Here is a 115,343-nt window from a genome sequence, read left to right as displayed (position 1 = left end):
GGTCCACGATCAGCTCGGCCCGCGACGGCGCGCGCATGCCGACCGACAGCGTCAGGCACTCGCCTTCGGCGATACCGTGGTGCGGGACGCCGGGCGGCAGGTAGAGCATGTCGCCCGGCTCGAGCAGCCATTCGTGGGTGGCCTCGAAGCAGCGCAGCAGCTTGAGCTCGACGTCGTCGCGCACCGCCTGCGGCGCCTGCGGATCGGTGCTGATGCGCCAGCGCCGGCGGCCGATGCCCTGCAGCAGGAAGACGTCGTACTGGTCGACGTGGGCGCCGACCGAACCGCCGTCGACCGCATAGCTGACCATCACGTCGTCGATGCGCCAGGCCGGAAGGAAATCGAAGGCGTCCAGCAGGGCCGCGACATCGGCATCCCACTTGTCCACGTCCTGGACCAGCAGCGTCCAGTCCGCCGTCGGCAGCGTCGCGAAGTCCTGCTCCGTGAACGGGCCGCTGCGCGTGGTCCAGTGGTCGCGGGCGCGATCGTGGACGACCAGGCGCGACAGCGCCATTTCCTCGCAGGCGAGGCCGCCGAGATCATCGGCGGCGATCGGGCTGACGAAATCGGGGAAGGCGCGCCGGATCAGCAGGGGGTGCTGCTGCCAGTAGTCGCGCAGGAAACGCGCCGCCGGCATGCCGAGCGGCTCGCGCCGGCTCGCGTCGACCTCGATCGGCCCGGCGGGCGGGGAGGCCGGTGTCCGGGGCGCGCGGCCCGGGGCGGGAGAGCGGCGGGTCGGCATGGCGTCAGTCCGGTGTGACGGTGGCGGCGATGTGGTCGCGCGTGGCCGCGAAGCGCACGTCCGGCCAGCGCTCCTGGGTCAGTTGCAGGTTCACCCGCGAGGGTGCCAGGTAGACCAGCTCGCCGGCGGCGTCGAGCGCGAGGTTCATCGCGTTGCGCTCGCGGAACTCCTCCAGCTTCTTCGCGTCCGCGCAATGCACCCAGCGCGCGGTGACGACGCCGACGGCCTCGAAGCCCGCTTCGACACCGTACTCGTCGCGCAGCCGGTAGGCGACCACGTCGAACTGCAGCACGCCGACGGCGCCGAGGATGAGGTCGTTGGACATCAGCGGCCGGAAGAACTGGGTCGCGCCTTCCTCGGACAGCTGGGCCAGCCCCTTCTGCAGCTGCTTGGCCTTCAGCGGGTCCTTGAGGCGCGCCCGGCGGAACAGCTCCGGCGCGAAGTTCGGGATGCCGGTGAACGCCAGCGGCTCGCCTTCGGTGAAGGTGTCGCCGATCGAGATCGTGCCGTGGTTGTGGATGCCGATCACGTCGCCGGCGAAGGCCTGCTCGACGATCTCGCGATCCGAGGCCATGAAGGTCAGCGCGTTGGCCAGCTTCATTTCCTTGCCGCTGCGCGTGTGGAAGGCCTTCATGCCGCCGGTGAAGGTACCCGAGCAGATCCGCATGAAGGCGACGCGGTCGCGGTGCTGCGGATCCATGTTCGCCTGGATCTTGAACACGAATCCGCCGAGCCTGGCTTCTTCGGGCAGCACCTCGCGCGTGGTCGTCGCGCGCGGTTGCGGCTGCGGTGCGTGCTCGACGAAGAAGTCGAGCAGCAGCTGCACGCCGAAGTTGTTGACCGCCGAGCCGAAGAACACCGGCGTCTGCTGCGCGGCGAGGTAGGCGGCCGCGTCAAATGGATGCGAGGCGCCGAGCACCAAGTCCAGCTCGTCGCGCAGCTCGCGATAGGCCTCGGCGCCGATGCGCTCGGCCAGCCCCGGGGCGTCGAGCCCCTGGAAGATGGTCGAGTCCTGGCGCGTGAAGTTGCGCCCCGGCTCGAAGATGTGCACCTCGTCGAGCAGCAGGTGGTAGACGCCCTTGAGGCGCGAGCCCATGCCGATCGGCCAGGTCACCGGCGCGCAGCGGATGCCGAGCACCGACTCGACCTCGTCGAGCAGATCGATCGGCGAGCGCCCTTCGCGGTCGAGCTTGTTGATGAAGGTCATGATCGGCGTGTCGCGCAGCCGGCAGACCTCCATCAGCTTGATCGTGCGCTCCTCGACGCCCTTGGCGCAGTCGATCACCATCAGGGCCGAATCGACCGCGGTCAGCACGCGGTAGGTGTCTTCCGAGAAATCGGCGTGGCCGGGCGTGTCGAGCAGGTTGACGATGCGGTCCGCATACGGGAACTGCATGACCGAGCTGGTCACCGAGATGCCGCGCTCCTTCTCCAGCGCCATCCAGTCGGAGGTCGCGTGGCGCGCCGCCTTGCGCGACTTGACGCTGCCGGCCATCTGGATCGCGCCGCCGAACAGCAGCAGCTTCTCGGTCAGCGTGGTCTTGCCGGCATCGGGATGGGAGATGATCGCGAACGTGCGCCGGCGGCGCATCTCGCTGACGTGGTCGGTCATGGGCTGCGGTCTGGATGGGGGCGGTGCCGCTGGGGCCGCCCGGGGGCGCGCATTCTACGCGAGGCCGGCGGGTTCTTCAGGCGGCTGCGCCGGGACGGCGGGCCCGCGCCGTGGCCGGGAGCGAGGCTGCGGTATCGGCCGCAGCGGCAGGCGCACGGCCGGCCGGGGCCGGTCAGCGGCTGACGATGCGGATGCTGCCGCTGAAGGTCTCGATGCGGATGCGCGCCGCACCGCCGCCGATCCGGGTCTGCAGGTGGCGGCCCGGCCCGCGTTCTTCGCTGACCACGGTGCCGAAATCGCTGCGGATGTTGCCGCTGAAGGTTTCCGCGTGCAGGTCGGCCGAGACATCGGCGCCGACCTGCAGCGAGACCTCGCCGCTCATGCTCTCGATCTCGACCCGCGCATCGGGCTCGATGCCGCCCCGGATCGTGATGCCGCCGGAAACGGTGCCGGCGGTGAGCTTGCGGTAGCGGCCGGCTTCGACGTCGACGTTGCCGGAAACGGTCTCGAACCCGAGGTCGCCGCCGGCGCCGCGGCCGCGCACGTTGCCGGAGACCGACTCGACGTCCAGGCTCCGGCTGCACCCGTTGATCTCGATGCTGCCGCTGACGGTGCTCAGCTCGCAGTCGGTGGCCGAGGTGGTCAGGCGCAGCTTGCCGCTGACGCTCTCGACCGCCAGCCGCCGGCCGCCGACACCGTCGACATCGACGTTCGCGCTGACGACGTCGATATCCAGTTCGGCGCGGCGCGGCACCGACAACCGCAGCGTCGTCTCGCCCATCCGGGAATCGGCGCCCCAGCTGAACCAGCCGGACTTCTCCGGCGGCTCGACACGGACCGTCAGCCGCGAGCCGCTGCCCTCGACGGTCAGGCCCTTGCTGCCGTCGCCGAGGCTGCCGGAGATCGCGACCTCGTCGCGGTCCCAGCCCACGACCGTGACGCTGCCCTTGATGTTGGATATCTCGATGCGCGCATCGGCGTCGACCGCGCGGGTCTGGTCGATCGGCTGCGCGGCATGGGCCGCCGCCGCGAGCAGGACCAGCGCGGTGGGGACCAGCAGGGACAGAACGGGGGTTTTCATCGGAAGGTGTCCTGCGTTATCCGGCCTGAGCGCCGATGCGCTCGAGTTTCATGCGCTGGGCATGGGTGCGATTGAGCAGGCCGACGAGGAACACGGCCTCCGGCTGCTGTTCGAGGGCCTGCTCGAGCTGCTGCTGGGCGCTGTCGATGACCAGGGTCGCACCGGCCAGGCGCGGGTCGTTGCCCGGTATCCGGTCGAGCTCGACGCCGCGGATGCCGGGCAGGCCGGTCGCCTCGCCGTGGACCAGCGGCTGCGGGTCCGGCTGCCGCTGCAGCGCGACCGACAGCACACCGGCCACCGCCGCGACGGCCACGCCGGCCGCCAGCGCCAGCGGCAGGCGCCGCCGGCGCACGGCCGGCACCGGCGCGACCGCCTCGGCGGCGAGGATGCGCGTGGCGATCCCGGGCCACAGGTCGTGCGAGGGCTCCACCGGAAGCCGCAGGTCGCGCAGCCGGCGCTGGATCTCGAAATCAGTCATGGTCGTCTCCCAGCATGCGTCGCAGCAGTCCGCGCGCACGGTGCAGTTGTGCCTTCGAGGAGCCGACCGCCATGCCGAGCTCGCGGCCGATCTCCTCGTGCTTCCAGCCCTCGATATCGTGCAGGATCAGCACCGCGCGTGCACGCGGCGGCAGGCGCGCGACGGCCTGTTCCAGGTCGCCGCGCTCGCCCGCGCAGAACGGCCGCACCGGCTCGGCGGCGGCTTCGAGCACGTCCGCCTCGTGGGCTTCTTCCGGGTCGCGGCTGCGCAGCTCCATCAGCGCGACATTGACGGCCAGGCGATGCAGCCAGGTGGTGAACGCGCTTTCGAAACGGAAGCTGTCGAGCTTCTGCCAGGCCCGCACGAAGGCCTCCTGGGTCAGCTCCTCGGCGCGCGCGGCGTTCATGCCCGACAGCCGCCAGACCGCGCCGTGCACGCGCGCGGCATGCCGCCGGTACAGCATTTCGAACGCCCGCACGTCGCCGGCGGTGGAACGGCGCACCAGATCGGCATCCTCGGGCTCGGTCCGTGGAGCGTCCATCGACGGCAGGGGCATGGCGAGGCAGGCGGTGCTCATGATGGCGCATGGGATGCCGAGGCGCCACGAAGGGTTTAGAGCGGCCCGCCAGCGCGCGCCGGATGCAGCCGTCCCGTGCAGGGACGGCTGCGTGGCGGAGGTTTCAGCCGGCGGCAGCGCGCGCCGGTGCCGGCGCCGCGGCGGCCAGCGCGGCCAGGATGCGGCGCTGCTCGGTCTCGAGGCGGTCCGGCGTGCGGTCGCCGAACGTGGCCAGGTACTCGCCGATCGCTTCCATCTCGGGCAGCCAGCCGGCGGCGTCGACGTCGAGCAGCTCGGCGATCGCCGCGCGCGGCAGGTCCAGGCCGGCCAGATTGAGGTCGCCGGGGCGCGGAACGAAGCCGATCGGCGTGTCGCGCGCCTCGGCACGGCCCTCGCAGCGGCCGAGTATCCATTCCAGCACGCGCAGGTTGTCGCCGTAGCCGGGCCACAGGAAACGGCCGTCGGCGCCCTTGCGGAACCAGTTGACGTGGAAGATCTTCGGCAACTGCGCGCCGGGCCGGTCGAAGCTCAGCCAATGCGCGAAATAGTCGCCGTAGTTGTAGCCGCAGAACGGCTTCATCGCCATCGAGTCGCGGCGCAGCACGCCGACCGCTCCGGTTGCCGCCGCCGTGGTCTCCGAACCCATCGCCGCGCCGACCAGCACGCCGTGCGTCCAGTCGTGCGCCTCGAACACCAGCGGTACCAGCGACGGCCGGCGGCCGCCGAAGATGATCGCCGAGATCGGCACGCCCTGTGCCGCTTCGGCCTCGGGCGACCAGCTCGGCGCCTGGCGCGCGCTGACCGTGAAGCGCGAATTGGGATGCGCGGCCGGACCGTTCGCCGGATCGTAGGGGCGCCCCTGCCAGTCCACCGTCGGCGCGCCGGGCAGGCCTTCCCACCAGGGCTGGCCGTCGGCGGTGATCGCGACGTTGGTGAAGATCGTGTCGCGCTGGACCGTCGCCAGCGCGTTGGGGTTGGTCGCCTGGCTGGTGCCGGGCGCGACGCCGAAGAAACCCGCTTCCGGGTTGATCGCCCACAGCCGGCCGTCGGGGCCGGGCTTCATCCAGCAGATGTCGTCGCCGACCGTCCAGACCTTCCAGCCGTCGCGGCGGTAGCCTTCCGGCGGGATCAGCATCGCCAGATTGGTCTTGCCGCAGGCCGAAGGGAAGGCGGCGGCGACGTAGTGCGTCTGGCCCTGCGGGTTCTCGATGCCGACGATCAGCATGTGCTCGGCCAGCCAGCCCTCGTCGCGGGCCTGCCAGGAGGCGATGCGCAGGGCATGGCACTTCTTGCCGAGCAGCGCGTTGCCGCCGTAGCCCGAGCCGATCGACTTGATCGAGAGCTCCTCGGGGAAATGCATGATGTAGCGGCGGTCCGGGTCGAGGTCGCCGGTCGAGTGCAGGCCCTTGACGAAGTGTCCCTCGCGCTCGATGCGGGCGAGGGCGGCGGCGCCCATGCGCGTCATCACGCGCATGTTGGCGACTACGTAGGGCGAGTCGGTGATCTCCACGCCGCAGCGCGACAGCGGCGAATCGATCGGTCCCATGCAGTACGGCACCACGTAGAGCGTACGGCCCTGCATGCAGCCGTCGAACAGCGCGTCGATCTTGGCGTGGGCCTCCTCCGGCGCCAGCCAGTGGTTGTTCGGACCGGCATCCTCGCGGTTGCGCGTGCAGACCAGGGTCAGGTGCTCGACGCGGGCGACGTCGGACGGGTGCGAACGGTGCAGGTGGCAGCCCGGGTGGGTCTCCTGGTTCAGCGCCAGCAGGTCGCCGCGCGCGAGCATCAGCTCGGTCAGCATCTGGCTTTCGGCGTCAGAGCCGTCGCACCAGTGGATCGCGTCAGGACGGGTCAGGCGGGCGACATCGTCGACCCATCGGTTCAGGGTTTCCAGCGTACTGGACATGATTTCCTCGGCGCGCACGCGGCGCACGGACAATGAGCGGATGCGACCGACGTTAGCGGCGCGATAGGGTCATTGCAAGGAAATACGATGTTGCAGCGAAGCAATCAATGGCGTGACGGAATGGCTCAATTTGCGGCCGGCAGCAGCGTCGCCATGACGTGCTCCATGTACTGCTCGAACTCCTCGTGCGTCAGCCGCGGCAGGCCGGCCCAGGCCAGCTGCAGGAAGCCGGCGTAGGCCGTGTACGCCAGGCGCGCCCGCTGCGCCGCCGAGACCTTGTCGAGGCCGGCCTGGCGGTAGGCGACGGTCAGGAAGTCGAGCCGGCGCTGAGATACGCGCTCGATGACCGGCTGCACCAGCGGGTGATCGAGCGCCTTGAGCAGCGCCGCGAAGATCACGTGCGAGGGCATGTCGTTGGCGACGCGGTGGAACAGCTCGCGCAGCCGCGCGCGCGGATCGACGATCGGTTCGAGCGGGTCGAAGATGTCCTCTTCGTCCTGGCGCTCCCAGCGCTCCAGCGCCGCCTTCAGCAGCGCTTCGCGGGTCGGGAAGTGCCAGTAGAAGCTGCCCTTGGTGACGCCGAGACGGCGTGCCAGCGGCTCCACGGCGATACCGGCGAGCCCGTATTCGGCGATCGCGTCGAGCGCGGCGCGTTCCCAGTCGGCCGCCGAGAGGCGGCTGCGGTTCTCGCCCTTGTCGCCAGCGGCGCGCTCGGGGAGGATTTTTTCGGTAGGCGATGACATCCGCGGAGTGTGCACCAGCGGGCGCCGCCAGGCATAGGGGCGCGGTTGCGGCGACGGGGCGCAAGCGGTTGATTGAATTGCCGCATTGCACCATACCGGCACGTATTGAAAAGTTCAGCCCAGGTGAACCATACTAATGCGTATGGATTCGCCTGCCTCCGCTCCCGTCGCTACCCGCTGCCTGTTCGCCGGTCACGGAGGGCTCGTGCTCGCCGGGGAGCGGTTCGGTGATGCGGACGCACCGCCGGTGCTGTTCGCCCATGGCTTCGGCCAGACGCGCCACGCCTGGCGGACGACCGCCGCACGCCTGGCCGCTGCCGGCTGGCAGTGCGTGAGCTTCGATGCACGCGGCCACGGCGAAAGCGGCCATCTCGCCGATGGCGACTACCACCTGCAGCAGTTCGCCGACGACCTGGCCGGGGTGGCACGGACCTTCGCACGGCCGCCGGTGCTGGTCGGTGCGTCGATGGGCGGCCTGCTGGGACTGCTGGTCGAAGGCGAGCAGGCACCGCTGTTCGCCGCCCTGGTGCTGGTCGACTGCACGCCGCGCTGGGAGCCGCAGGGCGTCGCCCGCATCCTGGCCTTCATGCAGGCCCATCCGCAGGGCTTCGCCGACCTGGACGAGGCGGCCGCGGCGATCGCGGCGTTCCTGCCGCACCGCAGCGAGCGCAAGTCGTCCGGTCGTCTGCGCAGTCTGCTGGTGCCGCATGCCGACGGCCGTTTGCGCTGGCACTGGGATCCGCGCATGCTCGGTCCGGTCGCCAGCGAGGGCGAGCGCCATCAGCCGCGCCTGTTCGCGGCGGCGCGATCGATCCGGGTGCCGACCTTGTTGTTGAGCGGCGGCGCGAGCGATGTCGTCTCGCCGGAAACGATCGATGAATTTCTGGCGCTGGTGCCGCATGCGCGCCACGTCGCGGTGGCCGACGCCACGCACATGGTGGTCGGCGACCGCAACGACAGCTTCACGCACCATGTGGAAGAGTTCCTGCGAACGCTGCCGCCCGCGCCGAGGTCCGGCCCGGCGCCGGCGGGTCGCGCCGTCCCGAGCCCGGCTTGAGGCCTTGCGCCGAGGAGTGCCGTCATGATCCATCTGCTTCCCCTGATCGCCGCGATCTTCGTTTCGATCGTCGCCGCCTACCTGCGCGTCTCGCTGCGGGTCTGGACCGTCGCCGTCGCCGTGGCGATCCTCGCGGCCGGCTGGCTGGCCGGCGCGCACGGGCTGGCGACCGCGCTGACGCTGATCGTCTTCGCCGCCATCGCGGTGCCGTTGAACCTGCCGGACTTTCGCCGCAGGAAGTTGAGTGCGCCGCTGCTGGCGATCTTCGGCAAGGTGCTGCCGCAGCTGTCGGACACCGAGCAGACCGCGCTGGAGGCCGGCACGGTCGGCTTCGAGGGCGAGCTGTTCACCGGCAAGCCGGACTGGTCGCAGCTGCTGGGCCAGCCGCGGCCGGAGCTGACGGTCGAGGAGCAGGCCTTCATGGACGGCCCGGTCGAGCAGCTCTGCGCGATGGTCGACGACTGGCAGATCACCCACGAGCTGGCCGACCTGCCGCCGGAGATCTGGGAATTCGTCAAGAAGCACAAGTTCTTCGGCATGATCATCCCGAAGACCTACGGCGGCCTGGGCTTCTCGGCGCTGGCGCATTCGGCGGTGTTGCAGAAGCTCTCGAGCATGTCGGCGACGCTGGCGTCGACCGTCGCGGTGCCCAATTCGCTGGGACCGGGCGAGCTGCTGCTGCACTACGGCACCACCCAGCAGAAGGACTACTACCTGCCGCGCCTGGCCGACGGCCGCGAGATCCCGTGCTTCGCGCTGACCGGCCCGTACGCCGGCTCGGACGCCACCTCGCTGCCGGACTACGGCGTGGTCTGCAAGGGCGAGTGGAACGGTGCCAACGTGCTCGGCGTGCGGCTGACCTTCGACAAGCGCTACATCACGCTGGCGCCGGTGGCGACGCTCGTCGGCCTGGCGTTCCGCATGCACGATCCGGACGGCCTGCTCGGTGACGAGAAGGACCTCGGCATCACGCTGGCGCTGATTCCGCGCGACACGCGCGGCCTGGAGATCGGCCGCCGCCACTTCCCGCTGAACATCCCGTTCCAGAACGGTCCGGTCCGCGGCAAGGACCTGTTCGTGCCGCTGGCCCAGCTGATCGGCGGGCCGGAGATGGCGGGGCAGGGCTGGCGCATGCTGGTGGAGTGCCTGTCGGTCGGCCGTGCGATCTCGCTGCCGTCCAATTCCAGCGGCGCGGGGCGTGCCGCCGTGGCGGCCACCGGCGCCTATGCGCGCATCCGCAAGCAGTTCGGCCTGGCGATCGGCCGCTTCGAAGGCGTGGAGGAAGCGCTGGCGCGGATCGGCGGCCATGCCTATGCGATGACCGCGCTGTCGCGCGCCACCGCCGCCGCCGTGGATCGCGGCGAGAAGCCGGCGGTGCCCTCGGCGATCGCCAAGTATCACGCCACCGAATGGGCGCGCGCGATCTCCGCCGACGCGATGGACATCCACGGCGGCAAGGGCGTGATCCTCGGCCCGAAGAACTACCTGGGACGCGGCTACCAGAGCGTGCCGATCGCGATCACGGTCGAAGGCGCCAACATCATGACGCGCTGCCTGATGATCTTCGGCCAGGGTGCGATCCGCTGTCACCCGTACGTGCTCAAGGAGATGCAGGCGGCGGCGCTGCCCGACTACGGCGAGCGCCTGCGCGCCTTCGACGAGGTGCTGTTCCAGCACATCGGCTTCGGCTTCTCCAATGCCGCGCGCAGCTTCGTCCTGGGCCTGACCCACGCGCACATCGGCGCGGTGCCGGGCGACGCCTATACGCGGCGCTTCTACCGCAAGCTCAACCGGTACTCCGCCGCGCTCGCGCTGGTGGCCGATACCTCGATGCTGGTGCTGGGCGGCAAGCTCAAGTTCAAGGAAAAGCTCTCCGGCCGCCTCGGCGACGTGCTGTCGTACCTCTACATCGCCTCCAGCCTGCTCAAGCGCTACGAGGACCAGGGCCGCCCGGTCGCCGACCGGCCGTTCCTCGCCTGGGCGTTCCACGAGTGCGTCTGGCGCATGCAGATGGCGCTCGACGGCGTGCTGCGCAACTTCCCGGTGCGTCCGGTCGCCTGGCTGCTGCGGGCGCTGGTGTTCCCGCTGGGGCGCCGCGAGGTGCCGCCGTCGGATCGCCTCGGCCGTCGCGTCGCCGCGCTGCTGACCGCGCCGAACGAGGCGCGCACGCGACTGCTGGAATGGACGTACCTGACGCCGACCGCCAACAACACGATCGGCCGCATGAACGCGCTGCTGCCGGAGGTCATCGCCGCCGAGCCGGTCGAGCGCAAGTTCCTCAAGGCGCTCAAGTCCGGCGAACTGGCCGGCTACGACTTCGCGGCCCAGGTCGCCGATGCGGAGGCGCGCGGCATCCTGACCGGCGCCGAGCGGGCCTTGCTCGAGCGCGTGCGCACGGCCAGCTTCGAGTTCATCTCGGTCGACGATTTCGACCCGGCCGACCTCGCCGCCGGCGCCCGCACGGACGAATCCCGGCAGCTGCGCTCGGTAGCCTGAACCGGACGCCGCCGTACGGCGGCGGCAGGCGTCTTCGCGCCGCCCTCAGGCGGCGCGGTCGCGCGCCTGGATCGGATGGCCTTCCTCGTCCTCGTCGGCCACGGCCGGGATTTCCGGCACGGCCGGCGACTCGGGCCTGCGGCTCCGCGTGCGACGCGGGCCGATCGGATCGGGGCGGCGCGGCGGCGCAATGCCGAGGATTGTCGAGAAGCTGACAATTTGCGTCTCTTTCGTCGACACGATCACGTGGATGACCGGCGCCCGGCAGAAGCTGCCGTCGAGCGGCAGCAGGTGCGGCAGCCGGTCGGTCTTGAGGCGTCCGACGACCGGGCCGTTCGACGTTTTCAGCTCGATCACGCCATTCCCGCGCGACCGGATCTCCCCGACCAGTTTGTTCCAATGGGCGATCGTGGCCTTGTCGTTGGTCGTGTGCATGCTCGCTACCGTCGCGTCCGTCGTACACAAATGCATTTCTGGTGCCAGCCGGACGAGGGGCGGTCCCGTCGAGCGGCGCGGTTCGGATGCGTTCCGAAGAATGCCGGATGCGACGGGGGCCCGATCGGCGGGAAGTCGCCCGGAATGCCTCCGGACCTGGGAGGCGAACGGCGGTGACGGTCGGCTCGAGCCGCTCTGCGGGTTTCCTGTTCCGAGGTTCCCGCGAGATCCGGGGGGCGCTTGCGGCGGTCTGGCTACCGCTCAATGACCCGGTATGAACCTGACCCTCGGTCGAGGCCATGACGACGAACCCTCGCGCCGCACGCGTCGACGGTGCCGATCCGCGAGCCCACCTCCGCCGGGATGAAAAAAAGGCGCCGCCGTTGCCGGCGACGCCTGTGGAAAAGGAGCAAGTGCCCTCGTCAGGGAATCGTGATGGGCGCGCCGGTGCGGTCGTAGGCGTAGCCGATCACCTTGGCCGGATAGCCGGTCGGCCAGGTCGTCTGCAGGTGGACGTAGCCGTAGTTGATCTGGCGCGTTTCCTCGTTGTAGAAGCGGAAGCCGAGATAGCCGTTCACGCCTTCGAGGAAACGCCGGGTCTCCGCGTAGCGGCCGCTGGAGACCTCGCTGAAGACCGAATCCGGGCCGATCGTGTCGCCGCTCCGCAATACCCGGTACGGGCCGAATGTCGTATCGGCGACACCGCCGCCGCGACCGGGGCTCGTGTCGCTGCCCCAGTAGAAAAGGGCGTAGGGCGCGAACGGTCCCCCGAAGTAGGACGCGAAGTCGTCGCCGGGGAACGGAAGGTCACTCCACTCGCCGCGCAGGAAATTGAACGACAGGCCGTACGCGGTGGGCGGCAGGTTGACGCTGAGCAGGCCGCTGTCGACGACGGCATCGCTTTCGCCGTCATCGAAACCGGAACAGAACACGCCGTCGCCGTTGCTGGCGCAGGCGTGGTGCACCAGCGGCGCGGTCACCTGCACCGTGATCGGCACCGACAGCGTGCGCTGCGCCGGGTCGTTGGTGACGATGCACAGCTCGGCCTGGTGGCTGCCGGGGTCGAGTTGACCCGCGGCCGGATCGACCTCGACGCGCAGCCGCTTGGACGACCCGCCGGCCACGACATCGGCATTGCCGTCGACGCGCAGCCAGGACACTTCGGCGCCGCCGCAGGAGACGCCGCTGCCGGTCGCGCGGAACGTGAAGTTGCCGGCAGCACCCAGCGCGCCGGTCACGGCGGTGAACGGATTCGCGCCCAGATCGTCGATGTCGGGTGGCCCACCGAAGTTCAGGGACGCGTAGGAGGCGCCACCGTACGTGGTCGAGTCGAAGGCGGCCCCGTACAGGACCTCCGTTGAACCGTCCATCGGCCAGTGCTCGACGAAGCCGACGTAGATGTCGCCCGGTCCCGGAACCTCGAACTGCGTCGCATAGGTCTGGAAGCGGTCGATCGCGTCGATCGCCACGATGCGGTCGCCACCCAGGCGCACCGCATTCTTCGGATCGCCGTCGCCGTCGGCATCGTAGTAGGCCACGAGGTTTACGGGCAGGCCGAGCAAGGCGTCGGGGTTGCCGATCGCCTGCTTCGGCCACATCACGGAGATCGAGTTGATCGTCTGCGCCTCCAGGACCGAATAGCGGTTCAGCCAGATACCCGCGATAGGGCTGCCCATGCCGACGATCTGCTCATAGGCGCCGTCGTCGAGCGCGTAGAGGAAGCCTCCGGCCGCGTTCCACGGTGTGGCATCGAAACCGTGCACCTGCGCCTGGCGCAGGGGCGAGGCAACCGGTGGCACGGGCAGCGACGCCATTGCTTGCGCGGTGCCGCCTTGGCGCACCAGATCCTCGATGCCCGGCTGTGCGGCCAACGCGATGCCGCGGCCGCTCGGCGAATAGCGCAGCGGTGCGCTGCCGACGGCATTGGCAAGAGACAGCTCCTGGTGCGACACCGCGTTGGCGGCTACGCTGAGCGAGAGCGACACCGGCGTGACGCTGGCCGCCGGCGGGTTGATCGGCGGCGGCAGCTGCACCGTCACGGGATTGCCGTCGCCGTCGAACGCCGATTCGACCAGCCGGACCGGAATACCGCTCGGCGCGGTGGTCGCCAGGCGGACGTAGCCGAAACAGTAGTCGCCGCCGGCAACCGGAAACGCCAGGCGCCCGGCGCAGCGGAAGCGGACGCCGATCGCGGCATCGGCACCGGCGTACCAGCCCACGTCGACGCCCAGGCCGGGGCTGTTGCCGAACCCGGTGGCCGGCCCGACGACCGCACCGTCGCCGAGCAGGGCGATCTCGCCATTGCCGTTGAGGGCGAATTCGACGTCGGGTATGGAAGCGAAGCCGAAGACGGTGACGGCGGGCAGGCCGAAGTTCATCAGCATGCCGACCTTCAGGTCCCATCTGGGCCCGAGCAGGCCGGTGTAGTTCAAGGCGTTGCCGACCATGTCATAGGATGTGCCGGCGGCGTTGATCGCCAGCGTGCGGTTGATCGATCCCGACCGGATCAGCCCGTTCCCGCCGGCGGGCACCACGACGAGCCGGGCGGAGGACGCTTGCGTGTTGCTGCCCTGGCTGGTGAGCAGCGCCCCGGCGGGAATCGCGACATCGAACGTGCCGCCGACCGAGGTCACGTCGACGCCGAGCGTGCACGAGCCCTGTGCCGCGATCGTGGCGCCGGAGAGGCTCACACCGCTGCCCGCGGCCGGCGCCGTCAGGCTGCCGCCACAGGTGGTGACGGCATTCGGCACGGCGGCCACGGACAGGCCGGCCGGCAGCGTTACGGTGAAGGTCGAGGTCAATGCCGCCGCCGACGGCAGCGGATTGGCCAGTGTGATCTCGAACCGCGAAATCCCTCCCGAAGCAATCGTCGCGGGCGTGAACGACGGCAGCAGGCCGACCCCCGGCGCAGCCGTGTTGGCGACCACGATCATGTGCGCGTTGGGGAAGCCGGCGCCGCCGACGGGCGTCGGCTCGAGCACTCCGCAGTCGGGCGCACTGATGAAGGACGGATGGGTCTCGGCGGTCGGGTTGCCGCCGCCGTAGAACAGGGAGCCGAATGCCTCGCCGACGTGGTACTCGACCACCAGGTCGTCGGTTGCGGCGTCCGCAAGCAGGCCGGCCACGGGAATCGTGGTGGTGTCCAGTTGCCCGTGCACCAGGACTTCCGCGGAGGACCCGATCGGGCGCAGCAGGTCGACTGGAATCGTGTCGACCGGCGTCGTGCGCGCGAGTGCATGCAGCCGGATCGTGACCGGTGCGGATCCGGTCTCGGCGCCGATCGTCACGCTCTCGATGCGCACGGACGACGGAGCGCCGTGCTCGGCCAGGTAGAAGCGCCGCCAATAGCTCTGGCTGGACGTGTAGTTGGTCTGTGCGTCGGTGCACGACAGGCCGCCCTGCTCGGTCGGTGTGTTGTCGTCCATCTGCGCGAGGGCGCGAGCGCCCAGCACGACCGCCGGGGAGGGGACACGTCCGGCGGCCGGAGCGCGCTGCAGTGATGCAGCACCCGCGGTGCCGGCGACGAGCAGGCCGGCAAGGGACAAGGAAAGGATCTTCATGGGCGATGTTCCGCAGGCGATGACCGCACGCCGTTCCGGCGTGCGTGAGTGCATGGAGAGGTCGTGGCGCGGTGTGTTCATGGCGTGCCCTCGAAACCGTCGCGGAAGATCGCGCCGTCGGGCAGGACCGACAGCACGACCGGCACGCGCTGCATCGCGCGCGCGGAATCGTTGCTGGCCACGCACAGCTGCGCGATGTGCGTTCCCTCGGCCAGTCCGGTGCCATCGAGTTCCAGCGCGATCGTCGCCGAGCCGCCCGCGGGGACCGAGCCGGCCGCCGGGGTCAGCGTGAACCACGGCGCGCCGGCGGGATCGATGCAGTCGTTCGCCGGATCCTTGCCGGTCGCGCGGATCATCGCGTTGCCGGCACGCACTTCCCGCGAGTAGTCCTCGAGGTACATCTGCACGCGATTGGCGGAGAGGTCCTCGAGATTGGGCGCGCCGTCTTCCATCGAGGCGAGCCAGGAGTGTTCGAGCACGGGCGCCGTCGTATCCAGCGCGATCGGGAACCGTTCCGCGATGCCGCCGCGCGCGTAGGTCGACTCGAAGCCGACGTAGACGGCGCCGTCGCCGGGCACGCGGAAATCGGTCGGGAACGTGATGAACTGCCCCTCGGCGGTGATCGTTGCCGGGTGGTCGGTGCCGAGCCGCACGGCGTTGCCCGGGTCGCCATCGGCGTCCGCGTCGTAGTAAGCGACCAGGGTGATCGGGCGGCCGACCAGCGATCCGCCGTTCTCGGCAGGGACCAGTATCGAGATGCTGTCGACGGTGAAGGCACCGGTGCCGGACGGCGCCGCGAAGCGATTGAGCCAGATGGCGGCTTGCTCGGTGTACTGGAAGTTGAACGACTGCTTGGCTTCGTATCCGCCATCGTCGAGCGCGAAGTCGAGCGCGTCGCCCGTCGTCGCGCCCGATGGCGTGGAATGACCGGAACCCGAACGGGCGCGCGGCTGCATCGACACCGCGTGCGCACCTGCCGCTGCGTTCAGTTCGAACTGCAGCGTCTGGTCACCGGGATTGTCGATCCGCAGCGATCGCCGCGCGCTGGTGCCTGGTGGCACGGTCGCGTAGATCGAGCCGGGCTGCACGTGCGCGGTCGCGGGCTTGTGTGCCTCGAAGGCGAAGACGCTGCCGGGAGGGAAGGATCCGATGATCGCCGATCGTCCGGACAGGGCGAACCAGACACCGAAGTAGCCGTAGTCGATGCCTTCCGGCGAGGTCAGCCGGCCGCGTCGGACCCAGCGATCGCCGTCCCTCTCATAGGCGAAGGCGGTGCCCTGTTGCGTCAGGCCGCCGGTGTAGAAGGTCTGGTAGGCGCCGGCGATCGCGAGATCGCCGGCGATGGCGACACTCTCGCCGAGCGAGTCCGCGTAGTCCTTGTCGTTCAGCGACGGCAGCGCCTGCGCCACCGACCAGAGGCCATGGCTGCGCTGCAGCATGAAGACGCCACCGCGTGCGTCGCCGTATTCCAGGTAGCCACTCAATCCGCGCGGCGCGCCGACGATCGCGGTGTCGCCGTCCAGCCCCAGCGACTGGCCGAACCGGATCGCCGCCGACAGCGGCGACGGATACAGCTTCTGGCGCTGCGTCCAGACCCCGTTCTGGCGCTCGAACACGTAGACCAGGCCATGCCAGGGGAAATCGCGGTTGCGCGTCGCGCCGCGTGCACCGATAAGCAAGGTATCTCCCTGCAACGCGATGGCATTGCCGAACTGGTCGCCGGCGCGACCGTCGTCGGGGACGAGCTTCTGCGTCTGCCGCCAGCCGTTGCCGTCGTCGCTGAACAGGTAGACGGCGCCCTGGTTGGCGCGATCGGTGTCGGGGGTGTGCGAATACGCGCCGACCGCGACGGTCGTCCCGTCGATCGCCAGGCTGGTCGCGAACGAGTTGCCGCGTTGCCCCCACGAGCCGGGAGCGCCGTCGTCCGGCGTCAGGCGGGCCGTTTCGATCCAGGAGCCGGCGCGCTCCTCGAAGACGTAGGCCGCGGGCTGCGATTCGGTCCCGGCCGCCTCGGCCGGATCCGGCGGGGCGAAATCAATGCCGTTGTTTCCGCGGGCGTGGCCGATCACGGCTTGCGAACCGCGAATGGCGATGGCGGCTCCGAAGGAGAAGAAGGCCTCCGGTGGGACGGCGAGGCTGGGATCGAGGACCTGGCGCTCGACCCAGCGGCCGTCCTCCTTGCGGTAGACGTGGACCCTGCGGAGGTCGCCGACCATGGCCACCGCGTCCGTCATCGCGATGCCGTTGCGCAGCTCGCTTCCGTCGCCGGGCGTCGGCATGCGCTGGGCCGTCCAGGCCAGGGGTGAGTCAGCGACGGCGGAGGTGGCCGATGCGGGAACACCGCCCTCGGTTGCGTCGACGGCCGGGATGGCCGCGCGGGCTGGGTGGAGACCCAGCCCGGCCCAAGCCGCCAGCAGGGGTATGACGAATCGCTTCATTGCAGGATTCCCCGAAACACTGAAAAAGAGGACGCCAGCCACGACGTCCGGTGGATGCAGGGGACGAACATGGTGGGAGCGGGCGACATGCGCATTCGCCCTGCCTATCGGGAGGCTTAGGCCTGCCTTATGGGAGGCTCATGAGCCCCGCCAGGAGCCCGGATCCGGGCGACGGTGGCGCGGCCGGTCAGCGCGGAGAAGCGCGGCCGGAAATCGACGTGTCGATCCCGCGCGCCGGGATCGGAGCCGGCGCGACTGCCAGCGCCGGCGGGATGCCGCGCTCGCCGGCCAGTCGTTTGGCGGCGGCCAGCGCGCGCCGCCACGGTTCCGGCTGGCCCAGCGCGTGGTAGAGCCTGGTCTGCAGCAAGGCGCAGTCGAAGTCCTGTTCCGCCCAGCGGGCGACGCGCCCGATGACGCGCGTCGCCGGTCCGAGCTCATGCGCGTCGAGCAACTGCGTGCCGTAGGCGACCGCGACGTCGGCGAGACTCGCCGGCGCCGCCGTCGCAGCGGCGTCCAGGGCCGCGTCGAAGTGCCGGCCGGCGACCTCGGGGGCGTCTTCCTGAGCGCTCACCAGCGCCTCCGCCAACCGGAGATGGGTGATGACGTCGGGTTGGGTGGACCCGTCCGCCCACTGGGAGAACGCCCGCGACGCTGCCTTCGCCTCCGCGGACTTCCGCAGCGCCAGCAGCGCGCGGACGCGAAGAAGCGCTGCCGCGGACCGCACTTTCGCGAAATGCGCGGCGGTCGGAGCCGGCATCGGGCGCAGTTCCTCGGCCGAGGCAGCCAGGCGTGCCGCTTCGGCGGCGTCTCCGCGCCCGAGCGCCAGTTGTCCGAGCACCAGCTGCGCATTCGAATAGCGATCCGCCGGTGCCGCCGGGTCGAGTGCTGCCCTGACGGCGAGAAGCCGTCGTTCCGCCTCACCCAGGCGTCCGGCCGCGGCATCCGCCCGGCTGACCTGCACGGCGAGCCAGGACATGGCCCGCTGGTCCGTGGCTTCTTCCATGCTTTTCAGGGCCTTGGACGCCGTTGCGCGTGCGGACTGCGTGTCGAGCAGGTCCAGTTCCATGGCGATCTGGTTGCCATAGGCCACTCGCAGAGCCTCCCCGACCGGAAAACGCTCGAGGCGCTCGATCGCCCGGGCCTGCAGCGTCGTGGCTTCGGCATAGCGCTGCCGTTTGATGAGGGCGCCGGCTTCGTTCGCATCCAGCTCCGCCAGGCCGAGGCTGTCGCCGATCATCTCCATCGTGATGCGCGCCTGGGCGAAGTCGGCATCCGCCTCGGGCCAGCGCCCGAGCAGGACGTTCATCGCCGCCCGGTTTTGCAGCGCGGAGCCGTAGTTGCCCGCGGAATGCCCGTTGCGGGCGGCCTCGACGGCACCGTCGAGGGGCTTCAGCGCCTCCACGGGACGTCCGCTGCGGACGAGCACCGCGCCCAAGGCCTGCAGGGTCGACGAACGCAGCTCGACGTCCTCCATCGTGTCCGAATCGGGCCCGGTCAGCGCTTCCAGTTCGGCCAGCGCCTCCGCCGTCCTGCCCTGCGCGAGCAGCACGTGGACGCCCATGAAGCGTACCCGCGGCGCACCGCGCAGGGCCGGCGGAACCTCGTCCAGGAGCCGCTGCGCGACGTCGAAGCGCTCGCTGGCGACGGCTGCATCGATGAGCAGCGCGGCTTCTTCCTCGCCGGCGCGCTCGTCGCCGAGTCGCCCGGCGACCGGCGCACGGTTCATCATCACCAGCACGCGATCGGCTGCCTGGCGCGCCGTAGCGGTCGGCTCGGCCTGGCGGACCTCGATCTCGCGGGCTCCTTCCAGGCCGCCGAGCTCCAGCCGCAACAGCCAGCCGTCGCTGCCGCGATGGATCGACGGTGCGATGACGATCGTCGCCCCGGTGACCTCGCGAATCTTTTCCGCACTCGGAAGGGCTTCGCCCTGTCCCCCCATCAGGGCCACGATGTTCTGCGCCGGTACCACGTGGACACCGCCTTCGATCAGGCGCGCGGCGAGCAGGTCCATCAGGCCCAGGCGCAGCCACGCCCACTGGCTGTCCGACTCGACATCCATCGCGACCGGGAGCACCGCCACCAAGGCTGCCGTCGCGGGCGCTGCGGACGGTTTGGCCGTCGCCGCGTCCAGCGGCGTCGCGCGATGCCATGAATGCAGCGCCCACGCACCTGCGGCCACCGCCAGCAGCGCGAGAACGCCGAGCGCGAATCGCGGGAGTCGGCGCGTCGCGCTCGCGGCCGCCGGGATCTTGGCCGCCTCCGCCGCAGGAGCGGCGGGAGACTCCTCGTCGACGTCCGCGGCTTCGGACGCGGCCAGGGCCGTGTCCGCGTCGCCGGGCGGCTTCACCGGCTCGACATCGGCGACCCAGTGATAGCCGAAACGCGGCACCGTGCGGATCACGGCACGCTCGCTGTCGCCGAGTGCGCGTCGCAATCCCCAGATCAGCTGGTCGAGCTGCCCGTCGGTGAAATCCGCCTTGCCCCAGATCGCCGCGCCGAGCTCGTCACGGCCGACCGCGCGTTCGCGATGTTCGAACAACCACAGCAGGACATCGAGAACCTTGGGAGCCAAGGTCACCAGATGCCCGTCCTCGAACAGTTGGCGGGCTTGCGGATTCAGCATGAACCGGCCGAAACGATAGTGCCTGAACGCCTGTGCCATGCTCCCGTTTTCGCGCTATGGGCGGCCTCTCGGCCGATGCGTTTGATTTTCCCACAGTTCGCCGGATCGTCGGTCTCGTCGCAATTTCGCCTGCGTCCCCGGCGTGAGCCCGAGGATGCCGTGGCGGATCTCGCCACGGGGACCATGCGGGCATCGTGAGCAATGAGCTCGACGCCTCCCGCACGGCGCGATTCAATCGGCAGGCGCCGAAGCGGAACGTGGTCGGGTCGCGGGAGCGCGTCGACCGGGTCGGTCTTGCTCCGAACGGCGGGCCGTTGCTTGCCTCCGACGTCGTCCTCGTCTTCGCGTATCCCGGTTTGCGAGGGTCAATCGCGTCCGAGCGTCCGGAGAAGAGCGCCAGATCACGGCTGGCTGGTCGCATGCCGATTCTGCGCGCCGTGCGTCCGTCGATCGCACTGCGCCGACCATGTGTCGCGTGGCCCACGATGCCCGTGGGGCACCGAGGGAGCCGCGCGTGAGGCGGTGAATGCACGCGGGTCATTCGTCAGCGCGAACGGATGGCGCTGCCGCCTGCGGGGCGGCTCGATGGCAGAAACGAAAAAACCGCCCGGTTGCCCAGGGCGGTTTTCCGTACGCGCATCTATCCGAATCGCTAAGTGCTTGATTGGATGGTGGGCGGTGCAGGGATCGAACCTGCGACACCTGCCGTGTGAAGGCAGTGCTCTACCGCTGAGCTAACCGCCCATGGTGCCGGAGAAGGGAATCGAACCCCCGACCCACGCATTACGAATGCGTTGCTCTACCAACTGAGCTACTCCGGCCCGCGGGGCCGCGCAGTATAGACACTCGGCGTGCCGTGGACAACACCGTCGTCGCGCCGGATTGCCGGTGGATGCCGGCGTCCGCCGCCGGTACCGCCGACGGCCGGTCGGCGGCGCCCGGGCTTCAGAACCACTGCCGTACCTCGCCGGCACCGGCGACGTTCTCGACGCAGCGCCCGCACAGCTCCGGATCGTCGGCCGTGCCGCCCACGTCCGCCCGGTAGTGCCAGCAGCGCACGCACTTGGCCGCTGCGCTCGGCCGGGCGACGACCCAGGCCTCGCCCTCGTCGATCTCCACGCGCACCGCGTCGGCGGGCCGGGTATCCAGGTCGGCCAGGACCAGTTCCGAGGTGATGAAGAAGAAGCGCAGCTCGGCGGCCGTGTCGGCGTAGCGGGCGCGCGTCGCGGCGTCGAGGTGCAGCGTCACCTCGGCCTGCAGCGAGGCGCCGATCGCGCCGTCGTTGCGCATGCCCTCCAGCACCTTGGAGACGGTGCCGCGGATCGCCAGCAGGTCGGCCCAGAAACGGCGGCGCTCCGGCGAGGCCTGCATCGGCGCGAGGCCTTCGTACCAGGTCTCGAAGAACACCGACGCGCCGCGCGCGCTGCCGCCGGCAGCGGCCGGCAGGTGCTGCCAGATCTCCTCGGCGGTGAAGCTGGTCAGCGGGGCGAGCCAGCGCACCAGTGCCTCGAGGATGCGGAACATCGCGCTCTGCGCGCTGCGCCGGCCGTGGCTGTCGGTCGGCATCGTGTAGAGCCGGTCCTTGGTGATGTCCAGGTACAGCGAACCCAGCTCGTTCGTGCAGAAGTTCTGCACGCGCTGCACGATCTCCGGATAGTCGTAGCGCTCGTAGGCGGCGATCACGGCGGTCTGCACGTCGTGCGCCTGCTGCACCGCCCACTGGTCCAGCAGCAGGCAGCCTTCCACCGGCAGCAGGTGCCGGGCCGGATCGAAGCCGTCGAGGTTGCCGAGCAGGAAGCGGGCGGTGTTGCGGATGCGGCGATAGGCATCGGAAACGCGCTTCAGGATCTCGTCGGAGACGGCGATCTCGTTGCGGTAGTCGGTCGAAGCCACCCACAGGCGCAGCACGTCGGCGCCGAGCGTATCGACGACCTTCTGCGGCGCGATCACGTTGCCGAGCGACTTGGACATCTTGCGGCCGTGCTGGTCGACCGTGAAGCCGTGCGTCAGCACCTCGTCGTACGGCGCGCGACCGTGCATCGCCGATGCCGTCAGCAGCGAGGAGTGGAACCAGCCGCGGTGCTGGTCCGAGCCTTCCAGGTACATGATGCGGTCGTCGGGGCCGTGCGCCAGCTCGGGACGCTGGTCGAGCACGGCGTAGTGCGTCACGCCCGAGTCGAACCACACGTCCAGGACGTCGCCGACCTTCTCGTAGCGCTCGGCGTCCTCGCCGAGGAGCTCGCGGGCATCGAGCGCGGCCCAGGCGTCGATGCCGTCCTTCTCGACGCGCTGCGCGACCTGCTCGAACAGCTCGACGCTGCGCGGATGCGGCAGCTGCGTGCTCTTCTCGACGAACAGCGCGATCGGCACGCCCCAGGTGCGCTGGCGCGAGATGCACCAGTCGGGCCGGCCGGCGATCATGCCGGTGATGCGCTCCTCGCCCCAGGCCGGGATCCAGCGCACCGCCTTGATCGCCTCCAGGGCGGTGGCGCGCAGGCCTTCCTTCTCCATGCTCATGAACCACTGCGGCGTCGCGCGGAACGCGACCGGCGTCTTGTGGCGCCAGCAGTGCGGGTAGCTGTGCTCGAACCTGGCGAACGCGAGCAGGTGGCCGTTGCCGCGCAGCAGCTCGACGATCGCGTCGTTCGCCTTCCAGATGAACTGCCCCTCGAACAGCGGCGTGCCGGGCAGGTAGACGCCGTTGCCGCCGACCGGATTGAGTTCCGCTGCGCTGTAGCGGTCGATCAGGCCGTAGGCCTGCCCGACCGCGAAGTCCTCGACGCCGTGGCCGGGCGCGGTGTGGACCGCGCCGGTGCCGTCCTCGGCGCTGACGTGAGCGCCGACCAGGATCGGCACCTGCCGGTCGTAGAACGGGTGGTGCAGGGCGGTCAGCTCCAGGTCCGCGCCGATCGCCGTGCGGCTGCCTGCCGGCAGTGCGACGCCGTCGATCCCATAGCGCGCGAGCGCCTTTTCCGCGAGGGCGGCGGCGATCACCAGCAGCACGCGCTTGCCCTCGCGCGCCGGCCCCTCGACCAGCACGTACTCGAGCTCGGGGCCGAGCGAAACGGCCAGGCTGGCCGGCAGTGTCCACGGCGTCGTGGTCCAGATCGGCACGGCGACGAGGGTCGCTTCGTCGACCGTCACGCCGAACCGTTTCGCGAGCGCCTGCGGATCGACCGCGTCGTAGGCGACGTCGATCGCCGGAGAGGTCTTGTCGGCATACTCGATCTCGGCCTCCGCCAGCGCCGAGCCGCAGTCGAAGCACCAATGCACCGGCTTGAAGCCGCGCGTGACGTGGCCGTTGGCGTAGATCCTGGCCAGGGCGCGCAGCATGTCGGCCTCGAAGCGCGCATCCATCGTGCGATACGGATGGTCCCAGTCGCCGAGGATGCCCAGCCGCTTGAAGTCCGCGCGCTGCAGGTCGATCTGCTTGGCGGCGTACTCGCGGCACTTCTGGCGGAACGTTGCCGCGTCCACCTTCTGGCCGACCTTGCCGACCTCCTTCTCCACGGCGATCTCGATCGGCAGGCCGTGGCAGTCCCAGCCCGGGACGTACGGCGACCGGTAGCCCGCCATCAGCTTGGACTTGACGACGACGTCCTTGAGCACCTTGTTGACGGCGTGGCCGATGTGGATCACGCCGTTCGCGTACGGCGGGCCGTCGTGCAGGATGAAGGCCCGCTCGCGCCCGGCCGTGTGGCGCTGGATTGCCTGGTAGCGCTCGCTCGCGTACCACTCGGCCAGCATCGCCGGCTCGCGCTTGGCCAGGTCCGCCTTCATCGCGAAGTCGGTCTTCGGCAGGTTGATGGTGCTCTTGTAGTCCTTGGTCACGCGGTCACTCCGGCTTTGGCAGCCTGCGGAAGGCCCAGAATCGTGCGCGCCGCGGCGGCGTCGAGGTCCATCTGGCGGACCAGGGCGTCGAGATCGGCGAATTTTTCCTCGTCGCGCAGCTTGGCGACGAACTCCACGTCGAGGCGGCGGCCGTACAGGTCGCCGTCGAAATCGAACAGGTGCGCCTCCAGCAGCGGTTCGCTGCCGTCGACGGTCGGCCGTACGCCGAGGCTGGCCACGCCCGGGTGCGGCTCGCCGGCCAGGCCGTGCACGCGCACCGCGAAGATGCCGTTGACCGGCGAGATGCGGCTGCCCAGGGCGATGTTCGCGGTCGGATAGCCGAGCCGCCGGCCCAGCTGCTGGCCGTGCACCACGGTGCCGCCGATCCGGAAGCGGCGGCCGAGCAGCGCCGCGGCGCCGTCGAAATCGCCGGCCGCCAGCAGCTCGCGGATGTGGCTGGAGCGCACGCGCGCGCCGTCCACCGCGAAGTCCGGGAAGACCTCGACGCGGAAACCGGCATCGGCGCCGGCCGCGCGCAGCAGCGCGACGTCGCCCTTGCGGCCGTGGCCGAAGCGGAAGTCGGCGCCGACGAAGACCTCGCGGGCCTGCAGCCGGTCCACCAGCACGCACGCGATGAAGCGCTCGGCCTCCCAGTGGGCCAGCTCGGCATCGAAGTTCAGCGACAGCAGGATGTCGATACCGGCGGCCTCGAACTGCTCGATCTTGTCGTGCAGGTCCGACAGGCGCAGCAGCGGCGTGGTGCGCGCAAAGAACTCACGCGGGATCGGCTCGAAGCTGACCACGGCCGCCGGCAGGCCGAGCGCGTCGGCGCGCCGGCGGACCTGGTCGAGCAGGGCGCGGTGGCCGCGATGGACGCCGTCGAACGCGCCGACGCACAGAACACTGCCGCCCGGGGCCAAGGGCGGGCCCGCGGCATCGTGGAATACCTGGATCATCGCGCGATTATAGCGAGCCGGTGGCAATGCCGTCGTGCCGAACCGCCCGGCGGCACGGTCATCGCACCGCCTGCATCACCGGCTCCGGCGCTCACGGTCGAGCCGGTCGGGCCGTTCCGCAAGCCGGCCGTTCGCCGCGGTCCGCGAACGGCCGCGGACCGCTCTAGGGCGTGTCATCAATCCCCCGGCAGGTCGCGTTGGCCCTGGAAAGTCGTCAGGGGGTGTTGTGTGGCGCCGCGCCTGACTGGCCGTCAGGTCAAGCCGCGCAACGCACGCTGGCGGCTTTCCAGGGCCAACCCGTAGGGCCGCTCTTGCGTGCGCCCGGGACTGCGTCATCGCTCGGGCGTGGACCCACGTCCACTTCCTCCCTCTTCCTTGTCCCGGACGCACGCAAGAACGGCGCGGCCTACCGGGGGATTGATGACACGCCCTAGTGTGCGCGCAGGTCGCGGACGCGCAGGCCGAGCGCCAACAGCGTCGCGACGAAGGCCGTGCCTGCCGCGACGATCAGGATCGAAAGACGCAGCAGTCGGGTCGCCGCCGGCCAGGCGGTCCAGTCGTTCCAGACGACGAGCCCGCCGACGAGCACGGCGACCAGCGCGGCGCAGGCTAGGCCCAGTCGCAGCAGGTGCCGGCCCCAGCCAGGTTGGCGGCGATAGAGGCCTTCGCGGCGCAGCGCGCGCCAGAGCAGGGCCAGGTTGAGATAGCTGGCGAGCGCGCTGGCGAGCGCGAGCCCCACGTGCAGGCCGGGTACGCGCTCCAGCGCCGCGAGCCAGCCGTCGGACAGGTCGCCGGGCGCATGCCACAGCGCCAGCAGCAGGCCGACGAAGACGACGTTGAGCAGCATGCTGGCGACCATCGCCGCCACACCGGCGCGAACCGGCGTGCGTGTGTCCTGGCGCGCATAGAACGCCGGTGCCAGGACCTTCACCAGCACGAAGGCCGGCAGGCCGAAGCTCAGCGCCGACAGCGACAGGGACGCCATGCGCACGTCGTGGGCGTCGAAACGGCCGTGCTGGAACAGCGTCGAGACGATCGGGCCGGCCAGCAGCACCAGGCCGAGCATCGCCGGCAGCGCGATCAGCAGCGCGGTGCGCAGGCCCCAGTCCAGCGCCTTGGAATAGCCGAGCGGGTCGTCGCCGACATGGTGGCGCGAAAGCGAGGGCAGGATCACCGTGCCCAGCGCGACGCCGAACAGACCCAATGGAAATTCCAGCAGCCGGTCGGTCTGCGACAGCCAGGTCTGCGAGCCGGTGATCAGGAACGAGGCGATCAGCGTGTCGAGCAGCAGGTTGACCTGTGCCACCGACGAGCCGAACAGGGTCGGCACCATCAGCTTCAGGATGCGCTGCACCTGCGGGTGGCGCCAGCCCCAGCGCGGCAGCGTCAGCAGGTTCAGCCGGCGCAGCGCCGGCAGCTGGAACAGCAACTGCAGCACGCCGGCGGCCAGGATCGCCCAGCCCAGCGCCATGATCGGCACGTCCATCCGCGGCGCCAGCCACAGCGCGCCGGCGATCATGCACAGGTTGAAGATCACCGGCGTGAGCGCCGGCAGCGCGAAGCGGTGGAAGCTGTTGAGCACACTGCCGGCCAGTGCCGTCAGCGAGACGAACAGCAGGTACGGGAACGTCAGCCGCAGCAGGTCGGCGGTCAGCGCCAGCTTGGCCGGATCGTCGATCGAGCCGGGTGCGAAGACACGCGTCACGCCCTCGGCGCAGGCGATGCCCAGTGCGGTGACGACCAGCAGGATGCCGCCCAGCGTGCCGGCCGTGCGCGCGATCAGCTCGCGCAGCGCCTCGGCGCTGTCGCGCTCCTTGACCTCGGTCAGCACCGGCACGAACGCCGCCGCGAACGAACCCTCGGCGAACAGGCGGCGCATGAAGTTGGGGATCCGGAACGCGACCCAGAACGCGTCGGTGGTCGCATTGGCGCCGAAGGTCCAGGCGATGACCATTTCGCGGACCAGGCCGAGGACGCGGGAGACGAAGGTGCCGCCGCTGAAGCTCAGCATCGACCGCAGGAGGCTGGGAGTTGGAGGCATCGGCGCTACGCGAATGGAAAATGAAGGCCGGCCGCTGCCGACGGGAACGGGTACAGTGTCGGCGGATGGCCGGGCGATCCCCGGCCCGGGAGGCGAAAACCAAGCGGCTAGTATCGGGCTTTTACCTGCGCGTCCCCAATCCCCCGCGGCCGTCTCCGGCCTGCGACTTGACCGTTGCGGCCAGCGGCTTCATAATCCCACGCCTTTTTTCTTGCCCCGATTCCTGGAGTACCATCCGTGGCCAACATCAAGTCCGCCAAGAAGCGTGCGCGTCAGTCCGAGCAGGCGCGTCAGCGCAACGCCAGCGCCCGTTCGATGGTGCGTACCGCTATCAAGAAGGTCGTCAAGGCGCTCGACGCCAAGGACAAGGCCGGCGCCGAAGCGGCGTTCCGCGTCGCCGAGCCGATCATGGATCGCTATGCCGCGCGCGGCCTGATCCACCAGAACAAGGCCGCTCGCCACAAGAGCCGCCTGACCGCGCACATCCGCGCGCTGGGCTGAGTCCGGGACGAAGCAGCAACGAAAAAGCCGGCGAAAGCCGGCTTTTTTTGTTGTGCGCCGCGCGGGGGCGGATGCGTCCGTCCGTCAGCCGGCGGCATCGAGCGCGTCGCGGCGCTGCTCGTCGAAGAAGCGCTGGATCTCCAGGCAGATCGGCCAGGTGCCGTCGCGGCCGATCGCCGAGGCGACGAACCAGGGCTGCTTCCACTTGAGTCGCCGGACGATCGCCTTGGCGGTCTTGGCGCGCTCTTCCTCGGGCAGCAGGTCGGCCTTGTTGAGTACCAGCCAGCGCGGCCGCTGCAGCAGCTCCGGATCGAACTGCGCAAGCTCCTGCTCGATCGTGCGGAACTGGTCGACCGGGTCGGTGATGCCGTCGAGCGGCGCGATGTCGACCAGGTGCAGCAGCAGGCGGGTGCGGGCGACGTGCTTGAGGAACTGCACGCCCAGGCCCGCGCCCTCGGCAGCGCCCTCGATCAGGCCCGGGATGTCGGCGATCACGAAGCTCTGGTCGGTATCGATGCGTACCACGCCCAGGTGCGGCTGCAGCGTCGTGAACGGATAGTCGGCCACGCGCGGGGTCGCCGCCGAGACCGCGCGGATGAAGGTCGACTTGCCGGCGTTCGGGAAGCCGAGCAGGCCGACGTCGGCCAGCACCTTCAGCTCCAGGCGCAGCTCGCGGTCCTCGCCTTCCGAGCCGGACGTCGCGCGCCGCGGCGCCCGGTTGACCGAGCTCTTGAAGTGGACGTTGCCGATGCCGCCGGTGCCGCCCCGCGCAACCAGCAGGCGCTCGCCGTGCCGGGTCAGGTCGCCGATCTGCTCGTCGGTCGCGACGTTGTAGATGACCGTACCGACCGGCACGCGGATGACGTTGTCCGCGCCGGCCTTGCCGTTCATCTGGCGGCTCATGCCGTTCTCGCCGCGCTGGGCGCGGTGGGTGCGTTCGTGGCGGAAATCGACCAGCGTGTTGAGGCCCTCGTCGGCGACCAGGTAGACGCTGCCGCCGCCGCCGCCGTCGCCGCCGTCGGGGCCGCCGAACGGGATGAATTTCTCGCGCCGGAAGCTGACGCAGCCGTTGCCGCCGTTGCCGGCAATGACGCGGATCGTGGCTTCATCGACGAAATGCATGAGACACCGTTGCAGGGAGCGGAAAGAGGAGGTTGCCGGCGGGTCCGCCGCGTGCCGGCGGGCGGTCGCGCCGTACAAACGAAAAGCCCCGCCGTAGCGGGGCCTTCGCGATGTCGGGCCCGCCGCGAGGCGGCGGGGCCGGCGTCAGGCGGACGGGACGATGTTGACGGTCTTGCGCTTCTCGGCGCCCTTGACCTTGAACTCGACCACGCCGTCGACCAGCGCGAACAGCGTATGGTCACGGCCCAGGCCCACACCGGTGCCCGGGTGGAACTTGGTGCCGCGCTGGCGAATGATGATGTTGCCGGCGTTGACGGCCTGGCCGCCGTAGATCTTGACGCCGAGGTACTTCGGATTGGAATCGCGGCCGTTGCGGGTAGAGCCGCCAGCTTTCTTGTGTGCCATGACTAGACTCTCCTCAGGCGCCGGTGATGCCGGTGATTTCGATTTCGGTGTAGTGCTGCCGGTGGCCCATCTCCTTGCGATGGTGCTTGCGGCGACGGAACTTGACGATGCGGATCTTGTCGGCGCGGCCGTGCGAACGGATCTTGGCCGCGACCTTGGCGCCGCTGATTAGCGGGGCCCCGATCGTGATCGACTCGCCTTCGCCGATCAGGAGCACCTGGTCGAACTCGACGGTGCTGTCGACGTCGGCGACGAGCTTCTCGACGCGCAGGGTCTCGCCCTGCGCCACGCGGTACTGCTTACCGCCGGTAACGATGACTGCGTACATGCTGGCAATGCCTCTGTAGTTATTCTGACTTCTGCCCGCCGACGCGCGAAGCGCCGGTAAAAATCGGCCGCCGACTATAGCCGGAGCGGGCGGTCGCGTCAAGCCGTCGCAGGTGCGTCCTCAAGCTGAACAACCGGGCGTGATCGGGGCGCCGGCCCTTGATATCGGGCCGTCCGTCACGGGGTTCGTCGCCTCCGCCTGCGCGCTATAGTGCCCAGTTCGCCTTCCCCCCGAGCCGGCCATGGACACGATCCGCATCCGCGGTGCGCGCACCCACAACCTCAAGAACATCGACATCGACCTGCCGCGCGACAAGCTGATCGTGATCACCGGCCTGTCCGGCTCCGGCAAGTCCTCGCTGGCGTTCGACACGATCTACGCCGAAGGCCAGCGCCGCTACGTCGAGTCGCTGTCGGCCTATGCGCGCCAGTTCCTTTCGGTGATGGAGAAGCCCGACGTCGACCACATCGAGGGCCTCTCGCCGGCGATCTCGATCGAGCAGAAGTCCACCTCCCACAATCCGCGCTCGACGGTCGGCACGATCACCGAGGTCTACGACTACCTGCGCCTGCTGTTCGCGCGGGTCGGTACACCGCGCTGCCCCGACCACGGCATCACGCTGGAGGCGCAGACCGTCAGCCAGATGGTCGACGCGACCCTGGCGCTCGATGGCGCCAGGCGCTACATGCTGCTGGCGCCGGTGATCCGCGAGCGCAAGGGCGAGCACGTCCAGGTGTTCGAGCAGCTGCGTGCGCAGGGCTTCGTGCGGGCCCGCGTCGACGGCGTGGTCCACGAGCTGGACGCGGTGCCGCCGCTGACCCTGCGCCAGAAGCACACGATCGAGGCGGTCATCGACCGCTTCCGCCCGCGCGAGGACCTCAAGCAGCGGCTGGCCGAGTCGTTCGAGACGGCGCTGCGCCTCGGCGACGGCATCGCGATCCTGGCCGACATGGACGGCGGGTCGGCCGAGACGACGTTCTCCTCGCGGTTTTCCTGCCCGGTCTGCGACTACGCGCTGCCGGAGCTGGAGCCGCGCCTGTTCTCGTTCAATTCCCCGGTCGGCGCGTGCCCGGCCTGCGACGGCCTCGGCGTGACGCAGTTCTTCGATCCGGGACGGGTCGTCGTCCATCCGCAGCTCAGCCTCGCGGCCGGTGCGGTGCGCGGCTGGGACCGGCGCAACGCCTACTACTTCCAGATGATCCTGTCGCTGGCGCGGCACTACCGGTTCGACGTCGACGCGCCCTGGGACGAGCTGCCGGCGGCGATCTGCCAGCACGTGCTGTACGGCTCGGGCGACGACCCGATCAGTTTCCGCTACCTCAGCGAGTCCGGCGGCACGGTGACGCGCAAGCACCGCTTCGAGGGCATCATCCCGAACCTGGAGCGCCGCTATCGCGAGACCGAATCGCCGGCCGTGCGCGAGGAGCTGTCCAAGTACGTCAGCGAGCAGCCGTGCCCGGACTGCGGCGGCCAGCGCCTCAACCGCAGCGCCCGCAACGTGTTCGTCGGCGATCGCAACCTGCCGACGCTCACGGCGCTGCCGATCGACCAGTCGCTGGGCTTCTTCCAGGCGTTGACGCTGGCCGGCTGGCGCGGCGAGATCGCCGCGAAGATCGTCAAGGAAATCCGCGAGCGGCTGCATTTCCTCGTGGACGTCGGTCTGGACTACCTGACGCTCGACCGGCAGGCCGACTCGCTGTCGGGTGGCGAGGCCCAGCGCATCCGCCTGGCCTCGCAGATCGGCGCCGGGCTGGTCGGCGTGATGTACGTGCTCGACGAGCCCTCGATCGGCCTGCACCAGCGCGACAACGAGCGCCTGCTCGGCACGCTCAACCGCCTGCGCGACCTCGGCAACACGGTGATCGTCGTCGAGCACGACGAGGATGCGATCCGCCTGGCCGACCACGTCGTCGACATCGGCCCCGGTGCTGGCGTCCACGGTGGCGAGGTGGTCGCCCAGGGCTCGCTGGCCGACGTGCTCGCCGCACCGCGCTCGCTGACCGGGCAGTACCTGTCCGGCGAGCGCCGCGTCGAGGTGCCGGCGCATCGGCGCACGCCCGACCCGGAGGCGATGCTGCGCCTGCTCGGGGCCAGCGGCAACAACCTCAAGAACGTGGACCTGGAGATCCCGGCCGGGCTGTTCGTGGCGGTCACCGGCGTGTCCGGGTCGGGCAAGTCCACGCTGATCAACGACACGCTGTACCGGCTCGCCGCGAGCGAACTCAACGGGGCGCACGAGAAGGCCACCGCGTACCGCGAGATGCAGGGGATGGAGCTGTTCGACAAGGTGGTCGACATCGACCAGTCGCCGATCGGCCGCACGCCGCGCTCGAACCCGGCCACCTATACCGGCCTGTTCACGCCGCTGCGCGAGCTGTTCGCCCAGGTGCCCGAGGCGCGCTCGCGCGGCTACGGCCCCGGACGCTTCAGCTTCAACGTCAAGGGCGGCCGTTGCGAGGCCTGCGAGGGCGACGGCCTGATCAAGGTCGAGATGCACTTCCTGCCGGACGTGTACGTGCCCTGCGACGTCTGTCACGGCAAGCGCTACAACCGCGAGACGCTGGAGATCCTCTACAAGGGCTGCACCATTTCCGACGTGCTCGACATGACCGTCGAGGACGCGATGAAGCTGTTCGAGAACGTGCCGACGCTGGCGCGCAAGCTCGAGACGCTGATCGACGTGGGACTGGGCTACATCAAGCTCGGCCAGAGCGCCACCACGCTGTCCGGTGGCGAGGCGCAGCGCGTCAAGCTGTCGCGCGAGCTCAGCAAGCGCGACACCGGGCGCACGCTGTACATCCTGGACGAACCGACCACCGGCTTGCATTTCTACGACATCGAGCAGCTTCTCAAGGTGCTGCACCGCCTGACCGAGGCGGGCAATACCGTGGTCGTGATCGAGCACAACCTCGACGTCATCAAGACCGCCGACTGGGTCGTCGACCTCGGTCCCGAGGGCGGCGACCGCGGCGGCACGATCATCGCCGCCGGCACGCCCGAGGCTATCGCCGCCAACCCGGCCTCGCATACCGGCCGGTTCCTGGCGCGCGTGCTCGATGCGCCGGTCGCACCGCCGGCCGGTCGTGGCGCACGCGCCACCGGTGCCAAGAACACGAAGAGGAAGAAGAAGGCATGAATCGATCCCGCAAGAAGCCGGCCGCGGCGCCGGCGGAGCCGCCCCCGCCGGAAACCGTGCCGGTACCCGCCGGCCGTGCGGAGACGGGCGGCGAGGGCGGTACCTGCCTCGGCGCATTTCCAATCGCGTTGCGTTGGCGCGACCTCGACGCCTTCAATCACGTCAACAACGGCAATTTCCTGACCTTTCTCGAGGAAGCGCGGCTGCGCTGGCTGTCGGGGGTGGAGGGGCCGTGGTTCGACGAGCACAGCATGCCGGTGGTGGCCGCGATCCAGGTCAACTACCGGCGCCAGCTGGGTTGGCCGGCGGAGATCGACGTCGAGCTGTACTGCGAGCGCGTCGGCCGCTCCTCGCTGACGATCGGCCACCGGATCGTGGCGCGCACGGACCATACGCTGTACGTCGACGGCCATGTCGTCGTGGTCTGGATCGATCCGGCCGACGGGCGGTCGACGCCGTTGCCGGCGGCGATCCTCACGGCCTGCGAGCACGCCGGCCGCGACGGCTGAAGCCCGCGGCGCGCGGGCGGTTCTCGTGCGGTTACCGGGCCCGGGCGCCGGGCCGGAAGACGCGTCCTAGTGTGCGTGGCCGGCGTGGTCGTGGTCGGCGTGACCGTGGCCCGTCGCCGGCGCGCGATCGGCGACCGTGAACTCGGCCGGGACGCGGCTGCCGTCGTCGAGCACGAACACGATCCGGACGCTGCCGCCGGCTTCGATCGCCTGCGCCGGTTCCATCAGCATCAGGTGCTTGCCACCCGGTTCCAGCGTCGCGCTTGCGCCGGCGTCGATCGACAGTCCGGCCAGCTCGCGCATGCGCGAGACGCCGTCGACGAGCGTGGTTTCGTGGATCGACACCGCGCCGAACGCCGTGCTTTCGACGGCGGTCACGCGCAGCGGCGCATCACCGCCGTTGTGCAGCCGCGCGTAGCCGGCCAGCATCGAAACCCCCGGCGGCGCGGGACGAATCCAGCCCGCCTCGACGTCGAGCCGGCCGGCGCCCCAGGCGCTGCCGGCGAACAGCGACGATAGCGCCGCGACGGCCGTCATGCATTGTTGCAATCGATTCATCGGTATCTCCTGAGCGCCCCGTATCATAGCCCGCCTGACGCAGCCCCCAAGGAAACGCGACCATGCACCGCACGTTGCTCGCCACTGGATTGACCCTTGCCGCCGTGGTTCCGGCGGCCGCCGCCGACAGCGTCGGGCTGACGATCTACCGCAACAGCGGCGGTGCGCTGTTCGAGGGGGGCGGTTCTCCCGTCGCCGACGGCTACGCGGTCGTGCACGAGCGCCGCAGCATTTCGTTGAGCGGCGGCCGCGAGTCGCTGTCGCTCGGCGGCCTGCCGACGACGCTGGATCCGGAAGCGGTCGCGCTCGACCTCGGCCGCAGCCGCGTGCTGGCCCAGCGCGTGCTCTCGGCCGGCGACGGCGGCACGCTGGCGGCGCACCGCGGCGAGCGCGTGCAGATCCAGCGCGCCGACGGCAGCGCGATCGTCACCGGCGTGCTGGTCGGGGTGGACGGCAACGGCCTGACGGTGCGCGACGACAGCGGCGACATGCGCTACCTACGCGAGTACGCCGCCGTGCGCTTCCTGGATCGCACCGGCCAGCCCGGCAGCACGCTGCAGCTGGTGGTGGACGGCAGTGCCGGCAACACCCTGGCTGCGCTGACGTATCCGACCTCGGGCCTCGGCTGGCGTGCGGCCTATGCGGCGACGCTGGCCGACGGCAGCGGCTGCAGTCTCAATCTCGAGGCGCTCGCCAGCATCGCCAACCGCAGCGGCCGCGACTACCAGGGCGCACGCCTCAAGCTGATCGCCGGCGAGCCGAACATCGCCAGCGGCGGCGGTCCCCAGCCGTTCGCGATGAAGGCGATGATGGCGCGCGACTCGGCACCCGAATCGCTGCCCGAGCAGGCTGCGCTCGGTGACTACCGCAGCTACGTCATCGACGGTGCACTCGACCTTCCCGACGCCAGCGTCACCCAGGTGCCGCTGTACGCGCCGCGCACGCTCAACTGCCAGCGCAGCTGGCTGTTCGACGTCGGCAATGCCTGGTTCCCGGCCAAGCCGCTGCTGACCGCGGACTACGAGGGCGCGCCGGTGGCGTCGCGCGTCGTCAGCAGCCTGCGCTTCGTCGCCGACGAGAACCTGCCGGCCGGCACGCTGCGCGTGCTGACGCGCGATCGCGACGGCAGCCTGGAGCTGCTCGCCGAGGCGCGCCTGGACGACACCGCCAAGGGGTTGCCGGCCACGATCACGCTCGGCAATGCCTTCGACCTGTCCGGCCAGCGCGAGCGCACGGCGTTCAGCGTCGATCGCGGCGGACGCACGATGGACGAGGGGTTCCGCGTCACGCTGACCAACAGCGGCGACGTCGCGCGAACGGTGACGGTGCGTGCGTACCCCAACCGCTGGCGGACCTGGAGCCTGGTCAGTTCCAGCCAGAAGCCGGCGCGGCAGACGGTCAATCAGCTCGAGTTCGCGGTGGAGGTTCCCAAGGGTGGCAAGGCGACGCTGGACTACGCGCTGCGCTACAGTTGGACGCCCACCGAGGAATGAACGCACCGCCATGCTCGATATCGTCGACCACCCCTCCGTCCGTGAACTTCGCCTCGCCCGTCCGCCGGTAAACGCACTCGATCCGGCCCTGGTCGGCCGCTTGCGCGAAGCGATCGAGGCGGCGCCCGCGTCCGGTGCGCGCGGGCTGCTGTTGTCCGGCGCGCCCGGCATGTTCTCGGCCGGGTTGGACGTTCCAGCCCTGCTGGCACTGGACCGGGCGGCGATGCACGCGTTCTGGACCGAGTTCTTCGCCCTGTGCGCGGCGATCGCCCGCTCGCCGATCCCGAGCGTGGCCGCGCTGACCGGACACAGTCCGGCCGGCGGCGCCGTGCTGGCGATGTTCTGCGACTACCGCGTCATGGCGCGTGGTCCGTACCGCATCGGCCTCAACGAGGTCCAGGTCGGCCTGTCGGTGCCCGACTGCATCCAGGTCGGCTTGCGCCGGCTGGTCGGCACCTATCGCGCCGAGCGCCTGATGGTCTCCGGGACGATGCTGGAGGCCGAGCAGGCGCAGGCGATCGGTTTCGTCGACGAACTGGTCGACGTCGACCACGTCGTGCCGCGGGCGCTGGTCTGGCTCGGCGAGCTGCTGCAGCTGCCGCCGCGCGCGATGGCCGAGACCCGCCGGCTGGCGCGTGCCGACCTGGTCGCCGCCTTCGCGGACCTGGCGGCGTTTCCGGTGGAGGCATTCGTCGACGGCTGGTTCTCCGACGAGTCGCAGGGCACGCTGCAGGCGCTGGTCGCGCGCTTGCGCAGCAAGTCGCGCTGATCGACGGCGCCGGGGCGCGATCCGGTCGTGGCTGCCAGGACCGACCGCTCCGGCTGCGCCCTGCCGCGCCTGCCTGCGCTGGCGCTGCCGGTCGCGATCGCGCTCGCCGCCGGGCCGCTTGCGGCGGCGCGGTTGCCCGGCTGGATCTGCACGCACCCCGATGCGCTGTTCGTCGACGGCCTGGACGCGGTGCCGGCGGTCCTGCGCCAACCCTCCGGCGGTTCCGGCGGCAGCTATCCCGGCGCCGTCACGCGCACGGTATCGGTGCCCGGCGTCGGCAGCCGCAGCTATCGCTTGTACCTGCCTGCCGCCTACCGGCCTGGCCACGCGTTCCCGCTGGTGGTGGCGCTGCACGGCGCCGCCGGTCCCGGCAATGCGGCGGCCGCGGCCACCGCCCTGGCGATGGCCTGGGCGCCGGCAGCCGATGCCGGGCAGGTGGTCGTGCTGGCGCCCGTGGCCGGCGGCAGCCAGGGCGGATGGCTCGCGCCGGACGTGGACGGCAGCGGCCCGTCGGACTACGACGTCGTCGCCGCGGCGATCGCGGATGCGGCGGCTGCCTACAACATCGACCTCCTGCGTGTGTACGGCTGGGGCTACTCGGCCGGCGGCGCGGTCATGCACGACCTCAATCTCACGCCGATCAACCGGCACTACCAGGCGTTCTCCGCCTACGCGGTGGCCGCGGCGGCACGCATCCAGTGCGTGGACTACATCGGTCCGTACTGCGATCCGGCCACGGCGCCGGTCCGGGTGCCGGTCGCGATCCGCATCGGGCAGTCCGACAGCCTGTTGCCGTACGCCCAGGCCGATCGCACGGCCTTCCTCGCGGCCGGCTGGACCGCCGGCGATACGCTGGCCTATGCCGAGTTCGCAGGCGGGCACGTCTACGACGCGGCCGGCATCGCCGCGGCCTGGACCTTCCTCTGCCCGTTTCGCCGCGACCCCTGAAGCCGGTTGGTTGCGAAAGGCGGGCATGCCGTACCATTGCCGGCCTTTGTCCCCGCCGGAGCGAACGTGAGCATCAAGTCCGATCAGTGGATTCGCCGCCAGGCCGAGCAGAACGGCATGATCGAGCCGTTCGAGGCGGGCCAGGTCAAGCAGGACGGGGACGGACAGCGCATCGTCAGCTACGGCACGTCCAGCTACGGCTACGACGTGCGCTGCTCGCGCGAATTCAAGGTGTTCACCAACATCAACTCGACGATCGTCGATCCGAAGCACTTCGACCCGAAGAGCTTCGTGGACATCGAAGCGGACGAGTGCATCATCCCGCCCAACAGCTTCGCCTTGGCGCGGACGGTGGAATACTTCAGGATTCCGCGCGACGTGCTGGTGGTGTGCCTCGGCAAGAGCACCTATGCCCGCTGCGGGATCATCGTCAACGTGACGCCGCTGGAGCCGGAGTGGGAAGGGCACGTCACGCTGGAGTTCTCCAACACCACGCCGCTGCCGGCACGCATCTACGCCAACGAAGGCGTCGCCCAGATGCTGTTCTTCCAATCCGACGAGGTCTGCCAGACCAGTTACCGCGATCGCGGCGGCAAGTACCAGGGGCAGCGCGGGGTGACCCTGCCGCGAACCTGATTCCGGTGGTAGGCTTCCGGTTCCCGCCCGCCGTGCCCGAGATCCGCGAAATGTCCTCAGTCGTTGCCCTGCGCCGCTGGCGCTTCGTTCCGCTCGCGTTGCTCCTGTTGTCGCTGGCCGCCTGCCTGGGCGGCGCCCGCAACGAGGAACTGGTGCGCAGCGAGGATATCCCGGCCGAATTCGACGTGGTCCTGCTGGCCGAGAAGGACAGCCAGTTCGACTACAGCGGCGTGCCGTTGACCGCCGAGGCGCTCCGCGACGCGATGCGCTACCGCAAGGAGGAAGCCTTGTCGCTGCAGTCGGTGCTGCTCAAGCGCGGCGAGAAGCAGAAGGTCACCGATGCGCATATCCTGGCCCTGATGCGCGTCGCCCACGAGCTCGGTTTCCGCGCCTGGGTCGAGCAGAAGGGTGAAACCGGCGAGATCCGCGTCCAGAGCCGGTCGAAGTGAACCTCAAGGGGATCGAGATGAAACGCTTCGTACGCAAGGTACTGGTGGTCATGGCCGCGCTGCTGCTGGCGCTGCCGGTGCTGGCGAAGGATGTCCGCGACGGCAAGCTGTCGGTGGAACCGGCCCGGGACGACAGGTTCTCGGTCAGCGGCTTCACGATGGGCAAGGCCGAGCTGTACGGCTACCTCAGCGAACTCAAGAGCAGCGAAGGCCTGCGCACGATCGTGCTCAAGCGCAGCAAGAAGGCCAGCGAGGCGCAGCTTCGCGCGCTGGGCTCGATCGCGCGTGCGCTGGAGATCGAGGCGGTCGACACGGACGGCGTGGATCTGCGCCAGCAGGGCGCCCAGCCCTAGTCGCGCTGTTCCGCGTCGCGGTCGTCCGCCGCTCGTTCAGCCTGTCGCGGGGTCTGCGCGGCTACCCTGCCGGCTTCGTGGCGGCTGCCCGCATCGGCCGCCAGGCCTCCGTGGATCTGTCGCGCACGGCCACCGTTGCAGTGCCGACACCCCGGAATCACCGCCCGGCGGTGGAACCCATCGTCGTCCGTCACGTTTTCTTCGATACCGCCGTGCACCTGCGTCGAGTCCTCGTTCTTGCTTTCGCCCTGGCCGGTTTCACGATCGGCGCCGCTGCCTGCGCGGCCAACCCGTTCGTCGAGTGGCGCGACCGGCTGTTCGGGGCCAAGGCCGACGACACGCCGTTGTCGGCGACGGCGCCGCACGAGGCGATCGAGCTGGATTTCGACCGGCCGGAACGTTTCCGGATCGACGAGGCGTCGTTCGAGCGCGACTTTCCCGAAGGCAAGAGCCGCTATCGCGTGGTCGAGCTGCCGCGCCAGGTGGCGCACGCGACCCTGCGCATCCGCGTGCGTGCGGTTCCCAACGACCGTGGCCGCGGCAACACCGTGTTCAAGCCGGTCCTCTACCTGCTCGACGATCGCGACAAGGTGCTGGAGACCAAGGACGTCGATCCGCTCTACATCGACATCCGCCCGTTCAAGCCGACGCGCCTGCTGGCCTGCGTGAACCTCGAAAAGGTGCGCCGCCTGGCCATCGCGACGACACCCAAGGCCGTCGGGACCTCCTTCGACGCGACGGCGCGCGGCAAGCTCAGCGCGCCCAGCAAGGGGAAGTTCTACTACTCGACCGATCCGATGAAGGTGAAGCTGCCGTACGCCGCGACCGGCGAGCTGGTCGTCGAGCTCAGCGAGCAGCCCGCGGCCGACCAGGGCTGCTGATCGCGGCGCACGTTCCGTACAGCCGCCGGCCGGCCGGTCGCGCGGACCGCCGCGGACGGGCGTAGCATCGGCCCGGGCCGCCGGCTACGGCGGCAGGGGAGGACAGCCCATGGCGAAAGTGGCAAGGTGGATCATTCTGGCTGCCGTGGCGGCCTGCCCGGTGGCGGTTCCGGCGCAGACGGCGCCGGCCGACCTGGATCTGGTCCGCGTCGGCGGCACCATCCCCGATCCGGTCGCGGTGCGCGCGCCGCATGACGGCAGTGGCCGATTGTTCGTCGTCAGCCAGCGCGGCAGCGTGCACGTGGTGCGGCATGACGGGTCGGTGGCGCCGACGCCGTTCGTCAGTGTCCCGGTCAGCTTCGACAGCATCAGCGGCCTGCTGGGGCTGGCATTCCATCCGAACTTCGGCCGGCCCGGGCTGGCGCACAACGACGAGTTCTACGTCGCCGCGGTACGGCCGGCGTCCGATCCGCGGCTGGGAACCTCGCCGGACGAGGTCCTGCTGCGCTACCGCGTCTCGTCCGATCCGGACGTCGCCGATCCCGCGTCGACCCTGGTGCTGCGGCTGGCCAGCAACGGCGCCGCGCACTTCGGCGGCGACCTGCATTTCGCCCCGGACGGCATGCTGGTGATGTCGACCGGCGACGGCGGGCAGCAGAACGGCACGCACGGCTTCGCCGAATGCCTCTGGAAGAAGCCGGCCGATGCCAATCCGGCCAGCTGCGGCAGCAGCAGCGCCACGCCGCAGTATTTCCTGCGCGGCAAGATGCTGCGCATCGACGTCGACCGGCGGGGTGCGACGGCCACCGCCGAAATGTGCGGTAGCGTCGCCGGCGCGGCCGCCGAGTACGCGATCCCGGCCGACAACCCGCATGTGGGTAGCGCCGGCACCTGCGACGAGATCTGGTTGCACGGTTTCCGCAATCCGTGGCGCTTCAGCTTCGATCGCGCCACCGGCGACCTGTGGATCGGCGACGTCGGCCAGTTCGTACGCGAGGAGATCGACCTGCGCCGGGCCGGTTCGGTGGAGCCCTTGTTCTATGGCTGGCGCTGCATGGAAGGCACCAGCGTGTTCAACACCGCCAACATCTGCCAGCCGCCGCTGCCGCCCAACGTGCTCCCGGTGATCGACTACGCGCGTGCCGGAGCCCGCTGCGCGATCACCGGCGGATTCCGTTTCCGCGGTCCGGTGCGCGCGCTGCAGGGCATGTACCTGTTCGCCGACTCGTGCTCCAGCGAGATCCTGTTCGCCAAGCCCGGTGCCGGCGACGCCTGGGACGTGTCGGTCTGGCGCGACGATGCCGACGGCTACGGGACCTATTCGGGCTTCGGCGAGGACGAGGCCGGCAACCTCTACGTGGCGCACACCGCGGGCGACGCGATCTACCGGATCAGTTCGCAGGAGATCATGAAGGGCGGCTTCGACTGATCCGCGCCGGCGGATCGGGCCGCCCCGCGGCGGCCATTCCTCCCGCCACGCCGCCGCCGCTCAGTGCGTGCTGCCGCCCGGGACGTGCAGGTCCTGCTCGGTCGCCAGCGCGCAGGCGATCGCGGTGGCGACACCGTCGGTCATCGTCGCCAGCGCCATGCTCGGCTGGCCGGGGCGGGCAGCGACCTGGGCGGGCAGCCAGGGCACATGGATGAAGCCGCCGCGCGTGTCCGGATGGGCGGTCGCCAGCAGGTGCGCCAGGAGGTAGAACACCTGGTTGCAGACGTAGCTGCCGGCGCTCAGCGAGAGCGCGGCGGGAATCGCGCGATCGCGCAGCGCAGCGAGGATCGCCTTGACCGGCAGGCTCGAGAAGTACGCCGGCGGCGCGCCGGCGATCACCGGCTGGTCGACCGGCTGCGCGCCGCCGTTGTCGGCGATGCGCGCGTCGACGAGGTTGATCGCGACACGCTCCAGCGAGAGTTCGGCACGGCCGCCGGCCTGCCCGAGCGCGATCGCCAGGCGCGGCCGGTGACGCTCCAGCAACTGCTGCAGCAGCGGCTGCGTCTGCGCGAAGGTGACCGGCAGGACCGCGCCGACGATCCGGTGGCCGGCGATCGTCCGGCCGTCCAGCTGCTCGACGATCTGCTGCGACGGATTGGCGTGCTCCCCGTCGAACGGTTCGAAGCCGGTCAGCAGCACGCGTGGCTGCCGGACCGGCGTGCGTGCCTTGGCCTGGCGCGGCGCCATCAGCGGAACACCAGCCAGGCCATCAGCGCGATGTTGAAGGCCAGCAGCGGCAGCGCGGTCCCGATCTGGGCGCGGATGACGGCGTGCTGGTCCGGCAGTTCCAGCAGCACCGCCGGCACGATGTTGAAGTTGGCGGCCATCGGCGTCAGCAAGGTGCCGCAGTAGCCGGTCAGCATGCCGACCGCGCCGAGCAGGGCCGGGTCGGCGCCGTGCTGGCGGATCAGCAGCGGCAGGCCGATGCCCGCCATCATGACCGGAAATGCCGCGAAGGCGTTGCCCATGATGACCGTGAAGAACACCATGCCGAACGCGAAGGCGAGCAGGCAGGCGATTCGGTTGCCGGTGGGAATCACCATCCCGATCAGCTCGGCGACCGCTTCGCCGACGCCGGTCGCCGCGAACACGCCGCCGAGCGTCGCCAGCACCATCGGCAGCAGGATCGCCCAGCCGAGGGCGTCGACCAGCCGGCGGCCCTCGCCCAGCGCCTGCAACGGCGGTGCGCGCGTGACGCGCAGGGCGGCGCCGAGTGCGATCAGGCTGGCGAGCGCCAGCGCGCTCAGCGTGAGGGCCTTCGGATCGAGCAGGGGTCGGCCGTTCCAGCCCAGGTGGCCGCCGCCGAAGAACAGCGCCAGCGTCAGCACCGGGATCGACAGCGCCGGCCAGAACAGCCGGTTGCCCAGGCGTCGCGCGGCGGCGCGGCGTTCGGCCGCGGCTTCGGCCGTGTCGGGCTCGCTCCCCAGGCGGCCGCCGGCCGCCAGCAGCCCCAGCGCGATGACGCCGATGCCGGCCGCCTGGGACGGCCACGCCAAGCCGTCGCGCGCGGCGGCCAGGATCGTGTCGCCGAGCGCGAACGGCGCCGCCAGGATCACCCAGAACGCGGCCATCGCGAACCGGCGCTCGCGCAGGTTGAAAAGCGCCGTGCAGGCGAGCAGCGCCGCGATCAGCGCGTAGAGATACTCAATCCGCAGCATCGGCCGCCGCCTGGGTGTTGCGGCTGCGGAGCAGCGCACGCCGGAACAGCCACAGCCGCAGCGCGTGGATCGCGAAGGCGGCCAGCGCCGTCGGCAGCGCCCACAGCGCGATCGTCAACGGCTCCAACACGATGCCGTTGCGCGCGAAGAACCCCTGGATCAACAGCACCGCGCCGATCGCGACGAACACGTCCTCGCCGAAGAACAGGCCGATGTTGTCGGTGGCCGCAGTGGTGGCGCGCACGCGGTCGCGTTCGGCGGGCGACAGCGGGCCGAGTTCGCGCTCGGCGGCCGCCTCGCTCATCGGGGCGGCCAGCGGCCGCACGGTCTGCGCGTGCCCGGCCACATGGGTCAGGCCGGCCATGCTGGTGAGCTGGCGCACCGCCAGGTAGGCGATCTGGAAGCGCGCCAGGTTCATGCGGCGGAAGCCGGCGATCCAGTCGCGCGCGCGCTCGCGCAGGCCGTACCGCTCCAGCAGCCCGACGGCCGGAAGCGTCAGCAGGAACATCAGCAGCGCGCGGTTCTCGATGAAGGCGGTGCCCAGGAGCGCCAGCAGCTCGCCGGGGCCGAAGCCGGCGGCCAGGCCGCTGACCAGGCCGGCGACGATGACGACCAGCACCGGGTTGCGGCGCAGCGCGAAGCCGGCCACCACGATCGCGACCCCCAGCAGCGGCCAGTAGTTGACGGCGGTCGATGGGATCACGCGGGGCTCCCGGCGGGTGGTCGCGGCATCCTAGCAGGATGTCGAAAAAGGGCGCTCCTGTCCTTTTTCGACCCGCACGGCCGCGGCAGAGTCGCGCCACCCACTGCGCGGAGCGACGGCTTGCGTCGTCGCTCCGCGAGCGATCCGTCCATGGATCGCGCCAGGTCGTTTCTCGACGACCGGCCGGCAGCGGATGCGGCCAAGCCGAACCGCCGCGCGTCCGAGCGGATCAGATCGCGAGGCCGAGCGCCTGCGCCACGCCGGCACCGTAGGCCGGGTCGGCCTTCGTGAAGTGGGCGATCTGCCGGCGCTGGATCGCCTCGGGCACGCTGCCGATCGAGGCGGCGATGTTCGCGAACAGCCGCGCCTTCTCGTCGGCGGTGAACAACCGGAACAGCGCGCCGGGCTGGCTGTAGTAGTCCTCGTCCTCGCGGTGGTCGTAGCGCGCCACGGTGCCGCCGAACGCCTCGGCCAGCGGCGGCTCGGCGACGGCCGGGGCGTCGACCGGGCCGCCGAACGAATTGGGCTGGTAGTTCGGCACCGCCGCGCCGCCGGGCAGCAGGCCGCCGTTGTCGTCGCCGCGCATCGAGCCGTCGCGGTGCGGCGTGTGGTACGGGCAGTGCGGCCGGTTCACCGGCAACTGGTCGTGGTTGATCCCCAGGCGATAGCGATGGGTGTCGCCGTACGAGAACAGGCGGCCCTGCAGCATGCGGTCCGGCGAGTAGCCGATGCCGGGCACGACGTTGGCCGGATTGAACGCGCTCTGCTCGACCTCGGCGAAGTAGTTGTCCGGATTGCGGTCGAGTTCGAGGATGCCGACGTCGATCAGCGGGTAGTCGCCGTGCGGCCACACCTTGGTCAGGTCGAACGGGTTGAAGCGGTAGGTCGTCGCGTCGGCCTCGGGCATGACCTGCACGGCCATGCGCCAGCGCGGATGGTCGCCACGCTCGATCGCCGCGTAGAGATCGCGCTGCGAGCTCTCGCGGTCGGTCGCGACGACCTGCGCGGCCTCGGCATCGGTCAGGTTGGCGATGCCCTGCAGCGACTTGAAGTGGAACTTGACCCAGAAGCGCTCGCCCGCGGCGTTGAGGAAGCTGAAGGTGTGGGAGCCGAAGCCGTGCTGCTGGCGCAGGTTGGCCGGGATGCCGCGGTCGCTCATCAGGATCGTCACCTGGTGCAGGGACTCCGGGTGCAGCGACCAGAAGTCCCAGGCGGCGGTCGGGTTGCGCAGGTTCGTGCGCGGGTCGCGCTTCTGCGTGTGGATGAAGTCCGGGAACTTGAGCGGATCGCGGATGAAGAACACCGGTGTGTTGTTGCCGACCAGGTCCCAGTTGCCGTCCTCGGTGTAGAACTTGATCGCGAAGCCGCGCACGTCGCGCTCGGCGTCCGCCGCGCCGCGCTCGCCGGCCACGGTCGAGAAGCGCAGGAACAGCGGCGTCTTCTTGCCGATGCCGGCGAACAGCGCGGCCTTGGTGTAGCGCGTGATGTCGTGGGTGATCGTCAGCGTGCCGTAGGCGGCCGAGCCCTTGGCGTGGACCACGCGCTCGGGGATGCGCTCGCGGTCGAAATGGGCGAGTTTCTCGATCAGCCAGAAGTCCTGCACGACGACCGGGCCGCGGCGGCCGGCGGTTTCGCTGTTCTGGTTGTCGGCCACCGGGCGGCCGGCGGCGGTGGTCAGTGTCGTTTTCGTCATGGCGTGCTCTCGGGCGGGCGGGGACGCGACGAACTGTACGAGGGTGCCGCGATAGCGTGAAGTTGTTTCTATTGAATCGATCGATAGACACTGTCGATCGCAAGGGTCGCACGGGTCAGCGCCGCCTGCGCACCGGCGCCGCGGTCAGGTGAGGTCATCCGCGCAGCGCGCGGGCGCTCAGTCGATCAGGTCGAAATCACCCGCCAGGACACGATCCAGCCGGCCGGTGCGCCAGCCCCGGATCGAGTCGCGGACCAGCGCGGACGGGGATTGGCGATAGCGCCTGACGACGCGCTGGCCGTCGGCGACCGCTGCCGGTGCGTGGCGGCGGTGTCCGGGGCGGTCCGGCCGGACGACCACGTGGAGCGGCAGGCGCGAGGTCGTCTCGCCGTCCTGCTCGTACTCGAGCACGTGCAGTCCGCTCTCCGCTTCGAGCGTGCGCAGCGCGCCGAAACCCGTGATCGCGAGCCAGGCGTACGGCCGGTCGGCATCCTGCGCGAGCACTTCGATCCGCAGGTTCCGGCGTTCGGCCCAGCTGACGTACATCGCCAGCAGCGTGCGCCACCACGAGCGGATCGCGACCGCATCGCGCATCCGCTCGCCGTCGCCGGCGAAGATCTCCACGAGTGCGTCCTGCGGCCGCTGTTCTTCCAGATCGTCCATCGCCATGTCGGCCAGGAACAATCCCTGCGCGAGCCGCTCCGCGTGCTCCGCACGGGTCGTCGTCGCCAGCCGCTCCACCAGCCGGCCGGTGCTCGCCAGCGCGCTCTCCACGCGGTCGCGCCGCTCGATCCTGTCGAGGACCTCGAAGCGCTCGGGCGAACTCCAGAAGCCGGCATCGGCCATGCGGGCGTAGTCGCCCTCGCGCGCCTCGACCCAGGCCGCGCCAGCGGCCCGCGCCAGCATGCGCGCGTGGTGCTCGCGCAGATGCCGGGGCGCATCGGCGAATTCGCCGGCTCTTGCGGCCAATCGGCGCAGATCCGGCGTCTCGCCCGGATCGGCCTGCGGTCCGGGCTCGGCGGCGGGCGCATCCGGGTCGATGAACCGGACATCGAGGTGGTCGCCCTTGCTGCTCACGAACAGGAACTGGTCGCCCTGGGGCGTTCGCTGCTCGACGATGCTGCGCGACAGCGGCGCGAGCAGGTACTGCTCGATCGCGCGCCTGAGCGGGCGGGCGCCCAGGTCGGGCGTGAAGCCGCGATCGAGCAGGAACTCGATCGCCGACGGCTCCCATTCCACCGCCCAATCGCGATTGCGCAGGCCGCGCCGGGTCAGCGCGCGGTCGAGCTCCTTGTGCAGGATGCCGCGCATCAGCGTCCGGTCGAGTGGCTTGAAGAGCACGATGTGGTCGAGCCGGTTGAGGAACTCCCGGCGGAAGGTCTCGTAGACCGCCTTCTCGACCATGCCCCGGGAATACTCGCCGGCGCGCGCCACGAAGCCCGGTCCGGTTCCTCTCGAGAGCGTCGAGCCGACGTTGGACGTCAGGATGATCAGGGCATGGCGAAAGTCGACGGTATTGCCGCCGCGGTCGGTCAGGCGACCGTCGTCGAACACCTGCAGGAACAGGTCCCAGATCTTGGGATGGGCCTTTTCGAACTCGTCGAGCAGGACCACCGAGAAGGGCTGTTCGCGGATTCGGGCCGTGAGGGAGCGGACGCCGCCGCGGGCGTCGTCTTCCGCGATCAGACGCCACGCGGAATCCTCGGATGCGTACTCGCTCATGTCCAGCCGCAGCAGGCGATCGGCGCCGCCGAACAGCAGCTCACCGAGCGCCTTGGCCAGCTCGGTCTTGCCGGTGCCGGTGGGCCCTGCGAACAGGAAGACACCGATCGGGCGCCCCGGGTCGATCAGGCCCGCCTTGAGCATCGCGATCCGGTCGACCAGCCGCTCGACCGCTTCGTCCTGGCCGAGCACGCGGGCCGAGAAGAATGCGCGTACGCTTTCCAGGTCCAGCGGGCGATCATCGTCGAGTATGTCCAGCGGCACGCCGCTGCGGCCGGCGATCGCCGCCAGCAGGGTTTCCCGCGACAGGGGCAGGGTGGGCGGTGTCCGCTCCAGGCTGTGCTGCAGCGCGTCGGCGAGCACCCGCAGCAGGCGGCCGGGCTCCTGGGTGTCGGGAAAGTACTGCGCCACCATCCGGGCCGCCTCGGCCAGCGTGGCAGCGTCCGCGACCGGCTGGCCCAGCAGGTCGGCCTTCTCCTGCGCCCAGGTCATCGCCAGCGCCTGCAGCGCATCGGCATCCGGCGCCGCCACCGGGACGATGTCCAGATGCCGGCGCAAGGCGGGTCTGGCCAGCAGTGCCTGCGTGAGCCCGCGGGGCGGCGCCTCGGCGATCATCAGCAACTGCCCGCGTTCGAGCGCGGGCAGCACCAGATCGAGGATGCCGCGCGGGTCCTGCGTGGTCGCCCCCTTGAGCACCAGGTCCAGCAGGTCGTGCGTGCGCCACAGGGCCTTGGGGCGATTCAGCAGCGAAAGCATTTCCTTGACGCGGCCTTCCAGCTCGCCGACGTACTTCTGGCCGGACAGGATGTCCGCGGCGCTGGCCTCGAAGACCAGCCAGCCGGCCTCGCGCAATCGCGCGACCACCGCATCCACCATTGCGGTCTTGCCGACGCCGTGTTCGCCGGTGGCGACGATCGAACGCCCTGCCAGCAGCTTCTCGCAGGTCTGCGTCTGCAATGTCCGCAGCGCCGCGTGCAGGGTCGGCGCCGTGGCCGCGCCGGCGATGCGGCCGAAACCACCGAGGATGCGCTTTTCGCGATGACGAACGCGCGCGGCGGCGATCTGCGCGAGCGGGTCGGCCAGCGCCGGTTCGCGAAACTTCTCCAGCACCGCCTCGATCGTGGCAAGCGCGGTCTCGTCGATCTCGTCGAGCCTGTTGTCCTCGAAGCGCCCCGGGGCGTGGCGGGCCGCCCATTGCAGGTATTCGCGGAACCGTGACCGGAACAGCGCGTAGTCCCACCAGTAGTCGCGGGCGTGCAGCAGCAGGGCCGGCAGGCTGGCCGCATCGGCACGGGTCTGCAGGTAGTCCAGCACGAAATGCAGGACATAGCCGCCCAGTTGCGGCATCGCGCCCAGCAACCACTCCGGATCGACGTCCTCGCGTTGGGGCAGGGCGGCCGCGGCCGCACAGCCCAGGACGTAGCCCTCGCTGCCCAGGTGCGAGAGCCATTCGCTGCGTGCCAGTTCGGGTGAGGCCATCAGCGCGGCCGCTTCGCGGAACTCGGGCAGCGCATGCAGATGCTGCGGACGCTGGATGCGCTCGTCCTGCGCATCGATCAGGCGCTTGAGCTCGAACAGGCGGTCCCGCGACGAGGACTCGGTGACCTGCACCGGAGACGCCGGTGTTTCGAGCGCCGGCGGTGCGGTCGCCGGAACCGCTGCCGGTCGTCGTCGTCCTCGCAGCTGCGCCAGATGCATCAGCATCAGGCCCAGTGCCAGGCCGGCGACGAACGCGGCGATGCTCATCCTCGTTCGCCCTCCGTCGGCTCGGCCGGTGCCGGCGGCTGGCGAATCCTCTCCTCGAACGACGGGTAGAGCATGTGATTGGCGTAGGCGCTGGGGTGGTCGCCGTCGAAGAACAGCGGCCGGCCGTCGCGCAGGGCCGGGCACATCGTCGCTTCGCACAGCAGGGGGAACGGATCCCAGACGATCACCGACGGCAGGCGGGCGGTGATGCGCGCATAGCTGTCGAGCACCGGCTGCCGATAGCGCTCGAGCCGCTCGCGCGGCTCGGCCATGCCGGGACGGCAGACCGGGTTGCCGGCATTGAAGAAATCGGCGCAGCGGAACGGCGACACCCTCAGGAGCGGTTTCGGGGCTTCGAGCACGACCTGGACACCGCGCGCGATGACCGGCTCGAGCAGGGCCACCAGGTCCTGCTCGGCGTCACGCCGCCGCTGCAGGTAGTCGGCGCCGAGCATGGTCTGCCAGGCTTCCTGCTCGTTCTGGAGTCCGAGCGGCGTACTCAGCCGGGTGATGCGCAGCGCCGCCAGAAACAGCACGTCGCCCGGCTTGGCGCGGGCGAGGATGTCCTCGACCGCGGTCTTGCCCTGGGCCGGGCAGGCGCCGGCTTCCCGATGCGGCTGCAGGCTGGCGAACGTGCAGCCGACGTTGGGGTAGAGCAGGACGGTGGAGCCGGTGCGCAGCACGTATTCGCTCAGCATCGCCGAGTAGGAGATCGCGTGCGAATCGCCGATCGCGAAGACCGTGCGGCCGGACACCGGCTGGTCCGGGCAGTCGCGGCGCGTGAGGATCCACACCGGTGCCGGCCGGTTGTTGTCGTCCTTGAGGTCGAGCACGCAGCCGGGCAGCTCGGGGACCGCCCAGGTGTAGCCGGTGTACCAGTCCTCCGCGTGGCGGCTGACCGTGCTCAGCGACAGCTGCGGCCGCAGGCTGGTGACGCGATCGGACAGCCACCAGGCCGAGACGATCATCGTCAGGCCGGCCGCGATGATGCCCGGCCGCGGCCAGCGGCGCAGCCAGGCGGCGTAGCGGAACGGGCGTTCGATCACCCGGTAGGAGACCTCGGCGGCCACGAAGGTCGCGACGATCGCCGCCATCAGCTGGTTGGGCGTTTCCAGGCCCAAGGTCCAGCGCAGCAGCACGAAGATCGGCCAATGCCACAGATAGAGCGAGTAGGAACGCTTGCCGATGTAGACCATCGGTGCGCTCGCCAGCAGGCGGCGCAGCGGCGAGCTGCCGCCGGCGACGTGCAGGCAGCCGAGCAGGCCGAGTGTCGCCGCCACCGGCAGCATCGCGCCCGGGAATGGAAACGTAGCCGGTTTGGATACCACCAGGCCTGCGATCAGGAGGCCGAGCGACAGCCAGGCGCCGAGCGTCGTCGCGTGCCGGACGAGCGTCGACACCGGTGCCGTCGAGGGCGTCCGGTGCAGGCACTGGAACAGCAGCACGCCGGCGGCCAGTTCCCAGAAGCGCGTGGTGGTCAGATAGAACCCGGCGGCCGGGTCGGCGGTGGCCAGGTGACGCGCATGGAGGACCGAGGCCAGCGCCGCCAGTGCGAACACGCCGGTGCAGGCCGCGCGCCAGCGCCCGGCGCGGGTCCAGGCGAAGAACAGCAGCGGAAACAGCAGGTAGAACTGTTCTTCGACGCCGAGCGACCAGGTGTGGGTATAGGGGTTGTACTCGGAGATCGTGGAGAAGTAGTTCTCGTTGTGGCTCGCGAGGAACAGGTTGCTGATGCCGAAGAACGCGCGCAGGCCGGTCGTTTCGACGGCGGTGCTGAGCCAGGCCGTGGGTACGAACAGGACGCAGAGGAAGCCCGTCACGAGCAGGCAGGCGATCAGCGCCGGCGCGATCCGCTGCAGGCGCCGCGCATAGAAGTAGGCGAGAAACCCGCCGAACCCGCCGCTCCAATGGCTGACCGACGCGCTGACGACGAAGCCGGAGATCACGAAGAAGACGTCCACGCCGGCGAAGCCGCCGGGCAGCCATGTCTTCTGCAGGTGGTAGACGATGACGCTGAGCACGGCGACCGCACGCAGGCCGTCGATGTGCGGAATGTAGGCCGAGCCTATTTCCGAGCGGTGAGACGATGCCGGTGCGGAAGCCAGGATGTCGGCACGCACGTCAGAGGCCCTGCACGGGAGACGGGGCGCGGACGGGGAGCCCGATCGGCCGGCGCGGCCTCTTCCCGATGGCCGGGCTGTGGGTATCGCGTAGGGTCATGCGCGGGGGCCTGCGGGTTCCGGAACGGGCGAAGCGGCGATGATCCCATTACTGCTCGGTCCGCTTCCAGCTGCCGCTTCGCCGGTGGCCGCCGGGCCCGGCACCCCGGTGGCGTTGCGTGCCCGCCAGCGCGCCCGCAGCAGCGTGTTGAGCGGATCGGACCAGGCGCATGCCAGTAGCTCGCCCAGCGCCCAGGCCAGCAGCAAGGTCGGCAGGTGCCACAGGAAGCCCCAGTACGTCCCGGCACCGGTCGCCTGGAATACGGCGACCACGCCGAACACGACGAACATGTGGGTGAGGTAGATCTCGTAGCTGCGCCGGCCCATCGCCCGCAGCCAGCCGAGCCCGCGCGGGGGCCGCGCGCCGCCGGTGCGTGCCTCCCAGGAAAGCGCCAGCACCAGGCTCGCGGTCGAGAGCGTCAGCACCAGCACGGTGCCGTCCCGCAGCAGCGGCCAGAGCAGGTAGCCGAACAGCAGCGTGGCAGCCAGTCCCACGCTGCCGAGCAGGGCCAGCGCGATCATCAGCGCCCGCGGCACCCGCGGCCAGCGGGCCGCGGCCAGCGCGGCGAGGACGCCCGCCGCGATCGCCGCCATGCCCGGCAGGTAGGCCTTTTCCTGCCAGATCTCGTTGCCGACCAGTGCGGCACGCGTCCAGGGTAGCGACAGTGCCAGCACCGCCAGCACCGCGACCAGCAACGCTTGCCGGCGCAGCAGCAGGCAGACCACCGGAAAAGCGAGGTAGAACGCCTCCTCGATCGACAGCGACCACAGCACGTCCCAGCCGCCGGGAAGATAGCCGGTGCGGCCTTCGTACCAGTTCAGGTGCAGGCCCGCCACGGCGAGGATCGCGCGGCCGAGCGACTGCCCCTCGCGGTCGATGACGTGGAACGGCACGCCCGCCAGGTGCAGCACGCTCAGGACCGCCACCACCAGCACCAGCGAAGGCAGGATGCGCGCGGCGCGCAGGGCGTAGAACGTTCCCGGATCGATGCGCGCGAGGCTGCCCCAGCGCGCGATCGCATTGCCGGCGATCAGGAAGCCGGAGATCACGAAGAACACGAACACGCCCTCGTAGCCGTTGTACATCAGCGTGCCGAGGAAGCGTCGCGGCAGGACCGTCTCGAGCCAGCCGTCGCGCAGCGGAATGCGCAGCGCCAGGTGATGGACGACGACCAGCAGGATCGACAGCCCGCGCAGCAGGTCCACGCCGTCGAGCCGCCGGCTGTCCTTGGCCGCCAGGGCGGCGGCCACGCGCTCGCTCTGCGCGGTCATGTCAGAGCATCTTGCGCAGGCGGTAGACCAGGTCGAGTGCCGCACGCGGCGTCAGCTCGTCGGCGTCGACCGCGCGCAGCGTCTCCTCGATCGGCGACGGCAGCGGCGGGGCGAACAGGCCCAGCTGCGACGCCGCCGCCTGTGCCGGGATGGCGGCCGGCGCCGGGTGGCCGCCCGCCTCCAGGCCGAGCAGCACGCGCCGCGCGTCGGCGATGACGGCCTTCGGCAGGCCGGCCAGTGCCGCCACCTGCAGGCCGAAGCTGCGGTTGGCGGGCCCCTCCTTGACGGCGTGCATGAAGACCAGCTGCTCGCCGTACTCGACCGCGTCGAGGTGGACGTTGGCGATCGCCTCGTGCTGCGCCGGAAGCTGGGTCAGCTCGAAGTAGTGGGTCGCGAACAGCGTGAAGGCGCGGTTGACGGTCGCCAGGTGGGTCGCGCAGGCCTGCGCCAGCGCGAGGCCGTCGTAGGTGCTGGTGCCTCGGCCGATCTCGTCCATCAGCACCAGGCTGTGCGCGGTGGCGTTGTGCAGGATGTTGGCGGTCTCGCTCATCTCGACCATGAAGGTCGACTGGCCGCGCGAGAGATCGTCGCCGGCGCCGATGCGCGTGAAGATGCGGTCGATCGGACCGATCGCCGCGCGTGCCGCCGGCACGTGGCTGCCGATGTGGGCGAGCAGGACGATCAGCGCGTTCTGCCGCATGTAGGTGGACTTGCCGCCCATGTTCGGGCCGGTCACGATCAGCATCCGGCGGGCATCGTCGAAGCGAAGGTCGTTCGGCTCGAACGGCTCGTCGCGGACCTGCTCGACGACCGGATGCCGGCCGCGCTCGATGTGGATGCCCGGTTCGTCGACCAGTTCGGGCGGGTTCCAGTCGAGCGCATCGGCGCGCTCGGCCAGCGCGGCCAGCACGTCCAGCTCGGCCACCGCGGCGGCGGCCGACTTCAGCGCGGCCAGTTGCTCGGCCAGGCGATCGAGCAGGGCTTCGTACAATGCGCGCTCGCGCATCAGCGAGCGTTCGCGCGCGGACAGCACCTTGTCCTCGAATCCCTTGAGTTCCTCGGTGATGTAGCGTTCGGCGCCCTTGATTGTCTGCCGTCGCGTGTAGTGGGTCGGCGCCTTGTCGGCCTGGCCCTTGCTGATCTCGATGTAGTAGCCGTGCACGCGGTTGTAGCCGACCTTGAGCGTCGCGATGCCGGTGGCGGCCTTCTCGCGCTCCTCGAGGTCGATCAGGAACTGGTCGGCATTGGTCGCCAGCGCGCGCAGTTCGTCCAGCTCGGCGTCGAAGCCGGCGCGGATCACGCCACCGTCGCGCTGCAGCGCCGGTGGCTGCTCGACGATCGCCACGGCGAGGTGGGCCGCGGTTCCCGCATGCTCGCCGAGGCGGTCCAGCAGGTCCGCCAGCAGCGGACTGTCGATGCCGGCCAGGCGCTCGCGCAGCACCGGCGTGCGCGCCAGGCCGTCGCGCAGCGTGGAGAGGTCGCGCGGGCGGGCCGAGCGCAGCGCGACACGGGCGAGGATCCGCTCGAGGTCGCCGATGCCGCGCAGTTCGTCGCGCAGGCGTTCGGCGGCGCCGTCGAGCAGCAGGCCGACGGCGTGGTAGCGGCGCTCCAGCGTCGTGCGGTCGCGCAGCGGGCGGTTGAGCCAGCGGTGCAGCGCGCGGGCCCCCATCGGGGTCACCGTGGTGTCGAGCACACCGAGCAGGGTCGCCTCGCGATTGCCGGAGGCGTGCCAGTCCAGTTCCAGGTTGCGCCGCGTGGCGGCATCGAGCGCGATCGTCTCGCTCGCGCTTTCGGTCGCCAGGCCCGTCAGGTGTGGCAAGGCGGCCTTCTGCGTTTCCTCCACGTAGCCGAGCAGGCCGCCGGCGGCGCCGACCGCCAGCGACAGGCGATCGGCGCCGAACCCCGACAGGTCGCGCGTACCGAAGAACCGGCACAGCTCGCGGCGGGCCGTCTCGGCATCGAAGTGCCACGGCGCGCGCTTGCGCAGGCCGGGCAGGGCGGTCACGAACGTCGGCCAGGCCACGTCCTCGCCCACCAGCGTCTCCACCGGTTGCAGCCGCGCCAGCTCCGACGCCAGGGCCTCGGCATCGGCCACCTCCGCCAGCAGGAAGCGGCCGGCGGTCAGGTCGACCCAGGCCAGGCCATAGCCGGTCCTGCCGGCGGCGATCGCCAGCAGCAGGTTGTCGCGCCGTTCCTCCAGCAGGGCCTCGTCGGTCACGGTGCCGGGCGTGACGATGCGCACGACCTTGCGCTCGACCAGGCCCTTGGCCAGTGCCGGGTCGCCGATCTGCTCGCAGATCGCGACCGACTCGCCGAGCTTGACCAGCTTGGCCAGGTAGCCTTCGGCGGCGTGGTACGGCACGCCGGCCATCGGGATCGGCGCGCCGCCCGAGGCGCCGCGCTGGGTCAGCGTGATGTCGAGCAGGCGCGCGGCCTTGCGCGCATCGTCGTAGAACAGCTCGTAGAAGTCCCCCATGCGGAAGAACAGCAGCACGTCCGGGTGCTCGGCCTTGGCTGCGAAGTACTGGCGCATCAAGGGCGTGTGCTGCTCCAGGCCCTTGGCGCTCCTGGTGCTTTCGGATGAATCGGTGGCTCGGGACATTCGGTCGACCAGGGCGGTGGCGGTTCTTGGAGGGGGCCGGGCCGATGGGCGGCGATCCGGCTTCATCCAGTGTCCGCGGATGCGATGCGGCGTGCATGTTTCCACGACCTTCGGTCGAAAGGAAAGGCGCGGCGGCCGGTCCGGCGGAAAGGAACGGGGGCGCAGGTCTCGTCCCCGGGTTCGCGGCGGCCGCTGGGCAGGGCCGGGGCGTGGCGATCCGCCCCTGCGCAAGGTGCGCCGGTGCGCGCGGTGCCCGGCCCCGCGCCGGCGCGATCGCTCAAGCCTGCCGTGCGCCGGCGGCAGACAGCGCCGGGCCGGCAGCCGGCTCCGGGTCGCCCCACAGCAGCTTCTTGTACTCGAAGCCGTGCTGGATCGTCGGCTTGACGATTGCGAAATACGGCGACAGGTCGAAGTCGCGTGGCGCGTAGAGCGAGTGGTGACGGATGTGCAGCACTTCGCGCTGCGCGTGCCGGCCGCGGGCGCGCTGCTCGCCCTGCGGCGCCACCTGCTCGATCTTCGGCAGGATCGGGTAGCGAACCGACTCGAACGCCTGCGCGATCAGCGTCGAGCAGATGGCGCGCGTCGGGTCGCCCGACCCCAGGGCGATCATGCGCCGCCGCCAGCGCACCGGAACCGGTATCGGTACCAGGTAGCGCATCAGGTCCAGGAGGTTCTTCATGTCGTACTCCAGGCCGATGCGGTCGATCGCGAACCGGCGCACCGTGTCCCGGTCTTCCGGCGTGAGGCCGACCGGCCGGCAGATCCGGGTATGGAAATCGCGGTACTTGGACAGCGGCGCGGAGACGACGCCTTGGTCCAGCAGGGCCTCCACCAGCACGTGCGGCTCGCCGTCCGGCTCGTTGCGGCCGGCGATCGGGCCGACGTGGAGGGCGGCGTGCGACCAGGTGGACTGGGTGAGGTACTTGATGATCGCCGAAACGCGCGTGTCGCCCTCGACCAGCAGGATATCGGTCGGGTGCAGGGCGTGCCGCAGCGCCTGCGCGTCGCTCGGGGTCGTCGGCCGGTAGCCGGGCGACCGCTGCGTGAGGAACCGGGCGATACGCCTGCCCAGGGGTTCGATGAGTCGTTCTCCCATGATCGCCTCGCGGCATGCGCATCTATCGTGCGCATGTGAATTGAACGCAGGTGACGCCGTGGAATGCCAGAGCCCGGGGTGGGCGCGGCAGCGCCGGCGTCCGATGCCAGAGCGGCCGTGACACGCCGGGACATGGGCGCCCGGCGGTGCCGGTTCAACCAGGCTCTAGGGCGTGTCATCAATCCCTCGGTAGGCCGCGCCGTTCTTGCGTGCGTCCGGGCCAAGGAAGAGGGAGGACGTGGACGTCGGTCCACGCCCGAGCGATGACGCAGTCCCGGGCGCACGCAAGAGCGGCCCTACGGGTTGGCCCTGGAAAGCCGCCAGCGTGCGTTGCGCGGCTTGACCTGACGGCCAGTCAGGCGCGGCGCCACACACCACCCCCTGACGACTTTCCAGGGCCAACGCGACCTGCCGGGGGATTGATGACACGCCCTAGTCCAGTTCGTCGGCCGGCGTGCGTTCCCGCGCCGGCCGCTTGGCGAGCTTGCGCTGCAGCGAGCGCCGGTGCATGCCGAGCATGCGTGCCGCGGCCGAGATGTTGCCGGCGGTGCTCGCCAGCGCCTGCTGGATGTGCTCCCACTCCAGGCGATTGAGCGGCGTCATCTGCACGCCGACCTCCGGCGCCGGCAGCGGCTCGCCGCGCAGTACGCGCAGGATCATCGGCACCGTGGCCGGCTTCGGCAGGTAGTTGTCGGCCCCGCGCTTGATCGCCTCGACCGCCGTCGCCACGCTGGCGTAGCCGGTCACCAGGATCACGCGCATGTCGCTGCGCAGCGCGCGCAACGGGGCGATCAGGTCCAGCCCGGTCTCGCCGTCCAGCTTGAGGTCGACCAGGGCGAAATCGGGCTGCAGCCGCCGCGCGCAGGCCAGCGCCGCCACGCCGGTGGTGGCGACGGCGACCTCCAGGCCGCGGCGCTCGAGCGAGCGCTGCAGCGCGCGCAGGTACAGTGCATCGTCGTCGACCAGCAGGCCTCGCTTCATCGGGTCCGTTCCTTGCGTCCGGCCGGCAGGTGGAAGCGCACGCAGACGCCGCGGCCGTCGCTGGCCTGCATCGACAGCTCGCCGCCCAGCCGTTCGACGGTGGCGTGCGAAAGCGCCAGGCCGACGCCGAGGCCGTCGGGCTTGCTGCTGCCGAACAGCGTCCCGGGCAGGAATGGCCGGGCAGCGTCGAAGCCGGCGCCGTAGTCGCGGATCTGGCCGCGCAGTCCGGTCTCGTCGGCGTCCAGGTGCAGGTCCACCCGTGGCGTGCCGGCCTGCGTGCCGGCATCGGCGGCGTTGTTGAGCAGGGCCTGCAGCAGGTGGCCCACGGCGGGATCGACGGCCGCGTGGCGGCCGATCGCGCCGCTGCGCCGCAGCTCGATCGTTGGCCGCACCAGCTGCCAGCGCGCGATCACCTGTTCCAGGTCGACCTCGAGTGGCGGTGCGCCGGCGGTGGTCGCTTCCGCCGGCGTGGCCAGCTCGCGGACACGGTCGCGGCACACGTCCACCAGCTCGCGCATCGTCGCGTGGTCCTCGTGCATGTCCGCCGGTGCCGGCCGCTCGAGCAGGTCGTCGAGCATCAGCGTCAGCGTGGCCAGCGGCGTGTTGAGCTCGTGCGCGACCGAGGCGGCATGCGTGGCCAGCGCGACGATGCCCTCGTTGCGCGCGAAGCGCTCGCGCAGCAGCGACAGCTCGTGCTCGCGCCGGCGCAGCGCGATCGCCAGGCGCGAGAAGAAGTAGAGCACGACGCCGGCGGAGATCAGGAAGTTCACCGCCATGCCGACCAGGTGCAGGTCGAAGCCGTCGATCGCCAGTCCGTGCAGGTGCGGCAGCGGCTGCCCGAACCAGGCCGCGGCCGCATAGCCGATGCCGCAGATCGCCGCGGTGGCGTGGATCCACGGCAGCGGCAGCGCCAGCGCGGCGAACGCGATCGGCAGCAGGAACAGCGACGTGAACGGATTGGTGACGCCCCCGCTCCAGCCGACCAGCCAGGCCAGCGCCGCCACGTCGACGGCGATGTGCGCGAAGGTCTCGGCCGGGCCGGCGTCGCCCCGGCGCACGCGCCAGCTCGCGTAGACGTTGAAGGCGGCCAGCGCGGCGATCGCCAGCCACAGCGGCATCGGCGGCAGTGCCAGGCCCAGCGGGCCGGTTGCGATCAGCACGGCCGCCGCCTGGCCGGCGATCGCCAGCCAGCGCAGCGTGCACAGGGTGCCGAGAAACGAGGCCGGGGGCGTCCGCATCGCGCGATTATCGGCCCTCGCGCCGGTGCCGGGGCGCGACCGGCGGTCGCAGGCTGCCGGACCGGCGCCCGGCCGTACCGCTCCGCGGTTCAGTAGGCGGCGGTGGCGATCTCGCGCAGGTAGCGCGGGTGCTCGATCTCGTCGACGAAGGCATCGGCGTAGTCCGGATACGCGATCCGGCTGTGGCCGGTCTCGTCCACCCGCAGCGTGCGTGCCTGGCTGCGGTAGTGTCCCAGCCGCGGCCCGGGCCCGATCTCCGCGGCCGGTGCGTAGAACGTCCAGTCCAGGTCCGGCGCCGCGCGGTAGACCGCCAGCGCCTCGCGGTGGGCGAGCGCCGCGGGGCGGTAGGCGTCCGGGAATCCAGGCGTATCGACCAGTTGGACGCCCGGCGCGACCTCGAGACTGCCGGCGCCGCCGACCACGATCAGGCGCCGGATGCCGGCCGCGCGCGCGGCGTCGACCAGTGCGGCGGCCGTTCGCGCCAGCGCGGCGACGTCCGGGCCGTCCGGGCCGAATGCGCTGGCCAGGACGTCGTGGCCGCGGACGGCCGCTGCCAGGGCCGGTGGATCGTCCAGGGCGGCGACGACGGCACGGGCGCCGGCCAGTTCCTCCGGCAGGGCGCCGTCGCGGCGGGCCACGGCCGTGACGGCATGGCCGCGATCAAGTGCGGTCCGGGCGATCTGGCGCCCGATCTTTCCGGTGGCGGCGACGAGGGCGATCTTCATGGCGGGATTCCGGCCGGCCTTGGAGCAGCCAGCATCGCGCCGATGCCAGGGCCAGGCAAGCGGCGGCGGTCAGGCGCGTTCGAGCCGGTCGAACGCGAACAGCGCGGCAAGCGGATGCGGCCGCCGCTCGATCCGTGCGCGGATCAGCTCGGCGCCGAGCATCGAGTAGGTGATCCCGTTGCCGCCGTAGGCCATCGCGAACAGCACCCGCGGTCCCAACTGCCGGTGCGGCCCGAAGAACGGCAGGCCGTCGCGGGTCTCGGCGAACGTGCCGGCCCACGAGAACGTCGGCTCCGCCGCCAGGTGGGGGAACAGCTTGCGTACCTTCCGCGAGAGCCGCGTGGCCTTGCGCTCGACCCGGGTGTCGCGCCGGGCCGGGATGTCCACGGCATCGTCGTCGCCGCCGACGAGCAGGCGGCCATCGGCCGTGGCCCGCAGGTAGAGATATGGGCGGGCCGATTCCCAGACCAGCGTGTCGGCCAGCGGCCCGAGCGCCGCCGCGGCGAGCGGGTCGGTGACGAAGGCATAGCTGCTGCGGTTGCGGGCGACGCGCTGGTCGATCCACTGCTGGCAGGCGTAGCCGGCCGCCAGCACCGCATGGCGCGCGCGGATGGTCGCGCCCTGCCGGGTGCGCAGCGCCACGCCGCGGCTGGTGGTGTCGATCGCCGCGACCGCGGTGCGATCGAACACCGCGGTACCGCGCCGGGCCAGGCGCGTCAGCAGGCGGTAGGTCATGCGGTACGGGTCGACGCGCGCGGCGAGCGCGCTCAGGATCGCGCCCGGTGCCGAGAAGCCGTAGCGTTCGCGCAGGGCGGCGGGCTCCAGCCATTCGACGGCGAAGCCGTGCCGCGCGCGCAGCGCCGCCTCCTCCAGCAGGGCCGACCGATGGCGCCGCCTGCTGGCGTAGTAGAGGCTCCGGTTGCGTGCGAAGCCGACGTCGCGCACCTCGCCCGCCTTGGCCTGCAGCTGGCCGATCGCCTCCGCGCAGCTGCGGTAGGCCAGCACTGCGGCGGCCTCGCCGTAGCGCTGGGCCAGGTCCACCAGGTGGGTATCGATCTCGTACTGCAGCAGCGCCGTGCTGGCGGCAGTGCTGCCCCAGCCGATGTCGCGCTGCTCGATCACGGCGACGTCGTGGCCGGCGCCGGCCAGGGCATCGGCGATCAGCGCGCCGCTGATGCCGCCGCCGACGATGGCGACGTCGCAGCGCAGGTCCCGCTCGAGTGCGGGAAACGCGTGCATCAGTCCGTTCCTGATCGCCCAGAAGGGATAGCCGCTCTTGAGGTCCATGGGTTCGTTACCTGCCGGGCCCGACGCAGCGGCATCATGCGCGAGATCGCGCGGCGATGCTTCCGCCGGGTGCGCCGGCTCGCACGTGCCGGGCCGGCCGGGAGCGCACTCGACGCCCGCGCGCGGATCGGCTACCGTCCCCGCGCATCGCCCCTGGCTTCCGCGGAGCCGGACCATGTCCGCCCCCCACGTTCACGACGACGCCGATCTGGCGCTGCTCGGCCAGTCGGTCGCCGAGCTCCTGGTCGCGCGCGGGATGAGCATGGTCACCGCCGAATCGTGCACCGGCGGCTGGATCGCCAAGGTGCTGACCGACATCGCCGGCAGCTCGACCTGGTTCGAGTGCGGCGTCGTCGCCTACAGCTACGAGGCCAAGGAAGCCCTGCTCGGCGTTCAGCCGCAGACCCTGGAACGCACCGGCGCCGTCAGTCAGGAAACCGTCGTGGAGATGGTCTCCGGCGCGCTGGCGCGCTACGGCGCCAGCGTCGCGGTGGCGGTCACCGGCATTGCCGGCCCTGGCGGCGCCACGCCCGGCAAGCCGGTCGGCACGGTCTGGATCGGCTGGAAACGGCGCGGCGGTTACGCGAAAGCTGAACTGTTCCATTTTCCCGGCGACCGCGAGGCGGTACGGCGCAGCACCGTTGCCGCCGCGCTCGACGGCCTGCGCCGGATTCTTACGAGCTGACGCGCCGTCCGCCCCTGTTCCGTCCCGGGCGCTGTGGAATAATGCCGGGCACTCCCGCCGCGCCGTCTCAATCGCTGAGATGCGGGCGCGGCATCCTCCGCGCCGATCAAACACACAGAGGTACCGCCCGATGGACGACAACAAGCGCCGCGCGCTCGCATCCGCGCTTTCCCAGATCGAGAAGCAGTTCGGCAAGGGTGCCGTCATGCGCATGGGCGATCGTACCGACGACGCGATCGAGACGGTCTCGACCGGCTCGCTGGGCCTGGACATCGCGCTCGGCGTCGGCGGCCTGCCGCGCGGCCGCGTCGTCGAAATCTACGGACCGGAGTCGTCCGGCAAGACCACGCTGACGCTGCAGGTGATCGCCAGTTGCCAGCGCAACGGCGGCACCGCGGCCTTCGTCGACGCCGAGCACGCCCTCGATCCCAGCTATGCCGAGAAGCTCGGCGTCAACGTCGACGACCTGCTGGTCTCGCAGCCCGACACCGGCGAGCAGGCGCTGGAGATCGCCGACATGCTGGTGCGCTCCAATGCGGTGGACGTCGTGGTCATCGACTCGGTCGCCGCGCTGACGCCGAAGGCCGAGATCGAGGGCGAGATGGGCGACTCGCACGTGGGCCTGCAGGCGCGCCTGATGAGCCAGGCGCTGCGCAAGCTGACCGCCAACATCAAGAAGTCCGGCTGCCTGGTGATCTTCATCAACCAGATCCGCATGAAGATCGGCGTGATGTTCGGCAGCCCGGAGACGACCACCGGCGGCAACGCGCTGAAGTTCTACGCCTCGGTCCGCCTGGACATCCGCCGGATCGGCGCGGTCAAGCGCGGCGACGAGGTGATCGGCTCGGAGACCCGCGTCAAGGTCGTCAAGAACAAGGTCGCGCCGCCGTTCCGCCAGGCCGAGTTCGAGATTCTCTACGGCGAGGGCACCTCGCGCGAGGGCGAGCTGATCGAGCTCGGCGTCGCCCACAACCTCGTCGACAAGTCCGGCGCCTGGTACAGCTACAACGGCGAGCGCATCGGCCAGGGCAAGGACAATACCCGCCAGTACCTGCGCGAGCATCCCGAGATCTCCGCGGCGATCGACGCCCAGCTGCGCGCCAAGCTGCTGGTCAGCAACGGCAATTCGCCGCTGCCGGCGGTCGAGGTCGAGGAAGCCTGATCGCGGCCGGTCCGGGCGTACGGCGCGCAGGCCGGTCCGGCAGGCGCCGGCCCGGCCGTGCCGTGGCGACCGGTGGCCGGGCCGGGTCCGGTCCGCCGGTCCGCCGGCCCGACCGTCGGTCGGCTGCCGGCTGGACGCACCGTGGGGGCCTCGCTAAGGTGCTGCGGCATCGAGGGGCCGTCCGCCGGCCGCCGTGCCGATTCGGGAAGGATAGAGCCATGCATCGCATCGTCTTCGCCAGCATCGTGCTGTTCGCGCTCGGTACCGGCAGTCTCCATGCCGCCGAACTGACGTCCCTGCCGCCGCTGCCGACCGCCAGCGGGTTCGTCGCCGGCCGGCCGGCCACCCAGGCCGACGTCGACGCCGGCAACGCGGTGTTCGTGATCGGCGACGGGGCGGTTTCCACCGGATCGCCGCTCGCGATCGACGTCCCGCAGTACGCGCTGTTCGTGGACGAGGGCGTCAAGACCGTCGTCGTCGTCGTGCAGGCCGAGCGTGGCGTGGACGGTAGCCGGATCGGGGCGCGTAAGGTCGACGGCTCGACCCTGGTGGGCGCACTGGAAGAGTTCGAGCTGCTCGGCACCCAGCCGGATGCCAAGCGGATCGCGCCCAACTGACGACCGCAGCCGCATCCTCCGGCCGTCCTCGCGGTGTCGACGGCCGCCGGCCGGCCGCCGCGCCACTCCGGTGCGCCGATCATGACGTCCCGTCCGCCACGAACGCCCGCAGACAAGCCCGCCGCCTATGACCGGGCGCTCGGCTGGCTGGCCCGGCGCGAGCATTCCCGTTCGGAACTGCGCACGAAGCTCGCGCGGGGTGGCCATGCCGCCGACGAGGCCGCCGCCGCCCTGGAAGCCCTGGAAGCCGGTGCGCTGCAGAGCGATGCCCGCTTCGCCGGGGCGCTGGCGCGATCGCGCGCCGGGCAGGGCTACGGCCCGCGGCGCATCGTCGCCGAGTTGCGTTCGCACGGTATCGCCGATGCCGCCGTCCGTGATGCGCTGGCCGAGGTCGACGTCGACTGGCTGGCCTCGGCCCGCCGGCAGCTCCAGCGCCAGTACGGACGCACGCCGGCGCGCTCGGCCCAGGAGCGCGCGCGCCGGGCCGCCTTTCTCTTGCGCCGAGGCTTCGATGGCCCCACAGTGGGCGCCCTGACGCGCGCCGACGCCGGCAGCGACGACGATTCCTTCGATTGAAACGCCGTCCCGCCGTGCTGTCCCGGCCGGGTGTGGCCGGTGCCGGCCGCCGGTCCGAAGCGTCCTCCGATCCGCCCGGAACCGGGCGCGCCCCGACCGGGGCGTGACGGCGGAATGCTGCATTTCACCAGGATTCCCTTGACGGCTTGCCAGATGCCCATGACGACCAGCGCCGAAATCCGCTCCACGTTTCTCGAGTTCTTCCGCTCCAAGGGGCACGTCATCGTGCCGTCGGCGCCGCTGGTGCCGGCCAACGATCCGACGCTGCTGTTCACGAACTCGGGCATGGTGCAGTTCAAGAACGCCTTTCTCGGCAGCGAGAAGCCGCCGGGCCCGCGCGTGGCCGACGTGCAGCGCTGCCTGCGCGCTGGCGGCAAGCACAACGACCTCGATTCGGTCGGCTACACCGCGCGCCACCACACGTTCTTCGAGATGCTCGGCAACTGGTCGTTCGGCGACTACTTCAAGCGCGACGCCATCCTCTGGGCCTGGGAGCTGCTGACCGAGGTCTGGAAGCTGCCGCCCGAGCGCCTGCTGGTCACGGTCTACCACACCGACGAGGAGGCCTACGCGATCTGGAACGCGCAGGTCGGCGTGCCGGCCGAGCGCATCGTGCGCATCGGCGACAACAAGGGCGCGCCGTTCGCCTCGGACAATTTCTGGCAGATGGCCGATACCGGCCCGTGCGGCCCGTGCACCGAGATCTTCTACGACCACGGCGCCCACATCGCCGGCGGGCCGCCCGGTTCGCCCGACGAGGACGGCGACCGCTTCATCGAGATCTGGAACCTGGTGTTCATGCAGTTCGACCGCGCCGCCGACGGCACGCTGACGCCGCTGCCGGCGCCCTGCGTGGATACCGGCATGGGCCTGGAGCGGCTGGCGGCCGTGCTGCAGCACGTGCACACCAACTACGAGATCGACACGTTCCAGCACCTGATCCGCGCCGCCGGCGCGCTGACCGGCACGGCCGATCTCGGCAACACCTCGCTGCGCGTGATCGCCGACCACATCCGTGCCTGTTCTTTCCTGATCGTCGATGGTGTATTGCCGTCGAACGAAGGACGCGGCTACGTGCTGCGCCGGATCATCCGCCGCGCCCTGCGCCATGGCTGGATGCTCGGCGTGCGCGGCGACTTCTTCTGGAAGATGGTCGCGCCGCTGATCGACGTCATGGGCGAGGCGTATCCGGAGCTGCCGGCCAAGCGCGACGTGGTCGAGCGCGCGCTCAAGGTCGAGGAGGAACGCTTCGGCGAGACGCTCGAGCAGGGCATGAAGCTGTTCGCCGAGGTGGCGGCCCGCGCGGGCACGACCATTCCCGGTGCCGATGCGTTCCGGCTCTACGACACCTACGGTTTTCCGGTCGACCTCACTGCCGACATCGCGCGCGAACGCGGGCTGACGGTGGACATGGCCGGCTTCGAGCAGGCGATGGAGCAGCAGCGCGAACGGGCGCGGGCGGCCAGCCAGTTCGAGTCCAAGGGGCAGCTGCCGGCGGAGCTCGCGGCCAGCCTGCCGCCGACGCAGTTCCTCGGCTACGACACGCTGCAGGGCGAAGGCGGCGAGGTGCTGGCGATCCTGCGCGGCGGCCGTGCGGTGGACGCGCTGGCGGACGGCGAGGAAGGCATCGTCATTCTCGACCGCACGCCGTTCTACGCCGAATCCGGCGGACAGGTCGGCGATGTCGGCGTGCTCACCGGCACCGGTGGTGCGCTGGCGGTCGGCGACACGCAGAAGCTGGCCGGTGCGTTCCACGGTCACGTCGGTCGCTGGCAGGGCGCCCACCCACTGCAGCGCGGTGCGCGCCTGGCCGCTGCCGTCGACGGCGAGCGGCGCCAGGCGACGATCCTCAATCATTCGGCCACCCACCTGCTGCACGCCGCCTTGCGCAGCGTGCTCGGCACGCACGTGACGCAGAAGGGTTCGCTGGTCGCGCCCGACCGCCTGCGCTTCGACTTCGCGCACTTCCAGGCGGTCGACGGCACGGAGCTGCGCCGTATCGAGGATCTGGTCAACGCCGAGATCCGCCGCAACGTCGCCGCCGAAGTCCACACGATGGGCTACGAGGAAGCGATCGATTTCGGCGCGATGGCGCTGTTCGGCGAGAAGTACGGCGATCAGGTGCGCGTGCTGAAGATGGGCGAGTTCTCGACCGAGCTGTGCGGCGGCACGCACGTCTCGCGCACCGGTGACATCGGCCTGTTCAAGATCGTCGCCGAGAGTGGCGTCGCATCGGGCGTGCGCCGCATCGAGGCGCTGACCGGCGCCGCGGCGGTCGCCTTCGTCGTCGACGAGGAGCGCCGGCTCGGTGCCGTCGCCGACCTGCTCTCGGTCGGGCCGGCCGACGTCGTCGACAAGCTGCGCCAGCTGTTCGATCGCCAGCGCAAGCTCGAGCGCGAGCTGGAATCGTTCAAGGCCAAGGCCGCCAGTTCCGCGACGCAGGATCTGGCGGCGCAGGCGGGTGATGTCGGTGGCATCCGCGTCGTCGCCGCGCGCGTGGACGGTCTCGATGCGAAGGCGCTGCGCGAAGGCGTGGACTCGCTCAAGCAGCAGCTCGGCGACTGCGTCGTGCTGCTGGCGGCAGCGGCGGAGGGCAAGGTCGCCCTGGTCGGCGGCGTCGGTGGCGCCGCGCTCGGCAAGGTCAAGGCCGGCGAGGTCGTCGCGCATGTGGCCGCGCAGATCGGCGGCAAGGGCGGCGGCCGTCCGGACCTCGCCCAGGGCGGCGGCGTCGACTCCCCAGCACTGGATCAGGCACTGGCGCATGTGCCGAAATGGCTAGCCGAACGCCTTGCCTGATGGGTGGAGAAAGCGCGCAAGTCCTTGCGCGATCTCGATTGCGCAGGCAGGATTGCTGAGGTTACCATCGCAACAGTTTTATACGATTGTTTCGGCCATCCATTCACCGATGGCTTCTTCCAGGGCCCCGTTCACGGGCCGGTTTCTTGAAACAGGGGAAGGGTCACGTGATCAGCTAGGGAGGCTGATCCGGTCCCCTGATGTGTCCGTTGTTCGGAGTGAGCGCCGGCAGCGTGAGACATCGGACCGACCATAAGCATCGTAGGAGAATGAAGAAATGCTGATTCTCACCCGCCGTATCGGCGAAACCCTCATGATCGGCGACGAGGTCACCGTCACCGTGCTGGGCGTGAAAGGCAACCAGGTGCGCATCGGCATCAATGCGCCGAAGGACGTCGCCGTGCATCGCGAGGAAATCTACCAGCGCATCAAGCGCGAGCAGAATCCCGGAGCGGAAGACGCCGGGGCCGATAGCCATCACGAAGGCTGACTTTACGATCCGCTGCGCTGCGGCTATCCTGCGCCCCTCGTACGCGACCTCGCCCGCTTCCGGCGCGGGGACGGCGGCTCTGCCGCCGGGCGGCACGAGTGATTTCCCGGAGAGATGCCCGAGAGGCCGAAGGGGCTCCCCTGCTAAGGGAGTATAGGGTCAAAAGCTCTATCGAGGGTTCGAATCCCTCTCTCTCCGCCAGTCGAGAAAGCCCTGCTCACGCAGGGCTTTTTTCGTTTCCGGGCCGGCGCGCCGTCTTCGTTGCGAGGCGTGGCCGGTCGCGGCGCGGTGCGTGCCGGTCGTGCGTGGCTGCGGCCGCGTGTCGGTGCGCTTCGCGCCGGACTGCATGGAGCCGCTCGGGCGGCTCTGGTATTCTTGGCGGCTGCGCCGTATGCCCGACAAGCCCGTTCCGGGCCAGCCAGGCCGCGGTGCGGACGGGCAGGGTGCCCATCTTCCATTCGTTCATCCGCCACGGCGGAGATCTTCACGGCCGGGCATTCGATGGCGACGCACGATTTCCTGCAACGATTCCTGCTCGAACAGGCCGGGGTGCACGGCGCGTTCGTCCGCCTCGACAAGACCTGGCGCGACGTGCGCTCGCATACGGACTATCCCAAGCCGCTGGCTTCGCTGCTCGGCCGGACGCTGGCGGCCAGCGCGCTGCTGACCGGCACGATCAAGTTCCGCGGCCGGCTTTCGATCCAGTTCCGCTCCGAAGGCGCGCTCAGGCTGCTGTTCGCCGAATGCACCGACAGCGGCGGCCTGCGCGGGCTGGCGCGCTGGGACGAGGAGGCGGAGGGCACCGCCGAGCTCGGCGAGGGCGCGATTCTCGCGGTGACGATCGAGCAGCCCGATCGTGACCTGCGCCAGCAGGCGTTGGTCGCCTGCGAAGGCAACGACCTGACCGGCGCGTTCGAGCGCTACTTCGAGCAGTCCGAGCAGCTTCCCACACGCATGCTGCTGGTCGAGCACGGCGGGCGTTGCGCCGGCCTGCTGCTGCAGCCGATCGCCGATGGCGGCGGCATTTCGCTCGGGGATCCCGACGCCTGGAACCGGGTCGGCTACCTGATGGCGACCGCGATGACCGACGAACTGGTCAACCTGTCCGCGGAGGAGCTGCTGACCCGCCTGTTCCACGAGGAAGGCGTGCGCGTGTTCGCGCCGCGTCCGCTGGCGTTCGCCTGCAGCTGCTCGCGGTCGCGCGTGGAAACGATGCTGCGCTCGCTCGGCCGTGACGAGTGCGAGGCGGCGATCGCCGCCGACGGCCAGGTCGGCGTTACCTGCGAGTTCTGCAATCGCAACTACCGGCTCGACCGGGTCGACATCGCCGGCCTGTTCGCGAGCACGCCGCCGATGGCCGGACCGGTCACCGCGCAATAGCGCGGCATCGGTGCCGGCACGTAGCGCAGACCAGGCGATGATCCTCAATCTGGCCGCCTACCAGTTCGCTCCTGTCGCCGATCCGGATGCACTGGCGGCGCAGGCGCGTGAAGCCGCCGAAGCGGGCGCGCTGCGCGGGACGATCCTGGTCGCGGACGAGGGGATCAACCTGTTCCTCGCCGGCGAGGAAACCCAGGTGCACGCCTTCCTGGCGTGGCTGCGCGCCGCCCCGCATTTCGCCGGGATCACGGCGAAGTTCAGCCGCAGCCGCACGCAGCCGTTCGCGCGGCTGCGGGTCAAGGTCAAGCCGGAGATCATCAGCTTCCGCCGGGAGGGTGTCGTGCCGTCCGGCGGACGCGCGCCGGCCGTCGCGCCCGCGGTGCTCGCGCAGTGGATCGCGCAAGGGCACGACGATCGCGGCCGCCGGCTGGTGCTGCTCGACACGCGCAACCGCCAGGAGATCGCCTACGGCAGCTTCACCGGTGCGCTGACCTTGCCGATCGAGCGCTTCACCGACTTTCCGGCGGCGGTCACCGCCCAGCGCGAGGCGCTGGCGGATGCGACCGTCGTCAGCTTCTGCACCGGCGGCATCCGCTGCGAGAAGGCGGCGCTGTGGATGCGCGCGGAAGGCTGGGACAACGTGCTGCAGCTGGACGGCGGCATCCTCGGCTACTTCGAGCAGGTCGGCGGCTACGGCTATGCCGGGCGCTGCTTCGTCTTCGACGAGCGCGTCGCGCTCGATCCGCAGCTGGCGCCCCTGGCCGAGGACACCTCGGCACGGTGACGGGCGGCGCCGCACGGGCGCCGCCGGGTCAGGCGGCGGCGCGTGCGCCGGCCGGATTGCGCCAGGCGGCGAGCAGGTCGTCCTGGCGCTTCATCGCATCGGCCAGGTGGCGTTCCTTGACGTGGCCGTAGCCGCGGATCAGTTCCGGCACGCTGGCGATGTCCACGGCCAGCGCGTGGTTGTCGCGGTCCAGCCCGGCCAGCAGTTCCTCGACCTGGCGGAAGTAGTCCTCGATCAGGCGGCGTTCCATCTTGCGCTCGGCGGTGTAGCCGAACAGGTCCAGCGGCGTGCCGCGCAGCCCCTTGAGGCGGGCCAGGACGCGGAACGCGGTGAACACCCAGGGGCCGTACTCGGCCTTGCGCAGGTGGCCTTCGGCGTCCTTCCGGGCCAGCAGCGGCGGCGCCAGGTGGAAGTGGATCGTGTAGTCGCCCTCGAACGTCTCGCGGATGCGCTGCTCGAAATCGCCGCGGGTGTACAGGCGGGCGACCTCGTACTCGTCCTTGTAGGCCATCAGCTTGAATGCATAGCGCGCGACCGCCTCGGTCAGCGCCTTCGTGCCGGGAGCGGCCTGCTGTTCGGCCGCGCGGACGCGCTCGACCAGGGCGGCATAGCGTCCGGCATAGGCGGCGTTCTGGTAGTCGGTCAGGAACGTGCGGCGCCGCGCGATCGCCTCGTCGAGATCGACGCTCAGCGCGACGTCGTCGAGCGCGTCGGCACCGGCCGCGGCCGGCGAGGGCACCGCTGCGCCGGCTGCGGGACGGATCGGCAGCGCCAGCGGGATCGCGCCCGAGGGCAGGTGCGGCTTGATGCCGGCGGCCGCACGCACCTGGCCGATGTCGTGCGCACCCAGGCGGCCCCAGTTGAACGCGGCGGTGTTCATCTCGATCGCCGCGCCGTTGAGCTCGATCGCGCGCATCAGCGCATCGAGCGAGAGCGGCACCCAGCCCTTCTGCCAGGCGTAGCCGAGCATGAACAGGTTGGCCGCGATCGTGTCGCCGAGCAGGGCGGTGGCCAGTTCGGTCGCGTCGACCAGTTCAGGCGCGCGGCCGTCGAGCGCCAGCTTGACCGAATCGATGATCTTCTGGGCCGGGAAGACCAGGTCGGGCTTGGTCGTGAACGTGCCCGGCATCGCCTCGTAGGAGTTGAGGACGACGTTGGAGCGGCCGGCGCGGATCTTCGACAGCGCCCAGTAGTCGTTGACGACGACCATGTCGCAGCCGAGCACCAGATCGGCCTCGCCGGCGGCGATCCGCACGGCGTGGATGTCGGCCGGCGACTTCGCGATGCGCAGGTGGCAGGTCACGGCGCCGCCCTTCTGGGCCAGGCCGGTCTGGTCGAGCACGGTGCTGCCCTTGCCTTCCAGGTGCGCGGCCATGCCGATCAGCGCGCCGATCGTGACGACGCCGGTGCCGCCGATGCCGGTCACCAGGATGTTCCAGGGCTGGTCCAGCGCGGTCGCGAAGACCGGCATCGGCAATGCGCCGAAATCGACCGCGCCGCCGCTGCCCTTCTTCTTGCGCAGCCCGCCGCCGTGCACGGTGACGAAGCTCGGGCAGAAGCCCTTCACGCAGGAGTAGTCCTTGTTGCAGCCGGACTGGTCGATCTCGCGCTTGCGCCCGTACTCGGTCTCCTTCGGCAGCACCGAGACACAGAACGACTTCGCGCCGCAGTCGCCGCAGCCTTCGCAGACCAGCGAATTGATGAAGACGCGCTTCTTCGGGTCCTCCAGCTTGCCGCGCTTGCGGCGGCGGCGCTTCTCGGTCGCGCAGGTCTGGTCGTAGATCAGGATCGACACGCCCTTGATCTGGCGCATCCGCTTCTGCACGGCGTCCAGCTCGTCGCGATGGACGAACTCCACGCCGCTCGGGAAGATCTCCGGCCGCGACCACTTGGCGATGTCGTCGGAGACGACGATGATCGCCTGCACGCCCTCGGCGCGCATCTGGTGCGCGATGTCCGGCACCGTCAGCGTGCCGTCGACCGGCTGGCCGCCGGTCATCGCGACCGCGTCGTTGTAGAGGATCTTGTAGGTGATGTTGACCTTGGCGGCGATCGCCTGGCGGATCGCCAGCGAGCCGGAATGGAAATAGGTGCCGTCGCCGAGGTTCTGGAACACGTGCTCGGTCTCGGTGAACGGTGCCTGCCCGCACCAGGTCACGCCTTCGCCGCCCATGTGCGAGAAGGTGTCGGTGCGGCGGTCCATCCAGGTGACCATGTAGTGGCAGCCGATGCCACCCTGGGCGCGCGAGCCTTCGGGCACGGCCGTGGAGGTGTTGTGCGGGCAGCCCGAGCAATAGTGCGCGGCGCGCGGGAAGTTCGCGCGCGGCAGCGTCAGCTCCTGCTCCTTGGCCTCGATCCACGCCACGCGCGCGCGGATCGCCTCGCTGCTGAAGAAGCGCGAAAGGCGCCTGGCGATGACCAGGGCGATCATCGCCGGCGTCAGCTCGTTGGTCGAGGGCAGCACCCAGTTGCCGTCCTCGTCGTACTTGCCGACCACGCTGGGACGCGTCGGCCAGTTGTACATGTACTCCTTCATCTGCGACTCGATGAACGAGCGCTTCTCCTCGACGACGATGACGTCCTCCAGGCCGTCGGCGAACTGGCGGATGCCGACCGGCTCGAGCGGCCAGGTCATGCCGATCTTGTAGACGCGGATGCCGATCTCGCGCGCGTCACGTTCGCTGATGCCGAGGTACTCCAGCGCCTGCAGCACGTCCAGGTAGCTCTTGCCGGTGGTGACGATGCCCAGGCGCGCCTTCGGCGAATCGAGCACGATGCGGTCGATGCGGTTGGCGCGCGCGAACGCGGTCGCCGCCTGCACCGCGTACCGGTGCAGGCGCATTTCCTGGTCGAGCGGCGGGTCCGGCCAGCGGATGTTGAGCCCGCCGGGCGGCAGCGCGAAGTCCTCGGGCAGGACGATGTCGAGCTGGTGCGGATTGACGTTGACGCTGGCGCTGGACTCCACCGTCTCGGCGATCGTCTTGAAGCCGACCCAGCGGCCGGTGAAGCGCGACATCGCCCAGCCGAGCAGGCCCATGTCGAGGATGTCCTGCACGCCAGCCGGGTTGAGGATCGGCATCATCGCCGAGACGAACTCCAGCTCCGAGCCGTGCGGCAGGGTCGAGGAGCGGCAGGCGTGGTCGTCGGCGGCCAGCGCGAGGACGCCGCCGTGGCGGGACGTGCCCGCCGCGTTGCCGTGCTTGAACACGTCGCCGCAGCGGTCGACGCCGGGGCCCTTGCCGTACCACATCGCGAACACGCCATCGACCTTGGCGCCGGGAAACAGGTTGGTCTGCTGCGTGCCCCAGACCATCGTCGCGCCGAGGTCCTCGTTGAGGCCCGGCGTGAACTCGATGGCGGACGCCTTCAGGTGCTTCCTGGCCTTCCACAGCTCCAGGTCGAAGCCGCCGAGCGGCGACCCGCGATAGCCGGAGATGAAGCCGGCCGTGTTGACGCCGGCGGCCCGGTCGCGCATCTGCTGCATCAACGGCAGGCGCACCAGCGCCTGGACGCCGGATAGATAGATGCGGCCTTCGCTACGCGTGTACTTGTGGTCGAGCGTGTACTCGCGATCGACGTTCGGCGCGGGAACGGACATGGGGCGGACCTGGCAGGCGGCTAGGGGGCGCGGAAAGTTTAACAGTGGCTCCCCCCGGCCGACCGCGCAGCGGCGGGAATCAATCGGCCGCAACCGTGCGCACAATCGGCCATTGCCACGGCGGCCGACCCGCTACAGCACCTCGACGCCGGCCTCGCGCAGCAGGCGGCAGACCGCGATCAGCGGCAGGCCGACCAGGGCGGTCGGGTCGTCGCTGGCGATCCGCTCGAACAGGCCGATGCCCAGGCCCTCGCACTTGAAGCTGCCGGCGCAGTCGAGGGGACGCTCGCGTGCCACGTAGCGCGCGATCTCGTCGGCGGCCAGCGGCCGGAAGAACACCTCGGTCAGGTCGGCTGCCGTGTATGCGACCGGGACATCGCCGCGCAGGTCCAGCAGGCAGACGGCGGTGTGGAACACGACGACGGCGCCGGAGCAGGCCGCCAGCTGGGCGCGGGCCGTCGCTTCGTCGCCCGGCTTGCCGAGCACCCGGCCGTCGCGGTCGGCGACCTGGTCCGAGCCGATGACGAGGGCACCGGCCGCCTGTCCGGCGACTGCCTGCGCCTTGGCCGCCGCCAGGCGCCGCGCCAGCGCGGCCGGCGCCTCGCCGGGCCGGCGCGCCTCGTCGGTCTCCGGCGGCAGTGCGCGTACCCGGGGCGTCAGGCGCTGCAGCAGCTCGCGCCGGTAGCGCGAGGTGGAGGCCAGCACGAGGTCGACGTCGGCCAGCTTCATGCGGGGCGGTCCGTGGCGGTGGCGTCGATCGCCTGCCGCAGCTGCGCCTGCGCCTGGTCGAGCTGGCCGATCTGCCGCTGCAGGTCCGCCAGCGAGCGGGCGAGGGCGGTGTCGGCGGCTTCGAGGTCGGCCTGGGGTGCGCTGTCGGCCCTGTCCTTCAGCCACAGGCGGTGCGCGAGCAGGTCGCGCAGGGCCGCCTCGATGGCCGCATCCGGGGTGCCGCCCGCCGGGCCGGACGGGCCGGCCACCGGGGCGAGCAGGGCGGGCACGTCGAGCAGGCGCTGCCGGCAGTCGTGCAGTGCCTGCTCGAACGCATCGGCGCGGTCGAGGATGCTGCGCAGCACGCGTGCGCGCCGCGCGTGGCGCTGCCCGACCCATGCGGCGGCCAGCACCGAGGCGGCGGCCGCGAGCGCGGCGATCGTCAGGAGATTCATGCGGTTGCGGTGCGCCGGACGGAATCACACAGTCTGCCCGAGCAGGCCGGGTCCGGCAATTTCGGGCGTTCCCGGCAGCGTGCAAAGTTGACTTTGGAGGGGGTGGCACCTACTATCGCGCGCCCTATGTCAGCCGCCCTGCCCGAGAGTGTCGACGCCTGGCGCATGGTGCAAGGGCAGCGCGCGTTTCAGGGACGGCTGCCGTTGTCGGGCCTGCAGCGGCTTTCCGGCAGTCTGGCGGATACGGTCGGTGATGTCGTCTACGACCTGGAGTTCGGTCGTGATGCGTTCGGGATCGCTTTCCTGCGGCTGCACGTGGATGCCGGCTTGCCGCTGATCTGCCAGCGCACGCTCGAGCGTTTCGTGCAGCCGGTGACGATCGACCAGCGGCTGGGGCTGATAGGCAAGGAGCAGGACGAGGCGGGATTGCCCGAAGGTTACGAACCGCTGCTGATCGCCGACGGCCAGTTGGCGCCGGCGGACGTGATCGAGGACGAATTGATATTGACGCTGCCGGTCGTCCCGGTGAGCCCGGGCGCACCGCTCGAGTTCACCACCGGTATCGAGGAGCCGGCCGAAGCAGAGGAGGCGCGCGAGAATCCGTTCGCGGTGCTCGCCCGGCTCAGGCAGGATTAGCAACACGCAGATTTCATCGGAGAAGTGTCATGGCAGTTGCCAAGAGTCGCAAAACCCCGTCGCGCCGCGGCATGCGTCGCGCCCACGATTCGCTCACCGCCAAGCAGTTGGCGACCGACCCGACCTCGGGTGAGGTGCACATCCGTCACCACGTGACCAAGGATGGCTACTACCGCGGCAAGAAGGTCATCGACACGCGCGCCTCGGTGCGGGTCGAGGACTGACGATCCTTGCCGGCGGCTGGCCGCGGCCCGTCCGCGCCGGCGCGTCGGCGATGTGTTCGGAAGCCGGCCCGCTTCGGGCCGGCTTCGCGTTTTTGCCGGTGGGCGGCGTTCCGGGCACCACCCGGCGGTCGCCGACGCCACGTAGCTAGCTGCAGAAGGGGTTGACTCTGATCCACTCACGCATCGCGGGTACCGGCAGCTATCTGCCCGAGAAGGTCCTGACCAACGCGGATCTCGAGAAGCTCGTCGAAACCACCGACGAATGGATCGTCTCGCGTACGGGCATCCGCGAGCGGCACATCGCTGCCGACGGAGAGACCACCGGCGACCTGGCCCTGCAGGCGGCGCGCCGCGCGCTCGAGGCGGCCGGTGTCCAGGCCTCGGAGATCGACCTGCTGGTGCTCGGCACGACGACGCCGGACCTGGTCTTCCCGTCCACCGCCTGCCTGCTCCAGCATCGGCTGGGTGCCAACGGCTGCATGGCGTTCGACGTGAACGCGGCCTGCAGCGGCTTCATGTATGCGCTCGGCATCGCCGACAAGTTCATCCGGTCCGGCTCCGTCCGGACCGCGCTCGTGGTCGGTTCGGAGACGCTGTCGCGCATGACCGACTGGAGCGACCGCCAGACCTGCGTGCTGTTCGGCGACGGCGCCGGCGCGGTCGTGCTCAAGGCCTCGGACGAGCCCGGCATCCTCTCCACGCACCTGCACGCCGACGGCGGTCACAAGGACCTGCTCTACGGGCCGGTCGGCGTTTCCACCGGCTTCCGCGCCGACGAACCCAATTGCGGCGTCACGATCCGCATGAGCGGCAACGAGGTGTTCAAGGTCGCGGTCAAGACGCTCGACCGCGTCGTCGACGAGACGCTCGAAGCCAACCAGCTCGACAAGAGCGCGATCGACTGGCTGATCCCGCACCAGGCGAACCTGCGCATTATCCAGGCGACGGCCAAGCGGCTGGACATGCCGATGGACCGCGTCATCGTCACCGTCGACCGGCACGGCAACACCTCGTCGGGCTCGGTGCCGCTGGCGCTGGACTACGCGGTACGCTCCGGCAAGGTCCAGCGCGGCCAGTTGCTGCTGCTCGAGGCATTCGGCGGCGGCTTCACCTGGGGGTCGGCGCTGATCCGCTACTGAGCGGCCCCTCGAAGGAGGACCATCATGGCTCAACGCCTGTTGCTCGACGGCCGCGCGGTCTGGCTCAAGCGCTATGCGCACCGCCGCCGTCGGCTGGCGCACCACGCCCTGGACTTCGCCGCCCGCCAGCTCGGCATCGAGCCGCTGCGCCCGGACCCGGTCGATTCGCCCGAAGAGGCCAAGTGCATCGAATCGCGCCGTCTCGGCGAGCTGGCCGGGCAGGGCGTGCGCGTGCCGCGCGTGCTCGCCGACGGCCGTGACGTGCTGCTGCTGAGCGACGTGGGGTCCTCGCTGTCGCTGCGCCTGCGTGAGGTGGCCGGCAGCGCCGAGGCGGTCGACCTCCTGGTCGGCGGCGCCGCGCTGGCGATCGCCGAAACCCACCGGCGCGGCGTCTATCTCGGCCAGCCGCTGCCGCGCAATCTCACGGTCAGCCCGGACGGCTTCGGCTTCCTCGATTTCGAGGAGGATCCGGGCCGCGTGATGCCGCTGGACAGCGCGCAGGCGCGCGACTGGCTGCTGTTCGCTTCCGGCGTCGCCCGCCGCTACCAGGGCCGCGACCACCGCGCGCTGGCCGGCGTGCTGGCGGCCGGGCTGGCCCAGGCCCGCGCGCCCGTGGTCGCCCGCCTCGATCATGCGGCCGGGCGGCTGCGCTTCCTCGAACGGGCGACCCGCCCGTTCGGCGAGCGTGCCCGTGCGCTCGGCCGGGCGGTCGCCGCCTTGCGCGAGGCGCTCGGCTTCCTTGCGCTGCTGGCCTTCACCTTGCTGGCCGACTACCTGCCGGACCGTGATTTCGACCTGTTCGGCCTGTCCTTCCTGATCGACTATCTGACATGACCGCATCCCCCACCGACGTGGCATTCGTGTTTCCCGGCCAGGGCTCGCAAGCGCTCGGCATGCTGGCCGAGCTGGCCGAACTGCACGCGGACGTGCGGCAGACCTTCGCCGAGGCGTCCGAGGGCGCCGGCGTCGACCTGTGGGCGTTGTCGCAGGGCGGGCCGGAAGAGATGCTCAACCGCACCGAGTACACCCAGCCGGCCCTGCTGGCCGCCGGCGTCGCCGTCTGGCGCCTCTGGCTGGCCGTCGGCGGCGCCCGCCCGGCGCGGCTGGCCGGCCACAGCCTCGGCGAATACACGGCGCTGGTCGCCGCCGGTGCGATCGGCCTGCGTGACGCCGCGCACCTGGTGCGCATCCGCGGACAGGCCATGCAGGCGGCCGCGCCGGCCGGGGCCGGCGCGATGGCGGCGGTGCTCGGCGCCGACGATGCGCTGGTCGAGGAGGTCTGCCGCACGGTGTCCGGCAGCGAGGTGGTGGTGCCGGCCAACTACAACGCGCCCGGCCAGATCGTCATCGGCGGCCATGTCGCCGCGGTCGACGCGGCCCTGGCCAGGCTGGCCGAGCAGGGCGTGCGCAAGGCAGTGAAGCTCGCCGTCAGCGTCCCCTCGCACACGCCGCTGATGCGCGAGGCCGCCAACCGCCTCGCCGAGGCGATCGGCGCCTATGCCTGGAGCGCGCCGTCGATCCCGGTCGTGCAGAACGTGGACGCCCGTGTGCACGCCGGTCTGGCCGACATCCGTGAAGCGCTGGTGCGCCAGCTGTACCTGCCGGTCCGCTGGACCGACTGCGTGCAGGCGCTGGTCGCCGGCGGCACCGCGCGCGTGGCCGAATGCGGGCCCGGCAAGGTGCTGGCCGGCCTGGTCAAGCGCATCGACAAGTCGCTCGACATCCGCACGCTCGGCACGCCGGGCGAGTTCGAATCCGCGCGCGAGGCCTGGGCCTGACGGTCCGGCCCCGCCTCCTTCATCCTTTGCAGCGAGACACAGCATGAGCGCAATCCTCGAGGGCGAGATCGCCCTGGTCACCGGCGCCAGCCGCGGCATCGGCGCCGCGATCGCCGACGAACTGGCCGGACTCGGCGCCGTCGTCGTCGGCACGGCCACCAGCGAAGCCGGTGCGCAGGCGATCGGCGAACGCCTCGCCGCGCGCGGCGGTGCCGGCCGCGTGCTCGACGTCACCGATGCGGCCGCGGTCGATGCGCTGGTCGAGGAGATCGGCAAGACCTTCGGCGCGCCGTCGATCCTCGTCAACAACGCCGGCATCACCCGCGACCAGCTGCTGATGCGCATGCGCGACGAGGACTGGCAGGCGATCATCGACACCAATCTCAGCTCGGTGTTCAGGACCTCGCGCGCCGTGCTGCGCGGCATGATGAAGGCGCGCAAGGGCCGCATCATCTCGATCGCGTCGGTGATCGGCCTGACCGGCAACCCGGGGCAGGCCAACTACGCGGCGGCCAAGGCCGGCATCATCGCGTTCTCCAAGTCCCTGGCGCGCGAGATCGGCTCGCGCGGCATCACCGTCAACGTCGTCGCGCCGGGCTTCATCGACACCGACATGACGCGCGTGCTGCCGGACGAGCAGAAGAAGGCCCTGGTCGGCCAGATCGCGCTCGGCCGGCTCGGCGAGCCGGCCGACATCGCCCGCGCGGTGGCGTTCCTGGCCTCGCCGGCCGCCGCCTACATCACCGGCGAGACCCTGCACGTCAACGGCGGCATGTACATGCCCTAGGCCGGAAGGGCGGCCGCTTGAAAAGCGGGGTTTGCGGCGCCACCGAAAACCCCGCGGCGGCCGGTCGGCCGGTTGCTGGCGACCCTACGGACGTTCCACTACAATGCGCCCGACTTACGAGCCACGCTGCGCCACCCGGCACGGCGGTCGGGCAAACCGCAAGAATCCCACCGGGAGGAAGAGACCCCATGAGCACTATCGAAGAGCGCGTCAAGAAGATCGTTGTCGAACAGCTGGGTGTGAAGGAAGACGAGGTCACGCCGAACGCGTCGTTCGTTGACGATCTCGGCGCCGATTCGCTCGATACCGTGGAACTGGTGATGGCGCTCGAGGAAGAATTCGAATGCGAGATCCCGGACGAGGAAGCCGAGAAGATCACGACCGTGCAGCAGGCGGTCGACTACGTGAAGGCGCACGTCAAGGCCTGATCGGGTCTCACAGGTGTCGAAAAGGCTGCGCCCGCGAGGCGCAGCTTTCGTTTTGAGGACAGCAAACGCTACGCTCGCGTATGGTTGCGTCCGCCATTGAACAGGTAATCGCATGACCAAGCGTCGCGTCGTCGTCACCGGACTCGGACTACTCAGCCCCGTCGGCAACGACGTGGCCACCGCATGGAGCAACGTGCTGGCCGGCAGGAGCGGCATCGGTCCGATCACGCATTTCGATGCGAGCACGTTCCCGACGCGGATCGCCGGCGAGATCCGCGACTTCGATCCGGCGGTGTACATCCCGCCGAAAGACGTCAAGAAGATGGATCCGTTCATCCACTACGGCGTGGCCGCCTCGCTGCAGGCGCTGGCCGACGCCGGCCTCGCGCCGCACGAGCACGACGCCGAGCGCATCGGCGTGGCGATCGGCGCCGGCATCGGCGGCATCCACACGATCGAGAAGACCTCGATCACCTATCACGAGAGCGGCCAGCGCAAGATCTCGCCGTTCTTCGTGCCGAGCTCGATCGTGAACATGGCCTCCGGCCAGTTGTCGATCATGCTCGGCCTCAAGGGCCCGAACATCGCCTGCGTCACCGCCTGCACCACGGCGACGCACAACATCGGCCTGGCGATGCGCATGATCCAGTACGGCGACGCCGACGTGATGATCGCCGGCGGCGCCGAGTACGCCACCACCGGCACCGCCGTCGGCGGCTTCTGCTCGGCGCGCGCGATGTCCACGCGCAACGAGGAGCCGGCCCGTGCCAGCCGTCCCTGGGACCGCGACCGCGACGGCTTCGTGCTGTCCGACGGCGCCGGCATCCTCGTGATCGAGGACTACGAGCACGCCAAGAAGCGCGGCGCGCGGATCTATTGCGAGCTGGCCGGCTACGGCATGAGCGGTGACGCCTACCACATGACCTCGCCGCCCGAGGACGGCAACGGCGCGCGCCGCTCGATGCAGATCGCGATCGCCGACGCCGGTGCCAATCCGGACCAGGTCCAGTACATCAACGCGCACGCCACCTCGACCGGCGTCGGCGACGTCGCCGAGGTCGCCGCGATCAAGGCCTGCTTCGGCGACCACGCCGGCAAGCTGATGGTCAGCTCGACCAAGTCGATGACCGGCCATCTGCTCGGCGCCGCCGGCGGCGTCGAGGCGATCTTCTCGATCCTCGCGCTGCGCGACGGCGTGGTGCCGCCGACGATCAACCTCGACAATCCCGACGAGGGCTGCGACCTGGACTTCGTGCCGCACACCGCGCGCGAGCACGGACTCGACTTCGTGCTGTCCAACTCGTTCGGATTCGGCGGTACCAACGGCACCCTGGCGTTCCGGCGCGTTTGACCCGCATCCACCGCAGCCTGCCCGGCCGGCGCGACCTGCTCGCGCTGGCGGCGGCGTTCCCGGCGCGCTACCCGGGCCTGCTCGAAAGCGCGGCGCGCGGCGGGCAGGCGCGCTACGACATCCTGTTCGCGTATCCGCGCGATGCCGTGTGGCTGGCCGCCGACGGGTACGTCCGCGACGCGGACGGGCGCAGGCTCGACGGCGATTTCCTCGACCTGCTCGACGCGCGGTTCGCCGCCGCGCGCGCCACCGGCCCGGCCGACGCGCTGCCCTTCACCGGCGGCTGGCTGGTCTATCTCGGCTACGAGTTCGCCCAGCGGATCGAGCCGCGGCTGCGGCTGCCGGCCGCGGACGCGGCGCTGCCGACCGCGCTCGCCCTGCGCTGCCCGGCGGCGATCGTGGTCGATCACGCCGCCGACTGCACCTGGCTGGTCGCCGAGCCGGCGCATGCCGGCCTGGTCGAGGCGATGGCCGCCGACCTGGCGGCGGCCCCGCCGTTCGACGCACCGCTGCCGCCGGTGCTGGCGGTGGAGGAGGACCCGCCGGAGCGCTTCACCGACGGGGTCGAGCGGATCGGCGACTACCTGCGGGCCGGTGACGTGTTCCAGGTCAACCTGTCGCGTGAATGGCGCGCCCGCTTCGCCGAGGCGGTGGCGCCGGCGGCCTTGCACGCGGCCCTGCGGCGCGCCAACCCGGCACCCTATGCCGCGCTGCTGCAATGGCGCGGCGGCGCAGTGGCGAGCTCGTCGCCCGAGCGGCTGGTCGAGGTCCGCGGCGACCGCGTGCAGACCCGGCCGATCGCCGGCACCCGGCCGCGCCTGGCGGGCGAGGACGAGGCCGGCCGCGTGCGCGAGCTGGTGGGCCATCCGAAGGAGCGCGCCGAGCACATCATGCTGATCGACCTGGAGCGCAACGACCTCGGTCGCGTCTGCGAGCCGGGCAGCGTCGTCGTCGACGAGCTGATGACGGTCGAGAGCTATGCGCACGTGCACCACATCGTCTCCAACGTCGGCGGCCGCCTGCGTGCCGGCAGCACGCCGGGCCAGGTGCTGCGCGCGGTGTTTCCCGGCGGCACCATCACCGGCTGCCCGAAGGTCCGCTGCATGGAGATCATCGCCGAGCTGGAAGGGGTCGGCCGCGGCGCCTATACCGGGTCGATCGGCTATCTCGACCGCAGCGGCGCGATGGACTTCAACATCCTCATCCGCACCCTGGTGGCGTCCGGTTCCGACGTGCGCTGGCGTGCCGGGGCCGGCATCGTGTTCGATTCGCGGGCCAGCGCAGAGCTCGAGGAGACGCGCGCCAAGGCACGCGGCCTGCTGCGCGCGCTGGGGATCGACGGATGAGCGCGCGCATCCGCATCGACGGTGCGCCGGCCACGGTCGTGGACGCCGGTGACCGCGGGCTGGCCTACGGCGACGGGCTGTTCGAGACCGTGTTGTTCGTCGACGGCCGGGCCCCGCTGTGGCGGCGCCACCTGGCACGGCTCGCGCTCGGCTGCGCGCGGCTGCGCCTGCCGGCGCCCGACGCCGCCGCCCTGGCGGCGGACTGCGCGGCGGTGACGGCCGGCCTGCCGCGGGCGGTGGTGCGGATCACGCTGACCCGCGGCAGCGGCCCGCGCGGCTATGCGCAGCCGGCGCCGCTGCAGCCATTGCGCATCGTCGCCGCGGCCGCCGAGGCGCCGCTGCCGCGGCATTGGTACTGGCAGGGAATCCGGGTACGCTTCTGCGAAACCCGCCTGGCCGTCCAGCCGCTGCTGGCCGGCATCAAGCACCTGAACCGTCTGGAGCAGGTCCTGGCGCGGGCCGAGTGGGACGACCCTGCCATCGCCGAGGGCATCGTGTTCGATACCGAAGGGCGCGTCGTCGGCGCGACCGCTGCGAATCTGTTCCTGGTCCGCGACGGCTGCGTGTCGACGCCGCGCGTCGATCGCTGCGGTGTCGCCGGCGTGATGCGCGCCGAACTGCTCGACCGGCTCGGCGAGGTGCGGCAGGGCGACATCGACGTGGACGAGCTGATGCAGGCCGACGAGATCTTCCTGAGCAACGCGGTGCGCGGCGTGCTGCTGGTCACCGAGCTGGGCGGGCGGCTGTGGAAGCCGGGGCCGGTCGGCTCGCGGCTGGTCGCCGACCTGCACACGCTCGGTTTCGGAGCGGCGGCATGACGGCGGCGGCCGCGATGGCCGGCCGCACGCGTGTGGCGCGGCTGCTGGGCCTGTTCGTGCTGGCGGCGCTGGTCGCCGCGGTCGCGCTCGCCACCTGGCTCTGGACCGACTACCGGCGGTTCGCCGACACGCCGCTGCCGCTGGCCGCGGACGCCACGCTCGACATCGCCCGCGGCACGTCCTACCGCGAGGTCGTGCGCACCCTGCGGCGTACCGGCTACACGCGCGCGGCGCCGTTCTACTGGCGCCTGCTCGACCGCGAGATGAAGGTCTCCGGGCGCCTGCACGCCGGCGAGTACGCGCTGCCGGTCGGCATCACGCCGCGGACGCTGCTGGCGAAGATGGCCAGCGGCGAGGTGGTGCAGCATCACTTCACGATCGTCGACGGCTGGACCTTCCGCCAGCTGCGCCTCGCGCTCGCGCAGGAGACCGGTCTGCGCCAGACGCTGACCACCGCCAGCGATGCCGAGATCGCCGCCCGGCTCGGCCTCGCCGAGGCCGGTTTCGAGGGCTGCTGCCTACCGGAGACCTATGCCTGGATCAAGGGCGAGTCGGATCTGGACGTGCTGCGTCGCGCCGCTGCGGCCATGCGCAAGACGCTCGACGAGTTGTGGGCGGCGCGTGTGCCGGACCTGCCGCTGAAGACACCCTACGAGGCGCTGATCCTCGCCTCGATCGTCGAGAAGGAGACCGGCATCGCCGGCGAGCGGGCCCAGGTGGCCGGCGTGTTCGTGCGGCGCCTGCGCATCGGCATGCGCCTGCAGACCGATCCCACCGTCATCTACGGCCTCGGCGAGGACTACACCGGCCGCTTGCGCCGCCGCGACCTCGACGGCGACACGCCGTACAACACCTACACGCGCGGCGGCCTGCCGCCGACGCCGATCGCGCTGCCGGGACGCGCGGCGATCGCCGCGACGCTGGCACCGGCGCCCGGCGATGCGCTGTATTTCGTCGCCTACGGCGACGGCAGCGGCCGGCACGAATTCTCCGCGACACTGGCCGAGCACAACCGTGCCGTCGCGCGCTATCTGGAGCGCATGCGCCGATGAGTGGCCGGCTGATCTCGCTGGAAGGCGGCGAAGGCGCCGGCAAGAGCACGGTGCTGGCCGCGGCGCGCGCGCGTTTGGAAGCGCACGGCATCGACGTCGTCGTCACCCGCGAACCGGGCGGCACGCCGCTCGGCGAGGCGGTGCGCGCCCTGGTGCTCGACCCGGCGCTGGCGCCGGTCTGCCCGGAGAGCGAGCTGCTGCTGATGTTCGCGGCCCGTGCCCAGCTGGTGCGCGAGGTGGTGCGGCCGGCGCTCGCGGCCGGGCGCTGGGTGCTGACCGATCGCTTCACCGATGCCAGCTATGCCTACCAGGGCGGCGGCCGTGGCCAGCCGCTGCAGCGCATCGCCGCGCTGGAAGACTGGGCCGCCGGCCTGCGGCCGGACCTGACGCTGCTGCTCGACCTGCCGGTGGCGCAAGGGCTGGCACGCGCCGGCAGCCGCGCGGCGGCCGATCGCATCGAATCCGAGCAGGAGGCGTTCTTCGAGCGCGTGCGTGCCGCCTATCGCGCACGTGCCGCGGCCGAGCCGCAGCGATTCCGCCTGATCGACGCCAGCGCCGAACTGGACGCCGTGCGCGCCGCGGTCGGTGCGGCCGTCGATGCGTTCGTGGCCGTGGCGGACCGGCGATGAACGGCACGATCGCGCCCTGGCTGGATGCCGCCTGGCAGCGCCTGCGTGGCGCGCTGGCCGCCGGCCGGCTGCACCATGCGCTGCTGATCGCCGGCCCCGCCGGTCTCGGCAAGCGGGCCCTGGCCGAGGCACTGGTCGCCGTGGCCTTGTGCGAGCAGCCGGGCGCGGCGGGTGCCTGCGGGCGCTGCCGCGCCTGCCAGCTGATGGCGGCGGGCACCCATCCGGACCGCGTCCGCGTCGGCTTCGTCGAGCGCGACGACGGCAAGCTGCGCAGCGAGCTGACGATCGACCAGATCCGCGCGCTGTCGGCGCGGCTCGCGCTGTCGAGCCAGTTCGGCGGCCTGCAACTGGCGATCGTCGAGCCGGCCGAGGCGATGAACGTCAGCGCCGCCAACGCGCTGCTGAAGACACTGGAGGAGCCGGCCACCGACACGATCATGATCCTGGTCGCCGACCAGCCGGCGCGGCTGCCGGCGACGATCCGCAGCCGCTGCCAGCGCATCGACGTCGGCCTGCCGCCGCCGGCGCAGGCGCTGGCCTGGCTGCGCGAGCAGGGCCTGGCCGATGCGCCGGCGCGAGAGGCGCTGGCCGCCAGCGCCGGCAATCCGGGCCAGGCGCTGGCCTGGTCGAAGGACGGCCGTGTCGAGCTCGGCGCCGCCTGCGCGGGGGACCTGGTGGCATTGGCCGGCGGCCGTTCGTCGGCCGGCGAGGTGGCCGAGCGCTGGGCCGCCGATCGCCCGGCCGACCGGCTCTGGTTCGCCGCGGTGCTGGCCGACGAGGAAGCGCAGCGGCTGGCTGCCGGCGAACGCGGCCGGTTCGGCTTGACCGCCGTGGACGAAATCCCGAAGCTAGCCGCGTGGTTCGCCAAGGCCAACCAGGCGCGCCGGCTGCTCGACACGCCGCTGCGTCCGGAGCTGGTGCTGCTGGACGTGTTGCGCGCCTGGCCGGCGACCGGGCAGGGCACCAGGAGAAGCTGACGATGTCGACTCCGCTATCCGGCGGCATGCCGCGCCAGGGCATCCTGTCGCTGGCGATCAAGGACAAGGGCGCGCTGTACAACGCGTACATGCCGTTCGTGAAGGGCGGCGGCCTGTTCGTGCCGACCACCAAGCGCTACAGCCTCGGCGACGAGGTGTTCATCCTGCTCTCGCTGATGGACGATCCGGACCGCCTGCCGGTGGCCGGCAAGGTCGTCTGGATCACGCCGCCGGGAGCCCAGGGCAATCGCGCCGCCGGCATCGGCGTGCAGTTCAGCGATTCGAGCGACGGCGAGACCGTGCGCACGAAGATCGAGACGATCCTGGCCGGCATCCTGACCCAGGAACGGCCGACCCACACGATGTAGGGCGTCGCCCGCAGCCGTTCCGGTTCGCCCGGTCTTGCCCGTCACGCAAATGCCGGCGCCGGGCGTATAGTGGCGGCGCGGAGGCGACCGGTCCGTCCGGGACGCCGCCGAACCGACTCCAGTACGGATGACGCGGAGGCCGATCGTGTTCAGACGTGTGCTGCTGGCCGTTCTCGGGTTGCTGGTCCTCGGCGTCGCCGGTCTGTTCGCGATCGCGTGGCGGCCGGCGATCGCGCCGATCGATCCCCCGGCGCCCGGTGCGTTCGCCGCCGATCGCATCGCCCGCGGCGAGGTCCTCGCCGGCGCCGGCTACTGCGCGACCTGCCACACCGTACCGGGCGGTGTCCGCTACGCCGGCGGCTACGCGATGCGCACCGCCTTCGGCACGATCCATTCGACCAACATCACGCCCGATCCGCAGACCGGCATCGGCCGCTGGTCCGAGGCCGCCTTCGTGCGCGCGATGCGCAGCGGCGTCGCGCGTGACGGCTCGCATTTGTTCCCGGCGTTCCCGTTCGACCACTTCACCCGGATCACCGACCAGGACCTGGGTGATCTGTATGCGTACCTGATGTCGCGCGAACCTTCGGCGGCGGCGCCGAAGCCGAACACGGTGCCGTTCCCGCTGAACGTCCGGGCGCTGCAGGCCGGCTGGAAGCTGCTGTTCCTGCGCCAGGGCCCGTTCACGCCGGACCGGACGCGTGACGAGGCCTGGAACCGCGGTGCCTATCTCGCCGAAGGCGTGAGTCATTGCGGCGCCTGTCACACGCCGCGCAATGCCGTCGGCGCCGAGCGACGCGACGCCGCCTACGCCGGCGCGCTGATCGACGGCTGGCAGGCGCCGGCACTGACCGATGCCAATCCCGCGCCGCTGGCGTGGACCGAGGAGGCGCTCTACGCCTACCTGCGCAGCGGCGCGACGGCCGAACACGGCAGTGCCGTCGGCTCGATGGCCGAGGTCGTCCACGGCCTGTCGAAGCTGCCCGATGCCGACATCCGCGCGCTGGCGGTCTACTTCGCCGATGTCGGCCGCGCCGCCGCGCGCAGCGGGGACGAACGCACCGTGCTGGCCGGCGCGCTGGCGGCATCCGGCGAAGGCACCCGCCAGGAGACCGATCGCGGTGCCGGCCTGTACCTGGCGGCCTGCGCGGCCTGCCACTACAACCGCGCGCCGGCGCCGTTGCTGGCGCGGCCGGAACTGGCGCTCAACAGCGCGCTGGTCGGCGACGACCCGACCAACCTGATCCGCGTCGTGCTGCACGGCGTCGGTACGGACGACGGGATCCCGGGCGCGATGATGCCGCCGTTCGCGCACCTGGGCGATGCGGAGATCGCGTCGCTGGCGGCCTACCTGCGACGGACCCGCACCGGCCGCGCGCCGTGGCCGGACCTGGAGGCCAAGGTCGCCGAGGTCCGCCGCCTCGACACCGGCACCTGAATCGCCGTTTCGACTGTCCACGGGAGCTGCCATCGATGACGCGCCTGACCATCAACGATCGCGACGTGACGGTCGCCAGCGGCGAGGACACCCCGCTGCTGTGGGTGATCCGCGACGAGCTGGGCCTGACCGGCACCAAGTTCGGCTGCGGCATCGGCCTGTGCGGCGCCTGCACCGTCCACGTCGACGGACGGGCGATCCGCTCGTGCATCACGCCGGTCGCGGCCGTGGCCGGCGCGCGCGTGACCACGATCGAGGGACTCGATCCGGCGGGCGCGCATCCGCTGCAGAAGGCCTGGGTAGAAACCCAGGCGCCGCAATGCGGCTACTGCCAGTCGGGCCAGATCATGCAGGCGGCCACGCTGCTCAAGGATTTTCCGGACCCGAGCGATCGCGACATCGACGCCGTCATGGGCGGCAACCTGTGCCGCTGCATGGCCTATGTGCGCATCCGCAAGGCGATCAAGCTCGCCGCCGCGCAGATCGGGGAGCACCACGATGGCTAGCCTGCGCGGGCCGGACCCTTCCGCTGCCGCACCGGCCTCGCCGGCGCGGCGCGGCTTCCTGATCGGTGCCGCCGGCGCCGGCTTCGTGCTCGCGTTCGCGCGGCCGGGCGCGCTGCTGGCCGATCCGGCCGCCGCCGTCGCTGCCCGTGCCTACGAGCCGAGCCTGTGGTGCCGCATCGACGCCGACGGCATCGTCACCGTCAACATCATCCGTGCCGAGATGGGCCAGCACGTCGGTACGGCGCTGGCGCGCATCCTGGCCGACGAGCTGGAGGCCGACTGGGCCGACGTGCGCATCGCGCACGTGGACACCGACCCGAAGTGGGGGCTGATGGCGACCGGCGGCAGCTGGTCGGTCTGGCAGAGCTTCCCGCTGCTGAGCCAGGCCGGCGCGGCCGGACGCATCGCGCTGATCGAGGAAGGCGCCAAGCTGCTCGGCGTCGCGCCGTCCGCGTGCCGCGCGCGCGCCAGCACGGTCAGCGCCGGCGGCCGCTCGATCGGCTACGCCGAGATCGTCCGCCGCGGCAACCTCGCGCGCAGCTACAGCGCCGACGAATTGAAGGCGCTGCCGCTCAAGCCGGCAGCGGAACGGCGCCTGGTCGGCGTCGATACGCAGGCGATCGACGTTCCCGCCAAGACCGACGGCACGGCGATCTACGGCATCGACGCCAAGGTCCCGGACATGGTCTTTGCGCGCCCGAAGATCCCGCCGACACGCAACGGGTCGAAGGTGGTATCGATCGACGACAGCGCGGCCAAGGCGGTCCCCGGCTACCGCAGCAGCCTGGCGCTGGAAGACCCGTCCGGAACGGTGCCCGGCTGGGTCATGGTGTTCGCCGACTCGTTCGCCGCGGCCAGCCGCGCTGCCGACCGCGTACGCGTGGAATGGCACAGCGACGACACGGCGCAGGTCTCCGAGCAGGACATCCTCGACCACGGCGCGCAGCAGATCGCCGATCCGGCGGCCGGCGCGACGGTGTTCGACGACGAGGGCGTCGACGCCGCCTTCGCGGCGGCCGACAGCGTGCTGGAGCGGACCTACACGACCGCCAGCGTGCTGCACTTCCAGCTCGAGCCGGTCAATGCGCTCGCGTTCGAGAAGGACGGCCGCTGGGAGATCCATACCGGCAACCAGTGGCAGTCGCTGATCCTGCCGACGCTGGCCAAGGCGCTGGGTGTCGGCGAGGACCGCGTCATCATGCGCACCTACCTGCTCGGCGGCGGCTTCGGCCGGCGCCTCAACGGCGACTACGCGGTGCCGGCGGCACTGGCGGCCAAGGCGCTGGGGCGTCCAGTCAAGATGGTGCTGACGCGCGCCGACGACGCGCGCTTCGATTCGTTCCGCTCGCCGTCGATCCAGCGCGTGCGGATGGCCTTCGACCCGGACGGCGCCGTGACGGCGATGCAGCACGACGCCTCGGCCGGCTGGCCGACCCAGGTGATGGTGCCGGCCTTCATGCCGAAGGGCCGCAACGGCGCCGCCTACGACCCGTTCGCGATCGCCGGTGCCGACAGCTGGTACACGGTCGGCGCGCAGCGGGTGCGCGCGCTGTCCAACGACCTGGCCAATCGCGCATTCCGGCCCGGTTGGCTGCGGTCGGTCGGGCCCGGCTGGACCAACTGGGCATCGGAGTGCTTCATCGACGAGGCGGCGCACGCCCGCGGCGTCGACCCGGTCGCGTTCCGCCTGCGCCTGCTCGACGGCAAGGGCCGCAATGCCGGCAGTGCACCCAATGCCGTCGGCGGTGCGGCGCGCCTGGCCGCCGTGGTCAGGCGCGCGGCCGAGAAGGCCGGTTGGGGCGGCCCGCTGCCGAAAGGCACGGGGCTGGGCATCGCCGCCACCTTCGGCCAGGAGCGCGACATGCCGACCTGGATCGCCTGCGTCGCCCGCGTGCGCGTGGACCGGGCCAGCGGCGCCGTCGCGCTGGAGAAGCTGACGCTGGTGGTCGACGCCGGCACGATCGTCCATCCCGACGGCGCGCTGGCGCAGACCGAAGGCGCCGCGTTGTGGGGAGCGAGCATGGCGCTGCACGAAGGTACGCGCTTCGTCGACGGCCAGGTGCAGGACACCAACCTGGACACCTACACGCCGCTGCGCATCGGCGACGTGCCGGAGATGGACATCGAGTTCGTCGCCAGCACCGAGGCGGCGGTCGGCCTCGGCGAGCCGGCCACCACCGTGGTCGGGCCGGCGATCGGCAATGCCGTGTTCGCGGCCGTCGGTGCGCGCGTGCGCCACCTGCCGATCCGTCCGGACGCGGTACGCGAGGCGCTGGCAGGCAATCGCGCCTGAACGGAAGGCGCGGCGCCAACTGGCGCAGCGCGGGCTTTGCGCGTAGACTGCGCGGCGTTTGCTGCACCGGCTGCCCGTTTTCCCCCGGTACGCCCGCCTTTCCAGGCTGCGAGTCGTCCTCGATCCGCCTGACACGGCCCCACTCCGCACGTCTTTCGCTGCGCAAACCCGGCAGGCCAGCCTGGCTCGCCCGACAACAAGAACACACTCGCAGCGCGGTTTGATGGGAACGCTCCGGGTCTATACGACGGAGCATCACTATGTCTTTCGAAAGCCTTGGGCTCGCGCCCGAGCTCAACCGTGCGCTTGCCGAACTGGGCTACGCACAACCGACCCCGATCCAGTCCGAAGCGATCCCGCTGGCGCTGGCCGGGCACGACCTCATGGGCGGCGCCCAGACCGGTACCGGCAAGACCGCGGCCTTCGCGCTGCCGCTGCTGCAGCGGATCGCGCAGACCCCGCCTGCCGGCGGCCCGCGCCGCCCGCGCGCGCTGGTGCTGACCCCCACCCGCGAACTGGCGGTGCAGGTGCACGACAGCCTGCGCGCCTACGGCAAGTACCTGCGCCTGGCGAGCACCACCGTCTACGGCGGCGCCGGCATGCAGCCGCAGATCGACGCGCTGCGCCGCGGCGTGGACATCCTGGTCGCCACGCCGGGCCGCCTGATCGACCACATGGAGCGTCGCAGCGTCGATCTTTCGCAGGTCCAGGTGCTGGTGCTGGACGAAGCCGACCGCATGCTCGACATGGGCTTCCTGGCCGCGATCAAGCGCATCCTCGGCAAGCTGCCGGCCAACCGCCAGACGCTGCTGTTCTCGGCGACGTTCGAGGACGCGATCAAGAAGCTCGCGATGGAGTTCCTGCGCGACCCGCGCGAGGTACAGGTCTCCACGCGCAACACCGTGGCGAGCACGGTCGCCCATCGCGTGCATCCGGTGGACGCGGTGCGCAAGCGCGACCTGCTGGTCGACATCCTCTCCAAGCGCTGGCAGGAGCAGGTGCTGGTGTTCGGCCGCACCAAGCACGGCTGCAACCGCCTGGCCGAGCAGTTGGAGAAGGCCGGCATCGAGTCGGTCGCGATCCACGGCAACAAGAGCCAGGCGCAGCGCCTCAAGGCCCTGCGCGACTTCAAGTCCGGCAAGGCGCGCGTCATGGTCGCCACCGACGTGGCCGCCCGCGGCCTGGACATTCCGCAGCTGCCGCTGGTGATCAACTTCGACCTGCCGATGGTCGCCGAGGACTACGTGCACCGCATCGGCCGCACCGGTCGCGCCGGCGCGACCGGCGAGGCGATCTCGCTGGTGGCACCGGACGAGTCCGAGCTGCTGCGCGCGATCCGCCGGCTGCTGAAGAACGAGCTGGAGATCGTAGAGGCCGAGGGGTATGCCCCGAGCCGCGCGCTCGACCTGACCGGTCATGCGCCGGCGGCCGGCCGTCCGGCCGGCCAGCGGCAGGCGCCGAAGAAGCGCTCGCGGCGCTCGCGCGGCGGTGGGCAGGGCGGCAAGCCGCAAGCCCATGCCGGCGCGAAGAAGCACGGCGCCCAGCGTAGCGACGGTTCGCGTCGCGGCAGCGGCGGCCGCTGATGGCTCGTCGGTCCGCCGGCCCTGCCGGCGGACCGATCACGGTGGCGCGGACAGCCGCGCCAGCGCCTGCTCGCGGTCCAGGCCCTGCACGCGCAGATTGAAATAGTGCTGGCAGTCGGCCGAGAAGCTCACGCGTCCCTGCGCCGGCAGCCCGCCCAGCCATCCGATCAGCGCGATCGCGTTCTCGCCGACGCCCTGTTCGGCCAGCATCGCCTGCAGCTGCACGGCACGGTTGGCGATCATCCGCGGGCTTTCACGGTAGCGCTCGGCCGCAGCGGCGAGCAGCGCCGCCGTCGCGTCGACATCGGCACCGGCGATCCGGTCGGCGAGCCAGCGTGCCGGCGACGGCGTTTCGCCCGGAGCGAGCCAGTCGGCTGCCGCTACCTCCGCGGCCGGTGCCGCGGGTTCGCCCGCCAGGCGCGCGGGTTCTTCCTGGCCGCAGCCGGCCAGGCCGCCGATCAGGAAGGGAACGCTCAGCATCAGCCATCGGCGCATCGCAGGTCTCCTCGACATCGGCATGGGCCTCGCCTCGCCGGCCCGGATGCCGAGATCCGGCGTGGAACCGGCACGGTCGGTTGACCGGTCCGTGTCGGCGCATTCTATCGGCACGGTCGGCAGGGTGCCGCCGCTCTAGCGCGCTGCAGGCGGCACACGCGGGGCCGGCGAATGCGACGGCCATTCGTGTGCGCGATTTCGCTTGGATTTTCATCGATCGTCCGCATACTCTGACGATCGCCGCGGATGACGCCTGCCGTCGCCCCGCCCTGCGTCGCCGGAACGGCGGGCGCGCGCGCCGAGCGTCTTGACTCAATCAGGGAGAGCCTATGCCTCACCACACGCCGCTGATCGCCACGATCGTCGCCGGCATCGTCCTGGCGTTCGCGTTCGGCATGGTCGCGCAGCGGCTGCGGCTGTCACCTCTCTTCGGCTATCTGGTCGCCGGTGTCTGCGTCGGCCCGTTCACGCCCGGCTTCGTCGCCGACGCCGGCCTGGCGCACGAACTGTCGGAAATCGGCGTCATCCTGCTGATGTTCGGCGTCGGCCTGCACTTTTCGCTCGGCGATCTTCTCTCGGTCCGCAAGATCGCGATTCCCGGCGCCGTCGTGCAGATCACGATCGCGACCGGCCTGGGCATGCTGCTGGCCTGGACGCTCGGCTGGACCTGGGGCGCCGGCCTGATCTTCGGCATCAGCCTGTCGGTGGCCAGTACGGTGGTGCTGCTGCGCGCGCTCGAGGAACGGCGCCTGCTGGAGACGATGCGCGGCCGCATCGCGATCGGCTGGCTGATCGTCGAGGACCTGGTGACGGTGCTGGTGCTGGTGATGCTGCCGGCGCTCTCGGGCCTGCTGGGCGGCAAGATGGAGGAGGGCGTCGCCGGCGACACCGCCAGCATCCTCGCCGCGCTCGGCTGGACGATGGCCAAGGTCACGCTGTTCATCGTGCTGATGTTCGCGGTCGGCCGCCGCGTGATTCCCTGGGCGCTGGAGCGGACGGCCGCGATCGGCTCGCGCGAGCTGTTCACACTGGCGATCCTGGCGATCTCGCTCGGCGTCGCCTACATGTCCTCGGCGCTGTTCGACGTCTCCTTCGCACTCGGCGCGTTCCTGGCCGGCGTCGTCCTCAACGAATCCAAGCTCAGCCACGAGGCGGCCAACGACTCGCTGCCGATGCGCGACGCCTTCGCGGTGCTGTTCTTCGTCTCGGTCGGCATGCTGTTCGACCCGAAGATCCTGATCGAGCAGCCGGTGGCGGTGCTGGCGACGTTTCTGATCATCACCGTCGGCAAGTCGGTCGGCGCGCTGTTCATCGTGCGCGCGTTCGGCCATCCGATGCAGACCAGCCTGACGATCGCCACGGCGCTGGCGCAGATCGGCGAATTCTCGTTCATCCTGGCCGCGCTGGGCGTCAGCCTGGGCCTGCTCAGCGAGGACGGCCGCAACCTGATCCTGGCCAGCGCGCTGCTGTCGATCATCGTCAACCCGATGCTGTTCGTCGCGCTGGACCGCTGGAATGCCCGGCGCGACGCCGAGAAGAGCACCAAGGCCGCCGAAGCCGAGGCGGCCGAAGGCGTGCCGCCGGCGACCGACGACGACTTCCTGCCGGACCGCGCGCTGATCCCCGCGGGCAACCACATCATCCTGATCGGCTTCGGCCGGGTCGGCTCGCGCGTCGGCAAGGCGCTGCACGCGCGCGACATCCCGCTGGTGCTGATCGAATCGGATCGCGACGACTGCATCGCCGCCCGCAGCCTCGGCATCCCGTGCATCCTCGGCAATGCCGTCGCCCCGCAGGTACTGGCCGACGCGAATCTCTCGACCGCGCTGGTGCTGCTGGTGGCCATCCCGCAGACGCTGGAGGCCGGCCCGATCATCCGCCAGGCGCGCGAGGTCAACCCGACGCTGGCGATCCTGGCGCGCGCGCATTCGGACGACGAGGTCGCCTACCTGCTCAAGGCCGGCGCCGACGCGACGATCATGGGCGAGAGCGAGATCGCGCGCAGCATGTGCGACTCGGTGGAATCGCTGATTCGCCTGACGCCGCGCCTGCGTGCCGCCAACAGCGACGAGCCGCCTGACGCCGCGCCGACCAGTCCGCAGGCGGCCTGAACCGGCGATACGCGTCTCGGCCGGCGGGCCGCGTTCGGGCCGGCCGGGTGTCGCCTGATACCCGGGACAGCCGCCCGGTCGGTGCCCATTGCCGATTCTCGCCCGATTCAGCCGTCGCTCCGGACGATCGATGCGAGCGCGTGGATGTCGCACGCGAAACCCGACGGAGGCACTGCCCATGAGCGCACGCGACCCGCGGCGTACCCCGGCACCCGGTTATCCGGGCGAGAACCCGACACCCCGGCGCACGCCGCCGAAAGCGCCCGGCGAGGGGCGGCCGGACGAGCCGCAGAACGTCCCGCGGCGCAAGCCCGGGCGCGGCAACGGCTAGGGCCTGTCATCCGTTCCCGGGGCAGGCCGTGCGTGCGGTCGGGCCGGTCCGTCGCTCGATGGCCGTACGGCCGTCCATTCCTTTCGATCGCCAACGCGCGACAGCCTGTGTATAACGTGCGCCCGGGCACGGCGCCGAACGTACACGACCAGCAGGCCAGATCGATGTCGCTTCTGATGATCGACAACTACGACAGCTTCACCTTCAACCTCGTGCAGTATTTCGGCGAGCTCGGCCAGACGGTCAAGGTGGTGCGCAACGACGAGCTCGATGTCGAGGCGATCGCGGCCCTGCAGCCGACGGCGATCGTCATCTCGCCCGGTCCGTGCACGCCCAACGAAGCGGGCGTATCGCTCGAGGTGCTGCGCGTGCTGTCCGGCCGCGTGCCGATCTTCGGCGTCTGCCTCGGCCACCAGTCGATCGGCCAGGCCTTCGGCGGCACCGTGGTGCGGGCGCGCCAGATCATGCACGGCAAGACCTCGATGATCCGCCACGCCGGCAAGGGCGTGTTCCGCGGCCTGCCCGATCCGTTCGAGGCGACGCGCTACCATTCGCTGGTGGTGGAAAAGACCTCGCTGCCCGACTGCCTGGAAATCACCGCGTGGACCGAGGATGCGGACGGCAATCTCGACGAGATCATGGGTCTGCGCCATCGCCAGCTCGCCGTCGAGGGGGTCCAGTTCCATCCGGAGTCGATCCTGACCCAGCACGGCCACGCGCTGCTGGGCAATTTCCTGACCGCCTGATCGTTTCGCGGCGGCGCGAGGCGACCCTCGCGCCGCCGGGCAGGGGCTGCGACGCCGCCGGAACGGACGTCCATATCGATCGGTCCGCGCAGCGGGCTTGTGTCGTCGCGACAAGATGGTAGGTTTCCCTCCTGTCCCCAGGTGCGTTTCCCGGAATCGTCGATGCCCATCACTCCCCAGCAGGCCCTCCAGCGCGCGATCGAGCACCGCGAGATCTTCCACGACGAGATGATCGACCTGATGCGGCAGATCATGCGTGGCGAGGTCTCCGCGACGATGACCGCGGCGATCCTGACCGGCCTGCGCGTCAAGAAGGAAACGGTCGGCGAGATCGCCGCGGCCGCCCGCGTCATGCGCGAGCTGGCGGCACCGGTCGCGATAGAGGCGGGGCCGAACTTCGTCGACATCGTCGGGACCGGCGGCGACGGCGGCCACAGCTTCAACATCTCGACGGCGGCGATGTTCGTCGCGGCCGCGGCCGGCGCGCGCGTGGCCAAGCACGGCAACCGCAGCGTCTCGTCGAAGTCCGGCAGCGCCGACGTGCTCGAGGCGCTCGGCGCGGTGATCGATCTCGCGCCGCCGCAGGTGGCCGAGTGCATCGCCCAGGTCGGGATCGGCTTCATGTTCGCGCCCAACCACCATCCGGCGATGAAGGCCGTCGCCGGGGTGCGTCGCGAGATGGGCGTGCGCACCCTCTTCAACATCCTCGGGCCGCTGACCAATCCGGCGTCCGCGCCGAACATCCTGATGGGCGTGTTCCACCCGGACCTGGTCGGCATCCAGGTGCGCGTGCTCGAGCGCCTGGGGGCGCGCCATGCCCTGGTCGTCTGGGGCAAGGACGGCATGGACGAGATTTCCCTCGGCGGCGCGACCCAGGTCGGCGAACTGCGCGACGGCGTCGTGCACGAGTACGAGATCCATCCGGAGGAGTTCGGCTTCGCGATGGCCTCGGGCCGCCAGTTGCGCGTGGCGGACGCCGTCGAGTCGCGCGAGCGCGTGCTCGAGGCGCTTGCCGACACGCCGGGCGCGGCTCGCGACATCGTTGCCTTGAATGCCGGCGCCGCGCTCTACGCGGCCGACGTGGTCGATTCGATCGGCGCAGGCATAATCCGCGCACGCGAGGCACTGGCGAGCGGTGCGGCGCGGGCACGCCTGGACGCGTTCGTATCGACGACCCAACGCATTGCGAAAGGAGGTTGAATGAGTGACATCCTGCAGCGCATCCTCGCTCGCAAGGCCGAGGAGATCGCCGAGCGCAGTACCCGCGTGCCGCTGGCCGAGCTGTCGGCCCGGATCGGCGACCTGCCCGATACGCGCGGCTTCGCCACCGCGATCGAATCGGCGATCGAGGCCGGCCGGCCGGCGGTCATCGCCGAGGTCAAGAAGGCCAGCCCCAGCCAGGGCGTGATCCGTCCCGATTTCGACCCGGCGGCGATCGCGCGCAGCTATGCGGCGGGCGGCGCCACCTGCCTGTCGGTGCTGACCGACGCCGATTTCTTTCACGGCAGCGAGACCTATCTGCAGCAGGCACGCGCCGCCTGCGAGCTGCCGGTCCTGCGCAAGGACTTCACGATCGACGCCTACCAGGTGTACGAGGCGCGCGCGATCGGCGCCGACTGCATCCTGCTGATCGCCGCGGCGCTCGACGATGCGAGCCTGCTCGAGCTCAGCCTGCTGGCCGCCGAGCTCGACCTCGACGTCCTGGTGGAGGTCCACGACGGCGAGGAACTGGAGCGCGCGCTCGGCGTTCCGGCACCGCTGATCGGCATCAACAACCGCAACCTGCGCACGTTCGAGGTCTCGCTCAGCACCTCGGTGGACCTGCGCGACCTGGTGCCCTACGACCGGCTGCTGGTCGCCGAGAGCGGCATCCGCACGCTGGACGACGTCGCCCGGCTGCGCGACGCCGGCATCGATGCGTTCCTGGTCGGCGAGAGCTTCATGCGCGCCGTCGATCCCGGCGACGAGCTGGCGCGCCTGTTCTCGCTGGAATGAACGCCGGCTCGGGCCAGGCCGCCGGGGACGTCCGGATCGTGCCGTTCCGGCCGGACCGGGCGGCCGAGTTCCGCCGCCTGAACCTGCAATGGCTCGAGCGCCACTTCACGGTCGAACCGCTGGACCGCGAGCTGCTGGACGATCCGGTGGGCAAGGTGCTGGACCCGGGCGGCGAGATCCTGTTCGCGGCCGCGGGCGACGCCATCGTCGGCACCTGCGCGCTGCTGCACGCCGGCGACGGGGCCTTCGAGCTGTCCAAGATGAGCGTGGAGGAAGATCGCCGCGGGCAGGGGATCGGCCGCTTGCTGATCGAGGCGGCGCTCGACGCATTCCGCCGCCGCGGTGGGCGCGAGCTGTTTCTCGAGTCGAGCAGCCGGCTGCAGCCGGCCCTGCGGCTCTACGAGAGCGTCGGCTTCATGCTGCAGCCGCAGCTGCGCCCCGGCTCGCACTACCGGCGGGCCGACGTCTACATGATCTGGAAGGATCCCGCGTCACGCTGAGCGGGGGTGCTCAGCGTGTGCCGAGCACCACGATCGTCTTGCCGGACACGGAGATCATGCCCTGTTCCTCGAGCTGCTTGAGGACGCGGCCGACCATCTCGCGCGAGCAGCCCACGATCCGGCTGATCTCCTGGCGCGAGATACGGATCTGCGTGCCTTGCGGGTGCGTCATCGCGTCCGGCTCGTCGGTGAGGTCGATCAGGGTCTTGGCGACGCGCCCTGTCACGTCCATGAAGGCCAGGCGGCTGACCTTGCGATTGGTGTGCAGCAGGCGGTTGGTCAGCTGCGAGCCGATCGCGAACAGGATCTTCGGGCATTCCTCGCGCAGCGGGCCCTCGAACAGGCTGAACATCCGCTCGTAGCCGATCTCGGCGAACTCGCAGGGCGTGCGCGTCCGGACCAGGACCTCGCGGCGGGGCGTCTCGACGAACAGGCCCATTTCGCCGATGAACTCGCCGCGGTTGAGGTAGGCCAGGATCAGCTCGCGGCCTTCCTCGTCCTCGGACGAAATCGTCAGCGAGCCTTCGATGATGTAGTACAGGATGTTTGCGGTGTCGCCGGGCCGTACGATGACGGTCTTGCTCGGATAGCGCCGACGATGGCAGGCGCTGAGGAAGCGCTCCATCGCCGCGCGATCGGGGGTGAGGAACGGCGGGGCCTGGACCCTGGAGACGTTGCGCTGGAGGTTGTATTTGAAGTCGGCGGCGTTCACGTGTTGTTCTCCCCTGCACATGGCATCCGGCTGCATCACTGCGACGTGACGCATGGTTCCCCACGCGTCTGCGAGTTACGCCACAGCACCGTGCGAGCTCATCTTACATGGAGGAAACCCATTGTGGCAGCCGTCGCTCATAATTCATGTTGTCGTAGTTTCGCCTTCGAACCGATTGGGACATAATCCGCCGCCCTTGCCGACGCGATCCGACGGTCGACGCCGCGCGGGGAAGACGAGGGCCGACAGGCGTCCGCGCCGGGCGGCCTGCGGTCGGATCGAGGAGGGGCAGCGACGTTGTGCCGCTGCCCGAAAGGTTCTGTTCCCGCGCGTGCCGCCGGCCGGCAGCCGCGCCCATGACGAGGTGATGGTAGTGGTCAAGCCCATTCCCAGGCTGCGGCTGCAGGGTTTCAACAACCTGACCAAGGCGCTCAGCTTCAACATCTACGACATCTGCTACGCGGTGTCCGAAGACCAGCGCCAGCGCTACATCGAGTACATCGATGAGGCCTACGACGCCGATCGTCTGACCAAGATCCTCACCAACGTCGCCGACATCATCGGCGCGAACATCTTGAACGTCGCCCGCCAGGACTACGATCCCCAGGGCGCCAGCGTGACGATCCTGATCTCCGAGCACCCGATCGTCGAGAAGCTCGGCAAGGACGTCATTTCCGACGCGGTGGTGGCGCACCTGGACAAGAGCCACATCACCGTCCACACCTATCCGGAAACGCATCCGCACAACGGCATCGCGACCTTCCGCGCCGACATCGACGTGGCGACGTGTGGCGTGATCTCGCCGCTGAAGGCGCTGAACTACCTGATCGACAGCTTCGAGTCGGACCTCGTCATCATGGACTACCGGGTGCGTGGCTTCACCCGCGACGTCAAGGGGCGCAAGCACTTCATCGATCACAAGATCAACTCGGTGCAGGAGTACCTGGCGCGGCACATCCGCCACAAGTACGAGATGTTCGACGTGAACGTCTACCAGGAGAACATCTTCCACACGAAGATGCACATCAAGGACTTCGACCTGGATACCTACCTGTTCGAGGCTACCGCCGACGACCTGTCGTTCAAGGAGCGCCAGCGCATCGAGTCGCTGCTCAAGCGCGAGATCGAGGAACTGTTCCACGGCCGCAACCTGGTCTGACGCATCCGGCCCGTCGGCTTCGAAGGCCCGCCCATCGGCGGGCCTTTTTGTTTTCCGGCGACCGTCCGGCCTGTCCGCACGACATCCGGCCGGCAGGGGCGGGCAGGCCCGGCGGCCCGGCGGGTGCCCGGCCCGCCGGCCGCGGCCGGCTACAGCCGGTAGGCCACCGTGCGCATGACCTGCGCGGCCGCGCGCATCAGCAGGGGAATCGGCGGCGGCAGCGGCGCCGCGCCGGCGGCTTCGGCGCGTTCGGCGTGGCGCGCTTCGTCGCGCTTCATCTGGTCGACCACGGCGCGGCTGCGCGCATCGGCGGCGGGCAGGGCGTCCAGGTGCGCTTCCAGGTGCGCCTCCACCTGGCGCTCGGTCTCGACCACGAAGCCCAGGCTCAGGCGATCGCCGATCAGGCCGGCGGCCGCGCCGATCGTCCAGGCACCGCCGTACCAGAGCGGGTTCAGCAGGCTCGGCCGGCTGTCCAGCTCGCGCAGGCGCGCGCCGCACCAGGCCAGGTGGTCGGTTTCCTCGGACGCGGCCTCCATCAGGTGGTGGCGCAGCGCTTCGGTCCGGGCCACCGCGGCCTGCCCGACGTACAGGGCCTGCGCGCAGACCTCCCCGACATGGTTGATGCGCATCAGGCCGGCCGCGTGGCGGCGTTCGTGCGGTTCCAGGTCCGCTTCGGGGATGGCCGCGGCGGGCGAGGGGCGTGCCGCCGCCGGTTCCGGCTCGAACACCGTCGAGAGCGTTCGTTCCAGCGCCACCAGCAGGCGGTCGGTCACGGACAGGTCGGCGCCCATGGGCGACTCCGGATGTAGAAGGGGATGGCCCAGTTTAACCCCGCCGGGCCGACGTGCCGGCGGAGCGGGCCGCCGGCGTTTCTCACGTGCTGTGCCTTTTGTGCGAGTTGTGCGAGAATGCCGCCCCCGCCGGGACGGGGCGGCTGCCAGCGCACGATTATCTTGCGCAGCATGGCTTTTACCCCTATACTCCCGCGTCTTTATTTCTGACCAGCCCGCGTTCGGGCGATCAAGGTGTTCCCGATGAAAACGATCAGCGCCAAGCCCGAAACCGTGCAGCGCGACTGGTATGTGGTCGACGCGACGAACAAGACGCTCGGCCGCCTCTGCTCCGAATTGGCCGTTCGTCTGCGCGGCAAGCACAAGCCGATCTACACGCCGCACGTCGACACGGGCGACTACCTGGTCGTCATCAACGCCGAGAAGATTGCCGTCACCGGCAACAAGCTCAACGACAAGAACTACCACCGGTTCACCGGCTACATCGGCAACCTCAAGACCACCTCGCTCAAGGACATGCTGGCCCGTCATCCGGAGCGCGTGATCGAGATCGGCGTCAAGGGCATGCTGCCGAAGAACCCGCTGGGCCGCGCGATGTTCCGCAAGCTCAAGGTCTACGCCGGCGCCGAGCATCCGCATACCGCCCAGCAGCCGCAGGCGCTGGAACTCTAACGCGCATTCCTCAGCAAGAGTCCGCGCACCCCGCGCGGGCTTTTCAAAAGAGCAGACCATGGCAATCACTCAGAATTACGGCACCGGCCGTCGCAAGTCCTCCGCCGCCCGCGTGTTCCTGCGCAAGGGCTCGGGCAGCATCGTCGTCAACGGCAAGACGCTCGACCAGTTCTTCGGCCGCGAGACCGCGCGCATGATCGTGCGCCAGCCGCTCGAGCTGGTGCAGGCCGGCGACAAGTTCGACGTGCTCGTCACCGTGGCCGGCGGCGGCACGACCGGCCAGGCCGGTGCGATCCGCCTGGGCATCGCCCGCGCGCTGGTCGAGTACGACGAGACGCTGAAGTCGCCGCTGCGCAAGGCCGGGTTCATGACCCGTGACGCCCGCGAAGTCGAGCGCAAGAAGGTCGGCCTGCACAAGGCCCGCCGCGCGACCCAGTACTCCAAGCGTTAATCCCGGACGCATCCTCCGGTATCATCCGGGGATGCGCCGAAGGCCGTCAGCCGAGGGAGCGATCCTCCCTCGTGGCCAGCCGATTTTGGGAGATCGTCTAATGGTAGGACAACGGACTCTGACTCCGTTTATCTAGGTTCGAATCCTAGTCTCCCAGCCACTTCGTCGTCGCACGGTATCTCGCAAGAGACCTGCGAACGCTCATAACCCCGCGTAACAGCGGGGTTTTTTTATGCGTGCCGGCGTGTCCCGGTAGAGCGGCCGGCGCGGCGCGTCCGGTGAGCCACCGGGCAGCCGCAGACACGGCGCCCCCGTCCTGGCTGCTCAGAGGGACGGTCCACGGACCTGTTCCACGGCACGCGGCGACGCACTCGAACCTTGATCGCCGGCCCTTCGATCAGGTCTACTTCGGCAGGCTGTCCGCACACAGGGCAGTCTGACCTCGCAAAGAGCCTCTTATCGAGCCGGGCTTGGGCGCCACTGAGGGACGAGCCGGCTCTCACGAACGCCCACTGGCCGGGCCGGACGGCGTCCCTGGGGCTGTGCGAGCACGAGCATTCATGGCGGACAACCCAACGCATTTCATGCGCAGCTACTCGTTCGCCGGGTTCCGTTTCGATCCGCGTGCACGCATCGTGCTGCGCGGTGACGAGCCCGTCGCGATTCCACCGAAGTCGCTGGAATGCCTGGCGTACCTGCTCGAGCACCGCGATCGCGCGGTCGGCCGCGACGAGCTGATCTCGGCGGTATGGGGCCGTACCGACGTCGGCTACGCCGTACTCGCGCAAACCCTGTGGAAGGCCCGCCGGGCACTTGGCGAGACGCGGGCGGACACGCAACTCGTGCGTACCGTCTCGCGCTTCGGCTACCAGTGGGTGGCGCCGGTGGAGCTGATCGATGCCGCGCCGCTGCCGGCCCAACCATCGCCGTCGCAGGCATCGCAGGTGCAGGACCCACCTTCGCCGTCGGCCGTACCGGTGCCCGTCACGTCGTCGCCCGTTCCCGGCACCTCCCGGCGCTGGCGCCTGCCGGCATCGGTCCTTGCCGCGATTCTCGTCGTGGCCGGCGCAGGGGTGATCTGGCTCGGGCGCAGCACACCGCCACCGCCACCCGCCGCAGAGCCGGCTGCGATCGACGGCGGACGGTTTCTCGTGCTGCCGGTGACGCTCGATGCGGAAGCCGGTGACGGCGCCTGGGTCCGACTCGGCGTGATGGACTACCTGGGTGCGCGCCTGCGCGAAAGCGGCGGCGTGCAGGTGACGCCGAGTGATCGCGTGGTCGCCCTGCTGAGCCAGCAACCGCATTTCGATGTCGGCGATCCGGCGCAACTGGAGCAGGTCCGGCTGGTCACGGGGGCGTCGTACGTCGTCGTGCCGCGCGCCACGCGCCATGACGGCGGCTGGAAGATCACGCTGGCCATGCATGGCAACGAGGCCGTGCAGACGGTCGAGGCGGAGGCGGCCAGTCCGCTCGACGCGGCCAATGGCGCAGTCGAACGCGTGCTGCGCGCGGCCGGCATCGAAACGAGGTCGCTCGACGTCCGCCCGGACCGGTTGAGCGAGCTGCTGCAGCGCATCGACGCGGCCAGCCTCGCGGGCGATCACGCGCGCGCGCGCGAACTGGCCGAATCCGCACCGGTCGATCTGCGCACCGATCCGCGGTTGCGGCTGAAGACCGCCCAGATCGATTTCCACAGCGGCCGGCTCGACGAAGCCGCCGCCGTTTTCGAACCGCTGACCGGGTCATCGACCGGCCTGTCCGACGAGCTGCGCGCCGTGGCGACGATGGGGCTCGCCGCGATCGCCGAGCGTCGACAGCGCTACGGGGAAGCGGTTGTGCGCTACGGCGAAGCGATCGGCCTGCTCGGCGAGCGCGGAGACCCGGCCTCGGTCGGGCAGGCGTACATGATGCGCGGCTTGGCCGAAGGCTATCTCGGCCAGACCGACCGTTCTCTGGCGGACTTCGGCCGAGCGCGTCTTGCGATGACGCGTGCCGGCGACCAGCCGATGCTGGCGAATCTCGATAGCGCAATCGGACTTGCCGAACGTGCGCGCGGTCGCTACGGCGAAGCGGCGGCAGCCTTCGATCGGGCAATCGTCGTCCTCGACCGCTTCAACATGAACGACCGTCTGGCAGCCGCCCTGATCGGGGCGGTTGGCGTGCGGCTGGCCTTGCTCGACCATGCGCGCGCGCTGGTCTTGAGCGAGCGTGCCTGGCAGCTGGCCGGCTCGATCGAGAGCCGCATCCTGGTCAACTATCTGGCCCTCGTACGTGGCTACGCCTTGCTCGCGAACGGCCAGCTCGGCGCGGCCGAGGCCCTGTTGCAACAACTGGGGCCGATCGCCGATCCGGCCAGCGCCGAAGCGATGCCGGATCTGCTGCTGCTGCGCGTCCAGCTCGATGCGGCCCGGCACCGGCCCGGCATCACCTCGCGGCAGGCCGACCTCCTGCTCGACCGCATCGAGCACCCGGTCGAGCCAACCTTCCGCACCAGCTTGGGCGGTGCCGTCATGGTGCTGGCAAGCAGTGCGCTGGACGGCAACGACGTCGCGCTCGCCGAACGCCTGCTCGAGCACCTGCGTCGTGGCGCGGCCGACAGCGGCGACACGTTGCGGCCGTTGGCGCTGGCCCTTGTCGAGGCGAAGATTCTGGCCGTCAGGGGCGATGCGGCGGCCGGCACGCATTTCTCGATGGCGCTGACCGAGGCCGATCGCGGCCCTTACCCCGATGCGCTGGTGACGGTCGGCCTGGCCTGGGCGCGACAGCTGCAGCACGGCGGCGATCACGAGACGATGACGATGCTGGCCGGCCGGCTCGCGCCGTTGGTCGAGCGCGACTTCCGCGCCGCGCGTGCAGCGGCGGTCCTGTACCGGGCGCTCGGCGAACCGGCCCTGGCCGCGGCGGCGGACGTCAGCGCCGCCGCGCTGGCCGGCGAGCGCGATCCGCACGGACCGCTCTGAACGCAATCGCGGGTTCTCCTTACGATCTGCGCAAGACGCGCTCGTGGCGCCCTGACTGCGCGCCACCGCGTTTTGATGCAAGGGAGACGGTTCGGAGACGATTCCGTCATCCGCCCCCGTCGCCGATGCCCTAGCGTTGCCGGACAGTCGCAACGCACCCCCTGCGGGTGCGGTGTCATCAGTACGGGGTCAGCGGGCTGCGCCCGCCGCAACGAGGACAAATCGTATGTCGAGATACTGGGGCGGGCCGGCGGCCTGCCTGATGGGGTTGGTCGCCGCTGCGGGAGCCGCCGGCGCCGGATCGCTGCCGCTGGCCGTGGACGAGGGCTTCGAGCAGTTCGCAACACCGGGTGTCGGCATCTATGCCAACGGCTGGATGCGCCAGGACAACAGCGAGCAGCCGCTGCGCCACGGAGCGCAGGGCCACGGCTGGCATCAGCAATCGCCGTGGTTGTATGACGGCTATGACGCGCCGCCGCGAGCCTACCTCGTCCCGCTCAATCCCCAGCAGGTTCCGGAGGGCGGCGTCGTCAGCGTCTGGCTGCTCAGTCCGCCGGTCGCCTTCGGCGGATCGTTCTCGCTGACCTTCCAGGCGCGCAGCCTGAGCCTTCCCGAACTTGGCCCGGCAGTCGATCGGCTACAGGTCCGACTCTGCCGCAGCGGCGCCTGTACCGACGTCGGCACGGCCGCCGAAGACGTCGGCGAATTCGGCGACCTGCTGCTGGACATCAATCCCGACGAGGAAGACGACGGCGTTCCGAGCGAATGGACGCGGTACACGATCGGTCCGGGCGGGGCGGTGCCGACCAGCGGTGTCGGGCGCATCGCGTTCCGCTACTACGTGCGACAGACACCGGCGCATCGGGCTTCCGGCCGGCTGGGCCTGGATCGGGTCACGATCGGCACCGATCCGAACGGCAGCGCGGGGCTTAACCTGGCGCTGACAGCCACGGCCTACGATCCGTCGACGCCTGACGCCTGCGATGGCTCCGACCGCATCGAGGCCACGCTCGGCGACCGCATCAACCTCTGCTACGAGGTCACCAATACGTCGCCCGAGACCTTGCGCCATCACTGGCTGCGCGACGACCGCGTCGGCACGATCCTCAGTGCCGACGTGCACGACCTGGCGCCCGGCGCGAGCTACCGCTACAACCGCGTGATCACGGTCGGCCGCTCCGAGACGCTCTCGGCCACGGCGACCTCGCAGACCCAGGCGCAGGACTACCACCTCGACGACAGCCAGCCGGCCGACTACCTCGACGCGACCGACGGCGAGGTCGTGACGCCGGGCGCGATCGCGACGATGCCGTTCGATTTCCGTTTCTACCGGACGTCGGTGGACCGCTACTGCGTGTCCAACGACGGCGTGTTCGCCGCGGTCCTGAATGGAAGATGCCCGGACAATGCCGTCGTCGGCGCTCTTCCGAGCGGCGCCTCGGACTACATCGAGAACAGCCCGTTCGCGGCGGTGTACGCGGCGAAGTTCTGGACGCGCTACGGAGCGATCCACCGCAAGCTGGTCGGCACGGCGCCGAACCGGCGGCTGGTCATCCAGTGGCATCAGAAGGTGCCGGCGGCGATCCCGCCGGGGCAGGTCGATCCGAGCCGTGGGCTGGATGCCGAGCTGATCCTCCACGAAGGCTCGAACCGGATCGAGTACCAGTACCGCAACACGCGCTTCGGCGCACTGGCGCAGGACGACGACGGCGGCAACGCGAGCATCGGCCTGCAGAAGGATCTGCATGGGATCGGCTACTCGTACCAGACGCCGAGTCTGAGGTCGGTGCGCCGGATCGTCTGGACGCCGACCACGCCCTCGATCCACGTCGACTCGCGGGCACTGCAGATCGTCGGGTTGGCGCCCGGGCTGGTCAGCGGCGCCGAGACCATCAGCGCCATCGTGCCCTCGCACGGCAGCGGCCGCGTCCAGGTCGGCATCGGCAATGCCGGAGAAGGGCGGCTCGACTGGTCGGGCGCGAGCGCACCGGCCAGCTTCGACCTGTTCCCGCCGAGCGCGTCAGCGCGTGCGGTGCGGGACGTGCTGCCGGCCGCTGCGGCCGGCACGCCGGCGGCGTTCCACACCTTCGACCTGTACAACGACTGGTCGGGAATCGGCTATGGCTCGCTGATCCGCTTCGATCCGGCGCGTACCAGCTATGCGCCGCCGGGCGGAGCGAACGGCATCGCCAATCTCGACGGACGCCAGATCCGCGCGATCGCGTTCGCCGACGACGACTTCAGGACGCTCTACGCGATCGACGACGCGACGCATGAACTGATGCGCTGGGTCGATCTCGACCGACCGTTTCCTGCACCGCACTACGAAATCGTCGGGACCGTCCCGCTGCCGCTGAACCGGATCACCGGCCTGCGCCAGGATCCGACCACCGGCACGATGTACCTGAGCACCGCCACCGAGGGGGCGGGCAGTGCGCTATGGACGCTCGACCTGGCCACGGCGGCGGTGCATCCGGTCGGTGCGATCGCCAATGCGCCGCAGGTCGCGGACATCGCGTTCGACGTGCAGGGGCAGCTCTACGGCGTGGATGAGACGCTGGGTGCACTGCTGATGATCGACAAGCACACCACCGAGGCGATCGCCCTCGGTTCGCTCGATCCCAACGCACGCGGTGCACTGGCTCTCGATTACGACGCTTCGAGCGGGTCGTTCCATCTGCTGTCGTCGCGTCCCTTGTCGGTGAACGGCAGCGGGGCTTTCTGGTCGATCGATGCCGCCAGTGGAGCGACCACCTTCATCTCCGAAGTCTTCGGAATCAAGTCGGGTGCGATGTGGCAGTCGCTGGCGATTGCGCGACGGACGAACGCCTGCACCGCGCCGGAAGAAGTGCCGTGGCTGTCGCTGTCGCCACCCGGCGGCTCCATCGCCGCCGGCGCCGCCCCTCAGGTACTGAACATCGATTTCGACGGCGCGGCCTTGGCGGACGGTTGGCACAGCGCGAACCTCTGCCTGTACAGCAACGACCCCCTGCGGCGCCGGCTGACGCTGCCGGTGCGTCTGTTCCTCGGCCCCGATTCCCTGTTCGCCGACGGCTTCGAGTCGAATCACTAGCGGCCGCCTGGCGGCCGCACTGCGGAGAAATCCATGCTCTTTCATCGCTTATCGCATCCTTCCTTGGTACGGCCGGCCGGGCGCTTGCGCCCGCTGAGCGCCGCCCTGCTGGTGCTGCTCGGTCTGCCGGCGGCGCAAGCGGCGACCATTCTCGTCGACAGCGACGCCGACGGCTCGGTCGCCGACCGGTGCACGCTGCGCGACGCCGTGGCCGCGGCGAATACGGACGCCGCCATCTCCGGCTGTCCGGCCGGCAGCGGCGCCGACACGATCCGGTTCGCGCCGGGGGTCTCCTCGATCACGCTGACCGCGGCGGACGGCGGTTCGCTGCTCGTGACCAGCGCGCTCGACCTCGACGGGCAGGATCGCCTGGTCACCGTGCGACGAGAGGCGGACGATACGACCTTCCGGATCATCGAGACCCTCGAGACGGCACCGTTGGTCCTGCGCTGGATGAAGATCAGCGGCGGGCGTCTGGACGAGAAGGACATGGACCGCGGCGGAGCCGGAGTCCTGGCCAGAGCCGATCTGACCGTGGATCGCAGCGAAATCTCGTCGAACCTGACGAACAAGCTGCAAGGCTACGGTGCCGGTGTTCTCGCCCATGCAGGATTGGAACTGGTCGACAGCGTCGTCTCCGGGAACGCAACCACCGGGGCCTCCTCGCCCGGGGGCGGCATCTATTCGTACCAGCCCCTGTCGCTGACGCGCAGCATCGTAGCCGGCAACGCGACGCTCGGGACCGCATCGCCCGGCGGCGGCATCGCGACGCGCCTGGTCGATGCCGTAGCGATCCAGAGCGCGATCGTCGACAACTGGACCAGCGGCGACAATTCGTTCGGTGGCGGCTTCCACGTTCCCGTCGCGACGATCACGCTGACCGATTCGACGGTGTCGGGCAATTCGACCGAGGGCGGCGCCGCCTGGGGCGGCGGCGGCTATGCATACGTCATGCGCGCCAGCGGAAGCACGCTGTCGGGCAACTCGACCCTGGGCTATGCCTCCTATGCGGGCGGTGTCATGACAGTGGCCGCGGACGTCTCGAACAGCACGATCTCGGGCAATGCAACCCTGGGCGAGCAATCCGCGGGGGGCGGCCTTGTCGTGCTGTTGGACTCGAGCATCCGCAACACCACGGTGTTCGGCAACAGGGCCGGCCAGTCGATCGGTGGGGGTTTGCTCGTGTTCGCCGCCGACCCTTCGGTCGTCGTCAGGCTCGACAGCAGCCTGGTGTTCGGCAACGAAGCTGCCGCCGACGCCGAGGTCGGCTTGTTCGATCCCACCGGCGAGATCGGATCGGTCCGGATCACCGGTAGCCACAATCTGATCGGCGCCGCGTCGAACACCGCGGTGTTCCCGGCCGATACGCTGCGCTGCGATCCGTTGCTGTTGCCGCTGGCCACAAACGGTGGCGCGACGATGACGCACCGGCTCGGTGACGGCTCCTGCGCGATCGATGCCGGCGTCAATCCCGACGGGCTCGTTTCGGATCAACGTGGTGGTGCCTACGCGCGCACCTCCGGCGCCGCCACCGACATCGGTGCGATCGAGCGCCAGCCGGCCGACGAGGAGACGATCTTCTGCGACGGTTTCGAATCGGACTAGTCCTCTCGCATCGCGTCTGCGGCGCGCACGGGACGCAAGGCGGTCCGGCGCGCCTCGGCGACCGCGTTCCCGATGGCGTCTGGAACGGGCGCTGCCGCCGGATCCGGCCGGCAGGACGCAGGGGACGGGTGATCGCGTGCGGATCGTCGGGACGCGCCGGCGCGCGCCGCCGGAGATCCACGGCACCGCCTGTCCACGAGCGGGCGCTCGATCGCGCGTTCGATCCGCCGTTGCATGCCGGCCATGCGACCGTTCGGGCGGCCGTCCGGATCGGTACCTGCGCCGCGTGACCGCCACCGAGGCGGGTCCAGCGGCTTCCCGACATGAGGGTGCCCAAGCGGTTTCGCTGAACCGGGGCATGCCGGATGATCGCCGGCGTGTTGTTGTGCGGATCGTCCTCTGACTAGAGTAGCGGGGCGTGGCCTTCTACCGGGCGGCGGGTTGTGGAATACCTCGGGCCGGTCCAGCCGACTCGGACGTGTACGCGTTGCGCCGCCCCACAAACGAGGATCAAGCAATGACGACCCGATACCCCTACAGCAGTGCGGTGGCGTTCCTGAGCCTGTTCGCCGCCACCACGGCCTGCGCCGATCCGAGCGACGACCGGTTCACGCTGCGGCTCGGCGCGATGCATGCGGATGGCAGTGGAGAACTCTATGGCGACGGCAGTGCGGCGGGCGTCGACGCCTCGTTTCGCGAGGCGTTCGATCTCGGCGGCAAGGAGATCTCGCCGCGCATCGACGGCGTGTTCCGCTTCAGTGACCGCAATCGCCTGATCTTCGACTACTTTCGATTCAAGAAGGACAACAACGCCACGCTCGGGCGCGATCTTACGTACGGCGACGTCACGCTGCCGGCCGGCAGCTTCGCCCGGTACAACGCGGAGTTCCAGCTCGCCAGCCTGATCTACGACTTCTCGGTCGTCGACAGTCCGCGGTTCTCGGCCGGCCTGCAGATCGGCGCCGAATGGGCCAAGGTCGACGGCCGGCTGCGTGCCGAAGCCGGCGAGAACCAGTACCGCGCCTCCGCCGGCGAGAAGGGCGTGGCCCCGGTGGTGGGCCTGCGGCTGACCGGCAAGCCGAGCGACAAGTGGCTGCTCAGCGTCCAGGCCCAGTACCTCGATGCGGGGTGGGGCAATTTCGACTACGAAGGCGAGATCAAGCGTGCCAATGCGATCGTCGAGTACCGCATCACCGATGCCTTCGGTGTGTTCGCCGGCTACGACTGGTTCAAGATCAACTACGAGGAGTCCGGCCGGGATGCGCGCGGCGGCATCGACCTGGAATTCAAGGGACCGATGGCGGGCATCACGCTGGCATTCTAGGCGGGCGCGGCAGGCGGGCCGCCCGGAGAACGGCGGCGCCGCTCCCGCCCGTTCCGGTGCCGGCGCGCATGCGTGCCGGGTTCGTGCGTATCGACCATTCCCGGCGGGCGGGCTGCCGGCCCGCTCGCGGAGCCGCCCGTGCCTCTGATTGCGTTTCATTCCCCCGTGCCGCCGCGGCGCTCGCTGCCCGGCACGCTGCTGCGCACCGCCGGTGTGTGGATGCTGCTGTGGCTGATGACGGTGGCCGTTCCCGGCCAGGCCCAGGACGGCCAGCCGAAGCTGGTCGAGGCGCAGGCCGAACTGGCGCGGCAGGTGGACGAGCTGGAGGCCATCCGCGGCCAGGCAGCGACGGTCGCCGATGGCGGCCAGCGGCTGGATCTGCAGCGGCGCGCCGCGGCCGTGGCGGCCGCCGCGCGCACGATCGCCGATGGCCTCGCCGCGGAGCAGGCCGTGCTGCAGCAGCGCCTGGACGAACTGGGGCCGGTCGTGGACGGCATGCCCGAGGCGGCCGACGTCAGGCAGCAGCGCCAGCGCCTGGCGGCCGACCAGGCGAAGGTGGATTCGGCCGTGAAGCGGGCCCGGCTGCTGGCCTTGGACGCCAACCAGTCGCGTGAGTCGCTCGCGGCCGCGCAGGTGCAGGCTGTCAGCCAGGAGCTGGCCGAGCGATCGGCATCGCCGCTGTCGGCCGCGTTCTGGACGGCGGCGGGCGCGCAGGCCGGTTCCGACGCGGAACGGCTGCTCGCGTTCATCGGCAGCATCGGCGCGCGGCCGGCCGGTGGCTACACCGCGCGCGTGGTGGCCGTGCTGGGCTCGGCGCTGCTGATCGCGCTGCTGGTGCTGTGGCCGGTGCGGCGCTGGCTGCACGAGCGCGGCATGCGCCATGCCGCCCGCAACACCACCGGCGCGGCGCGGTTGCAGCGTTCGGTGTTCGCGGCCTGGCTGCTGGTGACCGAAACGGCCCTGCCGGTCATCGCCTTGGTCGTGCTGGCGGCGGCGCTCAAGCGCTCCGGCCTGGTGACCGATGCCGGCGTGCCGCTGCTGGATGCCGTGCGCAACACGCTGGGTGCGGCGGCCTACGTGGTGGCCGCCGGTTACGCGCTGCTGCTGGTGCGGGTGCCGGCGTGGCGCCTGTTGCGGCTGGATACGGCCGCGGCCACGATCGTCCGGCCGCTGCCGTGGTTGTTCGCCGCCGTCCTGGTGACCACGGCCCTGGTGATGCGGGTCACCACCGGCGCGGGATTGAGCGTGGCCACGGTCACCGCGGTGGAGGCGCTGCTGGCGGTGGCGAACGTCGGCGCGCTCGCGCTCGGACTCATGATCGTGGGCCGGGCGCGCGCCGCGCAGCGAAGTGCCGCCGGCGCCGCGTCCGAGTCGCTGCGCAGCGTGCTGGTCGGGATCGGCCTGGTGTTCGGCTGGGTCGGCGTCGTCGGGATGTTCATCGCGGCGCTGGCCGGCTATCTCGCGTTCGCGATACGGATCTCGCAATGGATCGTCTGGGGCGCGGCGGTGACGGCCACGCTCTACCTGCTGATGGCACTGGTGGACGATCTGTGTCGGGGCGTGCTGTCCGGCAAGGCCCGCTGGGGCCAGTCCGCGCGTGCGCGGTTCGGTGTCCCGGACCGCACGCTCGACCAGTTGGGCGTGGTGTTGTCGGCGGTGCTGCGCGTGGTCCTGATCGTGTTCGCGTTCGGCGCTCTGTTCGTGCCGTTCGGAACCGGCTTCACCTCGTTCTTCGACCTGTTCAAGATGTTCGGCGAAGGCGTCCAGATCGGCGGCGCCACGCTTTCGGTGCAGGCGTTCGCCCGCGCGGTGCTGGTGTTCTTCGTCGTCTGGGCGCTGCTGCGCGGCGTCGCCCATTGGCTGGCGAACAGCTACCTGCCCACCACCAGCCTGGAGCCCGACGCGCGCAGTTCGGTGGTGACGATCGTCGGTTACCTCGGGCTCGCGGTCGCGGTCGTCTGGGCGCTGGCGGCGCTCGGCATCGGGATGGAGAAGCTCGCCATCCTGATCAGCGCCCTCTCGGTCGGCATCGGTTTCGGCCTGCAGGCGATCACCCAGAACTTCGTGTCGGGCCTGATCCTGCTGGTCGAGCGGCCCGTGCGGATCGGCGACTGGGTCAGGCTCGGTGACCAGGAAGGCGACATCCGCCGCATCAACGTCCGTTCGACCGAGATCCAGATCGGCGACCGGTCCACGCTGATCGTCCCCAATTCCGAGCTGATCACCAAGACCGTGCAGAACATGACCAAGGCCAACCCGCTGGGGCGGGTACAGCTCAAGTTCTCGGTGTCGCTCGACGAGGATCTGGACGCGGCACGCGGGCTCCTGCGCGAGACCCTCCTGGCCCAGCCCGGCGTGCGCGAGACGCCCGCACCGTCGGTCTTCGTCGACGCCATCGACAACGGCCGGGTGATGTTCAACTGCTTCGCCTACGTGAGCGGTCCGCGCGAGGCCTACGGGATTCGCAGCGAGCTGCTGCTGGGCGTGATCCGCCGTTTCCGCGAAGCCGGCGTCGGGCTCGGCGTCCCGAACCAGCAGGTGCGGGTGCGCTTGGAGAAGGACGACCACGATGACGAGGGGCAGGCGGCGCCGGCGCCTCGATAGCCGGGTATCGGCGCCGTGGCCGGCGGTGCTGCGTGGCCGGCGCGGGCCGGCCCGTCCGCCCGCGCAGACGCGCCTCTTCGCGTTCGTCACCTGTCGGGTATCATCGAGCGGCGCGTCCGGAAGCGCCGGCCGGCGAAGCAAGGCTCGCGCGTCACCGGGATGCCGGCCGCGGTTTCGATCCACAGGCGTGGGCTGCCCGATGGCGGCCTGACCGCCGCCGGGACAGGCCGAGGGCGTCCGCGCGAGGTGGGGTTCCCGCTCGAGGTTCAACGCGAACAAGAGGCCTGCATGCCCGTCGCCGGAACGTCAGTGCTCTTCAGAGCGTCGGCACTGCTCACGCTCGCCCTGTCGGCGTCGCCGGCGGTCGCCCGATGGCTGCCGGAGTGGATCGGCATCTGGACCTACGACGAACCGGTCCGCAGGGTCACGCCGGTCGGCATCCGCGTTGCCGGTGACGGCGGGGTGTTCGGCATCGCCGACGTGATCCACCACAATCGTTCGCATGCCGCCTTGCTGCATTTCGGAAGCGGCGGCGGTTTCGCCTGGGCGCGCGAGTTCGCGGTGGACGGCGAGGTCGGCATCGAGCTGTTGCCCGGCGGGCGTGTCGCGCTGGTCGGCCAGACGGTCGGCACGGGAAGCGCGCTCGCCGTCACCGTCCGTGTCTACGATGCCGCCAATGGCGATCTGCTCTGGGAGCGCCAGACGGGCCCGGGAACGATCGGCGCGGTCCATTCGGGCCGGCGCCACGCGGTCGTCGGCGCGAACGGGGACCTGCTGGTGCGTGCATACGGCGGGGGTCGCGAGGTCATCGTCTTTCGCTACGACGCGGCCGGCAACGCGCTGCCGGAATGGCGTTCCGTCGTGTCCGCCAGCGACGCCATCAGCGGGCTCGGCGAGATCGTCGCCTTGCCCGATGGCGGAGCGGCCGTCACCAGCGAGGGAGTCGCCGGGGACGGGCGCAGAGGGCAGGTCACCGTGCGGTTCGACGCGGCGGGCCGGGTGGTCTTCAGCGACGTCGAGTTCGGCGAATCGGGCGCTGCGCAAGGCCCGGCGCGCCTGGTGTCCTATGCCGACGGCACGATCGCCGCCGCGGCGGCGCCCGAGTCGCTGTTCGGGGAGACGCAATCGCAGGTGTGGAAGCTCGCCGCCGACGGGCGCCGCCTCTGGACGCGGGTGCTTCCGGACGCCTCGCCCGGCTCCAATGCGATCAGTGCGCTCGCGCCGGCGGCCGATGGCGACGTGCTGGTGGTCATGGCCGACTTCGGGAACGAAAAGAACTTCCACCTGCTTCGCCTGGACGGCGCCAGCGGCGCGGTCGTGTGGAACGTCGATCCACCGGCCGGCTTCTCGCCGTCCACGCTGGGCGTCGCCGCGAACGGTCGCGTGCTGGTGGGCGGATTCGCCCTTGCCGGCGTGGGGCGTGTCACCAGCCGCGTCGTCGAGTTCGATGCCGGCGGCAGGCCCTGCCGGCGCAGCGAGGACCTGGCGATGTTCGGCACCGTCGCGGTGACGGCCAGTCCCGATGGCTGGACCGTGCTCGGCCCGAGCGAGAACCTCAACGACGCCGTCGTGCGGCGCTACGACGCCGACGGGACGTGCACGGAAAGCGACACGGTCTTCGTCGACGGTTTCGAAACGGTCGCCGCCGGTCGTTGAAGCATCGCGACAGCGGCGCCTTCGCCGCGCGCAGCGGACGTCCAATGCAGAGGCGTCCGTGCGCCGCCTAGGGCGATGCCGGCGGCGGCAGCTCGGCACCGCCCATGACACGGCGGACGATGCGATGCACGGCCTGGCCGTCGACCAGCGGATCGGCGTCGAGCACCAGGAAGTCGGCGCGGCAGCCGTCCTCCAGGCAGCCGATGCGCTCGTTGGGGAACAGCAGTTTCGGCGTATCCATGCTCAGCATGCGCAGCAGTTCCGCCGGCGTGAACAGCCCGAAGCCGGCGAGGTAGTCGTACTCGGCCAGCGAGGTGCCGGTGAAGCGGTCGCTGCCCATGGCGATCGGTACTCCGGCGGCGCGCAAGCGGCGCAGGTTGTCCTTCTGGACGACCTGGATCTTTCGCAGGGCGTCGGCGTCTTTCCCGGCGATGAAGGCCGCGATGCTGGCGGTGGCGATCACCACGGTACCGCGCCGGGCCGCCTCGGCGAGGGCCGCATCGCCGAGGCGGTAGTCACCGGCTTGCTTGCCGGGACGGATCGCGTAGCCGGGCAGGTGGGCGATGATGTCGGCGCCGGCGCGTACCGCGGTCTCGAAGTCGGCGGCCGAGTCGGTGTGCACGGCGACGCGCAGGCCGTCCGCATGCGCGCGTGCAACCAGCGGGGCGAGCAGCTCGGGCGCAAGTCCGTTGTAGCCGAAGGTCTTCGGATCGGCCCGCCGTGCGGGGTCTTCGGAGTGGACCAGGATCGCCTTGATCCAGTCCGGCCGGGCGGCCCGGATCAACGGCCATTTGGCGTCGATGTCCTCGCGCGTTTCCAATGAGACATAGAAGCGATCGCGGACGGTCTCCGGCCCGGCGTCGGAGCCGCTGCGGCGCAGGTCGGCCATGACCATGCCGAGCGGGTGGCCGTCCGGGCTCGACACGCACACGGTCTGCACCAGGCGCAGGTCGCCCCGCGCGCGCAGCGCGTCGCGCACGCTCTTGTTGTCCGCTTCGTTGCCGCACAGCATGGCCGCGTAGAAGACGCCTTCGCGCAGGTAGAGATCGCGGAAGCGGCCGAGGTTCGCCGCGTTCTGCAGGTTGTGGTTGTGCGCCTCGGCGAACGGCGGCACGACCCAGCGCTGCGCCAGATCGACGCGCGCATCGACCGACGCGGGGGGCGCGGCGACCAGCCGTCCGTCGACCGCATAGCGCGTGCCCGTCGTGAAGCGTTCTCCGTCGAACCAGCGGCCGTTCGCGTAGGCCACGGTTCGCGCGGCCGCCACCTGGCAGAACCCGAGCAGCAGGAGCAGGCCTGCCGCGACGCAGCGCGCCGGTGGTCCCGGCGGACGGCGGAAAGGTGCGACGGGCGGCGGAAGGCGTTCCATGATGCGTCCTCGTGGGGAAGGATTCCTCCGAAGATGCAGCCGGGTGTGCTGGCGTCGCAGGTGCGCCGGAGGCCCGGCGGCGGCCGGCCGGAGCCATACCCCGCATCCGGGAATCGGGCCGGGGCCGCCACTCGGTGTGGTGGGCCGTGGCCTGGCGCCGGCCGCATCCCGCCCGATGATGGAGCGTGCTTTTCGGAGGCATGACCCGTGCTCTTCGTCGCCCGGGGATCGACAGGGCGGGCGCCGAGGACTTGCCGAATCTGTGCCATCCGGGGCGGCGCAGATGCCCGTGCACGACCTGTTCATGCTGCGCCGCAGCGTCCGCGCGCGGGCGGCGTGCTTGAAAAGCGGGCCGATCGGGGTGACAGTTCGGACTCCTGATCGGAGGCTAGCCATGACCAAGCTCGACAAACCGTTGCGGCGCGAACTCGACGTGGGCGGCACGACCTATACGCTCGTCGTGGATCCGGACGGCCTGAAGCTCACCGAGAAGGGCAAGCGCAAGGGCATCGTCCTGCCGTGGACGGCGATCGTCAGCGGCGATGCCGGGCTGGCCGCGGCGCTGCAGGCCTCGACGCAGCCGTAGGCCGGGGCACGCCGTAGCGGCGCCGCCCGCCGGCGCCGTCTTCGCTCAGACCGGCGGCAGCGCCTGCGAGGTGCCGGCGATCGCCTCCCAGGGATCGTTGCGGCGCCGCCGCACGCGCTGCAGCGCGCTGCGCAGCGTGAACGCGTCGCCGCCGGGAACGCGGCCCAGCTCGCTCCAGGACAGCGGCATGGCGACGCCGGCCGCGGGGCGCGCGCGCAGCGAGTACGAGGCGACGCTGGTCGCGCCGCGGCCGTTGCGCAGCCAGTCGACGAAGATCTTGCCCTTGCGGTTCTTCGCGCCGGCGACGGCCACCAGCTCGTCCGGATGCAGCGAGGCCAGCGCGCGGGCGAAGCCCTGGGCGAAGCGGTGCGCGGCGTCCCAGGGGGCCGGCGGATCGACCGGCACCACCACGTGCAGGCCCTTGCCGCCGGAGGTCCGCACGAACGAGGCCAGGCCGATCGCCGCCAGCTGCCGCCGGACCTCGCGGGCCGCGGCGACGACGCGGGGCCAGGCCACCGAGGCGCC

Annotated in this window: 94 protein-coding genes and 4 tRNA genes (2 of these 98 running past the window's edge); 57 read left to right on the top strand and 41 right to left on the bottom strand. The window is 70.6% G+C overall.

From position 1 onward, the window contains the following. The 7 genes from I596_RS10960 to I596_RS10930 all read right to left on the bottom strand — a co-directional run. Positions 1-742: the 5' portion of a cupin domain-containing protein gene (locus I596_RS10960; protein WP_083965518.1), read on the bottom strand. 506 nt of this gene lie to the left of the window's left edge; 742 of the gene's 1,248 nt are visible here — the first part of the coding sequence; its start codon is at positions 740-742; its stop codon lies beyond the left edge, outside the window. A 4-nt stretch (positions 743-746) separates the two neighbouring features. Further along, entirely contained in the window at positions 747-2,354 is a 1,608-nt protein-coding gene (locus I596_RS10955; protein ID WP_067647673.1) for a peptide chain release factor 3, read from the bottom strand. A gap of 172 nt (positions 2,355-2,526) precedes the next feature. Next, positions 2,527-3,435 carry a DUF4097 family beta strand repeat-containing protein gene (locus tag I596_RS10950; RefSeq protein ID WP_067647670.1) on the bottom strand — a complete coding sequence of 303 codons (909 nt, stop codon included), beginning with the start codon at positions 3,433-3,435 and terminating at the stop codon, positions 2,527-2,529. A 16-nt stretch (positions 3,436-3,451) separates the two neighbouring features. Beyond that, on the bottom strand, positions 3,452-3,913 hold the full coding sequence (locus I596_RS10945; RefSeq protein WP_067647667.1) for a hypothetical protein: 462 nt from the start codon (positions 3,911-3,913) through the stop codon (positions 3,452-3,454). Next, a complete protein-coding gene (locus I596_RS10940; RefSeq protein ID WP_425478768.1) occupies positions 3,906-4,490 on the bottom strand; it encodes an RNA polymerase sigma factor in 585 nt (194 codons plus the stop codon). Before I596_RS10940 ends, I596_RS10945 begins: the two co-directional genes overlap by 8 nt. Positions 4,491-4,593: 103 nt before the next feature. Then, complete coding sequence (locus I596_RS10935) at positions 4,594-6,393, bottom strand: phosphoenolpyruvate carboxykinase (GTP) (protein WP_257722440.1); 1,800 nt, start codon at positions 6,391-6,393, stop codon at positions 4,594-4,596. Positions 6,394-6,500: 107 nt separating this feature from the next. Continuing rightward, positions 6,501-7,133, bottom strand: coding sequence for a TetR/AcrR family transcriptional regulator (locus I596_RS10930; RefSeq protein ID WP_425478767.1), 633 nt, complete (start codon positions 7,131-7,133; stop codon positions 6,501-6,503). Positions 7,134-7,260: 127 nt separating this feature from the next. Here I596_RS10930 and I596_RS10925 point away from each other — a divergent pair, with 127 nt between their 5' ends. Continuing rightward, complete coding sequence (locus I596_RS10925) at positions 7,261-8,175, top strand: alpha/beta fold hydrolase (RefSeq protein WP_425478766.1); 915 nt, start codon at positions 7,261-7,263, stop codon at positions 8,173-8,175. 24 nt (positions 8,176-8,199) lie between these two features. Then, the gene (locus tag I596_RS10920) at positions 8,200-10,671 is read left to right on the top strand and encodes an acyl-CoA dehydrogenase (protein WP_067647659.1); all 2,472 of its coding nucleotides are present in this window, start codon (positions 8,200-8,202) and stop codon (positions 10,669-10,671) included. 45 nt (positions 10,672-10,716) lie between these two features. Here the strand turns inward: I596_RS10920 and I596_RS10915 are convergent, their stop codons facing one another. The 9 genes from I596_RS10915 to murJ form a co-directional block, all read right to left on the bottom strand. Next, the gene (locus tag I596_RS10915; RefSeq protein WP_067647655.1) at positions 10,717-11,106 is read right to left on the bottom strand and encodes a hypothetical protein; all 390 of its coding nucleotides are present in this window, start codon (positions 11,104-11,106) and stop codon (positions 10,717-10,719) included. A 422-nt stretch (positions 11,107-11,528) separates the two neighbouring features. Beyond that, positions 11,529-14,666: a DUF7933 domain-containing protein gene (locus tag I596_RS10910; RefSeq protein ID WP_067647652.1), complete on the bottom strand. Its 3,138-nt coding sequence runs from the start codon at positions 14,664-14,666 to the stop codon at positions 11,529-11,531. A gap of 77 nt (positions 14,667-14,743) precedes the next feature. Continuing rightward, positions 14,744-17,104: an FG-GAP repeat protein gene (locus tag I596_RS10905; protein WP_083965517.1), complete on the bottom strand. Its 2,361-nt coding sequence runs from the start codon at positions 17,102-17,104 to the stop codon at positions 14,744-14,746. Positions 17,105-17,291: 187 nt separating this feature from the next. Then, on the bottom strand, positions 17,292-19,766 hold the full coding sequence (locus I596_RS10900) for a winged helix-turn-helix domain-containing protein (RefSeq protein WP_067647647.1): 2,475 nt from the start codon (positions 19,764-19,766) through the stop codon (positions 17,292-17,294). Positions 19,767-20,396: 630 nt separating this feature from the next. Next, a tRNA-Val gene (locus I596_RS10895) sits at positions 20,397-20,471 on the bottom strand. Between the two features lies 1 nt (position 20,472). Continuing rightward, positions 20,473-20,548: transfer RNA gene (locus I596_RS10890), tRNA-Thr, on the bottom strand. A 124-nt stretch (positions 20,549-20,672) separates the two neighbouring features. Beyond that, positions 20,673-23,558 carry an isoleucine--tRNA ligase gene (gene ileS / locus I596_RS10885; RefSeq protein WP_067647645.1) on the bottom strand — a complete coding sequence of 962 codons (2,886 nt, stop codon included), beginning with the start codon at positions 23,556-23,558 and terminating at the stop codon, positions 20,673-20,675. After that, complete coding sequence (locus I596_RS10880; protein WP_067647642.1) at positions 23,555-24,514, bottom strand: bifunctional riboflavin kinase/FAD synthetase; 960 nt, start codon at positions 24,512-24,514, stop codon at positions 23,555-23,557. The genes ileS and I596_RS10880 overlap by 4 nt, the downstream gene beginning before the upstream one ends. 430 nt (positions 24,515-24,944) lie before the next feature. Then, positions 24,945-26,555, bottom strand: coding sequence for a murein biosynthesis integral membrane protein MurJ (gene murJ / locus I596_RS10875; protein WP_067647639.1), 1,611 nt, complete (start codon positions 26,553-26,555; stop codon positions 24,945-24,947). A 237-nt stretch (positions 26,556-26,792) separates the two neighbouring features. Here murJ and rpsT point away from each other — a divergent pair, with 237 nt between their 5' ends. Beyond that, entirely contained in the window at positions 26,793-27,056 is a 264-nt protein-coding gene (rpsT, locus tag I596_RS10870; RefSeq protein WP_067647636.1) for a 30S ribosomal protein S20, read from the top strand. Between the two features lie 84 nt (positions 27,057-27,140). Here the strand turns inward: rpsT and cgtA are convergent, their stop codons facing one another. The 3 genes from cgtA to rplU form a co-directional block, all read right to left on the bottom strand. Continuing rightward, complete coding sequence (cgtA, locus tag I596_RS10865) at positions 27,141-28,178, bottom strand: Obg family GTPase CgtA (RefSeq protein ID WP_067647633.1); 1,038 nt, start codon at positions 28,176-28,178, stop codon at positions 27,141-27,143. Between the two features lie 144 nt (positions 28,179-28,322). Next, the gene (gene rpmA / locus I596_RS10860; RefSeq protein WP_067647630.1) at positions 28,323-28,583 is read right to left on the bottom strand and encodes a 50S ribosomal protein L27; all 261 of its coding nucleotides are present in this window, start codon (positions 28,581-28,583) and stop codon (positions 28,323-28,325) included. Positions 28,584-28,596: 13 nt separating this feature from the next. Continuing rightward, complete coding sequence (gene rplU / locus I596_RS10855) at positions 28,597-28,911, bottom strand: 50S ribosomal protein L21 (protein WP_067647627.1); 315 nt, start codon at positions 28,909-28,911, stop codon at positions 28,597-28,599. A 241-nt stretch (positions 28,912-29,152) separates the two neighbouring features. Between rplU and uvrA the strand changes: the two genes are divergently transcribed. Together uvrA and I596_RS10845 are read left to right on the top strand one after the other, a co-directional pair. Continuing rightward, on the top strand, positions 29,153-32,047 hold the full coding sequence (gene uvrA, locus I596_RS10850; RefSeq protein ID WP_067647624.1) for an excinuclease ABC subunit UvrA: 2,895 nt from the start codon (positions 29,153-29,155) through the stop codon (positions 32,045-32,047). Next, the gene (locus tag I596_RS10845) at positions 32,044-32,556 is read left to right on the top strand and encodes an acyl-CoA thioesterase (protein WP_083965516.1); all 513 of its coding nucleotides are present in this window, start codon (positions 32,044-32,046) and stop codon (positions 32,554-32,556) included. The genes uvrA and I596_RS10845 overlap by 4 nt, the downstream gene beginning before the upstream one ends. A gap of 66 nt (positions 32,557-32,622) precedes the next feature. Here the strand turns inward: I596_RS10845 and I596_RS10840 are convergent, their stop codons facing one another. Further along, complete coding sequence (locus tag I596_RS10840; RefSeq protein ID WP_083965515.1) at positions 32,623-33,114, bottom strand: copper chaperone PCu(A)C; 492 nt, start codon at positions 33,112-33,114, stop codon at positions 32,623-32,625. A 62-nt stretch (positions 33,115-33,176) separates the two neighbouring features. On the opposite strand from I596_RS10840, the gene I596_RS10835 reads away from it, so the two are divergent. From I596_RS10835 to I596_RS10800, 8 genes are all read left to right on the top strand, one after another. After that, positions 33,177-34,607, top strand: coding sequence for a DUF4139 domain-containing protein (locus tag I596_RS10835; protein WP_067647618.1), 1,431 nt, complete (start codon positions 33,177-33,179; stop codon positions 34,605-34,607). 10 nt (positions 34,608-34,617) lie between these two features. After that, positions 34,618-35,376 (top strand): enoyl-CoA hydratase/isomerase family protein, encoded by a 759-nt coding sequence (locus tag I596_RS10830; RefSeq protein WP_067647615.1) that lies wholly within the window; start codon positions 34,618-34,620, stop codon positions 35,374-35,376. 27 nt (positions 35,377-35,403) lie between these two features. Beyond that, positions 35,404-36,324, top strand: a complete 921-nt coding sequence (locus tag I596_RS10825; protein ID WP_067647613.1) for a PHB depolymerase family esterase — start codon at positions 35,404-35,406, stop codon at positions 36,322-36,324. 66 nt (positions 36,325-36,390) lie between these two features. Then, a complete protein-coding gene (gene dcd / locus I596_RS10820) occupies positions 36,391-36,960 on the top strand; it encodes a dCTP deaminase (RefSeq protein WP_067647610.1) in 570 nt (189 codons plus the stop codon). Between the two features lie 50 nt (positions 36,961-37,010). Then, on the top strand, positions 37,011-37,409 hold the full coding sequence (locus I596_RS10815; protein ID WP_150132115.1) for a hypothetical protein: 399 nt from the start codon (positions 37,011-37,013) through the stop codon (positions 37,407-37,409). A 17-nt stretch (positions 37,410-37,426) separates the two neighbouring features. Further along, entirely contained in the window at positions 37,427-37,762 is a 336-nt protein-coding gene (locus I596_RS10810) for a hypothetical protein (RefSeq protein ID WP_150132114.1), read from the top strand. 212 nt (positions 37,763-37,974) lie between these two features. Then, positions 37,975-38,643, top strand: a complete 669-nt coding sequence (locus I596_RS10805; protein WP_150132113.1) for a hypothetical protein — start codon at positions 37,975-37,977, stop codon at positions 38,641-38,643. A gap of 109 nt (positions 38,644-38,752) precedes the next feature. Further along, complete coding sequence (locus I596_RS10800) at positions 38,753-40,072, top strand: PQQ-dependent sugar dehydrogenase (RefSeq protein ID WP_083965514.1); 1,320 nt, start codon at positions 38,753-38,755, stop codon at positions 40,070-40,072. A 60-nt stretch (positions 40,073-40,132) separates the two neighbouring features. Here the strand turns inward: I596_RS10800 and pcp are convergent, their stop codons facing one another. The 13 genes from pcp to I596_RS10735 form a co-directional block, all read right to left on the bottom strand. After that, positions 40,133-40,819 carry a pyroglutamyl-peptidase I gene (gene pcp / locus I596_RS10795; RefSeq protein WP_067647595.1) on the bottom strand — a complete coding sequence of 229 codons (687 nt, stop codon included), beginning with the start codon at positions 40,817-40,819 and terminating at the stop codon, positions 40,133-40,135. After that, positions 40,819-41,790, bottom strand: a complete 972-nt coding sequence (locus tag I596_RS10790) for a 5-oxoproline transporter, DUF979 family subunit (RefSeq protein WP_067647592.1) — start codon at positions 41,788-41,790, stop codon at positions 40,819-40,821. The genes pcp and I596_RS10790 overlap by 1 nt, the downstream gene beginning before the upstream one ends. Further along, entirely contained in the window at positions 41,777-42,493 is a 717-nt protein-coding gene (locus I596_RS10785) for a DUF969 domain-containing protein (RefSeq protein WP_223303815.1), read from the bottom strand. Before I596_RS10785 ends, I596_RS10790 begins: the two co-directional genes overlap by 14 nt. A 229-nt stretch (positions 42,494-42,722) precedes the next feature. Next, positions 42,723-44,186, bottom strand: a complete 1,464-nt coding sequence (locus I596_RS10780) for a catalase (protein WP_067647590.1) — start codon at positions 44,184-44,186, stop codon at positions 42,723-42,725. Between the two features lie 177 nt (positions 44,187-44,363). Beyond that, positions 44,364-47,654, bottom strand: a complete 3,291-nt coding sequence (locus tag I596_RS10775; RefSeq protein WP_067647588.1) for an AAA family ATPase — start codon at positions 47,652-47,654, stop codon at positions 44,364-44,366. After that, positions 47,651-49,774, bottom strand: a complete 2,124-nt coding sequence (locus I596_RS10770) for an acyltransferase family protein (protein WP_067647584.1) — start codon at positions 49,772-49,774, stop codon at positions 47,651-47,653. The genes I596_RS10775 and I596_RS10770 overlap by 4 nt, the downstream gene beginning before the upstream one ends. A gap of 96 nt (positions 49,775-49,870) precedes the next feature. After that, positions 49,871-51,145: an acyltransferase family protein gene (locus I596_RS10765; RefSeq protein ID WP_067647581.1), complete on the bottom strand. Its 1,275-nt coding sequence runs from the start codon at positions 51,143-51,145 to the stop codon at positions 49,871-49,873. A 1-nt stretch (position 51,146) separates the two neighbouring features. Further along, on the bottom strand, positions 51,147-53,813 hold the full coding sequence (gene mutS / locus I596_RS10760) for a DNA mismatch repair protein MutS (protein ID WP_083965512.1): 2,667 nt from the start codon (positions 53,811-53,813) through the stop codon (positions 51,147-51,149). A 211-nt stretch (positions 53,814-54,024) separates the two neighbouring features. After that, the gene (locus I596_RS10755) at positions 54,025-54,843 is read right to left on the bottom strand and encodes a C40 family peptidase (protein ID WP_067647575.1); all 819 of its coding nucleotides are present in this window, start codon (positions 54,841-54,843) and stop codon (positions 54,025-54,027) included. Positions 54,844-55,275: 432 nt separating this feature from the next. After that, positions 55,276-55,824 (bottom strand): response regulator transcription factor, encoded by a 549-nt coding sequence (locus tag I596_RS10750; RefSeq protein ID WP_067647572.1) that lies wholly within the window; start codon positions 55,822-55,824, stop codon positions 55,276-55,278. Further along, positions 55,821-57,062, bottom strand: a complete 1,242-nt coding sequence (locus tag I596_RS10745) for an ATP-binding protein (RefSeq protein WP_067647569.1) — start codon at positions 57,060-57,062, stop codon at positions 55,821-55,823. Before I596_RS10745 ends, I596_RS10750 begins: the two co-directional genes overlap by 4 nt. A gap of 89 nt (positions 57,063-57,151) precedes the next feature. Then, positions 57,152-57,787, bottom strand: a complete 636-nt coding sequence (locus I596_RS10740) for an NAD(P)-dependent oxidoreductase (protein ID WP_067647566.1) — start codon at positions 57,785-57,787, stop codon at positions 57,152-57,154. Between the two features lie 69 nt (positions 57,788-57,856). After that, positions 57,857-59,074 (bottom strand): NAD(P)/FAD-dependent oxidoreductase, encoded by a 1,218-nt coding sequence (locus I596_RS10735; protein ID WP_067647561.1) that lies wholly within the window; start codon positions 59,072-59,074, stop codon positions 57,857-57,859. A gap of 175 nt (positions 59,075-59,249) precedes the next feature. On the opposite strand from I596_RS10735, the gene I596_RS10730 reads away from it, so the two are divergent. The 9 genes from I596_RS10730 to I596_RS10690 all read left to right on the top strand — a co-directional run bounded on the left by I596_RS10730 (position 59,250) and on the right by I596_RS10690 (position 67,564). Next, positions 59,250-59,759, top strand: a complete 510-nt coding sequence (locus I596_RS10730) for a CinA family protein (RefSeq protein WP_067647558.1) — start codon at positions 59,250-59,252, stop codon at positions 59,757-59,759. Positions 59,760-59,889: 130 nt separating this feature from the next. Beyond that, complete coding sequence (gene recA / locus I596_RS10725) at positions 59,890-60,921, top strand: recombinase RecA (protein ID WP_067647555.1); 1,032 nt, start codon at positions 59,890-59,892, stop codon at positions 60,919-60,921. A gap of 218 nt (positions 60,922-61,139) precedes the next feature. Next, positions 61,140-61,538, top strand: coding sequence for a hypothetical protein (locus I596_RS10720; RefSeq protein ID WP_067647552.1), 399 nt, complete (start codon positions 61,140-61,142; stop codon positions 61,536-61,538). 81 nt (positions 61,539-61,619) lie between these two features. After that, positions 61,620-62,114: a regulatory protein RecX gene (locus tag I596_RS10715; protein ID WP_067651785.1), complete on the top strand. Its 495-nt coding sequence runs from the start codon at positions 61,620-61,622 to the stop codon at positions 62,112-62,114. Positions 62,115-62,273: 159 nt separating this feature from the next. Then, positions 62,274-64,910 (top strand): alanine--tRNA ligase, encoded by a 2,637-nt coding sequence (gene alaS, locus I596_RS10710; RefSeq protein ID WP_067647549.1) that lies wholly within the window; start codon positions 62,274-62,276, stop codon positions 64,908-64,910. 277 nt (positions 64,911-65,187) lie between these two features. Then, positions 65,188-65,400 carry a carbon storage regulator CsrA gene (csrA, locus tag I596_RS10705; protein WP_067647546.1) on the top strand — a complete coding sequence of 71 codons (213 nt, stop codon included), beginning with the start codon at positions 65,188-65,190 and terminating at the stop codon, positions 65,398-65,400. 108 nt (positions 65,401-65,508) lie between these two features. Further along, positions 65,509-65,601: transfer RNA gene (locus I596_RS10700), tRNA-Ser, on the top strand. Positions 65,602-65,901: 300 nt separating this feature from the next. Next, positions 65,902-66,780: an Hsp33 family molecular chaperone HslO gene (gene hslO, locus I596_RS10695; protein ID WP_067647544.1), complete on the top strand. Its 879-nt coding sequence runs from the start codon at positions 65,902-65,904 to the stop codon at positions 66,778-66,780. 37 nt (positions 66,781-66,817) lie between these two features. Next, positions 66,818-67,564, top strand: coding sequence for a sulfurtransferase (locus I596_RS10690; protein WP_067647541.1), 747 nt, complete (start codon positions 66,818-66,820; stop codon positions 67,562-67,564). A gap of 28 nt (positions 67,565-67,592) precedes the next feature. Here the strand turns inward: I596_RS10690 and I596_RS10685 are convergent, their stop codons facing one another. From I596_RS10685 to I596_RS10675, 3 genes are all read right to left on the bottom strand, one after another. After that, positions 67,593-71,162, bottom strand: a complete 3,570-nt coding sequence (locus I596_RS10685; protein ID WP_067647538.1) for an indolepyruvate ferredoxin oxidoreductase family protein — start codon at positions 71,160-71,162, stop codon at positions 67,593-67,595. Positions 71,163-71,294: 132 nt separating this feature from the next. Continuing rightward, positions 71,295-71,891, bottom strand: coding sequence for a Maf family protein (locus I596_RS10680; RefSeq protein ID WP_067647535.1), 597 nt, complete (start codon positions 71,889-71,891; stop codon positions 71,295-71,297). Then, positions 71,888-72,325: a hypothetical protein gene (locus tag I596_RS10675; protein ID WP_067647532.1), complete on the bottom strand. Its 438-nt coding sequence runs from the start codon at positions 72,323-72,325 to the stop codon at positions 71,888-71,890. The genes I596_RS10680 and I596_RS10675 overlap by 4 nt, the downstream gene beginning before the upstream one ends. Before the next feature lie 204 nt (positions 72,326-72,529). Here I596_RS10675 and I596_RS10670 point away from each other — a divergent pair, with 204 nt between their 5' ends. The 18 genes from I596_RS10670 to I596_RS10585 all read left to right on the top strand — a co-directional run bounded on the left by I596_RS10670 (position 72,530) and on the right by I596_RS10585 (position 89,678). Continuing rightward, positions 72,530-72,961: a YceD family protein gene (locus I596_RS10670; RefSeq protein WP_335340368.1), complete on the top strand. Its 432-nt coding sequence runs from the start codon at positions 72,530-72,532 to the stop codon at positions 72,959-72,961. 29 nt (positions 72,962-72,990) lie between these two features. Next, on the top strand, positions 72,991-73,185 hold the full coding sequence (gene rpmF / locus I596_RS10665; RefSeq protein WP_067647527.1) for a 50S ribosomal protein L32: 195 nt from the start codon (positions 72,991-72,993) through the stop codon (positions 73,183-73,185). 161 nt (positions 73,186-73,346) lie between these two features. Continuing rightward, the gene (locus I596_RS10660; protein WP_067647524.1) at positions 73,347-74,324 is read left to right on the top strand and encodes a beta-ketoacyl-ACP synthase III; all 978 of its coding nucleotides are present in this window, start codon (positions 73,347-73,349) and stop codon (positions 74,322-74,324) included. 24 nt (positions 74,325-74,348) lie between these two features. Continuing rightward, complete coding sequence (locus I596_RS10655; protein ID WP_067647521.1) at positions 74,349-75,158, top strand: BUD32 family EKC/KEOPS complex subunit; 810 nt, start codon at positions 74,349-74,351, stop codon at positions 75,156-75,158. Beyond that, positions 75,155-76,102: an ACP S-malonyltransferase gene (gene fabD / locus I596_RS10650; protein WP_067647518.1), complete on the top strand. Its 948-nt coding sequence runs from the start codon at positions 75,155-75,157 to the stop codon at positions 76,100-76,102. The genes I596_RS10655 and fabD overlap by 4 nt, the downstream gene beginning before the upstream one ends. Before the next feature lie 43 nt (positions 76,103-76,145). Then, positions 76,146-76,889 (top strand): 3-oxoacyl-ACP reductase FabG, encoded by a 744-nt coding sequence (gene fabG / locus I596_RS10645; protein WP_067647514.1) that lies wholly within the window; start codon positions 76,146-76,148, stop codon positions 76,887-76,889. A 188-nt stretch (positions 76,890-77,077) separates the two neighbouring features. Beyond that, on the top strand, positions 77,078-77,317 hold the full coding sequence (acpP, locus tag I596_RS10640; protein WP_067647511.1) for an acyl carrier protein: 240 nt from the start codon (positions 77,078-77,080) through the stop codon (positions 77,315-77,317). 112 nt (positions 77,318-77,429) lie between these two features. Continuing rightward, the gene (gene fabF / locus I596_RS10635) at positions 77,430-78,668 is read left to right on the top strand and encodes a beta-ketoacyl-ACP synthase II (protein ID WP_067647508.1); all 1,239 of its coding nucleotides are present in this window, start codon (positions 77,430-77,432) and stop codon (positions 78,666-78,668) included. Continuing rightward, positions 78,665-80,014 (top strand): aminodeoxychorismate synthase component I, encoded by a 1,350-nt coding sequence (locus I596_RS10630; protein ID WP_150132112.1) that lies wholly within the window; start codon positions 78,665-78,667, stop codon positions 80,012-80,014. The genes fabF and I596_RS10630 overlap by 4 nt, the downstream gene beginning before the upstream one ends. After that, positions 80,011-80,832, top strand: coding sequence for an aminodeoxychorismate lyase (gene pabC, locus I596_RS10625; RefSeq protein ID WP_067647505.1), 822 nt, complete (start codon positions 80,011-80,013; stop codon positions 80,830-80,832). Before I596_RS10630 ends, pabC begins: the two co-directional genes overlap by 4 nt. After that, positions 80,829-81,884: an endolytic transglycosylase MltG gene (gene mltG / locus I596_RS10620; RefSeq protein ID WP_223303814.1), complete on the top strand. Its 1,056-nt coding sequence runs from the start codon at positions 80,829-80,831 to the stop codon at positions 81,882-81,884. The genes pabC and mltG overlap by 4 nt, the downstream gene beginning before the upstream one ends. Continuing rightward, positions 81,881-82,513 carry a dTMP kinase gene (gene tmk / locus I596_RS10615; protein WP_067647502.1) on the top strand — a complete coding sequence of 211 codons (633 nt, stop codon included), beginning with the start codon at positions 81,881-81,883 and terminating at the stop codon, positions 82,511-82,513. The genes mltG and tmk overlap by 4 nt, the downstream gene beginning before the upstream one ends. Continuing rightward, positions 82,510-83,490: a DNA polymerase III subunit delta' gene (gene holB / locus I596_RS10610; protein WP_067647499.1), complete on the top strand. Its 981-nt coding sequence runs from the start codon at positions 82,510-82,512 to the stop codon at positions 83,488-83,490. Before tmk ends, holB begins: the two co-directional genes overlap by 4 nt. A gap of 26 nt (positions 83,491-83,516) precedes the next feature. Then, a complete protein-coding gene (locus I596_RS10605; protein WP_067647497.1) occupies positions 83,517-83,858 on the top strand; it encodes a PilZ domain-containing protein in 342 nt (113 codons plus the stop codon). 145 nt (positions 83,859-84,003) lie between these two features. Further along, a complete protein-coding gene (locus I596_RS10600) occupies positions 84,004-85,296 on the top strand; it encodes a cytochrome c (protein ID WP_150132110.1) in 1,293 nt (430 codons plus the stop codon). 35 nt (positions 85,297-85,331) lie between these two features. Continuing rightward, on the top strand, positions 85,332-85,802 hold the full coding sequence (locus I596_RS10595; protein WP_067647490.1) for a (2Fe-2S)-binding protein: 471 nt from the start codon (positions 85,332-85,334) through the stop codon (positions 85,800-85,802). Beyond that, positions 85,795-88,095 (top strand): xanthine dehydrogenase family protein molybdopterin-binding subunit, encoded by a 2,301-nt coding sequence (locus I596_RS10590; protein ID WP_067647487.1) that lies wholly within the window; start codon positions 85,795-85,797, stop codon positions 88,093-88,095. The genes I596_RS10595 and I596_RS10590 overlap by 8 nt, the downstream gene beginning before the upstream one ends. 260 nt (positions 88,096-88,355) lie before the next feature. Continuing rightward, positions 88,356-89,678 carry a DEAD/DEAH box helicase gene (locus tag I596_RS10585; RefSeq protein ID WP_067647483.1) on the top strand — a complete coding sequence of 441 codons (1,323 nt, stop codon included), beginning with the start codon at positions 88,356-88,358 and terminating at the stop codon, positions 89,676-89,678. Positions 89,679-89,714: 36 nt separating this feature from the next. Here the strand turns inward: I596_RS10585 and I596_RS10580 are convergent, their stop codons facing one another. Beyond that, positions 89,715-90,173: a hypothetical protein gene (locus tag I596_RS10580; RefSeq protein ID WP_067647480.1), complete on the bottom strand. Its 459-nt coding sequence runs from the start codon at positions 90,171-90,173 to the stop codon at positions 89,715-89,717. 329 nt (positions 90,174-90,502) lie between these two features. On the opposite strand from I596_RS10580, the gene ybaL reads away from it, so the two are divergent. The 6 genes from ybaL (at position 90,503) to I596_RS10555 (ending at position 95,856) form a co-directional block, all read left to right on the top strand. Beyond that, positions 90,503-92,284: a YbaL family putative K(+) efflux transporter gene (gene ybaL / locus I596_RS10575; protein ID WP_067647477.1), complete on the top strand. Its 1,782-nt coding sequence runs from the start codon at positions 90,503-90,505 to the stop codon at positions 92,282-92,284. Positions 92,285-92,462: 178 nt separating this feature from the next. Then, on the top strand, positions 92,463-92,615 hold the full coding sequence (locus I596_RS18770; protein ID WP_190278896.1) for a hypothetical protein: 153 nt from the start codon (positions 92,463-92,465) through the stop codon (positions 92,613-92,615). 164 nt (positions 92,616-92,779) lie between these two features. After that, complete coding sequence (locus tag I596_RS10570) at positions 92,780-93,361, top strand: anthranilate synthase component II (RefSeq protein ID WP_223303813.1); 582 nt, start codon at positions 92,780-92,782, stop codon at positions 93,359-93,361. 162 nt (positions 93,362-93,523) lie between these two features. Next, the gene (gene trpD, locus I596_RS10565) at positions 93,524-94,561 is read left to right on the top strand and encodes an anthranilate phosphoribosyltransferase (protein ID WP_067647474.1); all 1,038 of its coding nucleotides are present in this window, start codon (positions 93,524-93,526) and stop codon (positions 94,559-94,561) included. Further along, positions 94,562-95,356: an indole-3-glycerol phosphate synthase TrpC gene (gene trpC / locus I596_RS10560; RefSeq protein ID WP_067647471.1), complete on the top strand. Its 795-nt coding sequence runs from the start codon at positions 94,562-94,564 to the stop codon at positions 95,354-95,356. Beyond that, on the top strand, positions 95,353-95,856 hold the full coding sequence (locus I596_RS10555; protein WP_067647468.1) for a GNAT family N-acetyltransferase: 504 nt from the start codon (positions 95,353-95,355) through the stop codon (positions 95,854-95,856). Before trpC ends, I596_RS10555 begins: the two co-directional genes overlap by 4 nt. 10 nt (positions 95,857-95,866) lie before the next feature. On the opposite strand, the gene crp is transcribed toward I596_RS10555, so the two are convergent. After that, positions 95,867-96,481 (bottom strand): cAMP-activated global transcriptional regulator CRP, encoded by a 615-nt coding sequence (crp, locus tag I596_RS10550; RefSeq protein WP_083965779.1) that lies wholly within the window; start codon positions 96,479-96,481, stop codon positions 95,867-95,869. 460 nt (positions 96,482-96,941) lie between these two features. Here crp and speD point away from each other — a divergent pair, with 460 nt between their 5' ends. Continuing rightward, positions 96,942-97,727, top strand: a complete 786-nt coding sequence (gene speD / locus I596_RS10545; protein ID WP_067651771.1) for an adenosylmethionine decarboxylase — start codon at positions 96,942-96,944, stop codon at positions 97,725-97,727. 149 nt (positions 97,728-97,876) lie between these two features. On the opposite strand, the gene coq7 is transcribed toward speD, so the two are convergent. Next, positions 97,877-98,518: a 2-polyprenyl-3-methyl-6-methoxy-1,4-benzoquinone monooxygenase gene (coq7, locus tag I596_RS10540; protein ID WP_067647466.1), complete on the bottom strand. Its 642-nt coding sequence runs from the start codon at positions 98,516-98,518 to the stop codon at positions 97,877-97,879. A 243-nt stretch (positions 98,519-98,761) separates the two neighbouring features. Here coq7 and rplM point away from each other — a divergent pair, with 243 nt between their 5' ends. The 9 genes from rplM (at position 98,762) to I596_RS10495 (ending at position 112,863) form a co-directional block, all read left to right on the top strand. Beyond that, positions 98,762-99,190 (top strand): 50S ribosomal protein L13, encoded by a 429-nt coding sequence (gene rplM, locus I596_RS10535; protein WP_067647463.1) that lies wholly within the window; start codon positions 98,762-98,764, stop codon positions 99,188-99,190. 58 nt (positions 99,191-99,248) lie between these two features. Beyond that, positions 99,249-99,641, top strand: a complete 393-nt coding sequence (gene rpsI, locus I596_RS10530; protein WP_067647460.1) for a 30S ribosomal protein S9 — start codon at positions 99,249-99,251, stop codon at positions 99,639-99,641. An 86-nt stretch (positions 99,642-99,727) separates the two neighbouring features. Further along, positions 99,728-99,801 (top strand) — tRNA-Gln (locus I596_RS10525). A 400-nt stretch (positions 99,802-100,201) separates the two neighbouring features. Further along, positions 100,202-102,601 (top strand): winged helix-turn-helix domain-containing protein, encoded by a 2,400-nt coding sequence (locus I596_RS10520; RefSeq protein WP_067647457.1) that lies wholly within the window; start codon positions 100,202-100,204, stop codon positions 102,599-102,601. Positions 102,602-102,827: 226 nt separating this feature from the next. Then, on the top strand, positions 102,828-105,674 hold the full coding sequence (locus I596_RS10515) for a choice-of-anchor J domain-containing protein (RefSeq protein ID WP_150132109.1): 2,847 nt from the start codon (positions 102,828-102,830) through the stop codon (positions 105,672-105,674). Between the two features lie 84 nt (positions 105,675-105,758). Then, on the top strand, positions 105,759-107,279 hold the full coding sequence (locus I596_RS10510; protein ID WP_067647451.1) for a choice-of-anchor Q domain-containing protein: 1,521 nt from the start codon (positions 105,759-105,761) through the stop codon (positions 107,277-107,279). 517 nt (positions 107,280-107,796) lie between these two features. Then, positions 107,797-108,603, top strand: a complete 807-nt coding sequence (locus I596_RS10505; protein WP_067647448.1) for a hypothetical protein — start codon at positions 107,797-107,799, stop codon at positions 108,601-108,603. A gap of 138 nt (positions 108,604-108,741) precedes the next feature. Then, positions 108,742-111,207: a DUF3772 domain-containing protein gene (locus I596_RS10500; protein ID WP_150132108.1), complete on the top strand. Its 2,466-nt coding sequence runs from the start codon at positions 108,742-108,744 to the stop codon at positions 111,205-111,207. Between the two features lie 309 nt (positions 111,208-111,516). After that, the gene (locus I596_RS10495; protein ID WP_150132107.1) at positions 111,517-112,863 is read left to right on the top strand and encodes a PQQ-binding-like beta-propeller repeat protein; all 1,347 of its coding nucleotides are present in this window, start codon (positions 111,517-111,519) and stop codon (positions 112,861-112,863) included. 67 nt (positions 112,864-112,930) lie between these two features. Here the strand turns inward: I596_RS10495 and I596_RS10490 are convergent, their stop codons facing one another. Next, positions 112,931-114,232, bottom strand: coding sequence for an amidohydrolase family protein (locus I596_RS10490; protein ID WP_067647441.1), 1,302 nt, complete (start codon positions 114,230-114,232; stop codon positions 112,931-112,933). A gap of 394 nt (positions 114,233-114,626) precedes the next feature. Here I596_RS10490 and I596_RS10485 point away from each other — a divergent pair, with 394 nt between their 5' ends. Beyond that, a complete protein-coding gene (locus I596_RS10485; RefSeq protein ID WP_067647438.1) occupies positions 114,627-114,818 on the top strand; it encodes a hypothetical protein in 192 nt (63 codons plus the stop codon). 45 nt (positions 114,819-114,863) lie between these two features. On the opposite strand, the gene ligD is transcribed toward I596_RS10485, so the two are convergent. Beyond that, positions 114,864-115,343 carry the 3' end of a DNA ligase D gene (gene ligD / locus I596_RS10480; protein ID WP_067647435.1) on the bottom strand. The gene runs 2,010 nt beyond the window's last position, so the window shows 480 of its 2,490 coding nt (coding positions 2,011-2,490); its start codon lies off the right edge, out of view; the stop codon is at positions 114,864-114,866.

This window comes from Dokdonella koreensis DS-123, from assembly GCF_001632775.1.
GTDB classification, from domain to species: Bacteria; Pseudomonadota; Gammaproteobacteria; order Xanthomonadales; family Rhodanobacteraceae; genus Dokdonella; species Dokdonella koreensis.
Note: the sequence above shows the minus strand (reverse complement) of the source record. Positions and strands in the feature narration are given on the sequence as shown.

Bases quoted from the DNA above. Each gene is read 5' to 3' on its own strand.
- I596_RS10955 (WP_067647673.1), bottom strand. From the start codon at position 2,354: ATGACCGACCACGTCAGCGAGATGCGCCGCCGGCGCACGTTCGCGATC.
- I596_RS10950 (WP_067647670.1), bottom strand. From the start codon at position 3,435: ATGAAAACCCCCGTTCTGTCCCTGCTGGTCCCCACCGCGCTGGTCCTG.
- I596_RS10945 (WP_067647667.1), bottom strand. From the start codon at position 3,913: ATGACTGATTTCGAGATCCAGCGCCGGCTGCGCGACCTGCGGCTTCCG.
- I596_RS10940 (WP_425478768.1), bottom strand. From the start codon at position 4,490: ATGAGCACCGCCTGCCTCGCCATGCCCCTGCCGTCGATGGACGCTCCA.
- I596_RS10925 (WP_425478766.1), top strand. From the start codon at position 7,261: ATGGATTCGCCTGCCTCCGCTCCCGTCGCTACCCGCTGCCTGTTCGCC.
- I596_RS10920 (WP_067647659.1), top strand. From the start codon at position 8,200: ATGATCCATCTGCTTCCCCTGATCGCCGCGATCTTCGTTTCGATCGTC.
- I596_RS10915 (WP_067647655.1), bottom strand. From the start codon at position 11,106: ATGCACACGACCAACGACAAGGCCACGATCGCCCATTGGAACAAACTG.
- I596_RS10910 (WP_067647652.1), bottom strand. From the start codon at position 14,666: ATGAAGATCCTTTCCTTGTCCCTTGCCGGCCTGCTCGTCGCCGGCACC.
- I596_RS10905 (WP_083965517.1), bottom strand. From the start codon at position 17,104: ATGAAGCGATTCGTCATACCCCTGCTGGCGGCTTGGGCCGGGCTGGGT.
- I596_RS10900 (WP_067647647.1), bottom strand. From the start codon at position 19,766: ATGGCACAGGCGTTCAGGCACTATCGTTTCGGCCGGTTCATGCTGAAT.
- I596_RS10880 (WP_067647642.1), bottom strand. From the start codon at position 24,514: ATGATCCAGGTATTCCACGATGCCGCGGGCCCGCCCTTGGCCCCGGGC.
- murJ (WP_067647639.1), bottom strand. From the start codon at position 26,555: ATGCCTCCAACTCCCAGCCTCCTGCGGTCGATGCTGAGCTTCAGCGGC.
- cgtA (WP_067647633.1), bottom strand. From the start codon at position 28,178: ATGCATTTCGTCGATGAAGCCACGATCCGCGTCATTGCCGGCAACGGC.
- rpmA (WP_067647630.1), bottom strand. From the start codon at position 28,583: ATGGCACACAAGAAAGCTGGCGGCTCTACCCGCAACGGCCGCGATTCC.
- rplU (WP_067647627.1), bottom strand. From the start codon at position 28,911: ATGTACGCAGTCATCGTTACCGGCGGTAAGCAGTACCGCGTGGCGCAG.
- uvrA (WP_067647624.1), top strand. From the start codon at position 29,153: ATGGACACGATCCGCATCCGCGGTGCGCGCACCCACAACCTCAAGAAC.
- I596_RS10845 (WP_083965516.1), top strand. From the start codon at position 32,044: ATGAATCGATCCCGCAAGAAGCCGGCCGCGGCGCCGGCGGAGCCGCCC.
- I596_RS10840 (WP_083965515.1), bottom strand. From the start codon at position 33,114: ATGAATCGATTGCAACAATGCATGACGGCCGTCGCGGCGCTATCGTCG.
- I596_RS10835 (WP_067647618.1), top strand. From the start codon at position 33,177: ATGCACCGCACGTTGCTCGCCACTGGATTGACCCTTGCCGCCGTGGTT.
- I596_RS10830 (WP_067647615.1), top strand. From the start codon at position 34,618: ATGCTCGATATCGTCGACCACCCCTCCGTCCGTGAACTTCGCCTCGCC.
- I596_RS10815 (WP_150132115.1), top strand. From the start codon at position 37,011: ATGTCCTCAGTCGTTGCCCTGCGCCGCTGGCGCTTCGTTCCGCTCGCG.
- I596_RS10810 (WP_150132114.1), top strand. From the start codon at position 37,427: ATGAAACGCTTCGTACGCAAGGTACTGGTGGTCATGGCCGCGCTGCTG.
- I596_RS10800 (WP_083965514.1), top strand. From the start codon at position 38,753: ATGGCGAAAGTGGCAAGGTGGATCATTCTGGCTGCCGTGGCGGCCTGC.
- pcp (WP_067647595.1), bottom strand. From the start codon at position 40,819: ATGGCGCCGCGCCAGGCCAAGGCACGCACGCCGGTCCGGCAGCCACGC.
- I596_RS10790 (WP_067647592.1), bottom strand. From the start codon at position 41,790: ATGCTGCGGATTGAGTATCTCTACGCGCTGATCGCGGCGCTGCTCGCC.
- I596_RS10780 (WP_067647590.1), bottom strand. From the start codon at position 44,186: ATGACGAAAACGACACTGACCACCGCCGCCGGCCGCCCGGTGGCCGAC.
- I596_RS10775 (WP_067647588.1), bottom strand. From the start codon at position 47,654: ATGAGCATCGCCGCGTTCGTCGCCGGCCTGGCACTGGGCCTGATGCTG.
- I596_RS10765 (WP_067647581.1), bottom strand. From the start codon at position 51,145: ATGACCGCGCAGAGCGAGCGCGTGGCCGCCGCCCTGGCGGCCAAGGAC.
- mutS (WP_083965512.1), bottom strand. From the start codon at position 53,813: ATGAAGCCGGATCGCCGCCCATCGGCCCGGCCCCCTCCAAGAACCGCC.
- I596_RS10755 (WP_067647575.1), bottom strand. From the start codon at position 54,843: ATGGGAGAACGACTCATCGAACCCCTGGGCAGGCGTATCGCCCGGTTC.
- I596_RS10750 (WP_067647572.1), bottom strand. From the start codon at position 55,824: ATGAAGCGAGGCCTGCTGGTCGACGACGATGCACTGTACCTGCGCGCG.
- I596_RS10745 (WP_067647569.1), bottom strand. From the start codon at position 57,062: ATGCGGACGCCCCCGGCCTCGTTTCTCGGCACCCTGTGCACGCTGCGC.
- I596_RS10740 (WP_067647566.1), bottom strand. From the start codon at position 57,787: ATGAAGATCGCCCTCGTCGCCGCCACCGGAAAGATCGGGCGCCAGATC.
- I596_RS10735 (WP_067647561.1), bottom strand. From the start codon at position 59,074: ATGGACCTCAAGAGCGGCTATCCCTTCTGGGCGATCAGGAACGGACTG.
- I596_RS10730 (WP_067647558.1), top strand. From the start codon at position 59,250: ATGTCCGCCCCCCACGTTCACGACGACGCCGATCTGGCGCTGCTCGGC.
- recA (WP_067647555.1), top strand. From the start codon at position 59,890: ATGGACGACAACAAGCGCCGCGCGCTCGCATCCGCGCTTTCCCAGATC.
- I596_RS10720 (WP_067647552.1), top strand. From the start codon at position 61,140: ATGCATCGCATCGTCTTCGCCAGCATCGTGCTGTTCGCGCTCGGTACC.
- I596_RS10715 (WP_067651785.1), top strand. From the start codon at position 61,620: ATGACGTCCCGTCCGCCACGAACGCCCGCAGACAAGCCCGCCGCCTAT.
- alaS (WP_067647549.1), top strand. From the start codon at position 62,274: ATGACGACCAGCGCCGAAATCCGCTCCACGTTTCTCGAGTTCTTCCGC.
- csrA (WP_067647546.1), top strand. From the start codon at position 65,188: ATGCTGATTCTCACCCGCCGTATCGGCGAAACCCTCATGATCGGCGAC.
- hslO (WP_067647544.1), top strand. From the start codon at position 65,902: ATGGCGACGCACGATTTCCTGCAACGATTCCTGCTCGAACAGGCCGGG.
- I596_RS10690 (WP_067647541.1), top strand. From the start codon at position 66,818: ATGATCCTCAATCTGGCCGCCTACCAGTTCGCTCCTGTCGCCGATCCG.
- I596_RS10685 (WP_067647538.1), bottom strand. From the start codon at position 71,162: ATGTCCGTTCCCGCGCCGAACGTCGATCGCGAGTACACGCTCGACCAC.
- I596_RS10680 (WP_067647535.1), bottom strand. From the start codon at position 71,891: ATGAAGCTGGCCGACGTCGACCTCGTGCTGGCCTCCACCTCGCGCTAC.
- I596_RS10675 (WP_067647532.1), bottom strand. From the start codon at position 72,325: ATGAATCTCCTGACGATCGCCGCGCTCGCGGCCGCCGCCTCGGTGCTG.
- rpmF (WP_067647527.1), top strand. From the start codon at position 72,991: ATGGCAGTTGCCAAGAGTCGCAAAACCCCGTCGCGCCGCGGCATGCGT.
- I596_RS10655 (WP_067647521.1), top strand. From the start codon at position 74,349: ATGGCTCAACGCCTGTTGCTCGACGGCCGCGCGGTCTGGCTCAAGCGC.
- fabD (WP_067647518.1), top strand. From the start codon at position 75,155: ATGACCGCATCCCCCACCGACGTGGCATTCGTGTTTCCCGGCCAGGGC.
- fabG (WP_067647514.1), top strand. From the start codon at position 76,146: ATGAGCGCAATCCTCGAGGGCGAGATCGCCCTGGTCACCGGCGCCAGC.
- acpP (WP_067647511.1), top strand. From the start codon at position 77,078: ATGAGCACTATCGAAGAGCGCGTCAAGAAGATCGTTGTCGAACAGCTG.
- fabF (WP_067647508.1), top strand. From the start codon at position 77,430: ATGACCAAGCGTCGCGTCGTCGTCACCGGACTCGGACTACTCAGCCCC.
- pabC (WP_067647505.1), top strand. From the start codon at position 80,011: ATGAGCGCGCGCATCCGCATCGACGGTGCGCCGGCCACGGTCGTGGAC.
- mltG (WP_223303814.1), top strand. From the start codon at position 80,829: ATGACGGCGGCGGCCGCGATGGCCGGCCGCACGCGTGTGGCGCGGCTG.
- tmk (WP_067647502.1), top strand. From the start codon at position 81,881: ATGAGTGGCCGGCTGATCTCGCTGGAAGGCGGCGAAGGCGCCGGCAAG.
- holB (WP_067647499.1), top strand. From the start codon at position 82,510: ATGAACGGCACGATCGCGCCCTGGCTGGATGCCGCCTGGCAGCGCCTG.
- I596_RS10605 (WP_067647497.1), top strand. From the start codon at position 83,517: ATGCCGCGCCAGGGCATCCTGTCGCTGGCGATCAAGGACAAGGGCGCG.
- I596_RS10595 (WP_067647490.1), top strand. From the start codon at position 85,332: ATGACGCGCCTGACCATCAACGATCGCGACGTGACGGTCGCCAGCGGC.
- I596_RS10590 (WP_067647487.1), top strand. From the start codon at position 85,795: ATGGCTAGCCTGCGCGGGCCGGACCCTTCCGCTGCCGCACCGGCCTCG.
- I596_RS10585 (WP_067647483.1), top strand. From the start codon at position 88,356: ATGTCTTTCGAAAGCCTTGGGCTCGCGCCCGAGCTCAACCGTGCGCTT.
- I596_RS10580 (WP_067647480.1), bottom strand. From the start codon at position 90,173: ATGCGCCGATGGCTGATGCTGAGCGTTCCCTTCCTGATCGGCGGCCTG.
- ybaL (WP_067647477.1), top strand. From the start codon at position 90,503: ATGCCTCACCACACGCCGCTGATCGCCACGATCGTCGCCGGCATCGTC.
- I596_RS18770 (WP_190278896.1), top strand. From the start codon at position 92,463: ATGAGCGCACGCGACCCGCGGCGTACCCCGGCACCCGGTTATCCGGGC.
- I596_RS10570 (WP_223303813.1), top strand. From the start codon at position 92,780: ATGTCGCTTCTGATGATCGACAACTACGACAGCTTCACCTTCAACCTC.
- trpD (WP_067647474.1), top strand. From the start codon at position 93,524: ATGCCCATCACTCCCCAGCAGGCCCTCCAGCGCGCGATCGAGCACCGC.
- trpC (WP_067647471.1), top strand. From the start codon at position 94,562: ATGAGTGACATCCTGCAGCGCATCCTCGCTCGCAAGGCCGAGGAGATC.
- I596_RS10555 (WP_067647468.1), top strand. From the start codon at position 95,353: ATGAACGCCGGCTCGGGCCAGGCCGCCGGGGACGTCCGGATCGTGCCG.
- crp (WP_083965779.1), bottom strand. From the start codon at position 96,481: ATGGAGCGCTTCCTCAGCGCCTGCCATCGTCGGCGCTATCCGAGCAAG.
- coq7 (WP_067647466.1), bottom strand. From the start codon at position 98,518: ATGGGCGCCGACCTGTCCGTGACCGACCGCCTGCTGGTGGCGCTGGAA.
- rplM (WP_067647463.1), top strand. From the start codon at position 98,762: ATGAAAACGATCAGCGCCAAGCCCGAAACCGTGCAGCGCGACTGGTAT.
- rpsI (WP_067647460.1), top strand. From the start codon at position 99,249: ATGGCAATCACTCAGAATTACGGCACCGGCCGTCGCAAGTCCTCCGCC.
- I596_RS10520 (WP_067647457.1), top strand. From the start codon at position 100,202: ATGGCGGACAACCCAACGCATTTCATGCGCAGCTACTCGTTCGCCGGG.
- I596_RS10515 (WP_150132109.1), top strand. From the start codon at position 102,828: ATGTCGAGATACTGGGGCGGGCCGGCGGCCTGCCTGATGGGGTTGGTC.
- I596_RS10505 (WP_067647448.1), top strand. From the start codon at position 107,797: ATGACGACCCGATACCCCTACAGCAGTGCGGTGGCGTTCCTGAGCCTG.
- I596_RS10490 (WP_067647441.1), bottom strand. From the start codon at position 114,232: ATGGAACGCCTTCCGCCGCCCGTCGCACCTTTCCGCCGTCCGCCGGGA.
- I596_RS10485 (WP_067647438.1), top strand. From the start codon at position 114,627: ATGACCAAGCTCGACAAACCGTTGCGGCGCGAACTCGACGTGGGCGGC.